The organism is Alteromonas alvinellae (assembly GCF_902705805.1).
Genome location: NZ_CACSIH010000219.1, coordinates 1 through 111,037, shown reverse-complemented (window position 1 = coordinate 111,037; position 111,037 = coordinate 1). Strand labels below are relative to the sequence as shown.

Below are 111,037 nucleotides of genomic sequence, written 5' to 3'. Positions count from 1 at the left end.
CGAAGCCGCCCCGCGTAAATGCGTCCGAGCGACCGAAGGGAGTGGTCTTAAGCGCCTTGTTATAAGCAAAGCCAGTTCCTTTGGTCTTTTTAAAAACTGTTGAAGCCAGCATACGATTGATTGTTAACGCAAACAAGTAGAACGACAGTGGATTGATGGTTTTGATTTGGCAGAAGCTAGCCGCCAGTTGGACTATCGAGTGTAATGGCGCTTGCGAGGTTCAGCTAATATCTTGGCGATAAAGCGCCTATTACACCACCTTTGAAGTGAAAGCGGCGGATTTAAACCTACCACAAGCCAGAGCGATGCTAATTAGAAAAGGTTAGGGCAGTTGTACTGAGATTTAGATTAAGCCAAATGGAGTTTAGGCTGACGCCTTATAACAATTTAATCGTTCCCTAAACGGGGCGATTTAACGAACCAGAACGGGTTTTTTGTCCGTTTGGTTTTAAACATGGTTAAACCATAACCTATCATTAGAATTAGTAAAATACGTTTTTGGTGTATTTTACTCAAAAGCTAAAAACACCAAATCGGGGTGCAAGTGTTTTTGGTGTTTTTAGCGCATGCTTCTGTAAGAAAACAGGTACTAAAGTCAGTTATTTCATTGTGATTTTTTAAATAGACTTCTTTTATTTTGGAGTCGAATATGAAGTCTCAGTTTATTAAATCCCTGTACGAGCACATGATGCTGAAGCGCTATGCAAAACGTACTATACAAACCTACATAAACTGGATTTCAGACTACATTCGTTTTCACAAATTTCAGCACCCGAAAGATCTCGACGTTTTGCATGTTGAAGCATACCTTACGCACTTATCCACCAAGCGCAAAAATGCACGGTCTACACAAGCCACTGCACTCAATGCGCTCGTTTTTCTCTACAACAAGTATTTAGAGCAGCCGCTACCTTCCGACATGAATTTTGTGGGGAGTGGAAGGGAAAGGAAGCTGCCAGTTGTGTTAACCCAGTTAGAAGTAAAAGCATTGCTTGGTAGGGTGCCTACCCATCATTACTTAGCAGTAGCACTTCTGTATGGAAGTGGCCTTAGATTAATGGAGTGCGTGCGTCTTAGAACGGGGGATATAGACTTCGACTACAAGTGTGTGAGGATTTGGTTTGGAAAAGGGGGCAAACATCGTGTGGTGACGTTGTCAGATTCGCTGATCCCACTTTTAAAAAATCACATCAGTGAATGTGAAAAACTTTTGCAACGAGATTTGATGGTGCCAGACTTTGCTGGTTCTTGGATTCCACATGGATTGAGGAAAAAGTATCAACAGCGTAATAAATCGCTGGAATGGCAGTATTTGTTCCCTGCATCAAAACTAAGTATTGACCCAGAAAGTAAGCTATTACGGCGACATCATATAGATGAAAAACAGATACAGCGTGCGGTAAGTCGAGCTTCAAGTGATGCGGGAATAATTAAGCACGTTACGCCTCATACGCTTCGTCATTCATTTGCTACACACTTGCTTCAATCTGGCGCAGATATCAGAACAGTGCAAGACCAACTAGGTCATGCCGATGTTAGAACTACTCAAATCTATACGCACATACTTCAACAAGGGGCTAATGGTGTAGTCAGCCCGCTTTCTAATTTAGCGTTTTAGTTTTCTTGTTTACGGAAACAAAAAAGGGCCCGAAGGCCCTTTTCAAAACTTAGCTTTAAAATCTCTTATTTAAACGCTTATACACGCTCAAATACAGTAGCAATACCTTGGCCTAAACCAATACACATAGTCGCTAAGCCTAGGCTTACATCTTGTGATTCCATTAGGTTAATAAGCGTACCCGAGATACGTGAACCAGAACAACCTAGTGGGTGACCAAGTGCAATCGCACCACCGTTAAGGTTAATTTTAGTATCTAGGTGGTCCATCCAACCTAGTTGCTTAATGCACGAGAGTGCCTGTGCCGCGAACGCTTCGTTAAACTCAGCAAGTTCAATATCGTCCATAGTAAGGCCAGCGCGCTTAAGGGCTTTCTGTGTAGCCGGAACTGGGCCGTAACCCATAATTGCTGCATCACAACCCGCCACAGCCATCGAGCGAATTTTCGCACGCGGCGTTAGGCCAAGCTCTTTCGCACGGTCTGCTGACATAAGTAGCATAGCCGACGCACCGTCAGACAGCGCAGAAGACGTACCCGCAGTAACCGTACCGTTTACTGGGTCGAACACAGGGCGAAGTGCCGCCATGCTCTCAGCAGTGCTCTCTGGGCGAACTACTTCATCGTAGTCAATTAGCTTTAATACGCCGTTTGCATCGTGACCTTCAACAGGCACAATCTCGTTAGCCCAGCGGCCTTCAAGGTGTGCTTTGTGCGCTAGCTGGTGCGAACGCGCACCAAATGCGTCTTGTTGCTCACGAGTAATACCGTTTTGACGGCCAAGTAGCTCGGCTGTCATACCCATCATACCCGACGCTTTCGCCGTGTATTTAGCAAGACCGGGGTGGAAGTCGATGTTGTAATTCATCGGTACGTGACCCATGTGCTCAACACCACCAATCATGTAAATGTCACCACGGCCGCTTATGATGCCGCTTGTTGCATCGTGAAGGGCTTGCATTGATGAACCACATAAACGGTTTACCGTTACCGCGCCAGTCGTGCGTGGAATTTGTGTTAGTAGTTGCGCGTTACGTGCAACGTTGAAGCCTTGTTCTTTAGTTTGCTGAACACAGCCCCAAATGATGTCTTCAATTTCCGCTGGGTTTACGCCAGGGTTACGCTCTAGTAGCGCGGTCATTAGCGCAGCAGATAGGTCTTCTGCACGCACATTTCTGAAAACACCGTTTTTTGAACGACCCATTGGGGTACGTACGCAATCGATTACGACCACTTCTTTCATTAGTTTTTCCTCCGGGTCTTATGCGAAATAGGATTTACCAGAAGCGGCCATTTCACGAACGCCGTCTGAGATCTGATAAATAGGACCAAGTTCAGCGTACTTGTCTGCCATAGCAACAAAGTTCGCCAAGCCAATGGTTTCAATCCAACGGAAAATACCACCGCGGAATGGAGGGAAACCTAAGCCGTAAAGTAGCGCCATATCTGCTTCAGCTGCACTATCTACAATGCCTTCTTCTAGGCAGCGAATTGCTTCGTTTGCCATAGGGATCATAAGGCGTGCAATAATGTCGTCAGCTTCAAAGTCTGTCTTCTCAGCTACGTGTGGTGCCATTAGTGCGTATGCTTCTTCAGCAGGTGTTTTAGATGGCTTACCGCGCTTATCAACACCGTAGTTGTAGAAACCTTTACCGTTCTTCTGGCCTAAACGCTCTTCTTTGTAGAACAGTGTTACTGGGTCATTGTCTAGGCGAGCCATACGCTCTGGAATACCTGCAGCCATTACGTCTGCTGCATGATCGCCGGTGTCGATACCTACAACGTCCATTAGGTAGGCCGGGCCCATAGGCCAGCCGAAGATTTTTTCCATTACTTTATCAACTGCAACGAAGTCTGCGCCGTCGATAAGAAGCTTACTGAAGCCCGCAAAGTATGGGAACAATACGCGGTTTACCAAGAACCCTGGGCAGTCGTTAACCACAATTGGGGTTTTGCCCATTTTAAGGGTAGCGGCTACTACTGCATTGATGGTTTCTTCAGAGGTTTTTTCGCCACGAATAATTTCAACAAGCGGCATGCGGTGCACTGGGTTAAAGAAGTGCATACCACAGAAGCGCTCTGGCTTGTCTAGGCTTTCAGCTAGCTGATTGATAGAGATAGTAGAAGTGTTTGAAGTGATGATAGCGTCGTCCGCTACGTTGTCCTCTACTTCTTTAAGCACAATACCTTTTACTTTCGGGTTTTCTACAACCGCTTCAATAACAAGGTCAGCATCTTTAAGCGTGCTGTACTCAAGGGTAGGGGTGATAGCGTTAAGTGTTTGCGCCATTTTAGTTGCATCAACTTTACCGCGCTGCATGCCTTTACCAAGAATTTTTGCCGCTTCTGAAAGGCCAAGATCTAGTGCACCTTGGTTAATGTCTTTCATGACTACCGGTGTGCCTTTCACAGCGCTTTGGTATGCAATGCCACCACCCATGATGCCAGCACCTAGTACCGCGTTAAGCTTAGACTGCTTAGTGGCAGCTTTCGCTTGCTTCTTGCCTTTGCTCTTAACTAGTTGGTCGGCAAGGAAAATACCAATTTGTGCTTTCGCAGCGTCGGTTTTCGCAAGCGCTACAAAACCTTCGTTTTCAAGCTTAAGTGCGCCGTCACGGTCTAGGCCCGCTGCTTTTTGAACAGTCTCAACCATTTTGTGCGGTGCTGGGTAATGTTTGCCTGCTTGTGCAAATACCATAGCTTGAGCAGTAGAGAAGCTCATCATAGCTTCGTTTTTGTTTAGCTGTAGTGGGGCTTTCTTAACCGCACGACGCGCTTGCCAGTCAAATTTACCGTCAGCGGCGTCTTTCACCATTGAAAGTGCGCCTTCAACAAGTGCTTCTGGTGCTACAACTGCGTCAACCGCGCCTTCAGCAAGGGCTTTCGCGCCTTTTCTGTCACGGCCAGTAGTCATCCACTCAAGCGCATTGTCTGCACCAATAAGGCGAGGTAGGCGAACCGTACCACCAAAACCAGGCATAAGGCCTAGCTTAACTTCTGGTAGACCAATTGAAGCGGTAGTGTCTGCAATACGCATGTCACAAGCCAATGCCATTTCACAGCCGCCGCCAAGTGCGAAGCCGTTAACTGCAGCGATGGTAGGGAAAGGTAGGTCTTCGAAGCGGTCGAATACTTGTGAAGTATTGGCAACCCACTGTAGTACTTCAGCGTCGTCCATGGCGAATAAACCAGTGAACTCGGTGATATCAGCACCTACGATAAATGCAGGTTTCGCACTGCGTACTACTAAGCCTTTAACATCGCCTTTAGCAAGTAGGGCTTGAGTTGCTTCGTCAAGTTCACTCACCGTTTGGCGGTCGAACTTGTTTACTGAACCTTGGGCGTCGAATACCAGTTCAGCAAAGCCGTCTTCTAACAGGCTGACGGAAAGACTTTTGCCTGTGTATATCATTATCATCTCCTTCGGCATTGGCCAGGATGTTAGTGAAATAATCCAACTAATTTGTAGGGTCGTACGCATTCACTAACGCGTTAGGGTGGCTAGATTCTTTACAAAGCCACACAAAATTTCAACAAAAAATCAAACAAGCGTTTCAATTTGTCTAAGGTAGTGGTCCGATGACTTAAATTCAAGTGTAAATATCGAATTCAAGCTTCATTTCGCCATTGGTGGTTGTATAATGAGCGTTATTGACGCAAAGCGCCAATCCAGCAAAAGAATAATCTACAATCATGTCAACTATGTGTGTAAAGCATAGCTAACGACAGCTGGCACAACATCTTCTTTGGCAAGGAGCCAGGCTGAAATTTTCCCTTCGTTTATCAAACGAACGTAGTGGATCAGTCGCAATGCTGCTTTTTCAGCAACATTTTACAATCAGCTCGATTCGGCAAATTTGCCAGCGCTCATAAGCGTTCGAGTGTAGAGCAGGGTAGGAGTTCTATTGTGTCTGGTTTTTATTTTAGTTCGTGGTTAGGTCAGTGCTCGCTGACAAAAAAAAATAAATTGTTCGCCACTGTTGTGTGGGCATTTGTTTGCTCGCTCTCTTCACTATTCTCTATCGGCGCATGGGCTACACAGCCTTTAACACTACCCGAAGATATTTTCGAAAAGGATCGCGCTCGTTATCTGGAAGTTGAAAAAAAGCTGTTAACCTACTCAAAGCGAAGCGTTCAGCGCCTCGATAATGACATTTATGAACTGGCGCATTATCCGCTTTATCCTTATCTGCTAAGGCTTAAATTAGAGCGCACGATGTCAATAAGAACAAAGCGCGAGGTTAAGCAGTTTCTAGAAGATTTCAATGGTCAGCCGGTAAGCTACGGTGTGCGTTATAAATGGCTTAATTACCTTGCTAAGAACGATTATCGCAGCACTTTTTTAGACAATTATCGCCCGGGTATGGGCGCAAGGCTAACCTGTATAGCGCTTAATTACCGTTTAAAAGAAGGTGAAAGCGAACAAGCTATTTTGTCCGAAGTCGACGCTTTATGGCTTCACGGTGAGTCGCAACCGGATGAATGCGATCCGCTTTTTGCTAAGTGGAAAAAAGCGGGCATGATGACACCCGAAATGGTGATCAAGCGCATAGAGATTGCCGCGAAAGAAGATAACCGAAGCATTATCTCTTATCTTAAGCGCCAACTTCCCGGTGATAAGCAATACCTGGCTGACGCATGGTTATCGGTAACCCGCGACACCAGCCGAGTAAATAGAACGGCGCTCTTTCCACTGAAAAATGCATCGCATGAAGCTGAGGTAATTGTATGGGCGGTCGAGAAGCTCGCTTGGCGAAACCCTGACTTAGCGGGCACGGTATTTAACCGGTACAACGACAAAAACGTGTTCTCGCCAGCTCAGCAGCACGTTATGCGAAGAGCGATAGCGCTTAGCTACACCCTAGACCGCCTTCCTCAAGCGCATCATTGGCTTGAACTTGCTGATGTGCAGGGGGCCAGTGAAGATGTAAAGCTTTGGCATATTTCCCATTTGCTTCGCACGAAAAAGTGGCAGGAAGTGGTTAATGTTATTGATAGCGCTCCTGTCAGTTTGCAGCAAGAAGAAAACTATCGCTATTGGAAAGCCCGAGCTTTAGAAGCGCTTGGTCAAACTATGCAGGCTACGGTGCTTTATAAAGAGCTTTCTCAAGAACGCCATTATTATGGCTTTATGGCAAGTGCGCACATAGGCGAAATTCCGTCGCTTGCACACACGCCAGCACCAAGAGACACGGCAGCTATTGCCAGTGTGGCGAAAACCCCTGCCACCATGCGCTCTGTTGAATTTTTCAGGTTAGACAGAACCACAGAAGCGCGCCGTGAGTGGTTTTATTTACTGTCACATTTACCCGAATCGAAAGTGACCGATGCGGGCATTTTGGCGTATGAATGGGGCTTGTACGATCAAGCTATTACCAGTTTTGCGCGAAGTGGCTATTGGGATGATGTCGAGCGCCGATTCCCACTGGCCTTTAACGATGTATTCAGCGAAAAGTCGCAGGCATACAGCATTTCAAAGTCGCTGGCTATGGCTATTGCACGCCGCGAAAGTTCGTTTAGAAGCGATGCTATCTCTTCGGTGGGAGCGGCAGGGCTCATGCAGCTTATGCCGGGAACAGCGCGTTATGTAGCAAAGGAGAAAGTAAGTCGTAACACACTTTTTCAGGTAGACGATAACGTTGAATACGGCGTGCAGTACCTTCGTTATTTGATGGACAAGTTAAACAATAACCCTGTGCTGGTGTCTGCATCTTATAACGCGGGATGGCGCAAAGTGTTGGAATGGTTACCTGCTAATGAAGCGCTGCCCGTGGATATTTGGATTGAGAATATTCCCTACAAAGAAACCCGTGCTTACGTGAAGGCGGTGATGGCGTATCAGCATATTTACGACCAGCAGTTAGGTGGAAACGAGAATATCTTCCCTCAACTTACCCGCGATATGATCCCATCGGCAGATGCAGTAAGTTCACATCCGGTAACAGGTACACTGCAACTAGCACCGCGATAGCTATCAAAGGTTAGGCGTATACGGGTACGCCTTTCATTACGTTATTCTTTTACCAGTATGGGAAACTTAACGTGTACAACAGCACAGCGGTCTGAGCCAGTATGCATGTCATGCTGGCCTCGTGATACACTAGTGGCTAACTAACGATTAAAAAGATAAGAGGGGCTATGTCGCTACATAAAGCAACCTACCAACAGCATATCGAAGAGCTTCAAGCTAGAACTCGCGAAGCACTACAGCGAGAAGGGCTAGACGGACTAGTTATTCACTCAGGGCAGGGCAAACGTCTTTTCTTGGACGATAATCACTACCCATTTAAGGTAAACCCGCAGTTCAAAGCATGGGTGCCTGTTATTGATAACCCTAACTGTTGGCTGGTGGTAAACGGTGTAGACAAGCCTACGCTTATTTTCTATCGCCCTGAAGATTTCTGGCACAAAGTGCCACCAGAGCCAAATGACTTTTGGACTGACAGCTTCGACATTAAACTACTTCAACAGGCCGATGCGGTAGAGAAATTTCTGCCTTACGATAAAAGCCGTTTTGCCTATGTAGGCGAATATATTGAAGTGGCAAAAGCGTTGGGTTTTGACAATGTAAATCCAGACCGCGTGTTGCATTATTTGCATTATCAACGTGCTTATAAAACCGACTATGAACTTGACTGCATGCGTGAAGCTAACAAGCTGGCGGTGGCAGGTCATAAGGCCGCTGAGCAAGCCTTCCGTGAAGGCAAAAGCGAGTTTGATATTAATTTAGCTTATGTCTCTGCGTGTCGACAGGGCGATAACGATGTGCCTTACACCAGTATTGTGGCACTTAACGAACATGCTTCAATTCTGCATTACATGCAGTGCGATACTGTAGCGCCAAAAGAGTCGCGTTCGTTCTTAATTGATGCGGGAGCGAATTATCATGGCTATGCGGCAGATATTACGCGTACCTACGCTCAAGAGGGTGTTCATAATTCCGCAATGTTTCGCGACCTCATTCAAGCGGTTGATAAGGTTACGCTGACCTTAGTCGATTCGTTAAAGCCGGGTGTCGCCTACACAGACATTCACTTGTTGGCCCACGATGGTATCGCGCAAATTCTTCACGATACCGGCATGGTGAACCTAACGCCGCCAGAAATCGTGGAAATGGGTATTACACGCACGTTCTTCCCACATGGCATTGGCCATTTCTTGGGGCTGCAGGTACACGATGTGGGCGGATTGGTTAATGATGACAGAGGCACGCCTAAGCCTGCTCCTGATGATCATCCGTTCTTGCGCTGCACGCGTATGGTTGAAGCACGTCAGGTGTTTACTATTGAACCTGGCTTGTATTTCATCGATAGCCTGCTGCGCGACCTTAAAGTGACGCCTGCGTCAAAGTACATCAACTGGAATACCATTGATGCATACAAGCCCTTCGGCGGCATTCGCATTGAAGATAACATTATCGTGCATCGCGATAAGAACGAGAATATGACCCGAGATTTAGATTTAAATTAATCGAGGTTTTTTGAGTATAGCTAACCGTAAGCTCAAACTATTTTCAGGAATGCAAAGAGCAGCGTAAGGCTGCTCTTTTTTATTGAGCGCGTAGAAAAAGGTTCATTTGCTTGTAAACCAATGGTGCTGTGTGTAGTAATCAATAGGAAGATATACAAGCAATGGTTTGAAAGGAGTCGTTATGTCACAAGGCGATATTGTAAGTTTATTAATAATGGCAACGGTGGCGGGGCTTGCTATGCCCGCAGGCGCTATTTTAGCGACTTATCAAGGCATTCAGCCTAAGTGGCTAGAAAAAGAGTTACGCCATGGTATTTTAGCGTTAGGAGCAGGAGCGCTAATTTCGGCGGTGGGTCTTGTACTTGTACCTGAAGGCATAAAAGACGTATCGGTATTTTCGGCCATAATGTGCTTCGTTGGCGGTGCCTTAGCTTTCATGGCCCTTGATATTTACTTGGCGAAAAAGAAAACCGCAGGCAGCCAGTTAGCAGCCATGCTCAGTGATTTTGTGCCTGAGTCTATCGCCCTTGGTACTACGGCAGCATTAGGCGGTGGCACTATGTTGTTAGGCCTCTTGATTGCGGTTCAAAATCTACCTGAAGGATTTAATGCCTACAGAGAGATGTTGCCCAAAAACAAACAGCGTAGCAATAAACTCATTGTTATCTTTGTTTTGATGGCGCTACTTGGCCCCTTGTTCAGTTTGCTAGGCTTTTATTATTTAGCCCAATTCCCAGTGGTTATGAGTGGGATCATGTTGTTCGCTGCAGGTGGTATTCTTTATTCAGTGTTCCAAGATATCGCCCCGCAAATTCGCATGGAAAATCACTGGCTTCCTCCGCTTGGCGGTATTCTTGGCTTCTTAGTAGGCCTGATCGGCTTTATGCTTGAAGGGTAGCTTTTAAAAAATGCGCCAAGCCTAAACGTTTGTTTTCACATTGAGCCAACGCAGAGAATGTTCTGTACTGAAATGACCTGTAAGAGTGTCAAAAACGTTTTGTGTATTAAAAGGTTAGTAGTCTATGTCATAAGTACTACCCAAGTTCCACCCACAAAAAAGGCGTGTTGATTGCAACACGCCTTTTTACACCATCTATTGGTAATTAGCTCGTACGCTCAATTGAAATATGTGCCAGCGCAATAAGCGCTTCTTTATATTCAGAGTCTTCTATAGCGTTAAGGCTATCAATGGCCATTTGCACTTCTTTTTGTGCACATTCACGTGTGTAGTCCAAAGCGCCAGTTTCTTCCATAATACCTTGAATCCGCGTGAGGTGTGGTAGGCCATTACTTTGTTCAATGGCTTCTTGAATAAGCGCTTTGTCGTCGTCATTTTTTGCATGCCACATAGCGTACAACAATGGCAGCGTAGGCTTACCTTCAGCTAAGTCGTCGCCAGCATTCTTGCCCATTTCTTCACTGTCAGCCATGTAATCCAGAATATCGTCAGCTAGCTGAAAGGCAGTACCCAGGTGCTTGCCGTATTCTTGCATGGCGTGTTCAATGTGCTCATTTTGGTCGGTCAGCACAGCCGCCAACTGTGTAGCAGCTTCAAACAAACGCGCTGTTTTGCCGTAGATAACGTCAAAGTAGCGGGCTTCTGTAGTGCTGGCATCGTTACAATTCATCAACTGCAACACTTCGCCTTCTGCAATTTGGTTTGTGGCTTCCGACAGTATTTCCATAACGCGCATGCGTTTTAGGCTTACCATCATTTGGAAAGAGCGAGTATAGAGAAAGTCGCCTACCAATACGGATGCCTGATTACCAAAAATAGCATTGGCAGTCTCACGCCCTCTGCGCATGGTCGACTCGTCAACCACATCGTCGTGTAGCAGAGTAGCGGTATGAATAAACTCTACAATTGCTGCAAGCGTGTGGTGATCATTATTATTAATACCCATTGCCCGCGCACTTAACACGGTAAGAAGTGGGCGTAAGCGTTTGCCGCCACTGTTTACTATGTAAAAACCAAGCTGATTAATAAGGGCAACATCAGAGTCGACTTGTTGTTGAATCAGCTGGTTTACCGCCTGCATATCATCATTAGACAGGGCGCGGATTGAATCTATATCCATAGGCATGGCAATAAATACTTACTCTTATCGTCTTGGGCAATTATTGGTGGCGATTGTACCTTAATCATCAGTACTATCCACCAAATTGTCTTAAAAAATGACAGCTTAACGTATTTACGTGTAATTCCTTAAATACAGTTAAACCGAAAGTGAAATTAGTCGAAATGTAATCCACAATCGAAATTCCGTTTTTTGCAGTGTATTTGTTCAAGCGTTTTGTTGCCAAATCGGGCGAATCCATCCAATTACCTTTGATTATAGATGCTCTTGTCAATTTTTCATGCCAAAGTGCTATTTTTTGATGTTTAAGCAAGAAAATTGAGCGGTACTGCCAGCTTGATTTTGGTGCAAAAGAAAAATGAAAGTGGGCGAAGGAGATCGAAATTTCACATCAACAATAAAATGCCCAAATGTTGAAGCGATCCATACTTGAGATCTGATCATCGCTTGTATAAACGACCTCGGCACTATACTCAAAGCGAATGTAATTACAATTAAGTCAGAATTTGAACGTTTGATCGTAGTAGTACGTTGTCGATCTGTTAGCGATCTGGCTAACGGATCTCATACGATTGAGATCCCGTTTTCATCAAACTTAACCTGTATTACGGCTACTTTTATCTTCCCACACTGATAGTTTTTTGCTGATTTAACGAAAAAAATTGTGATTTTTTAACGGTTTTTTGGCATTTGAAGCTGCATCAAATAAGCAATTGGGGCATAATCCGCCCCATGTTGGAAAAATAATCTATTTTTCTGCGAATCGGGGTTGTGATTTACGGATGTTTCACGTACAATTCGCGCCCTGTTTTTTGAATTGAAGCGTCAGTGGACGCAGAGCGGAGTTAACTATGTACGCGGTTTTCCAAAGTGGCGGTAAACAACACCGTGTGGCCGAAGGCCAAACCGTTCGTCTTGAAAAAATCGAAGTAGCCCCAGGCGAAACGGTTGAATTTGACAAAGTTTTAATGGTAAGCAACGGTGACGACGTAAAAATCGGCACACCAATCGTTGCTGGTGGTAAGGTGACTGCTGAGGTTGTTACACACGGTCGTGGCGATAAAGTAAAAATCGTTAAGTTTCGTCGTCGTAAGCACTCTCGTAAGCAAGCGGGTCACCGTCAGTGGTTCACAGAAGTGAAAATCACTGGTATCAACGCATAATAGGAGCACGAACACATGGCACACAAAAAAGCTGGTGGTAGTACCAAAAACGGTCGTGATTCAGAAAGTAAACGCCTAGGTGTTAAGCGCTTTGGTGGTGAATCTGTTCTTGCTGGTAACATCATTGTTCGTCAACGTGGTACTCGTTTCCACGCTGGTGACAACATGGGTATCGGTAAAGACCACACGTTGTTTGCACTAAAAGACGGTAAAGTTCAGTTCGACGTTAAAGGACCGAAGAACCGTAAATTTGTAAGCATCGTAGCTGAGTAAGCGCGTAAGCTTCTCGCCGAACAGGCTTAGAAAAACCCCGCGCTTGCGGGGTTTTTTGTTTTGTGAAACCTTTCTTTCTTTTTCTGTTCTTAATTAATGGCGTTTACATTCTGAAAATGAATTAGCGCTGAGCAAGGTTTTACTTCTCAATTTTTTAGAATGCTAAGTAGACTCAAAAGCGCCGACGCGCAATTTGGTGTAAACTTAGTATTCGCATTAAATAAGTTAATAACCCACGGCATTACAGCCCGGAGTGATAAATGAAATTTGTAGATGAAGCTGAAATTCGCGTTGAAGCCGGTGACGGCGGCAACGGTACAATTGGCTTTAGAAGGGAAAAATACGTACCTAAAGGTGGCCCAGACGGTGGCGACGGTGGTGACGGCGGCAGTGTATTTTTACAGGCCGATGAAAACCTAAATACATTGATCGATTATCGCTTTGAGCGCTTTCACCGTGCTGAGCGTGGCCAAAATGGTCAAGGCGGCAACTGTATCGGTAAGAAAGGTAAAGACCTCACCGTAATGGTGCCAGTGGGTACACGTGCTACCGATAGCGATACCGGTGAAGTATTGGGTGACTTAACCCGTCATGGCCAAAAGCTTAAAGTGGCACAAGGCGGTTTTCACGGTTTAGGTAATGCCCGTTTTAAAAGCAGTACGAACCGTGCCCCACGTCAAAAAACCAACGGTACACCAGGTGAAATTCGCAACCTTAAGCTAGAGCTTATGCTTCTCGCCGATGTTGGCTTACTTGGTATGCCTAACGCAGGTAAATCAACCTTTATCCGCTCTGTATCGGCAGCTAAGCCTAAAGTGGCTGATTATCCGTTTACCACCCTTGTGCCTAATTTAGGTGTAGTTCGTCAAGACTCACAGCGCAGCTTCGTTGTTGCTGATATTCCCGGTTTGATTGAAGGTGCTGCAGATGGTGCTGGATTAGGCATACGCTTCTTAAAGCACTTAGAGCGCTGCCGTATCTTGCTTCACGTGGTCGATATTTTCCCTGTTGATGAAACCGATCCTGCCGAACACGCAAAAGCGATCATTGAAGAGCTTGAAAAATACAGCCCTAAGTTGGCAGAAAAGCCTCGTTGGTTGGTATTTAATAAAGTCGATTTGCTACTTGAAGAAGAAGCCGAAGAGCGCTGTCAGCATGTTATTGACGCATTAGAGTGGGAAGGTCCAGTTTATCAAATATCTGCGTTCCAAAAGATGAATCTAGATCCTTTATGCAACGACATTATGGACTTCATCGAAACCCTTCCAGCAGAACTGGAAGAGGAAGAAGAGAAGAAAGAAGTGGAATTCAAGTGGGACACTTATCACAAGAATACACTTGAAGCCCATGATGAATTCGAAGGTGGCTTAGGTGACGATCTCGATGATGACGACTGGGACGAAGACGATTACGACGTGGAAGTTGAGTATCGTCGTTGAGAAACAATCGCTGAGAAACAGTCGTTGAGAAACAATCGCTGAGAGTCAGCGGTTATAAAACAGACTTAAGCAACAACCGATAAGAAAAGACCGAAGGCAATTAGCATAGTGTTTGTATCGGTAATAGTTTGACGTAAATAAACCGTTGTCAAAAATAGAAAGCTCGCATATTTGTTAAAGCAAAGTGCGAGCTTTTTTCATGCAGCGCAAACCATTTTTATACGGTAAAGCGCATTGGTATGGTGTTGTTTGCAACACTATTAGACGCTCTTATTACCGCATGAGCTCTGTCTACTATGGCGTTTCTATGATGAGGGAGTGTTAAGTGGAAATAGATCTCTTCAAGTAAGCTGGTTAAATTCATAATTTTGGTCGTCATCGCGCTATTTTCGCCGCCGTCAACTTCAAGCAAAATAACAGCGATATCAAATGCGCATCCAAGATAAGGGATTGCTTCACTTAACTGACCACTCTGCATCAGCATGGTGCCTTGCATTTCATCCCGTGCCATTACGTGAAGCGCTTGCTCTGGATTGCTATAGACCCAGTCAGCATGTTTAGGGCATAAGTAATTTATTAGCATTGTAGCCACCTCCTGACTCTACACTAGAGTATCCTTTTCATCATTGCAAATGATAATTGTTTTTATTTGCAAGGTTGTGGAGCGGACGATTTTTTCTTTCGAAGTTGATATACTTCATTGCATAAAAAAGAACTCAGCGTGAAGGTTAAAAAATGAAAATAGCGATGATTGCTGCTATGGCAAAAAACAGAATTATTGGTGCAGACAATGATATGCCGTGGCATTTACCCGCTGACTTGAAGCATTTTAAAGCTATCACCTTGGGCAAGGCTGTCATAATGGGTCGCAAAACCTATGAATCAATCGGTAGGGCGCTTCCGGGTAGGCCGAATATTGTGATCACGAGTAATGAAGATTACAGCTTATCTGACGCTACTGTGGTCGACTCACCAGAATCGGCATTTGAGGTCGCAAAAGTATTAAGTAATAAAAGTGGCGAGAATGACGAAGTAATGATCATTGGTGGCGGCACTATTTATCAGTCATTTTTAGATAAAGCGGATACTTTGTATCTTACTCATATCGACCTAACTGTTGAGGGAGATACCCAGTTCCCAGATTACGAGGCAGCTGCAAGCTGGACTGAAATATCGCGGGAAGCGCATAGCGCCGATGAAAAGAATGCGCATGCTTACACCTTCGTTACGCTTGTAAGAAATTGACAAGACTAAAGGCTAGAAACCGCTAACCTTTCAAAGTAAGAATAAAAAATGCCAGTGTTGCAACGCTTGTTTAGAAGCGTTGCAACACTGGCATTTTGCCTTTGCTTTGCAATGTGCGTAGAAGCTACTTCATTTGGTCGAACAAATTCTCTAATGAAAGACCCTGATGACCCAACATATCGCGAAGACGGCGAAGTGCTTCTACTTGAATTTGACGAACACGCTCACGTGTTAAGCCAATTTCGGCACCCACATCTTCAAGTGTAGAAGGCTCATAACCCATTAATCCAAAACGGCGTGCAAGTACTTCGCGCTGTTTAGGGTTAAGTTCCTCTAACCACGTAACAATATTACTCTTGATATCTGAGTCTTGTAAGCTCTCTTCAGGGCTAAACTCTTTCTCGTCTGCAATAATGTCTAGTAATGCTTTATCATTTTCTCCGCCAATGGGTGTATCGACAGAAGTAATGCGCTCGTTTAAACGCAACATCTTAGTGACATCTTCAACAGGCTTATCAAGCGCTAGTGCAATTTCTTCTGCGGTCGGCTCATGATCCAGCTTTTGTGACAGCTCACGAGAAGCACGTAAATACACGTTCAGTTCTTTCACTACATGAATAGGCAAACGAATGGTGCGCGTTTGGTTCATGATAGCGCGTTCGATGGTTTGGCGTATCCACCATGTGGCGTATGTTGAAAAGCGGAATCCACGTTCAGGATCAAACTTCTCTACGGCACGAATTAGTCCTAAATTGCCTTCTTCGATTAAATCTAGAAGTGCCAACCCACGGTTGTTGTAACGGCGAGCAATTTTAACAACAAGGCGAAGGTTGCTTACAATCATACGTTTACGAGAGGCTTCGCAGCCTTTCAGTGAGCGGCGCGCAAAATAAACTTCTTCTTCTGCGGTTAGCAGTGGTGAAAAACCAATCTCGCCTAGATAAAGCTGTGTGGCATCTAGGTTTTTAGGTTGGTCGTCCTGACTGAAAATGGCGTCGTCATTTTCTAGTTCAGCGTCGTTAATTAAGGTCTCGTCAGCTTTCATATCAGCTGGCATATCGATGACATCTAAGTCATCTTGCGGTTTTGATTCTAAGGCTTTATTTGACTTACCCATCGTGAATCTCCTGCTACAAGGTTTACCTTATGACGTTTCTCCTTTGTCTTTTTTTATTGTTATTTATTTTTATTATTTTAATACTGGCAGGTACTTCATAGGGTCTAATGATTTCCCTCTATACCTAACTTCAAAGTGAAGTTTTACCGAATTTGTTCCGCTGTCACCCATGGTTGCTATTTGTTGCCCCGCCGATACCCATTCTCGTTCTTTGACTAAAATGGTGTCGTTGTAGGCATAGGCACTTAGAAAGGTATCTGTGTGTTTTATAATAACCAGATTACCGTAACCTCTTAGTGCACTCCCTGAGTAAACAACTTTTCCATCTGCTGCCGCCACGACTTTACTGCCTCTAGCACCAGCGATATCAATACCTTTGTTACCTGACTCTGACTTACTGAAGGTTCCAACTACTTTACCCTCTGCAGGCCATACCCACTCTTGTACTTTGTCTGGGAAGCTCGTCGGCGTTTGTTTTTTGACACTTTGTGACGGCTTCTTGACAGCTTTAACATTTTGTGGCTTAACAATTTTTTCACTTTCACGATACGCCTGTGGTTGTGGACGGTCAACCAAACTTTTGTCTACATTTAAAGTGGTCGGAGTTGTCGACTGATTAGTCTTAGACTTAGGTATAACAGGGGGTGTAGCCACTTTCGAGGGAGGTGTCACGGCTAAAATTTGACCGGGGAAAATGGTGTAAGGGGCTGATAATTGGTTGTATTTCGCTAAGTCACGATAGTCGTTTCCGGTGTACCATGCGACCGCGTAAAGGGTGTCTCCACGTTGAACTTTGTAGGTTTTTTTAGTGTATTCTTCGCTTCCATCTGATACTTGGCTATTTAACAAAACAACGGGAGCGGGTGCTGTTCGACCTGCACAGCCCCCAAGAAGTGCAAAGATATATAAGGAAAAGCCTAGGTAAAACCAATGCTTACGCATATCATCGCAATAGTAAATAAGCGAAAACTGCGAGGATAACTACACCCCAGCCAAGCACCTCTACATATTGCCTTAGCTTATGCTCCATCGCAGCGCCGCCCCAGCGCATAAGTGCGGCGACTAAAAAGAATCGTGCGCCACGCCCCACGGCAGATGCCAGTACAAAGGGCAAGAAAGCCATTTGCAAGAAGCCAGCACTTACAGTAAATATTTTATAGGGGATAGGAGAGAAGCCTGCGAGAAAAACTACCCACACACCGTAGTCTTTGAACCACTGCATTGCGGTCTCGATTTTGTGGGTATAACCCCAACTTTCAATAAGCGGGGCAAGCCATGCATCAAATGCAAAATAGCCTAGCCAATAGCCTGCAATGCCGCCAAAAATAGATGCAATCGTGGTAATAAAGGCAAAATGCCAGGCTTTATTAGGCTGTGACAATGCCATTGGTGCAAGCATTACATCAGGTGGAATAGGGAAGAATACTGACTCTGAGAAGCTTAACCCACCTAAATATTTGGTTGCGTGGCGATGCCTCGCCCAGCGTAACGCCATGTCATAACATGGCTCAAAAAGCTTCACATTAGCTCTCCTGCTACAAGGGGAACAAATCGGACCGATTCAATGGTCGATGTCGTTAGTTCACCTTCAATCCTATCAATACATAGCAACGACTGTTGTTCGTTGCCTACGGGTATAATGAGTCGCCCGCCTTCTTTTAGCTGATCGCACAAGTCCTGAGGCAGGCTCGCAGCAGCGGCAGTAACGATAATAGCATCATAAGGACCTTTGGACGCCCAGCCCTTCCAACCATCACCGTGTTTCATTGCAATGTTGTGAAGGTCGAGTTGATTCATTCGACGCTTCGCTTGGAACTGCAATGACTTAATACGTTCAACACTGAATACTTTGGCAAATAGTTGCGCCAGAATAGCAGTTTGATAACCAGAGCCCGTGCCTATTTCTAAAACTTTCTCGGGTTTATTGGGGCTATCCAGCAGCAACTCAGTCATTTTCGCAACAATATAAGGCTGCGAAATGGTTTGGCCTTGACCTATCGGTAACGCCGTATTTTGATAGGCTTTGTGTTTCAGCGCATCGGGTAAAAAGCTTTCCCGCGGCGTACCAGCAATGGCGTTTAATACTGCTTGCGAACGTATTCCCTCGTTGTAAAGCAGTTCTGCTAACGCGTCTCCTTTTCTAGAAGCTCTCATGATGTTGCGTACTTTCCTTTATTATTATCCACAGCCACGCGAGGTTTAGTCTATTGCGCGCCACGCTTTCTCAATACTCTTTACACCCTGTTAATTGGGGACAAGGTTTCCACGCACTCTCTAAGGACTGAGGTTGCAAAGCAGCCACTTGGAAGCGCAAACGAGATAGTAAATGTATCACCCTTACTCTGCCATTCAAGCTGTGAAGGCCAAATTTTTATCGCGCGACGCTCTTGTTCGAACCCGCACTGGCTTAAAAAGTCGATAACTTCACTATTTTGCTCTGCAACAGATTGCTCAAGTGCTAGTGTGTCAGCTTGCGTAACAAGTTCACCTTTACCCCACAGCGGTGCTGAAGGGCATACGTCTTTGGCATTAAAACGACGTTGTGCGTCTTGCTGCTGCTCAGAGCCGTCGGAACCTTCGTTGATGAAAAAGCTGTTAGAACCTGAAAGCACCAGCGCGTCGCCGTGAGTGACCTTGTCGAACATATCTTTTTCTAATCGCGCAGAAAGCATTTCATTAAATAGCCAGCTGCGTAGCGCTGAAAGCGCCATTGAGCGTTTGTTGCGATGTCTAATGGTCTCGCCATTGACCATGCGCTCTGCCATTACCAGGTTTCCACCACGCTGCACTTCACCCATGTCATTTAAGCGCATTACACCAAAGCGTTGTTCGCCGTAATAGTTTGGCACGCCGTGCTTTTCAATTTCTTGAAGACGCTCTTCAATGGCTTCTGGGTGCAGAACCTGACGTAAGGTAATAGTAAAGTGGTTGCCTTTAAGTTGCCCTGTACGCAGTTTTTTATTGTGGCGCATTTGCTTAAGCACCTTAACGCCTTCAAGTTCGAAATTACTAAAATCGAAATCGGGTTTACCGGGCGCGTGAATACCAAACCACTGCTGAGTAACCGCATACTTGTCTTTGCGACCAGCATAGGTAATTTGACGTAGTGGTAGGTTAACGAAACGGGCTAACTGCTCAGCAACAAACGCAGTGTTTGTGTTGGTTTTTTCAATAAATACAAACTGGTGCTCGCCTTCGCCACAAGGGGTATAGCCCAAATCCTCGACAACTTGGAAATCGTCGGCTTGGAATTTAAAAATACCGGTGGATACAGGCTTTGCGAAATAGTACTGCCAGTGGTCAGTGTGTAAAGGCTTCATAATTTTTCCAGTAGAACAACGGCGTGAGAGGCAATGCCCTCTTTACGACCGGTATAACCGAGCTTTTCAGTGGTCGTTGCTTTTACGTTGATGTCATCAAGTGCTACGTTGCAGTCTTGGGCAATAATCTCGCGCATAGCCGAAATGTGCGGCGCCATTTTAGGTGCTTGCGCCACAATGGTCATGTCTGCATTACTTAAGCCGTAACCTTTCTCCCTTACCACATTAACGACGTGACGCAACAGCACACGGCTGTCTGCGCCCGCATAGGCGTCGTCTGTGTCAGGAAAGTGCTTGCCTATGTCACCGAGTGCTGCCGCACCTAACATGGCATCGCATAGCGCGTGGAGTAAAACGTCCCCATCGGAGTGGGCTAATAGCCCTTGTTCATAGTCAATTTTTACGCCACCTATTGTGATGGGACCTTCACCGCCAAACTTGTGTACATCAAATCCGTGTCCAATTCGCATTATGATTGTGCCTTTTGATTTTGTGCGCTGTGGCTTTGTGCGCTGTAGCTTTGAGCGTCCTGGCCTTGCGCGCTAAATTTTTGCTTAAGATAAAATTCTGCTAAAGGAAGATCGGCAGGGTGCGTTATTTTTATATTCGCCGGGCTTCCGTTCACCATGGCAACCTTGTAGCCTTCAAGTTCCATGGCTGACGCTTCATCGGTAATGTTGGCGCCTTGTGATAAACCATTTTGAAGCGCGCGTTTTAACAATGTGGCTGGGAAAAGTTGAGGCGTTAACGCGTGCCAAAGACCGTCTCGGTCTTCAGTGTGAGAAATAACATTTGTTGAAGGTCTGACCCGCTTCATGGTGTCACGAACAGGGGTAGCTAGAATACCGCCAGAAACGTCATCAGTGCTCATTAATTCGAGCAGCGCCGAAATATCGCTCTCTTCTATACAAGGCCTCGCGGCATCGTGTACCAGTGCCCAGTCGTTCTCACCGAGATTCACAATACCGTTTAAAACGCTATCTGCTCTTTCTTTGCCGCCGTCAACAACGTGAATGGGCTTGTCACGCAACCCATATCGATCAAAATACCCGTCGCCCGGGCTTATTGCTACGATCACCTCGTCGATTAACGGATGATGTAGCAATGCGTCAATCGTGTGTTCAAGAATAGTTTTACCATTTATGGTGAGGTATTGCTTAGGGCGGTCAGCCTGCATTCGGCTGCCAACTCCGGCTGCGGGGATAACCGCAACAACGCGGGGCGATGTCATGTTCTTCACTTAGAATCTGCGGGCAAAATACGGTAGAAGGTTTCTCCCTTTTTGATCAAACCGAGTTCGTTTCGCGCTCTTTCTTCAATGGCTTCTAAACCAATTTTTAAATCGTTAATATCAGCTTTAAGTAGGGCATTGCGCTGAGCAAGATTTGCATTTTGAAGGGCTTGAGAGTGAACTTCTTGTTTTCGGTTGAAGTAATCGGGAATACTATTTTTTCCAAACCATAGCCTGTATTGCAATAGACCAAGCAGTACTATCAATACAATGGGAAGCCATTTACCTTGCAACACAGATTCACCTGACAATGTGGTTAAGCGGAAAAAAGCAGAGGCTCTGCGCCTCTGCTGTGTCTTATTATGCCGCGAAGCAGCGTCGAGTCAAAGTCGCATTATTCACCTTGGCCCAATTTTCCCTTCAATTTATCAAACAGCTTACTTTTTTGCTGCTCAACAACGTTGTTAAGTTGAGCTTGAAGCAGCTCCTGAAGGGCGGCACTGTCGCCTTGGGCTGCGCTAAGCATACTGTTTACGTCAACAAGCTCGCCTGATAGCAATGATTGCTCGTTACTTATCATGCTGTTGAGTTTGTTGTTTAATTCATCCAGCTTGTCTTTTTGGCTGGCAGTAAGCTGTGAAAGCGCCGCTTTAGCCAACTTATTATCCAGATCAGACTTAATGTTAAAGCCAGGATCTGAAAGCGTACCGTCAAGCAGCATGGTCATGTTCAAGCTGGTTAACGTTTGCAGTGCCTGCGCGATCGCACTGGTAATATCACTGGTGCCAGTGGCTTCCATAACAAGCTGCTGAAGATCAACTTCGCCAGTACCACTTAATATGTTATCAGTGACTTTCATCGAGCCATTGGTTTTCATCAACGCCGATTTAAGTACAGCATTTAGCGTTTCATTGCCGCTAAATGTAATGTCAGACATATTCACACCGGCTAGCTGCCAGACTTGGCTGGCATCAACACCGTCGCCGTCAATCCAGAATTCACCGCTGGAAGTAAACGACTTTAGTAACTCGCCCGCTGCTTCAATAGTAAAGGTGGTGGGGTTACCGAATACTTCGTGAACGTTTGTAATGTTATTCCACTTGCTGGTGATAGATTCATTTTGCCAAAGCACTGATACATTGGCTTCTTTCACCAAAATCGACGGCACTTCAGTCGGCGCTTCACTTTTTTCTTCACCTTGAATGAGCGGCATAACAATTTGCATTGCTGCCATGAGGTACTCAGTGTATTCCGCCGCTTTGTCGCCAAACACAAAGTAAGTGACTTGAGAAAGTGCCGCTTGGTCGCCTGCAATTACCCCTTTCAGCAACGCGTAATCTTCTTGTGGCGCTTTCTTAAGTGCTTCAACACTTTCACTAAGGGCTTGTTTGGCATCACTCGCTTTTTCCGTGAAATTGCTAATAAGCGCGCGGTCTGCCTGCATTTCTTCTTTCAACTTATCAAATGAAGACTTTGCCTGTACCAAGGCTTGAGGGTCTTTGTAGTTCGTTTCTCTTAGCTGGGCTACCTGCGTTTTGTAGTACTCAATGCGCGACTTATCAGGTAAAGATTCATAGTCGTCTTTCAAACCTTTCCCATAGGTTTCGTAGGCAGACTTTGCATTTTCAATGGCAGCAGTGGTTTTTAGCGGATTGCGGGCAAGAAGTTCATCAACCGTAGGTACGGCTTCTTTGGCTTTTGCTTTGATTTCGTCAAAGGATAGAGAGCGTTCTGGAACGCGATACACTTCGCCTTCAGTCTCGCGCAACGTGTCGAACTGTACTTTCAGTAAATTAAGGTTGTTAACAATAACCTGATCGTTCAAAAGCGGCTTTAGCTCAACGTCAGCATAGGCTTCACCCACAAAAACCTGGTTATGCGTAGGTTTTGTAGGGTTAGTTAGGGAAATGCCTTTTAGTGTAACCGTGGTCGGAAAAAGAGAGTGGTCGAACTCGTCGATATTCACTTCAGCGCCGTACGACTCGCCTAATTTGGACTCAAGAATAGATTTGATTATGGTGTTGGCGAACAAAAAATACACCAGAAATAGCACCACAAAAATACCAACCACCCATAATAAAATAGGCTTGCCCTTTGAACCACTACTCATATTCAACTCCTTGATTTGTTGCGCGTTTAACGTTTATTGCGCAAAAGCCACTACTTTTATGTGGTGCAATACCAATTACAAAACGGCAATTGATGAACAGCCACTTATGGTGCTTCTGAGTGTAATGCACTCAGGTCGTTTCTTCCATACGCATAAGGTAGGTGTATTGTTTAAACAGAGAATGCGAAAGCACGTAATGAGGGTAAGAGAAGCAAATTACAGTAAAGTTTAGTTTTTTCTTTATAAAAGGCACAACACAGCCGTATGCGCAGTGCAGTGGACAACACTAATATTAGCCTGCTTTCCGATGCTTTCGATACCTTTACGGCTTTAAAGCAAGGTGCAGCAGGCCAACTATTTGATGAGAGTTTATAGCTTAAAGCGGTTCGCAATATCCATAATAGCCAGACAGCTTGTGCGTAGCGCCTGACTTGCAGCGGCTAATTCATCAGCCGTACGCAAGCTGCTATCAGCAGCACCAGATAGCGCATTTATACGCATATTGGCTTCTGTAGCAGCCTCTGCTTGCTGTTCCGTCGCCCGAGCTATTTCGCTACTCATATCGGCAATTTCGGTCATCAGGCGATCTGCTTCCTGCAAGTTTTGGTTCGCTTGTATGGCGTTATCGACGGTTTTAGTCGACGCCGCTTGGCTCACTTTTACTGCATCAACCGCGTTTTTGGCGTTATTCTGCAGTTTTTCAATCATCGCCTGAATTTCATCGGTACTTTGCCCGGTACGGCTTGCTAGCGTGCGAACTTCATCAGCTACAACGGCGAAACCTCGTCCTTGCTCACCCGCTCGCGCGGCTTCTATAGCAGCGTTAAGCGCAAGTAGGTTCGTTTGTTCGGCAATGCCGCGAATAACATCAAGTACCGCACCAATGCTTTCGGTCTGCGCAGCAAGTTCGGTCACTGCACTACTTACACTTTCAATATCCGAGGTTAAAGAACGGATATCTTTTACTGTGCTGTCTACGACCGAGGCGCCGTGCTGCACGTTACCACGGGCACTGCTTGTACTTTTCTCTGCCGAGTCAGCATTATTGCTAACTTCATTTATCTGCGTGGTCATTTCTTCCATCGCATCGGCAACCTGAAGCATGTTTTCATTTTGGGTCTGAGCTTGGGCGTTACTATTCTTGCTCGACGTTTCTACCAGTTCGGCTTGTTGGGTTAGTGAGTTTATATTCTCACGGATACCCAATAGCGATTGACGCATTTTTTCGGTGTACTCATTGAAGTAGCGAGCCAGACGAGTCACCTCATCCTGACCAGTTTCTGGCAGTGAGCGGGTTAGGTCACCTTCACCTTGTGAAATGTCCTTCATGCGCTCACTAACTTCTTGCACCGGTTTGACAATGCTTCCACCGATTACGTAAATGAGTAGCACAACTAAAATTACGCTTACCACGCAGAACACCACAATCAGGTTGCGCAGGTGAGAAAACTCCTGTTCTAGGTTTGTCAGGTAAATACCAGAACCTACTGTCCAACCCCATGGCTTGAACTCTTTTACATAAGAGATTTTATCCGTGGGTGACTCCTTGCCGGGCAGCGGCCATACATAGTCCACAAAGCCTTCACCTTTAGATTTTACCTTTTGCGCCATCTCGATAAAGAACGCTTTTCCATTTCCGTCTTTAAACGTTCTCAGGTCCTGTCCATCTAGCGCTGGCTTAATAGGGTGCATGACCATGGTTGGCGTTTGGTCTTGGATCCAAAAATAATTGCTGCCGTCATAACGCAGCGCTTTAACTGCGTCTAGCGCTTGTTGCTTGGCAGTTGCTTCATCTATATCAGTGCGCGCAGCAAAGCTACCAAGCATGGTATGAACCACTTCAACAAGGTGCTGGTTTTCATCGTAAGATTTTTGCTTCAGTGCTTCGTAGTGCCTGTTTAATACAACTGCTGTTAGCAATATAAACAGCAGCGTAATTAGCCCAACAATAATGCCCAAACGTTGAATTAAACTAAATTTTCGTAACCACATTGGCAAACACCTATCTATTTTTAATTTTGTTTTTTATAGTGTAGACGTTTTTTTAATTTCTACTTTAAAGCCTAACTCAAAACAAGCAGGCCTTGTGAGAACGAATAAGCGGAGTGCTAGTTAGATTCGTGAATCTTCACCATTACCTTTTGTGGAGATACGCACGGAAGCGTTTGACGCGTAGCGCTGAGATAATCTAAACGTGTTTAACACTCATTCAGTTATCGAGAGGAAGTCGGTTTGATGACTTTAGCTCTTTAAGCGAAATGCTTGATGAAATGTCTGATATGCCAGGTAGTTTTCGTAATACACTATCTACAAAGAGGCCGTAATCATCCAAGTCTTTCGCTACCACTTGTAGCAGAAAGTCAGCTCCACCAGTGGTATTGTGACAGCTTAAAACATTGTCGCACCGTTGAATAATATCAATAAAATCATTCGTCGTTTTTGGGTCATGGGCTGTATAGGTAAGTTGCACAAACGCCAACACGCCATAGCCTAACTTACGTTTGTTCAAGTTTGCTTGGTAACTCTCAATGTACCCCTCGTTTTCTAAACGTTTTACGCGTCTCCAACAAGGTGTTTCACTCATATTTAGCATTTCAGCTAGCTTGGCGTTTGACAGTTTCCCGTCTTGTTGAAGCAACGCTAAAATTTTCTTATCCATACTATCCATGCCTTTATTTTTACCTTATCTGGCAGATTCTTTCTTTAATTAAACATTGATTAAAGGGTTCTTGCAATTTTAACGGCCCAAACCAAGCAAAGAGCAAGACTATTTCTTAACTATTAATGTAATCTTTATAACTGTCTTTGGGTGTTTATTGAACATATTTTTAAGGGGCCGTAATTATGAAAGCAGTAGTATTTGAAACGTTTGGCGGAAAATTAAATATTCAGGACGTGAAGAAGCCCACGCCTAAATCTCACGGGGTGGTTATACGGGTAAAAGCCACAGGTGTGTGCCGCAGCGATTGGCATGGCTGGATGGGGCATGACGATGGAATAAGTTTACCTCATGTTCCAGGTCATGAATTTGCTGGCGTTGTAGAGTCCGTTGGAAGCGATGTAAAGCGATTCAAAGCAGGCGATAAAGTTACGGTTCCTTTTATTAGTGCGTGTGGAAGATGTTCAGAATGCTCTTCGGGTAATCATCAAGTATGTGGTAATCAAACGCAGCCCGGCTTTACCCACTGGGGCTCGTTTGCAGAATACGTTGAAATTGATTTTGGTGATGTTAACTTGGTCCACCTTCCTGAAGAAATAGATTACGTGACTGCGGCTAGCTTAGGTTGTCGTTTTGCTACATCGTTTCGCGCAGTGGTTGACCAAGGAAAGGTGAGCGCTGGGCAATGGGTTGCTGTTCATGGCTGCGGTGGCGTTGGTCTATCTGCTGTGATGATTGCATCGAGTATTGGCGCAAACGTTATTGCTGTTGATATATCAGATGACGCATTAGCATTGGCGGAAAAGTTAGGCGCTGATGTAGTGATTAATGCTAAGAATGAAAAGGATGTGTCTGCGACAATCAAGGGCCTTTCATCAGGCGGTGCGCACGTGTCAATTGATGCATTAGGAAACCCCATTACCTGTGTAAATTCAGTAAACAGCCTGAGAAAGCGCGGCAAGCATGTCCAAGTTGGTCTGCTGTTAGCTGAGCAATCAACGCCGCCTCTTCCTATGGATGCGGTCGTTGCACACGAGCTTGAAGTAATAGGTAGTCACGGTATGCAGGCGTATCGCTACGAGGCCATGTTTGGCATGATCGCAGCGAAAAAACTGAATCCCCAAGCACTCATTGGAAAGATAATTTCACTGGAAGATGCGCCCAAAGCGCTCTCTGAGATGGATAAATATTCACAACCTGGCGTGACTGTTGTTTCTTTTGATGAAAAGTGAAAAGCAGTGACGATTCAGCGACATGTAAAATGTCATCTAACGCACTGAATACGTAGCTTGACAGAGAAACTGAAAAACTTTGAGGGTGAGGGCTTGGCAGGGCAATTTTGTGTGCTACCATCCGCGCAAATTTGGTCCTGTCGTGATCTTCATCCAAAAGTATAAAGTTAAAAGAAGTACGACAGGTCAACGCAGGGTTTCGACTTTGCTTGTTATTTAGCCGCTTCCATGTAACCGTGGGCAGTCTTACACGGCGGGAACGCTTTTTGTTACAGCTATTTCTATGAAAGGGTTGCAATGCTCATTAACGACACACTTCATACAACTTCACCCCTACGCCAGCGTATAAGAGACTACTATCGCATTAGTGAGTCGGTGGCTGTGGATCAAATCCTTCCCATTGCCGAGGTAAACCCGCGTGCGCGAAGTCGTGCATGGGAACGCGCTCGTAAGATGGTGCTTCAGATTCGCCGCGAACAAGAAGGGCACGGTGGTGTTGACGCATTATTAAATGAATACTCGCTATCTACAGCAGAAGGTGTGGTATTGATGTGCTTGGCTGAAGCCTTGCTGCGTGTTCCAGACAAAGCCACTCAAGATGAGCTTATTCGTGACAAACTGTCTCAGGGACAGTGGACACCTCACTTGGGGAATTCAGAGTCGTTATTTGTTAACGCATCGGCGTGGGGCTTGTTGTTTACGGGCAACATGGTGAACTATGCCGACAAGCGCAAGAAAGAACAGTTTGGCTTATTAAAACAAACCCTTGGCCGCTTAGGTGAACCTGTTATTCGCCGCGCTATGAACATTGCGATGCGCGTTATGGGTCGTCAGTTCGTTATGGGCGAAACCATTGAAGATGCGGTAGATCGCGCCAAAGAGAAAGAAACCAAAGGGTACGTATATTCTTACGACATGCTAGGCGAAGGCGCACGCACTATGCGCGACGCTGAGCGTTACTACGATGCATACGTAAAAGCAATAAAAGTAATCGGTAAAGCGGCTAACGGACGCGGTCCTAAGCGTTCACCGGGGATCTCGGTAAAGCTTTCTGCTATTCACCCACGCTTTGAATTTTCTCACCGCGAACGCGCCATGGCAGACATTCCGCCGCGCTTGAAAGCGCTGTGTATGATGGCGAAAGAATACGATATCGGTTTAACCGTAGATGCGGAAGAAGCTGACCGTCTAGAGCTTTCTCTAGATATTATTGAAGCTGTATTTCGCGATGAAGACCTGAACGGTTGGACAGGCTTTGGCTTGGCCGTACAGGCCTACCAAAAACGCGCAATCCACGTTATAGAGCACTTACGTGAACTTACCCTAGAGGTAGGTCGTCCGCTAATGGTGCGTTTGGTTAAAGGCGCTTATTGGGATACTGAGATTAAGCTTACTCAACAAGCGGGCCTTGAAGAGTTCCCTGTATTTACCCGTAAGTCGTCAACAGATGTGTCATACCATGCCTGTGCGAACCGTTTACTTGAGTATCGCGACACCATTTACCCGCAGTTTGCGACTCACAATGCCTACACAGCGTCTGTTATTGTTGAGCTTGCTGGTGACGACAAAGAAGGTTTTGAGTTCCAGTGTCTGCACGGTATGGGCGATACCCTTTACGATCAGGTGGTAACACAGGATAAAATTCAGTGCCGTGTTTATGCACCTGTAGGTGAACACGAAGACTTATTGGCCTACCTTGTACGTCGTCTTCTTGAAAACGGCGCGAACTCGTCGTTTGTAAACGCCATCGTTGACGATGAAAAACCGGTTGAGTCTTTGCTTGAAGATCCGGTAGAGAAAACACAACGCCTGAAAGTACGCTATAACAAGTTAATCAAAACCCCACGTGGGCTATATGCGCCAGAGCGCGATAACTCGCGTGGTCTAGACCTTACCGACACCAATGCGGTAACGGCGCTTAAACACGAACTTGAACGCTGGCAGGATTACTACAAAGTGACCGGTGAAGTGCCAGAAGGTGCGACAGCGGTACTTAGCCCAACTAACCACAACGACGTAGTAGGTTATCACCATTACGCTACGCCTGATGATATGCGCAAAGCATTAGATGAAGCCGAAGCTGGGTTTGAAGCATGGTCTAAACGCGATGTAAGCGAGCGCGCTGAAATACTTAATCGAACAGCAGATGCGCTTGAGCGCCACATGGCTGAGCTTATCGCTATCTGTATGCGTGAAGCCGGTAAAGTAGCGCAAGACAGCATTGATGAAGTGCGTGAAGCCGTTGATTTCTGTCGCTACTACGCGGCGCGTGCAGAAGAGCTTGCTGAAGATCAACGCTTACTTCCTCGTGGTGTTGTGCTTTGTATTAGCCCGTGGAACTTCCCACTAGCCATCTTCTTAGGCCAAGTGGCAGCGGCACTTGTAACAGGTAACACTGTTATTGCTAAGCCTGCTGAACAAACCAGCATTATTGCGCAGCGTGCGGTAGATATTATGCACTCGGTAGGCCTGCCAGAAGACGCATTGAAACTTATTGTGTCGCCTGGTAAAGAAGTGGGCGAAACCCTTCTGCCAGACGAGCGCATTAAAGCGGTAATGTTCACAGGTTCAACGCAAACCGGTACGTTAATTTCCCAAGTGCTTGCAGAACGTGGTGGCGAACAGGTGCCATTGATTGCAGAGACGGGCGGTCAAAACTGTATGATTGTTGATTCAACTGCACTGCCAGAGCAGGTAGTTGATGACGTGATCCACTCTGGTTTCCAAAGTGCCGGTCAGCGCTGTTCAGCGCTTCGCGTATTGTTCGTACAAGATGAAATTGCTGATGACCTTATCGAAATGCTAACAGGCGCCATGAAAGAGCTTACCGTTGGTGATCCAACGCAGCTTGCTACCGATGTAGGCCCTGTTATTGATGAGAAAGCGCTTAAGAGCCTAACCGATCACCAAGAGTATATGGAAGATAAAGCTAAGCTGCTTTATCGCAATGAAATGCCAGCAGGCTTTGAAAACGGTACTTTCTTTGCGCCGACCTTATATGAAATCAAGAACATTGATGTGCTTGAAAAAGAAGTGTTCGGCCCTGTGGTACATATTGTTCGCTTTAAGTCGAAAGACCTTGATAGTGTGCTAGAGCAAATCAATGGCACAGGTTACGGCCTAACTATGGGCATTCACTCGCGTATTGAAGAGCGTGCTAACGAGCTAGCAGCTAAGAGCCGCGCGGGTAACGTGTACATTAACCGCAACATGATTGGCGCTATTGTTGGGGTTCAGCCTTTCGGCGGACGTGGATTGTCTGGCACAGGTCCAAAAGCGGGTGGTCCTAACTATCTGCCTCGCTTAATGATGGAACGTGCCACACCGAAGCCATCGCACATTGACGATGTAGACGGCACTGATGCAGCGCTTGTCGGTGATGAGAAGATTGCCGAGCGTGCGCACGTAATGATGGATAAAGCGAAAGCGGTAGAAGTGCAGTGGCGTCATACGCCGTTGAATGACCGTATTTCTATGGTACGTCAGCTTCTGGCAAAAATTGCGAAAGTAGACATTGTTGACGAGCTTGCTGATGACTTGAACCGCACGCTTGCGACGGCGCGTCAGCAGTTAACCAGTGTTGAACGCAAGCTTGCCAAGCCACAAACCTTGCCGGGGCCAACAGGTGAATCGAACAAGCTTTACCTAGAGCCTCGCGGGATCTTGGTGTGTTTTGCCGATAAAGAAGTAACCTTTGAATACTGGTTACTGTCTATTGTGACCGCGCTATCAACGGGTAACCCGGTAGTATCAGTTGTGTCTGAAATCTTCTATGAAGAAGCCGTTGAAATTCAAAACAAGTTTGAATCAACTGGCGCACCCAAAGGCTTATTCCAGGTAGCGCGTCTTGCGCATCTAGATACCTTGCTAATGGATGAAGATTTATCTGGCGTGGTGGTCGACTCTGGTACTGAGCGTACTGCGCGTATTACTGCAATGCTGTCATCTCGCGAAGGCGCTATTTTGCCGGTTATCACAGCAGAATATAACGATAACCTCATTCAGCGTTTGATGACCGAAAAAACCATCAGTATTGATACTACGGCATCAGGTGGTAACACATCGTTGATGACCCTAGTTGAAGATGATGAGTAAGCAGGAAACCTAGGGTATGTTCACGAATGTTGAGCAGACCCTAATGCTTAAAATCAAAGCGTTAAATACAAAAATGGCCAGCTTTATAGCTGGCCATTTTTTTAATCGTGTTACTAAAACTCGGTGCCTAGCACTACATCCACTCGCTGCTTCTGCGTTTGCGCTTGGGAAGGTAAGTCAGCATTACGCCCAGTAATATACCCACACCGGCTACCATACCACCGCGTGTAAACCAGGTAACCAGCTCATCTTTATTCGCGCTATCTACTTTGGCGGTAAGACGAGTTATCTCAGAGGCTTGTTCTTCGCTAGTTGTTGTAAGCTTCGATACCTGCTGACGTGCATCGTTGAGTTGCTGGCGAAGTCTGGCGTTTTCAGACTGCGCTGTTTGCAGTGCGCTTTGGCTCTCAGCTAGCTTCTCGCTTATGATTGGCAATTGCTCGGCTTGCGACATGGTATTTGACACAAAGCGGCTTTCAACCCAGCCGTCGCGACCTTCGTTGTCGGTAATTTGCGTGAATTCAGCATCGTTATCGCGTGCAAGCACAGTAATAGGTGTGCCTGCTTCAATTGAACCTAGAATACGGTAGTTACGACCAGGTCCAGTATGCATAAAGATAAACAAGTCATCTCTTATGTAATGCGAAGAAGACGCTTCTAAATCAGCGGTATCTTGTAGCGAAAATGCTTGAAAAGAGCATGCAATAAGGGCTGCTGCTAACCACTTTCGAATCATATGAAGTCCAATTTTAGAATTTAAAACGTGAAGATGGTATTGGTTGACCGCGATAAAGGCAAGTTTGTTCCACTTTTGTCTAATTAAAGTATCTTGTTTCATGGCGCCAGCATTGCGAAAAGTAAGCGACAAAGGTAAGGTGTCAGCATCATAAGCTGTGCCTAGCGCAACCATGTCAGAAATAGAATTAAAATTTGTAACGGGTGACAATGCCCACCATGCGTTTACTCAACGTGTACTTCCTCTTTTCGAAAAAAACACTATTCAGGTTAACTCTCATCGTGAAATGCGTCTTGAGAACGACTATTACGATACAGATAAGCTCGATTTTCAAAACAATAAAATGGGCTTTCGTGTTCGAGGTAACAATGGTGAATACGAACAGACGCTAAAGACTAACGGCGTGGTCAGCGGTGGTCTGCACAGACGCATGGAATACAATGTGAGTCTTGATAATTCAAGGCCCGATCTTACGCTATTTGAAGCCAGCGCTTGGCCTCAGGATTGGGATGTGGCGGCAAAAAATACGTGTCTATCTAAACAGTTTAGCACTCATTTTACTCGCAATGCCTATGTGGTTAGTGTGGGTGAAAGTGTGGTTGAGATCGTGCTGGACTGTGGCGAAGCAAGTACAGAAAAAGCCAGTTCCCCAATCAACGAAATAGAGCTTGAGTTGATGTCAGGCGATATCAACAGTTTGTTTACGTTGGCGGTGCTAATAAACGACAACATGCCGGTACGTCTTAGTGATGTATCAAAAGCGGCGCAGGGATATCAATTACTTCACGGTTTTAACGCTAAAGTTCGACACCTGCCAGATTTCCTTGCGCTTGAAGATACAACCACCACGGAAGAAGCGTTTAGCCACGCGGTTCAAACTGCATTGGCGCATTGGCAGCACCACGAGCATGTGTTTTGCGAAAGTGGCTCAATAAAAATGCTCGCAGAAGTCGCCAAGAGTGTACGCTTGTTACTTCAAAGTGTGTCGCTTTACTTGCCGGTTCTGCAGTGCCCTGAGCTACTCGCCCTGCATAAAAAGCTGGTCACTCATGCGCAAAAGTGGGGCTGGCAAGACGACTTACAAAGTTTGCGTTATTTGCTCTCTAAAAAGAGCATGTTTAACAAAACACTCAGCAAATATCCTGCAATAGTAAGCTATCTGCAAGGACGACAAACAGGTTTAATGCAGGCTCATGAGCCTGAAAAGCTGTTTTTCGACAACGATGCCACAGACATTAAGCTGCACGCCATAAGTCTTATTCAGAATAAGCCGTGGCAAAAAGTCGCAACGGGTTTTGACCATCCGGTGCTTGATCACGCAAAAGGCTGGCTGTCGCAAGGTTGGCAAACTGTGCAGCAAAGCATGCCGCTAAGTAAAACCATGGGGCCTGCCAATTACAGTGCTGTAGAAGTGATGCTTAGGCAGACATTATGGAGTGGATTTCTGCTTGGTGACTTGTTTGTAGAAGAGCGGGGTAATTTTCGCGCGCCGTGGTTAGATTTGCTCACTGGTATTGATGAACTGAATGCGCTGCTTATGTTAAAGCAGTCGATAGACGACGCCGAAGTAGACTCCCATGACGAGGTGCGAAAATGGACGTCAGAAAAGCTCAGTACATTAATTCGTATTATGGAACGAACACGCACAGTGGCTATGCAACGTGAAATCTATTGGTAAACCATGTCAGTAGATACGTATTGCGTTAGCAAATTTTTTCCAAGGAAGAAGGGCGGTAATGACTTCAAACTACTATGACTACTTTCTTTATTCGTTATTGGGCGTTTACTTGTTCTGTTTTGCGCGCCTGCTTTTTCAGAAGGTTAGTTTAAGCAGCATGCGCTGGTTAGTGGGGGCATTCGTCTGCTGGCCTCTATTCATGCTAGATGAATGGTTGCGAATAGCACATGCGACGTCATTGGCAGCTTTGTATGGTTTGTCAGATGTGTTTGCTGTTGTTGCTATAACCTGTTGTTATCGAGCCATAAAACCTATGTTACTAGCACACCCCACCGCAAGAAAACGGTTGTGGTGCCCGACAGTGGTGACGGCGTGTTTTCAGTGCACCGTTTTGCTTATTCCAGTGGATGACAAACAACAGTGGCTTTCAGCGTCACCTACTGGCGAGCCTTTGTTGCTATGGCCTGCTTATTTTGCCTCGCTGTTAACCGGTTTCAGTGTATTGCTGATTGGCATTCTTATCACCGAGCATATTCAAATGTATCACAGGCATTTGCCTGAGCAGGCCGTAGACATTAAAAGCTTAAAAATGCCTAGGCTTGCCGGTGTAATGGGAAGTATGGTTGGCGTAGCCTTTATGAGTATTCTACTTGTTACCGCCGCGACCTTTGGCTTTTTTCCCGTCTCCTTTTGGGAAAGCTTGCATCATTTAATGATTGGTTGTGCGCTGTTGGTCGTTCTGTTTTCATTAACCTTTATTCGTCGCACTGCACCATCGCCCCTTGACTACGAACGATTAGACGAAGGTAAGGCGACGCCATACGAAATAAGCAGCATCATTTCTAAAGCTGAGCGCTATACCATCGAATCGAAAGCTTACAAAACCCGTTTCCTAACGCTTGGTGAATTTTGCCAAGGCGCTGATATCGACCCCACATCACTGGCCATAGCTTTGCAGCTTACTGAAAAGAAAAACTTTAGACGGTTTATTTTTCACTACCGATTGGAATACGCAAAAAATGTACTGCTTCGCAGCGACGCTAAGCTTGAAGCCGTGGCAAAACGCATGGGCATAAATTCAGAAAAGTTTTTGAGTGAGTATTTGGTCAAGCACTTAAAGTCTGGCTCTTAAAAATAACAGAGATGTTTTACCGGGTGCTTACGCCTTTAAACTACAAACATGAGCCATCAACCTTCACCCACCAAATGCATTGCGCAGTATTTGATGAGTGAAGGTTTTGCGCAAATAAAAGCCTCTAGGACGAGTTTTAATACGTTGGCCCTCTGGTCCTAATGCATCGGTAAGCACTTTGCCGTTAGCCGCTTTGGGGCGAATATGAAGTGCCTCACCTTGTCGAGAGGTAATCGATTCCACCTGTCCCGTAGCAATTTGTTCTACCAATTCTTCCCAATCGTTTCTGAGAATTGCGTCTTCATCCTCATTTGGACGCCAATAAAACCCCGTCGCCACGCGCCTGTGTGCTAATGGAATGGCTCTGTCGCCTTCTATGGGTAGCCATAGTACTTGCTGTAGCTTGTTCCGAACATTTGAGGTTTCCCACGTGATCCCCGGCGCCATTAAAAGCGGCGCAAAACAAACATATGTGGTTTCTAATGGTGAAAAATGAGCATCGATGGGAATGGTTTTAAGTTCTATGCCTAACTCGGGGAAGTCCTGCTGCGGCTTTGACCCTGCGCTTGCGCAAAGCCATTTCTCAATAAGCATGCCCGGCCACCCTTTGTGGCGCTGTAAATTGGCAGGGATGGCAACATTGGCCATGTCCGCCAGTTCTCCTAGGGTTAAACCTGCAATGGCGTGACATCGCGCCAAAAGGCTATCTGGCGAAGATGGAGGCGATGAAGGAGGTTGCATAAAGGTGGTTAATTTCCTGTTTGAAAGCGAAGGCGAACATTAAGACTATGATTGGAGCATAGTTTGTGGAAGAATGAAAACATATACAAGTATAGTGTGCCCGGGAGTCTATGTGATAGATGCCGATGGATTCCGTGCGAATGTGGGCATAGTGATTTGCAACAAAATGGGTCAAGTATTTTGGGCAAGACGTTATGGTCAACATTCATGGCAGTTCCCTCAAGGCGGAATTGATGAAGGGGAATCTGCTGAACAAGCTATGTACCGCGAGCTTCACGAAGAAGTAGGGCTGACACCGAAAGATGTCACCATTTTAAGTGTTACCCGTAACTGGCTTAGATATAAGCTACCAAAGCGATTAATTCGACAAGGCAGCAACCCTGTTTGTATAGGGCAAAAACAAAAGTGGTTCTTGTTGCAGCTAGATTGCAACGAGCGCGACGTTAATGTGCTTAAAACAGGCCATCCTGAATTTGATGACTGGAGGTGGGTAAGCTACTGGTATCCTATTAGAAATGTTGTATCGTTCAAACGAGATGTATACAGACGAGTTATGAAAGAGTTCTCGCCGGTAGTTATGTCTGTGCAACATCGACCTCAACAGCGCCAAAATGTAGCCCCGCACAAGCGTGGTAAAAAGCGCAGGCGCGGTTAAGCCGCTAATGGGAAATGTGTGTAAGGTGGCAGAGATGTTAAAGGTGTCAAAGGTGGCGATGTGCAACACCAAGCGACGAGCAAACTGTGATTACACAAGGATAAAACGGTGAGCCCTCAGAGCCAGCAAGGCGCTATGTTAACTACATTAAAACGTATCGTGCAGGAAATGAATCAAATTCCTGCACTTGATACCGCTTTGTTTAGGCTGGCTACACGTGTAAAGCAAACCCTCAGCGTTGACTCCTGTTCTATTTACCTTGCCGATTATGACACGCAAGAATTCATTCTTAAAGCGACTGACGGTTTGCATCCCGATGCAGTAGAGCAGGTACGCATTGGTTTTTCAGAGGGGCTTATTGGTCTGGTTGGCCAACGTGAAGAACCACTGAATATTGTTAATGCTCACAACCACCCACGATTTAAACACTACCCTGAAGTAAAAGAAGAAAGTTATAATGCTTTTTTAGGTACGCCCATTATCAATCAAAGGCGTGTTCTTGGTGTTATTACCCTTCAGCAATCACAAATGCGGCGCTTCAGTGAAGACGAAGAAGCATTTTTAGTCACTCTTGCTGCACAGCTTGCGTTAGAGATTACTAATGCTGATATACGCGGCGCATTGACACTCTCTAACTCCACCGACAACATTGCTCGGCAAAAAAATGTGCGTGGTATTGCAGGCTCGCCTGGTTTAGCTATCGGTATCGGCGTATCTCCAGATAAATCGATTAACCTCAAAAACTGGGTAGTAAAACGCACACAGTCGCCGCAAGATCAAATTCAGCTTTACCGCAAAGGTGTTGAGGTAACAAGGGGGCATGTTGACGCCCTGTCTCAGCGATTGGATGACGGAATCCCCGATGACGTTAAATCCATTTTCCAGCTGTACCATCACCTATTAGATGCCAACAGTCTAGGGCGCGAAGTAGAAGAAAAAATTCGCCAAGGTTGGGATGCTGCATCGTCGTTGAAAATGGTTGTAGAAAGCTATGCCGCGCGCTTTCAGGCAATGGAAGACCCTTACATGCAAGAGCGAGCTATCGATATCGTCGATTTATCAGACCGTATCTTAGCTAATATTTTGTATGAAGCAAACGGGCAAAAAATCGCTGAAAAGGCGGTGACCGAAGCCAGTATTCTCGTTGCCGATGAAGTGTCAGCCCCAATGCTTGCTGAGTTTCCACGAGACAAGCTGAAAGGCATTATTTCAATCCGCGGCTCGAACAACTCTCATGCAGCAATCTTAGCAAGGGCCATGGGCGTACCCGCCGTAATGGGCTGTCAAAATGTCACCCCAGCGCTACTTGAAGATAAAGAAATACTGCTTGATGGTTATTCGGGCGAAGTCATTATTTCGCCAGAGCGCAACATTAAGACTGAATTTATTCAGCTTATTGAAGAAGAGTCAGCCATTGCGGAAAAAATCGACGCTGAGGCTGATAAACCTTGCGAGAGCGTAGATGGCTGTAAAATGTCACTATACATCAACGCGGGCCTCTCTGCTGAAGTGGAACTGAATGCTGAACAAATTGGAGCTGGCGTTGGGTTGTATCGCACAGAAATTCCGTTCATGCTGCGCGAGCGTTTTCCATCAGAGCAAGAGCAAGTACTGTTGTACCGTCAAATACTTGAGGCGGCACCTTCGTTACCCATCACCATGCGTACACTCGATGTGGGGGGCGATAAACCACTGCCTTATTTCCCAATTAATGAAGAAAACCCATTTTTGGGGTGGCGTGGCATACGTCTTACACTTGACCATCCAGAAATATTCTTGGTTCAGGTTCGCGCAATGCTTCGGGCAAGCGTAGGGCTAAGCAACCTTCAAATTATGCTGCCCATGATATCTACGGTATCTGAAGTGCAGGAATCTAAGCGCCTTATTAATCAGGCGTTTTATGAGATATCTGACGAAATTGCAGAGTCTGGACAAAGCCTGATTAAGCCAAAACTGGGTATTATGCTTGAAGTGCCGTCAGTACTTTATCAGCTACCTCAGCTGGCCAAGCATGTCGATTTCTTCTCAGTGGGCAGTAATGACTTAACCCAATATCTATTGGCGGTGGATAGAAATAACACGCGAGTGGCGGGGCTTTATAATAGCTATCATCCTGCCGTTTTAGGGGCGCTATACGATGTAGTTCAAAAAGCTAATCAAAGCCAAGTGCCAGTGACTATTTGCGGTGAAATTGCGGGTGAGCCTGCTGGCGCTTTACTGTTGATGGGCATGGGCTATCGCCGATTAAGCATGAACGGCTTTAACTTAAGAAAAATAAACTGGCTTATTAGAAAAGTCACGCTGGATGAATGTAAGAAGCTACTATCATTGGCACTCACCTCTGTAAGCCAAGAAGAAGTTTTTGTGCACTTGAATCAATATCTTGAAACTAAGGGCCTAGGGGGCCTTATCCGAGCAGGTGCTTAAAAAATGGACCCATTTTTAGTAATTATTGTCAGCTGTTTGATGTTGGGCTCTGTGGTTGGAATTCTGGCGGGAATGCTAGGTATTGGGGGCGGTTTAATTATCGTACCTGCGCTATCATACTTACTGATTCATTTTCTGGGCATGACTACCGAAACAGTTATGCCTGTCGCTATCGCCACTTCTTTATCGACCATCATTTTCACTGGCATGTCGTCGGCTTTAGCGCATTATAAACTGGGTAATATTCAAAAGCATATTGTACTATACACAGGCTTAGGCATCGCGTTTGGCGCAATCGTTGGTGCACAGGTGGCAAGTCATATTTCTGGCGAATTACTTAAAGATGTGTTCGCTGTACTGGTTATTTTGATTGCGCTACAGATGATATTTGGTAAGCAAAAAGCCTCAGAAAATGACGCATCAAAAGGTACGCTTGCGACTGTTGGTGGTGGAGCTGGCTTACTAAGTGCACTTATGGGGATTGGTGGCGGTGCATTATTGGTGCCTGCGTTAGTATGGTTTCGTGTTAATGTACGCGCGGCAATTGGCTGTGCCGCTTTTTGCGGGCTGGTTATTGCCGTTTTTGGTACCACAAGTTTCGTTGTAGCTGGGTGGGGTGAGATAGATGTACCAGAATACAGTATGGGTTATGTTTATCTGCCTGCTACAGCTGGTATTGTTGCAACCTCTATGTTTACCGCAAATATAGGGGCGAAGCTTGGGCAGCGAGTAAATGTACGCGTGTTGAAAGCGATGTTGGCATGCTTACTTGTTTTAGTAAGTATCAGAATGATCTTAGGAATTGAATAAAGTAATGGAACAGAGCAGTTATCTGGTATTTCCCAGTATCGATCCCGTTATCTTCAGTGTCGGTCCGTTAAGTGTCCGCTGGTACGGCCTTATGTATTTGGTCGGTTTTATTGCCGCATACTTGCTGGCACAAAAGCGTCTTTCACAGACTAGCTGGAGCCGTGAGCAGCTAAGCGATCTGCTTTTTTGGAGCTTTGTTGGCGTGATTTTGGGCGGCCGCATAGGCTATGTGCTTTTCTACCAGTTTGGCATGTTCTTAGATGACCCTTTGTATTTATTTAAAATTTGGGCAGGTGGAATGTCTTTCCATGGCGGCTTGTTAGGGGTGTTGACGGCGCTTTTCTGGCGCGCCAAATGTATGAATACCACCTTCTTGCGATTAGGTGATTTTGTTGCGCCATTAGTACCCATTGGCTTAGGTGCCGGCAGAATTGGCAACTTTCTTAATGCCGAGCTTTGGGGACGCACAACGGACGTACCTTGGGCCGTCATTTTTCCTAATGCGGGTCATGTTCCTCGGCACCCGTCCCAGTTGTACGAATTTGCTCTTGAGGGCGTACTACTCTTTATTATCCTATGGCTTTATTCTGCCAAAAAGCGTCCAGTAGGGGCAGTAAGTGGCTTGTTCTTACTTGGCTATGGAAGCTTCCGATTTATTGTTGAGTATTTCAGAGAGCCCGACGCACATATTGGCTTATATCAAATGGGACTAAGCCAAGGGCAACTTCTTTGTTTACCTATGATAGCTTTAGGAATAGGATTAATAGTCCGTGCTTACATGCGCGGAAAAGACCATGTTGAACAGCAAAAAATATAAGAATAACGATGAAAGAATATCTCGCTCTAATGCGCCATGTACGTGATACGGGTGTGAAAAAGGAAGATCGAACTGGTACAGGTACGTTAAGTGTATTCGGCTATCAGATGCGTTTTAATCTACAGGAAGGTTTCCCTTTGGTGACAACGAAGAAATGTCACCTTAAATCAATCATTCACGAGCTACTATGGTTTCTAAAGGGCGAAACAAATATCGCTTATTTGAAAGAGCACGGTGTGAGTATTTGGGACGAGTGGGCTACCGAAGAAGGCGAGCTTGGCCCGGTTTATGGTCATCAGTGGCGTAGTTGGGATCGTGGTGACGGTACATCGGTAGACCAAATTGCCGAAGTGGTTGAGCAAATCAAAAGCAATCCAGACTCTCGCCGACTTATTGTTAGCGGCTGGAACCCTGCGGTACTCCCTGATACTAATTACTCTCCTAAAGAAAATGCAGCGATGGGCAAGCAAGCACTGCCCCCCTGCCATACGCTTTTCCAGTTTTATGTGTTAGACGGTAAGCTTAGCTGCCAACTTTACCAACGAAGCGGCGACATTTTCTTGGGCGTTCCTTTCAATATCGCAAGCTATGCTTTATTGACAATGATGATGGCACAAGTGTGTGACCTAGAGCCCGGCGATTTTATTCACACGCTAGGTGATGCGCATTTGTATTCAAACCATCTTGAGCAGGTAGAGCTACAGCTTAGTCGCGAACCGTTTGCGCGTCCAACTATGGAAATTAACCCTGAGGTTAAAGACATTTTTGGGTTCTCTTTCGACGATTTTACGCTTAAAAACTATCAGTCACACCCACACATTAAAGCCCCTGTAGCTATTTAAGGAGTTACCATGAGTACTCCGATATTGATTTGCGATGACTCAGGCTTCGCAAGGCGGCAAATGGCGCGCAGTTTACCTGATGGTTGGGATGTCGATATTTCGTTCGCCGAGAATGGCGAACAAGCCCTTGCTCTTATTCGAGAAGGCAAAGGCGACGTGGTGTTTCTCGACTTAAACATGCCAGTAATGGACGGTTACCAAACCATGGAGGCTATCCGTCAACAGGACCTACCGTGTTTAGTGGTAGTGGTCTCTGGAGATGTTCAATCACAAGCGCGAGAAAAAATGCTTGCTCTTGGGGCTTTGGATTTTATTCGCAAACCTATCGATAACGAAAAGCTTAGTCACATCTTAGCCTCTTACGGTATTTACAGCGGGGAGAAACACGCTTCTGGTACGCGGTTGCAAAAAGTCCAGCATGAGTCGGGTAACGCTCAACCCAATGCTCAAACAAGCATAGAAGATCAATTAGATGCATGCCGCGAAATGGTGAATATTGCCATGGGACGTGCTGGAGAAAATCTTGCTGCGTTGCTCGGTGAGTTTATCGACTTACCCATACCAAACGTAAACCTAATTGAAAGCAACGAACTGTCCATGGCGATTGCTGAGATTAATCGTAGCGACAGTGTTTCAGCGGTTTCGAAAGGGTTTATTAGCGAAGGGATAAGCGGTGAGGCTCTGGTTATCTTTAATGATACTAACTCACAGAATATTGTAGAGCTATTAAAGTATCCCCCGTCTGCGTCTTCAGATAAGCTCGCTCTTGAGGCACTCATGGATGTTTCAAACATTCTTATAGGCGCTTGTTTGAACGGTTTGTCAGAACAACTTAATGTTGCCTTTAGCCATACGCATCCTGTTTTGCTAGGGCAGCATCAAGGGTTATCAACCCTATTGAGCGATAATGTACAGCGCTGGGGAAAGTTGATGGCCATTGAAATTGGCTATGCGATCAAATCAAAGGATATCGCTTTTGACCTATTACTACTGTTTCCTGGCGATGCAATGAATCACATTTACGCCAGGTTGTTCGATGACGGCTTAGTAACACAGGACCAGGAAAGTCTATGAATGCTTCAACTGATATGAGCAATGCTGGTGCGCTTATTGACTCATCGTATGTACCTGCTGGGTTACTTGATTCAATCGAAGTTGGGATTGCGGTATTAGATCGCAATTTCAACGTGCAAGTATGGAACAAATTTCTAGAGAACCATGGTGCCAAGAAAGCTGAATCTATTATTGGAAACAGCTTGTTCTCTCACTTTCCTGAAATTGAAGAAAGGTGGCTTAGAACCAAAGTTGATCCTGTGTTTAACTTAAAAAGTCCAGTGTTTATTATTTGGGAGCAGCGACCCTACTTATTTAAATTCGATTGTAACCGTCCGGTAACTTGCGCTGCTGATTTTATGTATCAAAACGTGACTATGTTCCCAATTGTTGACCAGAATGGCCATGTAGAGCGGTTCTGTATGTTAGTTTACGATGTAACTGAACAGGCGCTTGGTAAGCTTGGTATGGAACATCTGAACGAAGAATTGAAAACCGCAAGCCGAGTGGATGGTTTAACAGGCTTATTTAACCGCCGCTATTGGCAAGAACGCTTTGATGAAATGCACAAATTGTGTGTTCGGCGAGAAAAACCTAGCACTGCACTTATGTTAGACATCGACCACTTTAAGCGCATTAATGATACCTACGGTCACCAGGCAGGCGACAAGGTGATAAAAATGCTTGCCGCTTTGATCAAGCGTTGTGTACGTGAGACTGACCTAGCCGGGCGTTATGGCGGTGAAGAGTTTGCCATTATTCTTAACGACTCGTCCGTTGAAGATGCAAAGGCGGTGGCAGAGCGTATTCGTCAACTCGCACAGCGTTTGATAGTGGAACACGATGGTGAGTCGATAACCTTCACCGTTAGTCTTGGCTTAGCGCAATTCTCGTCCGATTTTAAGGGGGCAATGGCCTGGCTTGAATGTGCCGACCAAGCCCTTTACCAAGCCAAAGAAAATGGCAGAAACCAGTACCGCATTTACGTTTAGACCAGAACGTCCTTTAGGATAGCGCAAGGCGCAAGGTGTTTCTAAGTTCTTGAAAGGTAACCGGCTTTACAAGGTGATAGCGAATGCTCGCTTGCAGTGAAGCCTCTTTATCGTTTCGGTGGGCGTTAGCGGTAAGGGCTATCACAGGGAGGTTAGGGTGCCCTTCTTTCATTATTTTTGCTACTTCCAAGCCGTTAATATCTGGAAGGTTAATGTCGAGCAATACACAGTCAAAGACGGTTTCGTTAGTTCGGCTAATGGCATCGTCGCCAGTGTAGCTCACAGTTACATGGTGCCCCATACTTTTCAGCATGTACTCTACCATTTCTGCGTTAATCGGCTCATCTTCAACAACTAATATGTTTGCCTTGGCTACATCTTTTATGGCTTTTGTATTGTTTAACGTTAGTTGATGAATGGCATCTACAAACCGGTTTCTGTCGATAGGTTTAACAAAACTCTGATATATGGGTAGCTCGCTGTTGGCGATAATATTTGCAATATCCGGCGTTGCCGATAATACGATGACCGGTGGCACTCGCTCTCCGTAGATAGCGCGCAGTGTTTTCACCAGTTCAAGTCCATTCATCCCTGGCATATATAAGTCGGCAATGATGCCGGAGAATTGAAGCAGTTCTTCGTGAAGGTTCAAAAGGTTGGCGCCAGACGAAAATGTTCTTACACTATACCCTTCCTTAGTAATAATGGACTGAAGGTGAAGCCTTGATATTTCTAAATCGTCGACAACCGCGAATTTGGCATTTGAAGGGGTAGATGACACCGATGGTGAATCTTCTAGAGGCTTAATAGGCAGTGATATTTTAAATTCCGAACCGACGCCGACGGTACTATTAACCTGAAGAGTACCGCCAAGTCCATCAATACTACGCTTGGCTACTGATAAGCCAATTCCTGCACCAGGGTAGCGCTGACTTTGTGAATGCTCCCCCCGGTAAAAGCGCTCGAACATATGCTTCTGCGTATTATCATCAATGCCGATGCCGGTGTCATTAACGGTGATTACTAAGAATATTCGTTTATTTTTTACTAAGGTTGTGACGGTTACATCAATAAGCCCTGTAGAAGTAAACTTTACCGCGTTATCGAGTATATTCACTATGACTTTGGAGAGAGCAATAGGATCGGTCTCTGCATGGCTAGGTACGCTATGACTGCAATGCATATTGAATTCAAGCTTTTTGTCTTTGACTCTAACCGAAAACGGTGAAATACACTCGTCTAACAGACTGATTAAATCTACATTCGAAAGCTGAAGGTCATCCTCTACGTGGTTATTAAGTATATCAGTAAGGTTGTTTGTTAAATTTAGTAACCGGTAACTGGACTGCTCAGCTTGCTGAATCAATCGAGTACGCTGTTCTTTCAAATTAGGAATAAGCTCCAAGGCACTAATAATGGCGCTAATGGGGGCTCTAAATTCATGGCTGATAAGTTTCAAAAACTCTTTATTTTGCAAATCCGTCTGATCATCTGCGATTGCCAGTCTCAGCTTTGATTTATGTAGTTTTCGCAATGGCCTTTTGACTGAGCTTTTGTAAAAGAGCCATACAAAAAAGTACCAAAGCACCAAAATAATCACACCCAATAGTGTGGTAAGAAGTTTTTTGTGTTGCAGTGACTGAATCCGGCTTAACAGGGCGTTTTCTTCTGCTTGTAAGGCCTTTAAAAGCGGAAGCAGGCTAAAGCCATCTTTTTTAATGTAGCGAACTTTCTCTGAGTGTGGGAGTTGTAGAAGCGTGTGAAGCAGTACTAGCGTTGTTTTTAAGGTTTCTTTCGCAGAGGTGCTTTCTAGGCTGGTCGTTGCTTCGCTAAAAGCAGTGTCAGAAAGGGGAGAAATTGACTCGTAAACGCCACCTTCTTTTTGTATATGTTGCTGTAACCCTTGAAAAGCAATTTGTAACTCATACTCTAAAGCAGTGCGGATGGGGTTTGCGTCTTCATCACGAGTGTTGAGTTTATGAATTCTATGCTCAGAGGTAAGCAGCATGTTCCGAAGCTCACTTTGCTGATTGAGCACGGTAATAAAAGACTGTTGCTTGCTCATTAATGCCAGCAAGATTGAAATAATAACGATGCCAAACAACAAGGCCGTCGCATTCACTTTAGAAAAAGTAAATGCGACGGCGTTGCACAATGTCTTCCGCTGTAGCTTAGTAGCATCGTTTGGACTCAACTTTCTTCCTTGCAAGTTAGCGATAGTTGTCTTCTATAAAGGTAGGCAACTAACGCTAACTTGCAAGGAAGTGTCGTCAAATTAATTGGAAGAAAAAAAGAATAGAGCCGTTTAACTATGACGTTTCAACGCGTTTAATGTGATGCCTAATAGCGTATAAAAAGCAAAGGCTCGGTATTACCATAACCGCCGTTAAAATAAAAAATAAGCTCCAGTTTCCGCTCAGGCTATCCACAACCAAGCCACTGCTAGAGGCGACTAACGTCCTCCCCGCAACGCTGAGCGAGGCCATAAGGGCATACTGAGTGGCGCTAAAAGCACGATTACATAGAAGCGATATAAAGGCGACCATAGCTACAGTGCTCCATGCTCCTGTAAAACCGTCTACAATGACAGTAATGGCTAACAGTGACGTAGAAGGCCCCGTTTGCGCAATGAGCGCAAACAGAAGGTTTGAAGCCGCCATAGCAACTCCCGCAATCATCAGCCCTCGATAAATACCATAACGGATATTGACTAGCCCACCTAGTAGTGAAAAGACGATCGTCACCCACCAGTTAAGAAGCTTTGAATAAGTGGCAATATCGCTATTTGAAAATCCGACCTCTTTGTAGAACACAATGCTCATGCGGCCTAAAAAAGCTTCACCAATTTTAAAAAGGAAAATGAATAATAAAAATGAAGCTGCCAGCTTGATGCCATTTCGACTAAAGAACTCAGAAAATGGCGTAATAAGCGTTGTTCTCAACCAATTGATCACCGCAGAGTTATTTGCATGGGCATTTGTTATTCGGCCAAGCAGGGCTTCTCTATCTACGCTTGGTTCATTGGCAAAGCAAGTCGCACAGGCCAATAAAGCCATGATAGCACCCAGTAATAGGTATATGTTTGGCCATGACCACGACGTTAGATCTGCTAAAAAAAAGGGAATAGCACCAAGGCCACCGTAACCTGTCCACCAACCGGCGGTCGCCATCGATGAGGCGGCTGACATACCGTCTTTATCACCTTGTTCAATACAGTCAATCCGAAAGCCATCAATAGCAATATCCTGGGTAGCAGAGGCAATGGCAATCAATAAGCCGATTAATGCAACGTAAAATAAATCATGGTCAGCGTTGAGTTGTGACATGGTTAAGCACAGTAGTACGACACAGCTTTGCATCAAAAAAATCCAGCCTCGTCGCAGCCCTAATAGTGGGGGCTTGAGTTTGTCGACAAGAGGAGACCATAAAAAGTTAAATGAGTAAGTAGCGAAGATGATGCCAAACAAACCAATAGCCGAACGCGATAACCCTTCATCCTTTAACCATGCTGATAATACCGAACCAATCATGATCCAAGGAAAGCCACTGGAAATGCCTAAAAGAAAAATGGTTAGGTAACGTTTGTCATTGAACGTTTTTAATGCAGTTAGCAATACTTCGACCTTTGGCGTTAACTCAAAAGTGTATTGAGCCATGAACCACGGTGTTTAGCAATAAAACTGTGAAGGGGGATTGGTATAATTACCGCGGTTAGGTAAGAGAGATTTAAGGGCGGATACCCACGCAGTCTAGAGGACAGTGCCCTAGGCCTTCAAGAAAATTGACGCAATTAGTAAGCTCATCAACAAGAAACTGGTCTTTCGTCAATTTTTCTTCATTCCAGTAATGCACTTGGTGAAGCAAATGCCAAAATACACGTTCCTTCTGCGTGTAAGGCTGTGTTAGCGTGCATTCAATTTGTCCCCATTCTTCCATGCTATCCCAAAAGAATAGTTCGATTTCCTCGATAGGAAGCTCTCCCTGCCAAAATGCCCTCAAATAGAAACACAGCTGTTTCGCTTTGTTATCTACAAAATCCTGAACATTCACGAGTAACTCAACCGTCTTTGTCTGCTTAAATTAGTATAGTCCATTACATCGTTACCAATGACTGCAATAACCCGTTATTTGCCTTATTGTGGGTAGGTCACTGTTTTGGATGTTAATTTAGCGTAATCTCAAGAAGCAAGAATTACCAGCCTAGATGCCGTGTCCAGCCTATGGTGCTATTTGCAACCATTTGAATATTAGGTGTTTTTTCAATTTCTTTTATACTAAAGGTTAAAGAGTTATTTGGAATAATAACTTGCCTGTAGTGTAACTTCAGTTTATTTTTTGCTCTAATTTTCCTTTTCATAGTCGTGCTAGTCTCCCAGTCATTAAAGTTGCTGAGAGATAGGTCGAGCACTGGGAAGCTCGCTTTCGCTATAGTGTCAATTACTAAGTTGTTTGTAGTTTCCTCTGGCCAAAACGGCGAAATAGCCACAAACGTGTCAGGTTGTAAATCAGGCTGTGTTTCTATAGAAGACAGGTAAGCGGTAGCAAGCATGCCCTGCGCGATGACCATGCGATAGCCTGTTCTATTCTGTAGATAATTGTCTAGGGCATTAAGCTGTAACGCTAAGGCTGTGGTCGATGTTTCAAAGTTGAGGTACTGCGTCAGTTGGTTACTTCTAGGGTGAATGACTTTCGCTGTATCAGTTGATGGCGAGGCTCCCTCTGTCAATATTTCGCTGTCCTGTTCACCATTGGGTTTGGCGGTGGTCGAACTTACGGGCATGTTGAAAGGGCTTATAACGACATTCCAGCCTTTCTCTGCAAGCATATTTGCTAAGCTATTTCCTTGTGCGAGGGTAAGGCTCGATGGAAAAGGCTCTGTGAGCACAATGGCAACACCCAAGGGAAGCGGTGTTTTTGCCTCAACTTCAATGATTGGGGCTTCCAATTCGCCTACCATAAGGGCTTTTACTTCACCTGGCAGATAAGCATTTTTTACGTCCGTAAAAAAGTCGCAATGAGCCGTCATAGGCAGCAGCGAAACAATCAATGCAAAGGTTAAAAGGAGAGCGTGCCTCTTCATAAAAAATGGTATGCCTTTAACTATCACCTTGATACGGACAGTTGTGCCAGCATCAAATCAGTTTATAAACGAACTCGTTCTATTAAGATTATCGGCAACGTCCTTTAAAACTAAAATAATGTTGTTTAATTAAGGCCGAGACGCATTAAGGGGCTACTCAATGCGCTCTGAAAGCGGAGGTGGGCAAAACGGACTAAAAGGGATGGCGACATTAAAGTGCAGCCAATGGCCTAGTGTTGGGTGGGAAAAACTCAAGCTTTCAGCATGAAGCTGTAAACGAGGCGCCATGGATAACGCTTCTTCATACGCATAGAGTCTATCTCCCAAAATAGGGTGACCCAAAGCAAGCATATGTACTCGCAGTTGGTGAGAGCGACCGGTAATGGGATAAAGGGCAACGAGAGAATAGGGTCGTTCTTTTTCATCCAGTGTACGCTCAATGACGTCAAAGTGCGTTACGGCTTTTTTTCCGCGCTCAAAGTCTACCATTTGCTTCGGCCTGTTTGGCCAATCGCAAATAAGGGGAAGGTTAACCTCTCCGCTGTCTTGTTCTACATGTCCATGAACCCGGGCGAAGTAGCGCTTTTTAGTTTGACGTAACTCAAACTGTTTCGAGATATGGCGATGGCTATCTTTATTAAGCGCCAGCACCAAAATACCCGAAGTCGCCATGTCTAAGCGATGCACTACTGTGGCGGTGGGGTACACACGGTTCACCCGGCTAATCAGCGAGTCGCGGTGCTCTAAAGCTTTGCCCGGAACGCTCAATAGCCCGCTAGGTTTATGCGCAACCACCATGTCCTCATCTTGATACAAAATATCAAGATAAGGTGTCATCGGTGGGTTATAAACAAAACTTGGGTTCGCCATTATGTACTCGTTACTTCACCGTCGCTTTTGAATGTTTAACCTTTCGAGGTTACGGGTTATTTACCACAATACGAATGGCGTCCAGCTGAACATCTGCATCCTGAATAACTTTATCAAGGGCGTTCATTTGCGTTTCAATAAACTCAATTTCGCTGTCACGTACTGCTGGGTTACGCTTTTGAAGATCGCGCAAGCGCTGTATTTCTTCGTTAAGCGTGCTGTGCATGCTGTTAAGTGCGTCGTGTTGCTTTTGGTTAGCTTGCTGATGGGCAAGCTTACGCGCCTTTTCAATGGCAAGCTCAAGCGGCTGTTGCAAGGCTTTTAGAAGCTGAGCCGAAATCTTACGTCCAATTTTACGCTTAACGTCGAAGCTTAATTCAGACGGATTGCCTTGTGCATCTAAACACACTCTAACCGGTGTTTGAGGTAAGAAGCGGCCTAGTTGAAGTGATTTAGGTGCTTGTGCCTGTAGCACAAATAACGCTTCAATCCAGTACGCGCCTTTTGGCAAAGAAGGCTCGGCAATAAAGCCCATGCTGCTCTTTCCGTGTACGTCGGTGAGTACTACGTCCATGGCGGTATGCACAAGTGGATGATCCCAGCTTAAAAACTGCACGTTTTCTAGCGTGGTGGCAACACGGCGCTTGTAAGTGACTGTCATGCCTTCTGGGTCAAGACCCGGAAGCTGGCTCACCATCGACTCGGTTGGCATAAGAATAAAGCAGTCATTGCCTTTTTCATCCTGCTGAACACCGATAGCATCGAAAACGCGACCCATAAAGCGCGACAAATCTTGTTCGCTATCAAGGGTAATAATGTCTTCAAGCAGTTGTTCTACGCGGCCTTCACCCGAGGCATTAAGCTCAAGAAGACGATCGCGACCGGCTTCAAGCTGCGCCACGAGCTGGCTATTAAGCGTAACACTCATGTTCACTAGCTCGTCACGCGCGTTCATATCGTCAGGGTGTAAGCAGGCACCAATAAGCAACGGCTTAACGTCGTCGAATACGCCAGAGCCCGTAGGGCAGGTCTTTTCGAAAGCATTTAGCCCTTCGTGATACCAATCTAGCAATACGTGCTGCGCGGTTTTCGCTAAATACGGCACGTGAATTTGTACGGTTTGAGTTTGGCCAATTCGGTCAAGGCGACCAATACGTTGTTCAAGCAGATCTGGCGTAATAGGCAAATCGAACAGCACCAAATGGTGAGCGAACTGGAAGTTACGGCCTTCGCTGCCAATTTCACTACACAGTAGAATTTGTGCGCCGTCTTCCTCATCAGCAAAATAATGGGCCGCCTTGTCGCGCTCCACAATGCTCATGCCTTCGTGGAATACACTGTGGCGAATACCGGTTTGTGTGCGAATAACCTCACCTAACTCTTGCGCTGTACGGGCGCTTGCGCAAATAAGCAGAATCTTTTCTGGCTTAACGCTTTGCATGAAATCAAGCAGCCATTCAACGCGCGGGTCTTGCTTGGTCCAGCTGTTAACCACGCTTGCCATACGTTCAGGATACAGTGAATAGGTTAAGTCGCCGCCGCTCACGGCATCTGAATAAACCTCAGGCAAAGCTAACTCGTACGCGCTTAATTTACGCTCCGGAAAGCCTTCAATATTGGCGCGGCGGTTTCTAAACAGCATACGACCTGTGCCGTGACAATCGATAAGTTGGTGCAGCAACGCATGGCGATTTTCTGGCGAGCTTAAATCACCCGCATGTTCCATTACGTCAGGCGCGAATTCAGCGAGCTTGCTGCGCTGTTTGTCGTTAGGCTCGGCGTCTGAAAGTAATGGCGCTACCGCATCGGCCAGTTGGCTGTATTTCGATTCTTCATCTAAGAAAGCGTCGTAGCTATGGAAGCGGGCCGGGTCGAGCAAGCGCAAGCGTGCAAAGTGGCTTTCGTGACCAAGTTGATCAGGTGTTGCGGTAAGCAGTAATACGCCAGGTGTTTGGTTTGCCAGCGCTTCTACACACAGGTATTCGGCTGAGGGAGCCTCACTTGACCACGCAAGGTGATGGGCTTCATCGACAACCATTAAATCCCATCCTGCAGCTTGAATTTGCTGCTGGCGTTTTTCGCTCTTGCTTAGGAAGTCGATACTACAAAGTACCAGCTGGTCGTTTTCAAATGGATTCACAGCGCTCGCGTCAGACGTTTCGTCATCTTGTAAGCCTTCGCTCTTCTCTATAGCCTCGCAACGACTTTCATCGTAAATGGCAAAAGGAAGGTTAACGCGACGAAGCATTTCAACTAACCATTGGTGCATGAGCGAGTCTGGAACCAAAATAAGCACGCGCTCTGCGCGGCCTGTTTTAAGCTGCTGGTGAATAATCAACGCGGCTTCAATGGTTTTACCAAGACCTACTTCATCGGCAAGTAATACGCGAGGTGCGTGTCTGCCGCCTACCTCTGACGCAATGTGGAGTTGGTGCGGAATAAGCGATATGCGCGCACCTGCAAGACCAATGGTGTTTGAACGTAAGTAATCATATTGATGATCTAAAGCACGCTCGCGCAAATCGAACCATTTAGGGTTGTCTAATTGCTGACTGAACAGGCGCTTTTCAGGTTGGTTCAAGCGAATGTGGCTGTCTAGCATGGTTTCAGGTAATCGCGCTTGCGCTTTGGTGTCTTCGCGAAGCCCGTGATAGATGAAAAGATCTTGGCTTTCTTCTTTTTCAGTAATGGTCATTTCCCAGCCGTCTTGGCTTTTGACCGTTTCGCCAATTTCAAAAATTAGTCGCGTAAGCGGCGCATCTTGCTTAGTATACTTTCGCGCTTCGCCTGTTGCTGGATACAACACTTCGACAGAACGGAAGTCGCTACCAATAACGACACCTAACCCCAGCTCTATTTCTGTGTTGCTTAACCAACGCTGACCAACTGAAAATTGACTATCTGAACTCATAAATCACCAACCTATTTTTCGGGGGGCGGTATTGTACGCATTGCGTTGTGATAAGTCATTAATACTAGCTCATTTGATTTGGGGTTGCAGGTGGGGGGATTGAGTACCTATGCTTCTGCGTTAACAATACGATTAGCACTAGTAGGCCTTCATTGCTTCACAACGAGAATGCTGGTAGCAAAAGAATAAGAACGTTGACGTGCGTATCAGGCTTGCTTTGTCACAGGGTTGACGTAAAACTGTCGTATCACTGACCATGGATATTTCTTACTGTTAACCGCGTTACGTTTTTAACGTATGAGAAGCGCAGTTAACAGGAGGAAGCGCGAGATGGATATGAAAGTAGACAGTCAAAAGCTTATACAACTTCGCAATGCTAGGGCATGGAGTCAGCAGCATCTGGCAGATGTGTCTGGATTGAGTTTGCGTACTATTCAGCGAATTGAGAAAACACAATCTGCATCACACGATTCAATAGGCGCACTTGCTTCGGTTTTCGAAACGACGCCCGATGCGCTTTTAATGGGGGAATCCTACGCCACCCCAAGTCATGCTCAAAGGCAGCCAGCCACGCAAATTTCTACTGCGGGTGACAGTGCGGTAGCTCAGCATGGCGTTACTCAGCAGGATGACCGCCCAACGTCGTTGAATCCCCAACATGTTCTTTGGGTCACGCTAGCGCTCGCCATCAGTTTGTTTGTTGCTATTTATTATGCGCAAACGGTCAATGCGAACAATGGTAGCAACCAAGTAATTTAAGCGGGCAAGCCAGTTAATGTCAGTAGCGAAGTCCTTGAAGATGCAAAAAGCTGGTTGGAACTTATCGACAGCGGCGAATATGAACAAAGCTGGAAAGAGAGTGGGACTATTTTTAGAAGCGGTATTTCAATAGCTAAATGGGCAGAGGCAATGCAGCTAGTCAGGGAGCCATTGGGGGCAGCCAAGTCGAGGGAAATCGCGTTAGCACAGGCGCCAACTTCACTGCCGGGATTGCCTAAAGGAAACTACCTGATTTTGTCGTTCACCACTGACTTTGATTCAAAAACAACAATGAAAATAGAGACCCTTTCTATGGTTGAAGTTGATGGCGAATATAAAGCAATAGGCTACTTCATTAAGTAGCCTACTCAGGTAACTGGTACAAAGTTTCAATCCCTTGAATGGCTTTTATAGCATCATCGCTCGTTGCATTGTTGATGGCTTTGATAAGTTCAGGTGCATTGTAGGGCTCTAACAAGGTCAAGAACGTCGCTGTGCCAGGCGGCATGCCACTATTCACTGCTTTTTGAAGTCGCTTCCATACGGTGAACAGCGACTCCTCACCTAACGTTTTTTGTTGCACTACGCTATCAATGGCGCGGTGCATTATCATCCCGCATGAATAATAAAGATTGAAGTGCCCGTTTTTATAAGCACGAGCCTTTGGAGCGCTGTGCTATCTCATATTACGTAAAGGGACTGCTCTTCGCTTATCACTTGCTCTAACGAAAAATAAAAAAGAAAAAACAGTGCTAAATCTCAAAAACTGGATTATGGTGGAATTAAGGGTTCGCTAATTTAACAAACGAACCTTTGAGGCAGAAAGAGTAGTACTGCTTCTCAGTCGACGCGAGTAGGGGAAGAAGTCCTGTTTCGAGCGGCATTCTCCTACAACCGTAACTGTAGCTTGTTAGCGCGTGCGTTCATAAATGAACAATACGTCTAACCTGGCTTTATTTACCGGAGTGAAGGATGCCAAGAAAAAATTCTACCGATACTAAGATTTACGTCCTCGATACCAATATTCTGCTGCACGAACCTCACGCTTTTCTCTCCTTTAAAGAACATGACGTTGTTATTCCAATGACCGTATTGGAAGAGCTCGACTACATCAAAGACAGCAAAAAAGACGTGGCGCGTGATGCACGGGTATCCATTCGGGCAATGGAGGATTTACTCCACGACGCAACGCCAGAAGATATGCTAGCGGGTGTATCGATGGAAGGGTTGGGCGCGGGTCAAACGGCACCTACAGGGAGTCTGTCTATATTTGCCGACCTCAACATGGTTGAGGCTCAGCAAGTCTTTACCAGCAACGAGAATGACAACCGTATTATTAACGTTGCGCTGCATTTGCAAAAGACCTTTGCGCCGCAAAAAGTGGTGTTGGTTACTAAAGACTTAAATATGCGCCTTAAAGCCAAAGGGGCAGGCCTCGCTCATGTTGAAGACTACCGCACCGACCAGCTAATTACTGACATTAAATATCTATCTCGCGGGTTTCACACCTTTGAAGGTAACTTTTGGGACAGCGTAAAGAGCGTGGATAGTCGCAGTGAAGGACGCGATACGATTCACACCATCCCCAAGTCTATGTTGCCAGAAGCGTATGTAAACGAGTTCTTACTAGATGAAACTAAGCAATTTGCTGGCTTGGTAGAAGAGATTACCGACGATCACTTAGAGGTGTTGGATTTAGGTTACGAGCGCTTAATGGGTCGCCACGCGTGGGGCATAACGCCTAAAAATATTGGGCAAGCAATGGCACTTCATGCGCTGCTAGACCCGCATATTGATATGGTGATCCTTACCGGCCCGGCAGGTAGTGGTAAAACACTCCTTGCGCTAGCAGCGGCCCTTGAGATGGTGGTAGAGCGCAATATGTATGACAAAATCATTGTTACGCGAAGTACACCGGAAATCGCAGAGTCTATTGGCTTTCTACCGGGAACGGAGGAAGAAAAAATGCTGCCTTGGTTGGCCGCTATTACCGATTCTTTGGAAGTACTCCACAAGCACGACGAAAATACCAAAGGTTCTATGAATTACATCATGGAAAAAGCCAACATTCAGTACAAGTCGGTAAACTTTATGCGAGGCCGAAGTATTCAAAATGCGATTGTGATTTTGGATGAGTCGCAGAACTTAACCGCGTCACAGCTTAAAACGATCATCACACGTTGTGGTGAAGGAACGAAGCTGATAGTGGGCGGTAACTTGGCGCAGATAGACAGTAACTATCTGAGCGCAGTGACATCGGGGCTTACTTACTTGGTTGAGAAGTTTAAAGACTTCTCGGGCAGTGCCACCATTAACCTAGACGGCGTGGTAAGAAGTCGTCTTGCGAGTTTTGCTGAAGAAAATCTATAACCTAAGATAATGCGTAAATTGGCAGTATTGTTTTTATAACAGAATACTGTCCTCACTGTTATACTCCGCTAGTGGGAACTATCGGAGTAAAACGTGGCTAAATACGAAGTTTTAGCTCACCAACTTAAAGAGCAGATTGAGCGCGGCGTGTGGGTAGAAAACGAAAAGCTCCCATCTCTTCGCAAACAGGCAGCACAAACAGGCTTCAGCCTAATGACAGTGCTGCACGCCTATCAGATGTTAGAAAGCCAAGGTATAGTCAGCTCCCAAGAACGTTCGGGCTTTCTGGTAACCGCTAAAGCGAGCAATTCCTCAAAAGAACGTGTACAGGCCACAGAAGCCGTCAGCATTAACGACTTTGTATATGAAGTGCTGCAGGCCTCTCGCGACCCCCACATGTTCAGTTTAGGATTTGCTTACCCCGACCCAAGCCTTTATCCAAGGCAACATTTAAATAAGTCTATTGCAGCTGCTGCCCAGCAAATTTCCTTGACCAGCGCTATGGATAATTTGCCTCCAGGCAACCTGGACCTTAGAAAAATCATCGCTAAGCGCTATGCCGCCAAAGGCGTGAATATATCGCCTGATGAAATCATTATTACCGCTGGTGCGCTAGAGGCGCTGAACTTGAGTTTGCAGGCATGCACCACACCAGGAGACTGGGTGGTCGTCGAGTCGCCGGTGTTTTATGGAACGCTGCAGGCGCTTCAACGTTTAGGTCTAAAAGCGATTACTGTAACGGTATCACCCAACACTGGCCTGGATGTAGCTGCACTTGAGCGCGCATTTAAAAATCATAATGTGAAAGCCTGCTGGCTTATGAGCAACTTTCAAAATCCTGTTGGATACTCATTGAGTGACGTTCAAAAACAGCAGGTGGCCGCGTTACTGGATAAGTATAATGTTGCCCTTATTGAAGATGATGTGTATGCCGAGCTTTATGCTGACAAGCGTCCACCTCTGCCAATTAAGCATTTTATGAAAGAGGGAGATAGCATGTTGTGTTCATCGTTCTCCAAGTCTTTAGTGGCGGGGTACAGAATAGGGTGGGTCGCCGCAGGTAAGCGTGCCCTTGAAATACAAAAACAGCAGCTTATGAGTACATTGGCAACCAGTGCGCCGATACAGCTTGCGCTTGTAGACTATTTATCCACAAAAAATTACGAGTCTCATTTAAAGCAGCTGCGAAAAAAACTCATCGCTCGTAAGAAGACGATAACGGCGCTGCTTACCGACCTTCTATCAGACGTTGCGACTATTCATACACATAGCGGCGGCTATTTTTTGTGGGTGGAATGCCGGGGGCATGTTGATGCAATGGCTATTTATAAAGAAGCGTTGCGTTTACACATCACCATTGCGCCTGGAAAACTGTTTAGCTTAACCAATGAGTTTAACCATTGTTTTCGTTTAAATGCATCGTTTGCTCTGAATGAAGCGAAGCGCAATCAACTGCTTAAGCTTTCGTTATTTATAAAAAGTCTTTCATAAATAACGTGTTATCAATCTGCGTAACGCAAACCGTAGTTTTTGCACATTATGTATAGGGTGCAGGTTTGAAATAAGAAAAACATTCACCTTAAAAATCTGCGACTTCAAAGCCTACGCCTTAAATATCTGCGCCTTAAAATCTATTGCAACTGATCTATAAAGAAACCCCTAATCTGTTTCTATTTTAACGGCCTTAAATCCCTACCATTAGCGCAAAATTTTCGGAGAAAGCTAATGACGGCAGTTAAAATTCGGCAAGAAGACATCATTGCTTGTACACCCGTAGAAAGCAAAAAAATCTATATCCGTGAGGAAACCGGGCACTTTCAAAAAATACGTCGATACTTGAATATAGTATTAGTGACGCTGTTTGTTGCGCTCCCCTTTATTCAATACCAAGGACAGCAGGCGATTTTGTTTGACGTGGGGCGTCAAACCCTCACGCTTTTTACATGGGTGTTGTATCCACAAGACCTCATGATTTTTGCCTTTCTGTTTATTCTTGCGGCTTTTGTTTTGTTTTTAGTCACCCGTCATTACGGGCGAGTATGGTGTGGCTTTACTTGCCCTCAAACCGTATGGACTCTGGCTTTCAATTGGGTAGAGCGCCGTATTGAAGGTACGCACAATCAAAGCAAGGCTTTAGATAAGCAGCCTAGCTCACTAACAAAAGTAGTCGTAAAGGGGGCAAAACACAGTGCATGGTTGGCATTAAGCCTTATTACTGCGCTGGTTTTTATGTCTTATTTCTATCCGGCATCTCGTCTTTATACGGAGTTTTTCACTTTCTCTGCGCCTGCGTTAATTTCAGGCTGGACAATGTTCTTTGCCGTTTGCACTTATGCCAATGCCGGTTGGCTTCGAGAGAAAATGTGCACGCACATGTGCCCCTATTCTCGCTTTCAAGCTGCGATGTTTGATAACAGTACGTCATTGGTTACTTACAACGAAACGAGAGGAGAAAGTCGCGGGCCAAGGAAGCGTTTTTCACAGCACAAAGACTTGGGCGATTGTGTGGATTGTAATTTGTGCGTTCAAGTCTGCCCAGCAGGCATAGATATTCGTGAAGGAATTCAGTACGAGTGCATTAACTGTGGCCTGTGTATTGACGCATGCGACAAGGTCATGGCCAAATTTGGCTATCCGCTCAAACTTATCATTTTTTCGGGAGCCGGCAGGAATTCTGGGCGTAAATTCACTAACTATCTTTACGGCGCCGCAATCATTGCCATACTGCTCGCAATGGGCGAGTGGGCTATCGACAGGCAGGACTTCGAAGCTTCAATTAGCCGTGACCGCAACGCGCTTTACAGAGAGAACAACGCGGGACACATTGAAAACACTTATACGTTAACCGTTTTAAATAAATCCCGCGTGGCCAAAACCTATGAAATTGCTATAGAAACGCCATCAGATATGCAGCTTATTAACGTACCGACTATAAACGTAGCACCAGGCGAAAAGCGAAATGTGCCGTTTTCAGTTGAAGCATTGTCGCCAATGGCTAATACCATGCAATCTGTTAGCTTTGTTATTATCGATAAATCTACCAACAGTGTGATTGGCAATGAAGTGATGTTCTATTCAGGGAATAACAAGCAAATGTAGATGAAACTTACTCTACTACTTCTACCTGGTAGCGCCCGGTCACAATGTAGCGCTCTGTATCTTCTGATACTTGTCCGAAGGGAATGAGTGCCGGACCCGTAGGATCATAGAGCACGTAAACGTCGCCATCGTGCTCTATGGTTCGGTCATCTGCCATGGGGGTTAATGCAATTCCAAGCAAAGCGTGGTTGGGCAGGTAAAGCACAATCATCTTTGTAGTAGGTAAAAAAGCTCTTACCATTGAAGACGCTAACACTGCTTTACTGTCACAGTCCCCTAGGTTCTGCATAAGCACACTAATGGGCGGCGCATACCCAGAGCCATTACTCACTACTCTATCTTCTAACGTGTCGTAAGGGATGCTTTGCAGCCAACTGAGAATTAAAGAAAAATAGGCTCTTGAATCTGACTCAGACGCGACTTTCTCGTAAAACGCTTGAGAAACGGACACCAAAGGTTTTACTGACTCAGAGATGTAACGCAGGTGGTCTGGCTTTATGGCACTTTGGTTAAATAAAGTCGTAAAGCGCGTGAAGTAATGTTCATGCAAGTAGCTATCGTAAGCGTTTTGCTGTACGTTACGTAAATGCGCTTGAACGTCTTCTATTTTCTCTTCGTCAGTCCCCGACACTTTAATATTAATGGCTTCTCTCAAGGGCTTGATTGTTACTTTTGCGTCCTTGGGGTCGATAGCCTTTGCTGCTTTGGTCAACGCAACAGTCACGTGTCGCTGTGCTATTTTGGGCTTGTAATTAGTTTGCCTTAGCGGCAAGTCTTCAATTGACTCAAAGGGAATTTCAAACTTGAGGTTATGTCGCTGCTTCGCACCGTCAATCCATTCGTAATAGAACTGCATGCCGGTATCAGTCTTCTTTCTTTTGAACTCGAGTTGTTCAGAGAGCGCATGCTGAACATGGAAAACCACAAGGGTCGTTGCGAGGCCAAGGTATCTCGTTACCTTACTAATAAAGCGCCAAATGTTCTTTTTTTTCGAGTTAGTGTGAAGCTTCATTGTTATCGTTGGGTTAACTCAATAATTGATCACTCATTTTGTGAGTATGCGCGTGAAAATGAAAAAAACAAGGCAAAGGCTATTTTGAAGCCTTTGCCTTGGGTCGTGCCAGCCCATTACCCTAGCAAAGGGCAGTGGGCGTTAATAATGCATTGAGAGACCTTGGGATTGTGCTACTTGATTCAAAAACTGTCGATTAGTGGGTAAACCACTGAGTTGTTGCTGAATACTTTGTACATGTTTTGCGTAGGCCTGCCGCTGTTCAGGGGTGTGTAAATTAGCTTGATAGACATCATTGTACTGCGACCTGAATCCCATGCCGTATAGAACAAACAAATAGCTGGCCGCGGGGAACAATTCCTCACGAAGTTCAAAATCAGATGAAATAGGACTGCGGCTTTTCCACAGGGTTAACCAATCTTGTAACTGGGTGGAGCAGCTCTCTTGGTTCCGCATATCACGCCAGTACGCAGAAGCTTCACGTTCACTCAACACATAATGAAGCTTTAGGAAGTCGACTATTCTTTCCCACTTTTTTTCGAAAGCCTGATTAAACTGTCGACCAGCCGCTTGGCATTCTTTATATGTTCTAGGCAGTTGTTTTGCTATGTGGGTGGCAGATAATTCAATCATGACAAGCGCCGACGCTTCCAAAGGTTCTAGGAAGCCAGCAGATGTGCCGATGGCGACACAATTCTCTACCCAAAGCGTTTTACGGTAGCCCGGTGAGAATGTGATCTTTCTCGCTTTGCTAACATCCACATCAGCGGTTTTCTTGTCGTGCTTTAAGTAGGTCTCCAGTGTTGCTCTTGCTTCATCTTCACTGCAATGCGCCGAGCTATACACGTATCCCACACCTTTTCTCGAAGGCAAACCAATGTCCCAAATCCAGCCACTGTCTTGAGCTGTTGAGTGTGTGGTAGAGGCAATATCAACTGAGCTGTCAACGTAGGGAGCTTGGATTGCGATAGCACTGTCGTTGGCCAGTACGTTGGAGCAAGATGTTAAGGGGACACCATAGTGCTGACCAATTAACCTTGCCGCAAAGCCTGTACAATCTATGAATAGATCACCAGTAATATTACCGTGTTCACGACCCACTATTGCAGCAATAGGTTCTGAAGATGAGCCAACCACATCATCCACATGATCCACAATATGTTGAACACCTAAAACCGTTGTCGCGTGCTTTTGAAGTAGGGCTGCAAACTTGTTTGCGTCAAGGTGATAACCATAGTTTGCAATGCCAGCATACGCAGGCGTTTGACGCTGCTTGGGTGCGAGGTGATGGTCGCATAACGCGGCCTGGGAACATACAGCATGTGCAAAATCTTGCTCTGCTGCGTAGCTTTGCCACCATGCTGCTACGTCGCTTTCAAAGTACCTAAATGGCAGGCTGAAAGGGTGGTAGTACTGATGTTCAATGGTGTCTGAGCGCCAATTGTGAAAACTGGTACCCTGCTTAAAAGACGCATTGCACTGAGCTAAAAAGGTTTCTTCACTGATACCAATTTTAAGAAGCGTACTGCGCATAGTAGGCCACGTCCCTTCGCCTACACCCAATATACTGACATCTGGTGACTCAACTAAGGTGACACTAATATTGTCATCGTGCTTGTGCGTTACAGCGATGATTGAAGCGGTTAACCAGCCAGCGGCACCACCACCTACAACAACAATACGACGAAGGGGGCTATTCGCTTGATGCATATTTTTCCCAAAGCCTACTTTATGAAAACAAAATGTTAACGATTTGGTTTTTCTTAAATGTATATTAAATGGGGCTTAAATGTAAGTGGAAACGTTTACATAATTAGTCGGTAGTCAGGAAATAACGCAATTAACTACGAGTACAGGCAGCATTGTTTACTGCCAATAATACAGAGGGAAATTATTGGGGCAGATGTTGGTAGTCGGTTGGGAAATTGCGGCAGAGCAATGTTGAAGAGGAGGTAAGTAGAAGCCGACGTTCATAAACGGAAAAGCTGGTACAGAGCCCCTTTATTTACACAAAGGGGCAGGAAGGGATTATTGGTACCAGTTTAGTTCGTCACGTAAACTAACAACTGAACCGACGATAATAAGTGTAGGAGGCTGTAATTGCGCCTCTTCTTGCTTAGCCACAATATTGCTCAGCGTGCCTGTTAGTACCGCCTGCTTTTCGGTAGTCGCCGATTGAACTAAAGCGATAGGCGTATTGGCATCAAGACCGTGTTCAATGAGCTTTTCGCAGATAATCGGCAAGCCTGTCAAACCCATATAAAACACAGCGGTTTGATTTTTCTGTGCAAGGGCAGGCCAGTTGAGGTCGATAGTGCCATTTTTTAGGTGACCGGTGGCAAATACCACAGACTGTGCGTGATCGCGATGAGTAAGTGGAATGCCAGCATAGCTAGACGCCCCGCTTGCGGCGGTTATGCCGGGAACTACCTGAAAGTCGATGCCGTGCTGAATAAGTGTTTGAATTTCTTCTCCACCACGTCCAAATATGAATGGGTCGCCGCCTTTTAAACGCACCACACGATTGCCTTTTTTAGCCTCATCAACCATTAATTGGTTAATGTCGTCTTGGGGAAGCGTGTGATTGCTTTTAGCTTTCCCAACATAGATTTTCTCAGCGTCACGGCGTACAAGCTCAAGAATTTGCGGCGATACCAAGCGGTCATAGACTACCACGTCGGCCTTTTGCATTAAGCGCAATGCGCGAAAGGTGAGAAGGTCGGGGTCGCCAGGGCCTGCTCCTACTAAATACACTTGCCCTTCTACTTTTTTGTCTTGAGCGGCGGCTTGCAGTGCTAATTCAAATGCATCATCGGCTTTTTTGTCTTGGCCCTTTTCTACCATTTCAGCAATGTCACCATCGAGCACGTCTTCCCAAAAGTATCGACGAGCGGTAACGCCATTAAGCGTTTGCTTTACTTTGTCGCGAAATTTTTCAGAAAACGCGCCCAATCGACTTAAGTTAGCAGGCAGTACAGTCTCTAACTTTTGACGTAAATAACGAAGCAAAACAGGCGCTACACCACCACTACTCATAGCAATAACGATAGGAGAGCGGTCAACAATAGAGGGGGTGATGAATTGGCAAAGCGGCGTATTGTCCACCACGTTCACCAACACTTTGTTAGCGCGCGCTAAGTCGTGAATATGTTGATTAACATCGCCTTTATCTGTGGCAATGAAGACCATATCTTTATGGGTGAGATCACTATTTTCAAACTCTCGTTCAATAAGTGTTACTTTCTCATTTTGCGCCAATTGCTTCACCGTATCGCAAACCCAAGGCGCCACTACAGTGATGGTCGCAGGTGTCTTCATAATAAGCTCTAGCTTACGGGCTGCTACTTCACCAGCCCCAACAATTAGAACATTGAGTTTTCTGGCGTCTAGGAATAACGGAAAGTAATCCATAAAGGTTTTCTTAGCTTCAAATACAAAAAAAGAACTGACACTATTTTGCGCCAATTCTTTTTAATTAGAAAACAACGAAAACAGCCTTTATATTGCTATTAGTTATATAAAGGCTGAATGTGTTGCTATTTAGTTCTTACGCTTACGGTTTTCGCGATCTCCGCGATTAGGACGGTCTTCACGATTGCCGCGAGGCGCTCTGTCACCACGGTTACCACGATCGCCACGACCTTTAGCCGGCGGTGTATCTGACCATTCGCGAATGTTTAAACGCTGACCGGCAACACGGGTGCCCTGTAGCGTATCGCGCGTTTCCTTCGGCATGCCTTCAGGAAGGTCTACCGTGCTGAAGTTGTCATAAATTTCGATAGCGCCAATGTGCTTCGAATTAATATTCGCTTCGTTCGCAATAGCGCCCACGATATTACCAGGCTTAGCGCCGTGAACATGACCCACTTCAATACGGAAGCGCTGCATGCCTTCTTCAGGTTTGCGGTTTCCACGAGGTACTCGCGGCTTTCTCTCACGACCGTCACGAGAGTTTCTGTCGCGGCTATCACGCGGAGGCTTGCTGTTGATATCAGGGCGATCTGATTCTTTAAGAATTAACGGCTCATCACCTTGCGCAATTTTAAGTAGCGCAGCCATTAAAACTTCAGGAGAAGCTTCGTTTTCTTCTTTAATCATCTCAACGATTGGCATTAATGACTCAATGCTATCGTCTTGCGCTGCTTCGGCAACTGACTGCTTAAAGCGGCTCAAACGGGTTTCATTTATCTCGCTAATTGAAGGAATTGGCATCGCTTCAATAGGTTGCTTAGTGGTTTTCTCAATCGAGAACAACAAGCGCTTTTCACGGTGAGAAATAAACAAGATTGCATCACCTTGACGTCCAGCGCGACCAGTACGACCAATACGGTGTACATATGACTCACTATCGTACGGGATGTCGTAGTTGATAACGTGGCTTACGCGCTCAACGTCAAGACCACGGGCTACTACGTCGGTAGCAACAAGGATATCAATTTTACCCTGCTTAAGCTTTTCAACAGTACGCTCACGGGCTGCCTGAGGAATATCACCGTTTAGCGGCTCTACATCGTAACCACGAGCAGATAGTTTATCTGCTAGTTCAACCGTAGCGGTTTTCGTACGTACGAATATGATCATACCGTCGAACACTTCCACTTCCATGATACGGGTTAGCGCTTCAAGTTTGTGGTGCGGTGCGATTTGGCAGTAACGCTGGCGAATTGTACTCGCGGTGCTTACCTTAGACGCAATTTTAACGTGCTTAGGATCTTTTAAGTAACGTTGAGTAATTTTCTTAATCGGGCCAGGCATAGTTGCCGAGAACAGCGCAGTTTGGCGCTCTTCTGGTGCGTGGCTAAGAATAAGTTCAACATCATCAATAAAGCCCATGCGAAGCATTTCGTCAGCTTCGTCTAACACTAAGAACTTAAGTTCGCTTAAGTCTAGTGTTTTGCGCTTTATGTGGTCAATGATACGGCCTGGTGTACCCACAACCACTTGAACGCCGCGCTTAAGCTGGCGAATTTGGTTGTCGTACGACTGACCGCCGTATACTGGAAGTACTTTAATTTTTTGACTAAAGCTCGCATAAACCTGAAACGCCTCTGCAACCTGAATAGCTAGTTCACGGGTTGGGGCCAATACCAGTAATTGCGGCTTACGTTGCTCAGGATCGATATTTGCCAACATAGGCAGGGCAAACGCAGCGGTTTTTCCTGTCCCTGTCTGTGCCTGACCGAGTAAATCGTGCCCTTCAAGAATAAGAGGAATACTCTCAGCCTGAATAGGAGACGGTTTCTCGTAGCCAACTTTTTCAAGGGCTTGTAAGATTGGTTCTGGTAAATTGAGGTCTTTAAATGTCATGTCGACAGTTGTTGTCATTAAGGGTCCTGGTGCATTAAGTAAGGAGGGTGCGGCATACGACTAAACCGTACTTTTTCGGTTTATTATCGCAAGACGCTATACAGCGTTGAACTGGCCTGTCCGGCGAGTTAATGAAGCGTATTCTTAGCGTATTTCGCGATATGCTTGCCAGCAGTGTTGCAAAAAACAGTATTATATTCGAATAATGGACAGGTTGCCACGAAATTGCACAAATTAGATGAAATAATGAGCAGTTTAGTCAGTGCTTTTGACAAAGAGCAGGAATGTGACGACAAAAATCTGAGGAAGGGCAAGGAATTACAATGACAAAGCAGAGAACTAATAAATTAATTAAACGCACCACGTTAGCAGTTATGTTAACCAGTGCAATTTTGTCAGGGTGTAGCGAGAAGTCGATGGAAAGCCATTTGGCTGATGCACGAAACTATGCCTCTCAACAGCAGCTTGATGCGGCCATCGTTGAATACAAAAACGCTATTCAAAAAGGTCCTACTGCGGCAGAACCTCGCTTTGAGCTAGGAAAACTGTACCTACAACAAAACAATTATGTGGCGGCAGAAAAAGAACTTAACAAGGCAATGGATTTAGGTCATCCCGTTAGCCAAGTTATTCCATTGTTATCTTTGGCTTATCAACAGTCAGGAGCAGAAAATGCCCTCGCTGAAGTAGACTATCGCGCAGAAGGAATGACCGCGGTTGAATCAGCAGAAGTAGGCTTTTATAAGCTTCAAGCACTGATGCAGCTTGGTAAAAAAGAAGAGGCGCAAGCGCTTCTTGCCGATCTTTCTACCCTAGATACAAGTTCTGTTTACAAGGGCCTTATTGATAGTTATGCCTTCGTACTAGAAAACGATATGGAAGGTGCATTAGCCGCAACAGAAGCGTTGCGTGAGCAAGCGCCGACCAACAAAGACGTATTGCAACAGCTTGCCAAAATTTACCTGCAAAATGGCGAACCAGAAAAAGCTGCAGAAGTATATGGCGTTTATGTTAGCCAGTTTCCTGATGACGTTACCAGCAAATTTGCGTATGCCGCGCTTCTTATTGAGATAAGAGATCTTGATAACGCTCAGCCTATTGTCGATGACTTGTTGGTGCTGAACGAAAACCATCCGCTGCTAAATACTTTTAAAGGCATTATTGAGTCAGCCAACGAAAATTACGCGAAAGCCCTTGAACACTTGGAAATTGCCGTTCAAAACGGTAGGAGCGATCAGGTTGTGCGTTTGGTTGCGGGTTTTAGTGCGTATCAAATTCAAGACTTCGAGGCGGCCCAGCGCCACTTAACTATGGTGGCGTCTAGCTTGCCTGATAATCACCCTGGCCTTCGAATGCTAGCCGACAGCATGCTTCAACTAGGTGAAAACGATGAGGCGCTTGAAGTGTTAGCAAGAGTCGAAGGTGAGCAGGGTGTTGATGCGGCCCTGTTTTCGAAAGCCAGCTATCAGTTGCTAAGAGAAGGCAACGTCATTGGTGCTCAGCAAATGGTAGAAAAATCAGAAGGGGTGAGCACTACAGCCGAAGACTTATCGCGTTTAGGGGTTTTACAGCTTTCATTAAATGACATCGATGGTTTAGTAAACCTCGAACAAGCGGTTGAACAAGCACCTGAGTCCGTCACCTCACAGGCAACCTTACTGCGTGCCTACATAGCGACGAATCAGCTGGAAAAAGCAAAAAGTGCTGCAAAAGAGTGGCATGAGGCTTCACCACAGACTGCGGCGCCCCTGATTTATTTGGGGAACATTGCAACGGCAGAAGGGGCATACCAAGAAGCGGCACAATATTTCGACAAAGCGAGTGCGCTTGATGATGCGGGTAATGAGATCACGTATTCTAGAACTAAGCTACTTGTTGCTGAAGGCAAAAAAGACAATGCGGAAGCGTTCATTCGCACCTTCATAGATAAGAATCCCTCGGACGTTCAAGCGCTGGCGTTATGGTTTGCGCTAGCGATGGACAAGGGAAATGCAGATGCTGTAATTAATCATGCACAGACACAATTTAATGAGAACAAGAGCGACGTAAACCTACGCCTTTTACTAGCAAGAATGTACTCGCTTAATAACCAGCTAGATAAAACGGTTTCATTATTGAATGCTGTTGAAGGTGACGAGTCATCACCTCAGGCTTTTTGGAACTTAAAAGGTCAGGCACTTATTGCGAGCAATAATGTTAACGACGCAACGGCTTTCTTTGATCGCTGGTTATCATTTTATCCACAAGATAAAAATGCGGTGTTGGGTAAGCTGCTTATTGTCGACTCACAAAAGCAATTCAAGCAAGGTTTAGAGTTAACAAACAAGGTGTTGTCTAAGCGCCCAGACGCTCAGCTAACGCTTTTGAAAGCGTATTTTTATAGCCGTCTTGGTCAATCAAAACCGGCATGGGAGATTATCAATAATGTGTCTGAGGAGGTTAAGTCGCTGCCGTTCGTAAGGGGCGTTATTGCGCGTCTACACCTTATAGATAAGGCGCCTGAGCAGGCGGTTGAACACGCTAAAGCAGCTTATGATGCTACTTCAAACTCAGACAATGCTTTGCTGCTTGTTGCTGCCCTTGAAATGTCAGGTAAAAAAGAGCAAGCGTTTAGCTTTCTACAAAAGCACGTAAATACGCACAATAACGACGTTCAAAGTGCAATGTTGTTAGCTGAGCGTCAAATAGGAAAAGATAGAGCCGCAGCCATTGATACCTACGAGCTTATACTTACCAAAACTCCCGATAATTTCGTGGTACTTAACAACCTGGCTTATTTAGCATTTGAAGATAAAAAACTGAAGCGAGCTGAAGAGCTGGCGAAGAAGGCTGTATCGCTGCAGCGAGAAAATGCTGATGCCGTGGATACCCTTGCTCAAATTTATATTGCCAAGGGCCAAAAAACTGAAGCTTTGAAGCTCTATGAACAAATTTCAACAGCCCCCATTGCTAATGATGAGGTGTATTTAAATCACGTGGCCTTGTTGCTTGAACTTGATAAAAAAGCGTTAGCACAGCGACGCTTAGCAAGCAGAGAGTTCACCTCTGAAGCGGCAAAACAAAGAGCCGAAAGCCTTAAGCAGCAATACGGGGTGTAATGCTAATTCAACGAGCAGCGAGCTAGTGGACTTGCTTTATTGCGTTACAAAAGCTAAACACGAACGAAGGCCACTTATTGTGGCCTTCGGTTTGTCTACGCATTCAACTTTTTCCGTGTGAATGCCCAGAGCGCGAGAAATGCGGATTGGTATTAAAACACGGCATCCACTATAAAGGCTTTGGCAAAAAAGTTTCTGCCAAGCTTGTTAGTCAGCTTTGTTCACGTATTCTTTGTTGCCTTGAGCTGCAACTTGAGCCCTAAGTTCGCGCAGCTCTTTTAAAATATCATGCAACGTAGGCTCTACGTGACCCTGTGCAATTTGCTCTTCAAGTAAAGCGGCTTCTTTTTCTGCCCTTGCTTTTTCGTTTTCTCTTTCCATCACGTTTACCACAATGCCAATAACCATATTAAGGAAGGCGAATGCGGTAAAGAAGATAAAGGTTAAGTAGAAAATCCAGCTTAGTGAGTACACCTCTTGGGTTTCGTACATCACATCGGTCCAATCTTCAAAGGTCATGATCCTAAAGAGTGTCAGCATAGAGATAGTAATATCGCCCCACAGTACAGGATTAATAGTTTCAAATAGTGTACTGCCCACCGCGGCATAGATATAAAAGATAATAAACATTAGCAGCATGACGTAGCCTAGCTGGGGTAAAGCTTTAACTAACGACACAAGTAATATTCTTAGCTCCGGAATGATTGAAATCATACGAAGTACACGGAATACCCTAACCAAACGGGCTATGAGAGCAAGCTCGGTATCGTCTGCCGGAATTAGGCTGATTATTACAATGAGTGTGTCGAACCAGTTCCAGAAGCTCTTGAAAAAATAACGCTTTTTCTTTTCCGCTAAAAATCGAATGGTAATCTCAGTTAAGAAAAACGCGCTGATGAACCAGTCTAGAAACAAAGTAACAGACGACATTCCAGCAGGAAGCTCATAGGTCTTAGCACCGACAAGGAGCGCTGAAATAACGATAACGCTGATAACAAAGGCTTCAAACCATTTATTTGCTCTTATGCGCTCAAATTTATTTTGTAGTTCAGAGGCTTGCATTTTTATTTATCACTCAAGAAAAAAACAATAGGCCAAGAGGCTTGTCGTAGACCAACTTGGCGTTATACTAAAGTCGTTGTTTGCACATATTATGTGCCACAATGTAGGGGCGAAAAGGTGGTTTTAAAGCCTTTTGTCCTGCATATATAGCATCATCAAAGATAGAAAAATTTAAAGGGCATAATCATGGATGATGAGTTACGGCTGTTGCAAGAAAAATTACGTGCTGTTTCAGCGCGTTTATCTAGTTTTGTAATGACTAAACAAAATGCAGAAGCCTTATGTGATGAATACCGGCAATTGCTGAGCGTTTTGCAAAAATTCTCTTGCGCCAAATAGTCATTCACTTCAATGCTAACAAAGATTTATCATACCATTTCTGGCATTTACACGCTTCACTAGGAAACTTGCCAGGGCCTTCTGAGTGGGCAATTATCTGCGCGAATTGGTATTAGGTACAAAAAAGGGCAGCCAGTGGCCACCCTTCCTATGTGGTGTTTAAGCGCTGGTCTTGCGCTATATCACATCCTATTCGTTGCTACTCTTTTCTACAGGTTTAAGACCGCGGTTAATCATGGCTACGTCTTCCCCGGTAAGGGTTCCAGCCGCTTGCTTAAGCGTAATGACTGACTGAATAAAGTCATAGCGTGCGCCCGCAAGGTTACGACGTGCATCGAACAGGTTACGTGTGCTGTCTAGCACGTCAACAATGGTACGTGTACCTACATCAAAACCTGCTTCTGTTGCTTTAAGGGCGCTGTCTGCTGAGACCACTGACTGCTCTAAAGCACGAATCGTTGAGATTGACGCTTTTACATTGTTAAACGAGCTGCGAATAGACTGCACAGTTTGACGATAAGTCTGTTCAGCTGCTTGGCTTGCTGCAACATAGTTAAACTTAGCTTGGTCGGTTTGCGATGAAACGCGAGAGCCTTGATAGATAGGCACATTCAATTGAACCGCAACTGACTGACTATCAAGATAAGGTGTTTCAAACTGTAAGAACGGGTTTGAAATATCGTCTTTGCTTCGCGATGCGTTAGCTGTTAAACCAAGGGTAGGTAAGTGACCCGAGCGCGCAATTGAAATATCTTCTTTCGCGATATCCATAGCAAGTCTGTCAACCAGAAGTGCTAAGTTTTTATCCTGCGCAGTTTCTAGCCACTCATCGACAGCCGCTGGCACAGGCATAGTTGCGGCAAAATTCTCTGTGTTTAGCCCAAACAAACGATCGTGATATTTACCTGTAATTACGCGAAGCGCTTCAAGAGCAAATTCAAGCTGGTTCTTTGCTTGGATTTCCTGCGCCACCGTGCTGTCGTAATTGGCCTGAGCTTCGTGTACGTCAGTAATAGCCGTTAAACCCACTTCAAAACGCTGGCGAGTTTGTTCTAACTGGCGCTCAATGGCACGTTTTTCAGCGCCCACAAATTCAACATTGTCACGTGCACGTAGTACGTCAAAATAAGCAGTAACCGTACGCACAATAACGTCTTGCATGCTAGCGGCAAGCTGGGCGTCGCTTTGCTCGGCCACTTTTTCAGCGCGATCCAGCCCTAGCCAGTTTGCGTGGTCGTAAAGTGACATTTGTACCTGCAAACCATAATCGATAGTGTCTACGTCTGTTTCAAATACCACAATTTGAAGGTCATCAGCATTAGCACCTAACGTTTGTGCACGTTCAGCTGTAGAAGTTGTATAGCCTACCGAGCCAGATATCTGTGGTAGAAGGTTTGCGCGGCTAATACTAATCCCTTCAAACGCTGCATCACGTTGCGCTTTCGCTTGGTTTACCAATGGGTCGTTCGCCAGTGCTTGTTGATATACCTGCATAAGGTCATCGGCCAGCGCACCCGTTGTCATCGAAACTCCGATAACCAGCGACAGAAGTGTTCGTTTCATGCTTACGTCTTCCTGTTGTGTTCAAGTTGCGTCGTCATTCGCTCTAAGGGACGACTTAATAAAACCAAGTGTATGAAAATTCAACCACAAACCGAAAGTCCAAACTCGTAACAGTATTTGATTAACTGTAACAGAATATGTGATCTACCCACGCAATTATTATAGTAATAGACGACTTGTAATATGATTTTCTGTTATTCGCTCACACCCCGTTATGCATTTTTAACGCATATACATGGTTGGTGTGTAAATGTACTATGTATGATAAATCTATTTGAACCATAAGTGTCAGCAAATGAGCAAGGAATTCCTTTCATTTACCTCAAATGACGTCGAAATCACTGACATTAAGCCAGTGTATCGTGGTTTCTTTACCATGAATCAGTATCAATTTAAGCACAAGTGTTTTAATGGAGAGTGGAGTGATACCGTCACGCGAGAAATATTTGAACGCGGTCATGCAGTAGGCGTTTTGCCTTACGATCCAGTTCTTCAAGAGTTTGTGCTAATCGAGCAAGTAAGAATTGGGGCATTAGCCACATCTTCAAGCCCTTGGTTGATAGAAATTATTGCTGGCATGATTGATGAAGGTGAAACACCTGAAGCGGTATGCCATAGAGAGTCTATGGAAGAGGCGGGTATCACGTTAGATAAATTAACGAAAGCATTGAGCTATTTGTCTAGTCCGGGCGGGACCACAGAAAGATTACATATTTTTATTGCAAAGACCGACGCTAGCCAAGCGCATGGTGTGCACGGCCTGGAAAGTGAGTCTGAAGATATTAAAGTGCATCGCATTAAAGAGAACACAGCCCTTGAATGGTTGGAGAATGGCCATATTGACAACGCCGCAGCGGTAATTGCGCTACAATGGTTCTTTATGCACAAAACACAACTTCTGGAGCAGTGGCAGACATCGTGACTCAACGCAACCAACGAAAATATGTACCTCATCTTCCTTCCATGCAGGCGCTTTGCGAACTGAACTACTCCCATGTTCTAAGAATTTTGCCTGATTGCGATACGGAAGATTTGAGCTATGAATTTTCGGTAGGAGTGGGCCTGTCTTATGAAATACGCATTGTGGAGTCTGCTCGCTACACCAGTACATTAAGTATTAAGCAAACCACTAAAGACATGCCGTCTTACTTAACGCCTAGTATGACGGTGCGCCTATATCACGACGCTCGCATGGCGGAGGTTATCAATAGCCAAAATACGGGAGCGCTCGAACCCTCTTACGAGTATCCGAACTTAAAGATGCGCCAGCGCAACGAAAAGCATATGGTGAACATCTTTTTAGCTGAGTGGCTAAACTTCTGTTTGCAACACTCCTCAAATGTTACCTCTGAAGCGTGATTACACTTATACAACTCAGTGATTGCCACTTACTGAAAGATAAAAATAAAACGGGATATGCGGGTATAGCGCCCTATAAATCGCTAGCACGCGTGCTCAGTAGCGTTCGAGAATATGTTGTTGATAGCGCTTATATTAAAAATCACGTTGCTCAAAGAGCTGCCAGCGAGCCAGAACAGAGAGCAAAGCACCAAGTACTTGTGCTAGTGACTGGGGATATTAGTGGCGATAATTCACCTGAGAGCTACGAGCATTTTATCGCATTGATGGAGCAATATATTGAGCCAGCAAATATAGAATGGTTTGTGCTGGCGGGTAACCACGATAATAATCCGTACTTTGAAAAATATCTTAGCAGCCGTCATTTAAAGAGCAATGACCCGATAAGCTTTCCCAATTGGCAAATACACGGCCTGGATACCCGCGCTATAACCAATAAGCAAACGGCAGCCGGGGAAGTAAAAGAAAGCGATATACAGGCGCTAGAACAAGCGCTAATTAGGTCACCACAGGCCAATCATCTCGTTGCACTTCATCACCACATATTGCCTTCAAACAGTTGGATGGATAAGCACTCGTTAGCTAACGGGCAACAGATAGCCGCGTTAATAGACGAACATCCACAAGTGAAAGCTGTCATTCACGGCCATGTGCATTCGCCATTGCGCCAGCAAATAGGAGTGAACAAAACGCTTTCTTACGCAAGCCCATCTACCTGTTGGCAATGGGAAATGCGTCCCGAATTCGGTGTTAGCAATGAAGCGCCAGGGTATCAGGTGATGAGCTTAATGGATGGTGGCTCGGTGGGCGTTAAGGTTGTTCGGGTTTAGCTTTCGCGCTCTTTGCTTAAGCGTGGCTGTTTTGGAAGTATTTGGCGTTAAGAACAGTTTTGAACTCTCATCGAGTCCATATTAAATATAGAAACAGAGAACACAGAATAGAGAAAAACATGCAGCACATTTTATATCTTCACGGCTTTTTAAGTTCGCCGAAATCCATTAAGGCGCAAGCCACAAAAGCGTATTTTGAGCAGCATCACGCAAACGTTACCCTACATATTCCAGAGCTGTCTAATTTCCCCAGTAAAGTAGAAGGCCAGCTAATTTCACTTATTGAGAACACTCCAGCTCTGCTTGAAAACGGGCTGAAGCTTATAGGTAGTTCAATGGGGGGCTATCTCTCTACGTTTTTGCTTGAAAAATTTGGAGGCAAAGCGGTGTTAATTAACCCTGCAGTTCGCCCCTACGAGCTGTTGCAAGGCTTTATCGGCACTCATGAAAATCCTTACAGCAAGGAAAAGTTTGAAATAGTTGAAAGCGATATAGGGGTAATTCAAGCGTTAGAGGCAGCGTCAATCAAAGAACCAAACAGTTACAAAGTGTTGCTTCAGACAGAAGATGAAACGTTGGATTACCGTTTGGCTGAAGAAAAGTACGCGCAAAGTCACCTGGTTATTGAAGAGGGTGGCGATCACAGCTTTGTAGGCTACGAAAATCACTTGCCTGCTATTGCCGAGTTTTTGCTGAAATAAGCGCATTGCCAGTCTTTACTAGCCCTGCTAACATCAAACATATTGCTGTGCGGCGCTATACTATATAGCTAACCTTAGTGCTGCGTATCTCTTTCTTTGTCGCTGGCTTAAATAACAACCATAACTATGTCAAATCAATACAATTCAGATGCTATCGAGGTTTTAAACGGCCTCGACCCCGTAAAACGCCGCCCTGGTATGTATACCGACACTACCCGCCCGAATCATTTGGGTCAGGAAGTCATCGATAACAGTGTGGATGAAGCGCTTGCTGGGCATGCCTCTAATATCAAAGTAATTTTGCATGAAGACCAATCGTTAGAAGTTATCGACGATGGTCGTGGTATGCCGGTAGATATTCACCCTGAAGAGGGAATATCAGGCGTAGAGCTTATTCTATGTAAACTTCACGCAGGTGGTAAGTTTTCAAACAAAAACTATGCCTTTTCTGGTGGTCTTCACGGGGTAGGGATCTCGGTAGTTAACGCGCTTTCAACCCGCGTAGAAGTGACTATTCGACGAGACAGTAACGTATACCAAATTGCCTTTGAAAACGGCGACAAAGTCGAAGACTTACAAGTAATCGATACCTGCGGTAAACGCAATACAGGCACCCGTGTTCACTTCTGGCCTGACCCGCAATATTTCGACTCGGCAAAATTCTCAGCCAGCCGACTTGTGCACAACTTGCGCGCTAAAGCGGTGTTAAGCCCGGGTCTGCGCATTCGTTTCGACAACAAGATTACCAAAGAAAGCCAAGAGTGGTATTACGAAGATGGCCTTAAAGACTACCTCTACCAAGCGGTAGAAGAGTTTGAAACCTTACCGTCTGACACGCCGTTTGTGGGTACATTCAGCGGCAATACAGAAGCCGCCGATTGGGCTGTAATGTGGTTGCCTGAAGGTGGAGATTTGGTAACGGAAAGCTACGTTAACCTTATTCCTACAGCGCAAGGCGGTACACACGTCAATGGGTTGCGCCAAGGCTTACTGGAGTCAATGCGCGAATTCTGCGAATTTAGAAACTTAATGCCCCGTGGCGTTAAGTTATCGCCTGATGATATTTGGGACCGCTGTGCTTATATCCTGTCGACTAAGATGCAGGACCCACAGTTTGCCGGGCAGACTAAAGAGCGCCTGTCTTCACGTCAGGCCAGTGCGTTTGTATCAGGTGTAGTGAAAGACGCATTCAGCCTTTGGTTAAACCAACACACTGAAATTGCTGAAGCGCTTGCTGAAATGTGTATCAACAATGCACAGCGCCGTCTGCGTCAAACCAAAAAAGTTGCGCGTAAAAAGGTCACTCAAGGGCCTGCACTTCCAGGCAAACTGACCGACTGCTCATCGCAAGATATTTCTTACTCTGAACTGTTTTTAGTAGAGGGTGACTCGGCGGGGGGCTCGGCCAAGCAAGCGCGAGACCGAGAGTTTCAGGCAATTATGCCGCTGCGCGGTAAAATCCTGAATAGCTGGGAAGTCGACTCTTCTCAAGTGCTGGCATCACAGGAAATTCACGATATTTCAGTTGCGCTGGGTATCGACCCAGATTCAACCGACCTGTCTGGTTTACGCTACGGTAAAATTTGTATTCTTGCCGATGCTGACTCTGATGGGCTACACATTGCTACCTTATTATGTGCGCTCTTTGTTCGTCACTTCAGAACCTTGGTAGAGCAAGGCCATGTGTATGTTGCTATGCCGCCGCTATTTAGAATAGATGTAGGCAAAGAAGTGTACTACGCGCTAGATGAAGGCGAGAAGCAGGGCATCCTTGACCGAATTGAAGCGGAGAAAAAACGCGGTAAAGTCAACGTACAGCGCTTTAAAGGCTTGGGTGAAATGAACCCGCTACAGCTTCGCGAAACAACCATGGATCCGAATACCCGTCGACTTGTTCAGCTGACCATTGAAGACGCTGAAGAAATGATGGAGCTGATGGACATGCTGCTTGCTAAGAAGCGTTCTGGCGACCGTAAAATATGGCTCGAAAGTAAAGGTAATATGGCTGAAGTGGTACTGTAACACGCCACTTTAATGTTTGTGCACAGAAGCGTGTGCAGAACACTCTGCTTAATAGTTTAATGTTGAAACGCCGAGAAACTACCCTGACACGGGAAGTTCTCGGCGTTTTAGTTTGTGCATCTGCAACAAAATACTTCCGCGCATAATTACGCTCGTACCATTTAAGATAAGCAGCGGCCAGCTTTGGCTTAATGGCATTGTTAGCCCAAACAGTAAAGTGCTAACGTCTTTTATCAAGATATTGCGAAACAACGAAAATGACAGAGAGCCTACTTTTTGTCTGCGCTGCAGTACAAGCCATTGATGCAGAGACCCTTGAAATAAGATGACGGTTACGACCAGCATTAAGGTGTTTGCGCCAAGCTGAGCAAGAATTGGGAAGGGGCGAAATGCAATGGAAAGTGTGCCGCCAATGAGAGCTAGCAGGGCAACAGCGGCAACGTAACCTGAAATTGTAGTGCGCCTGTGTTGCCATATTTTCCAAATGATAATGAGAGTAAGTATGAGCGCGCCAAATCGTGTCCACACCAAGTAATGGTTGAAAGGCTCTACCGAAATGCCAAATAGGAAAATTGAGAAAAAGGCAAAATAGCTAGAGCCAAACTGGTTAAGTGACAGACTGTGGTTAGCATCGTCACTTTCGCTAGAAACGGGCACGTGAAAGCGCGTCATGGCCTTAATTTGTGACCATAATCCTAACCATGTCAGTAAAAACAGCGCGGCACTGGCAAAGCCTAGTATGTGGTAAAGCACCCAATTTGCTCCACGTTGAAAATGTTCTAGCTCGTGAATGCCCTAGTGTATCACAGGACTGGCACTGTTCTGGCATGTTCTGACATATGGCATGCAAACAATCACTATTAACAAAGCACTGCAGCAGGAGCTAAAGGTGTTATCGTTTTTTCGGTATCGATGACACCCAATATGTTTTCAAAACCGGTATTGAACTAGCAAGGAGGTTTATTTTGGCATTGCACTCAGTTTCTTCATCAACCCGCCAGTTAGCGGTAAGCGATAAAACCACAACGCTGTTATTTGATCACGACGGTACCCTTATTGACTCAGAATCCGTACATTTTGACCTGTGGAAAGACATTTTGCTGAAGTACGATGTTGAACTGAGCGAGGATTTTTATTGTGAAGTGATGGCGGGTATTCCTGTAAAGCAAAATGCTGTCGATCTCGTCGAACATTTTAATATTAGTATAGCGCCGCAGCAGCTAGCACAGCAAAAACACAAAAGCATTAGCGACTACTTAGATAAGCAAGCTTTTCCCTTAATGCCGTTTGCTAAAGAAACCATTGAACATTGTGCAAACAAAGGTTACACCATTGGGATTGTGACAGGGGGAAGTAAAAAGTCGGTGGAGAAAACCTTATCTCAGTATGGTTTAAGTGCTTATATTTCTTGCGTGGTTGCCGTGGAAGATGTCGAAAACAGCAAACCAGCACCTGATTGTTACGCGCTTGCAATGGACAAGCTAGGAAAAATACCAGGTGAATGTGTGGCAATTGAAGACACGCAAACCGGCATGACAGCAGCACTTGCTGCAAACCTAGCCTGCGTTGTGATACCCACGGATTTGTCGAAACATCATGACTTGTCTGGTGCCACAGTGGGGTATAAAAGCTTGAAAGACTGGGTGGACTGCGAACTCGTTTTTTAGCGAATGCGGTGGAGGTTAATTGCCGACTTGTCGTGCCACTTGTCACTGGTGGCGCGAAAATAGATAACGTAGTATAACCAGCACGTTAGGGCGTAACTTTCTTTGTTTTACAGCAAAGAACGCCAGAGGCGCTAACTTATTTCTTATTCATTGTAATGACAGGTACAGCTGATTTCTCATGATTTTGCGTAGCGTAAAATGGCTTTTGATTACTCTTGCCATCATTGTTGTTCTGCTTGTAGTAAGCGTTGCTACGATTACGGTTATGGCTGTGCAAAAAGCGCCATTAGTCGCATCGACAGCGCCCACGCAGCTAGATGGTGCTGATAGCGTTAATGAACTCCTCGGTCAGCTGCAACAGGCGTTTTCCCGCCGAGAAGAGGGGCATCAAGTTACGCTCACCGAAACCCAAGTCGAAAGCTTAGTGGGTGTGTTACAGCGTGCTTTACCTGATTTTAAGGGCGTAGTGAATATTACGCCGGTGGCGGGAACCATTAATGTCACTTACGCTATCAACAATACGGGGTATTACGTAAATGCGTCAGCGCTAGTGCTGCCTGGAGATAGCTTGCGTATAGAGCAAGTCCAAGTTGGTGACTTAACCATTCCGGGTCGTTTTTTACTTGGGTTTTTAGAGCGTACGGTGAACTCTTATACGCAATCAAAAATAGCCACCATTGCGTTATCGAGGGTGGAACGTGTAACCATGCGAAGCGGTGAGCTTACTTTAGATGTCGGGCGATTAGATGAGCTGCTAAGCGAGTTAAACGTGGTGGCGTCGAATATGTCGGTAAGCGAACAGACCGAGCTTCAGCAGTTATCTGCGTACTATTTACGTTATTTGTCTGGCAGAGAAATAGCCTTATCAAGTAAACCTGTATCCCTTATTGAATACTTGCGCGAAGGGATGGCACGAGCGAGAGAGCAAAGCCAATCCCCTGATGATGCAGTACTGCATAATAATGCGGTAATCCTCGCTTTAGCGGTTTACGTTGGGCATCATCGTGTTGGGGCTCTGGTGGGCGACATACAGCCAGATTCCGAAAAGGCGTTAAAGCCTCGCAGAGGTGCTGTGCTGCACAAACGCAACGATTTGGCTCGTCACTTCATTATTTCTGCTGCATTAGAGTTAATGGCTGAACAAGGTATGTCCTTAGCAATTGGCGAGTTTAAAGAACTAATGGACCGGGGCAACGGTGGTTCGGGCTATAGTTTTGTAGACTTAGCGGCAGATATGTCGGGTACTGAATTTGCAAAGGTTGCTACCCATCCAAGCACCGCGATGGATGTACAAAACGCTATGGCGCGCATTCAAAGTGAACTTGAAATTATCCCACCTATAGAGGGGCTGCCTGAAGGTTTAAGTAAGCAAGTATTTACCGAGCAGTATCAGCGGGTAGACAGTGAAGCCTATTTGAAAGAAGTACAGGAAATTAAGCGTAGAATTGGTTTGTTGCCGCTTTATCAAAAATAATCAGTAAGGCGTGGAAGAGTGCGCTGTAAGAAAGCAGGAAATACAATAAAGCCCGCGAAAAAAGCGGGCTTTCCTTTTCATATCTATATTCGTGCGTACTAGCTTTTAGACAACGACTGCTGAAATTGCCCAATGGTCACAAGCGCCAACTCTATTTTTTTTACTAATGGCGCTAGAGCTTGTTTGGCCGCATCTTCATCCAGTTCCTTTAGCGATTGCCAGTCGTTCGCAATTTCTTGTACATACGGGCCAAAACGCTTGGCTGATGTGTTAAAGCCGCTGTCATCTGCGAATACGGCTGCAAACTTACCTTTTTGATCGCGCTGTAAACTATCTAGTATTTGGTCGGCATCAACGGCTTTGCGGTGCAGCGTTTGAAGTGTTTCTTGAAGTTGTTGATGGACAGCTTGCATCTCTTGGCTCTGTTGCATGGTCATGCCTTTTGTTTCTAATGTAATCCGGTGTACGTGCTAGCCGCACACTCAATGTTCATATACTGCGCAGCTATTGTTTACGCTGCGGCAAATGTATAACGGTAAATAATGGTTAAAGTTTCGCCTTTCAAGGCCGATAACCTGTAGTCAGTTGTAAATTACATGGTCTGCGGGTAATTAAACCGCTCGCTGTTTATGTAAAGGACAACACGCCGTAAGGGTGGGCAATTCTGCCCATTTTTTTACTTTGCTACAAGCAACAAAGGAAAATGGTATGGATCTACAAGGTACTAGTGCCTCTGGAACGTCCGGTGCGTCACTTGAGTTGGCCTCTCTTAAGTTGGCTAAAAGCCAACAAGAGCAAGAGGGACAAGCGTCGCTTCAGTTGCTGGAATCAGCTTCTGACGTACCAAAATCGTCATCTTCAAACCCCGCGTTAGGCGCCAACGTCGATACCTTCGCGTAAGTTAGGGATGCAACTTTAAGTCGATAGGCGTTTTGCCGGGTTGACCGCCAATTTCTCTCACCAGTTTTGGCACCAAGAAGCCCGGCAGACGCTTTATCGCTTCTTCCATAATCTGGCGACCTTCATCATCACTCACATAAAAATGACTTGCACCCTGCACTTTATCTAACACGTGTAAGTAATAGGGCAGAACACCAGCCTCAAACAAGGTTTCACTTAAATCACTAATTGCATCACCTGAATCGTTCACACCTTTTAGCAATACCGACTGATTGAGCAGGGTCACACCTCTTTCTCGTAATGTGTTTAATCGGGATTTTAGCGTTTCTGACATCTCATTTGCGTGGTTTGCATGCAGCACCAATACTTTTTGAAGCGGCAATGCGGTAAACCATTCAACAAAGTCATGGCTAATTCGTTCTGGCAGTACCACGGGGAGGCGGCTATGAATACGCAGGCGCTTTATATGGGGAATGGCGGCAATTTCGTTGGCTAACCACGACAAATAATCATCTTTCGCCATCAGTGGGTCGCCACCTGAAAAAATCACCTCATTAATTTTGTTATTACTGCGAAGGTATTCAAGCACATCAAGCCATTGGTGCTTACTTACCGCATTGTCGGCGTAAGGAAAATGGCGGCGAAAACAGTACCGGCAGTTTACTGCACAGCCGGTGCGAACCATTAACAACACGCGAGAATCGTATTTGTGCAGTATGCCTTTGCCTGCGGTGTCGTGCTCGTCTAACGGGTCTTCGCTATAACCGGGTGATGTTAGGAATTCATCGCTGAGCGGCATGACTTGTAAAAAAAGCGGGTCGTGTGGATTGCCTTTCTCCATCAGATCCACAAAATGTCGTGGAACACGCATAGGAAAAAGTCGACGCGCTTTAATGTGTTGGGCGTATTTTTCTTGGTCTAAACCTAAGTGTTGCAACAGCTTTGCAGGATCGGTAAAGCTACTTGCTAATTCTTTTTGCCAGTTATGCTCTACAGAAATCGGTTTTTTAGGTATTATTTGTTCCACGAAACTTTTTGTACCTTATGTTTAGACAGAGGAATTATGGCTAATTACAGCACTAACGAGTTCAAAGGCGGCCTGAAAATCATGCTGGACGGCGAACCTTGCAACATTCTAGAAAACGAATACGTAAAGCCGGGTAAGGGCCAAGCGTTTAACCGCGTAAAAATCCGCAAGCTTATTTCAGGTAAAGTTTTAGAGAAAACTTTCCGCTCAGGTGAATCAGTAGAAGGCGCTGACGTAATGGATACGGAGCTTGCCTACTTGTACACCGACGGCGAATTCTACCACTTTATGAACAACGATACATTCGAACAAATCGCTGCAGACGAAAAAGCAGTGGGTGAGAATAAAAAGTGGTTGGTAGAAAACGACGTTTGTACCATTACATTGTGGAACGGTTCACCTATCACGGTTACGCCACCAAACTTTGTTGAGCTAGAGATCACTGAAACTGATCCTGGTCTTAAAGGTGATACAGCGGGTACAGGCGGTAAGCCAGCAACGCTTAGCACTGGTGCAGTTGTTCGCGTTCCTCTATTCGTTCAAACAGGCGAAGTTATCCGTGTAGATACGCGCTCTGGCGAATACGTGTCTCGCGCACAAAAATAATATCTGAGACATTCTGTTTACGTGTAAAGCCGGTGCCTTTGTGTGCCGGTTTTTTGTTTTAGCTATTCTTCTTAGGTTTGAATACATGCAATCTTGGCAGCCTACTACCACTCATGAAGCCCGTGTTGCGCGAGCAGAATTACTCAGAACAATCCGTGAGTTTTTTTACGCAAGAAACGTGTTAGAGGTCGATACGCCTTTACTTTCAAACGGTACGGTTACCGATGAGCATTTAGATGCGTTTGATACACAATTCAATTTTGCCTCATCCGGTAAGCCAACTACGCTGTATCTTCAAACTTCCCCTGAATATGCTATGAAGCGGTTACTGTGCGCTGACAGCGGTAGTATTTATCAAGTGTGTAAAGCGTTTCGCCATGAAGGGGAAGGCCGCTGGCACAACCCTGAGTTTACCATGCTAGAGTGGTACCGCTTAGGTTTTGATCATTTTGCGCTAATGGACGAGGTTGACGCCTTGCTGCAAGAAACCTTAAACACGGCCTCGGCCGATAAGATGACCTATCAGCAAGCTTTTCAAACCTATTTAAAAATTGACCCATTAAGTGCTGATAACGACGTTTTGCTAAAGGCAATGAAAGAGCAGAACATAGATATTCATGCGCCGCAAAATCTAAGCTATGACAGCAAGTTACAATTGTTATTCAGCTATGTAATCGAACCTAAAATCGGTAACGAAAAACCGTGCTTCATCTACGATTTCCCTGCTTCTCAAGCGGCGCTTGCCAAGCTAAGCTCCGCTGATGAACGGGTTGCCGAACGCTTTGAGGTGTATTACCAAGGCGCTGAACTCGCCAATGGGTTTAATGAGCTCAGTGCAGCACAAGAGCAGCGACTGCGTTTTGAAACGGATAACAGAAAGCGCGAAGAACATGGCCTTCCCACTAAGCCTATTGATGAGAACTTCTTAAGTGCACTTGATGCAGGTTTGCCTGCCTGTGCCGGTGTGGCGCTGGGCATCGACAGGCTGTTAATGCTTAAAATCAATGCGAAGCATATTCAAGAAGTGATCAATTTCACAGTGAGTAGGGCTTAGTACCTTCGTGCCCAATAAGCTATGAATTTCTTAAACCCTGGGTTTCAGTAGGGCGTCCGATTAAATTGCAAAAACATAAGATTAAGTGAGTAAAGTAGCGGTTGACAAGCAATGGGTAATGGATAAAATGTTATAACATCACTAGATAATGTTATAACATCCTCAGAGGAATACCCATGAAAATGCGTTCGCTGCTAAGTTTGTCCATAGCGGGGCTGTTAAGTGCGCCTGTGTATGCCACCACAGTAACGGGAAAAGTCACCGACACGGCAGGCCAACCTGTTGCAGGGGCTGAAGTAAAAATCGAAGGCAGTCGCCGTGTAGCATACACCGATGCAAATGGTATTTATCGATTTGATGATGTAAAGCAGCCACATATTCATTTACATGTTTATTCTTCAAACTACATTCATGGTGATAACGACTTAGGCGACGTAAATACGGATCAAAATGTAGACTTCGTTTTAAAGCCTGCATCCGTCGAAAATATCGTAGTTACCGCCAATGCGCTTCAATCATCAGTACTGGAATCTGTTACGCCAGTTACCGTAATTGGTGCGGAAAAATTACGTAAGATAGAAGCGCCAACTTTAGGCGAAACCCTCAAAAACGCGCCTGGTGTGCACAGCACTTATTTTGGCCCAGTTTCAAGCAGCCCAGTTATTCGCGGTAACGATGGCCCGCGCGTAAAGATTGTTCAAAACGGTTTGGATGTATCTGATGTATCTCGAGTAAGTCCAGATCACAATGTCGCCACCACACTTTCAAGTGCAACGCAGGTGGAAGTACTTCGCGGTCCTGCAACGCTTCAATACGGTAGTGGCGCTATTGGTGGTGTGGTGAACGTGGTTGACAAACGTATTCCTCAGTATCAGATAGACGGCGTAGAAGGCGAAGCTGAAACTAGCTATAGCACAGTGAATAACGGCTCGTATACCCGTGCAGATGTAACGGGTGGCAGTGGCAATATTGCATGGCATGTCGACGGATTTTATCGCGATACAGATAACGCGGATATTCCGGGCTTTGCGTCTATCGATCCCGATGAGGATGAACCAAACGGTGTGCTAGAAAGCAGCGCAATGGAGACGCGTAACGTCGTTGCAGGTTTATCTTACGTGGCCGAAGAAGGCTACTTCGGTTTCGCTGTGGAACAACTCGACAACAAATATGGCGTACCTGGCTATAGCCATGCTCATGGTGAGGAAGAGCATGAGGGCGAAGACCACGATCTTGAAGAACATGATCATGAAGAACACGCTGAAGAAGGCGTGTTACTTGATGTAGATATGACCCGTTATCAAGCAGCCGGTGAGTGGCATTCACCCTTTGAAGGAATAACTAACCTTAAATTTGCCGCAGCTTACACCGATTACGAACATGCTGAGATTGAAGACGGTGAGCCAGGCACGGTATTCACAAATGAATCGAGCGACATTCGCCTGTCTGCTTATCACGAAGAAGTGAACGGCTGGCACGGCGTATTCGGGCTACAGTTTAATCATAGCGATTACAATGCCGTGGGCGAAGAAGCCTTTACCCCAGCTAATACTACATCGAGCTACGCACTTTATCTTATAGAACAAAAGAAAGTAGGTAATGTAACCTTTGAGCTTGGTGGCCGACTAGAGCGAACGACATTAGATGCTGATGCCAGCGAAGTGGAACTTGACGTATTGCATGATGAGCATGAAGGCGAGGAGCATGCTGTTGCTTTCAACTTCCCTGACTACGACTTTACCAGCCTATCGCTTTCAGCGGGCGCTAACTGGGAATACCAGGAAGGTCACTCGGTTGCCGTTACGTTGTCACGCAGTGAGCGTGCGCCTAGTCAGCAAGAACTTTTCTCTGCTGGCCAGCATTTAGCAACCCAAAGCTACGAAGTGGGTTTAGTATTTGATATGGATGAAGAAGGCCATATCGAAGAAACACTTAAAGGCGTAAAAGAAGAAGTTAGTACCAACCTAGATATTACTTTCCGTAAGTTTACCGGTAGCTGGGGCTATAGTGCGTCTTTCTTCTACAATCAGGCAGATGACTATATCTTCCAAACAAGCACAGGCTTAATTGCGCTCAGCGAGCACGAAGAACACGATGAGCACGAAGAGGAAGGATTAGAAAGCGAGCACGAAGAACATGGACATGATGAACACGGCGATGAAGAAGGCTTGCCTATCTATTACTTCCAACAAGCTGACGCTGACATTTGGGGCTTCGAAGCAGAAACTTACGTTGATTTATCAGACACGCTACGTTTAACCGTATTTGGTGACTATATCCGCGCAGAAATAGAAGACGACAACCTTCCGCGCACGCCGCCTATGCGCTTTGGTAGTGAATTAAGCTACGTGAACGATGGTTTAAGTGCTGACGTGGGCTTTACGTGGTACGACGACCAAAACGACGTTGCGTCATTTGAGACTGCAACCGACGGTTACATCTTGGTTAACGCAAGCGTGCAATATGAATTTGGCACACAGGGCATTGACTGGGTAGTGTTTGCGCGCGGTGAAAACCTAACTGACGAGGAAGCCCGTGTTCATACATCTTTCTTAAAAGACCAAGCACCGCTTCCAGGTAGAAACTTTACTATGGGTGTGAGAGCGTTGTTTTAATTAAACAACTCCACTGCGGTATACAAGGCGATGTATTGGGGCTCTCAGTACATCGCCTTTTTTTATACTAGGGGAAAGTGGTCAGTACGATTTTTTCCAGTTGAATAAACTGCAAAGATAAACATGCTTAAGATGGTAAACGTCGAGCGGTTGTGAAGTAGAGGTGAAAATGAATGAAATAGCGAATTGGTTAAGTACGCAAACCGAAAAACACATGGTGTTAGGTTACGGAAGCTTACTAAGCAAAAACAGCCGAGAGCGCTACTCCAACATTTTTACACAAGGGCTCCCTGTGACGGTTTTTGGCTTCGAAAGGGCATGGGTGACGCGTAGTCTTCATGAAAAACAGACCTACGTTGGCGCCGTGGTCAATGCGCATAGCAAATTAAACGCCCAACTTATCCCAACACAAATTAACCCTGCCTTACAGGAGAGAGAAAAAGACTATCGGTTTGTCGAAGTAAGCGCTAAAGCACTCAATTTTCATCAACACAAGGGGTCTGAGTCTCTAGACGATGTGCTTGCACAATTTACCTTTTGGATTTGCGAAACACTCGATTGTGCACAGGCAAATGACGCCTATCCTGTACATCAAACGTACGTAGATACATGCTTGAGTGGATGCTTAGAGCACGGTGGTGCAGAGGAAGCCGAGCGGTTTATCGTCCATACATCGTTGTGGGAGCACCCAAGAGTAAATGACAGAGCGGACCCAAAATACCCTCGCGCGGCAGCGGTGAACCCAGATCACCTTGAGCACATAGACAGGCTTCTATCAAAGGAATATTGTTTGCCTTAAGTCTTACTTCTAGCTATATATTAGCCTGCAGAGGTACAAAACTAGCACTACATGCGCGTCATAAAAACTTTGCCAAAAGGACTAGTGTGAACACAAACACCGCTATTTTTACAAACGATAAAATAACGCTACGGCCACTGACTTATAATGATAAACATTGGGTGCTCGCTCTGCAGCAGGACCCGCTATGGCTAAAATTCATTGGAAGTAAGAACGTTAATACAGTGGACGATGCGTGTGATTACATTGGCAAAACGAATGCGCAGCGCGAAGAGTGGGGGTATGGCCTGCTTGCTGTTGAATTAACCAAAACCAAACAACCGTTAGGGGTTTGTGGTCTCTTCAATCGCTTTGCATTTGAATGTCCAGATTTAGGCTTTGCCATGCTGCCTGAAGCAAGAGGTAAGGGTATATGTTACGAGGCATGTCAGTGTGTTATTGCGTGGTCTGCGTCTAAGGGCTATCGTTTTTTAACAGCCATGACGCACCCAGAAAATATGGCGTCGCAGAAGCTTTTACAGCGCTTAGGATTTAACAAGCAGGGCTTTTACTTCGACAAAACCTTCCCAAAACAGCATTTGTTCAGGTTGGAATTACAGCCATAGAGCATTGCTCTTTATGGCTGCTTGTATCTGTTAATCGCTATAAGGGCGGTAACACGGTCATCTTTTTAATAATGATCGGCTCAATGGGTACGTTATTCGCGTTAAGGCGAATCGAATATTCAGTTTCTACTTCCGACATGGCATCAACAATATCTTCGCCTTCAACAATTACGCCAAAAACCGCGTAGCCCCAGTCTCTTCCGGGGTTTAAGCTGCTGTTGTCATTCACGTTGAAGAAAAATTGTCGGTTTGCGGTATGCGGGTCACCTTGTCTTGCCATTGCAATAGTGTGCAGATCGTTAGTCAAACCGTTACCAGACTCATTGAAGATATCTGGAAAGTTCGACTTGCCGTTGAAGTCAGCCGTATAACCACCACCTTGCACAACAAAACCAGGCACGATGCGGTGAAAAATGGTGTCTTCGTAGGCGCGCTTATCAACATAACGAAGAAAGTTATTTACGGTAATTGGCGCACGTCTTCTGTCCAGTTCAACCACAATATCGCCCATGGTGGTTTCTATTTTCACCCGAGGGTAATAGTTATCAGGCTGAACCTGAGACCCATCGTCTTTCTTGGCCATAACGGGTGAACTGCTGCCAATTAGCATGATGGCGGTTAGCAGTGATAAAAGTATTTTCTTCATAAAAATGCCTTTGATTGTATTCCTTAATTCGCGCACGTTTTTTAATCGCTTAGCGTTTTGCAGTGCCTAAGATAACGAACTTTTTATCACTCGCAAGTACCTTAGCGCCACCAAACAACTTTTTAAGTTTAATGTGATAGTCGAGGTGTCGATTACCAACTACCACTAAGTGACCGCTTTTAATAAGTACGTCCCGGGAATCAGTGAACATTTGCCATGCAATATGGTCAGTGATTGCGTTTTGTTGATGAAACGGTGGGTTACACAAAATTTTGGTAACAGCAGGTTTATTCTCTCTATTGATTAATGTTTCAAGGCAATTACTTGCAACAAACTCACATTGATCAATTTTATCCGGGAAGTTATTGAGCACATTGAGTCTGGCACTTTCTAATGCCATATACGACTCATCCACAAATATTACTCTGGCATCAGGGGCAAGAGAAAGGGCATTAACCCCCAGTACTCCGTTGCCGCAGCCTAAATCTACCACCACATCATTAGCGCTCACCGTCATATGTTCAAGCATAATGCGAGCGCCTATATCTAATGACTGTCGGGAAAACGTATTCGCCAGATTGTCTATAGTTAACGCCGTTCCCATCGTACTTTTACACTGCCAGCGCGTCGGATAGGGCGAGTCAGATAGTTTTATTGACTCACGAGGCGAAGCGAACACAAGCCGCGATTTCTTCTTGGCAAGGGACGTGGTGGTGGGGCCAATATATCGTTCAAATAGGTTGAGTACGGATTTTGTGATGGTCTTCACTTTACCGGTTGCGATAACACGCGTGTCAGGTGTTATATATTTTTGTAAATCAATAAGCTGCTGTTCAAGAAGTGCAAGGGCGCGGGGGACCTTCAGCACAACAAGACTCGGCGCCTTTTCTGGCTTAAACGTTAAGCTTTGCACGCTAGTCAAGGTTTTCAGCGGCGCGGTTAGCAGGCCGTTTTTATTGCTCGTTTCTGCGTTACCCAGTAAATGATTGGCTTTTAAATTCTCAGAGAGTGATCGCAAAGATATGTAGGAGTCAGATACCCAGTAAGGTGCTAAGTGCGAAAACCAACAACCTAACGCGCCGAAATCGTCGTTAAAAATCATCATTGAGCCATCATTGTCACCACTGCCAATTGAAAGCGACGCTTCACTTAATAAGTTCTCAATGTGCTCAATAACGAGTTCATCAGCGCTATCCCATGCTTGAAGGCTTATGTGCTGGTGCTTTTCAGGGTAGCGAATAAGCGAAAATTGTCGGTCGGCAAAAATAAATTCTGTATTCATTGGAGTCTGTTTTCAGAGATGGCTCAAAGCACTCACATACTTTTGGGAATGCCTATTTGGTTTATGTACGCGCTGCCTATCTTATCATATCAGCCACGCGGCTCTAACCAATAACGTGTCATTCTTATGCCGTGCAATGTTGATGGTGACAATGTAATGGTGAAAGAATCACTTTTATAGCTCGCAGAAAAATCCACATTAGCAATGCATGCGTAATTAAGGTGTAATTAGGGGAACTTCAAAGGTGTGTTTAAGCACTTTTGAGATCAAGTGCCCATAGCCAAAATTAAAAATCACCGGAAATATCATAGTTACGCATGCAGTTTTCTCTTTTCGAGACCCCAGAAAATAATAGCTCATCTCATAAGCTCCCGCTGTCAGAGGGCGATGTCACTTATTTTCCTCACGCGCTATCAAAAAATGATGCAGATACTTTTTTTGAGTTACTGAAGGCCGAGTTACCCTGGCGTCAGGACTCGATCAGATTGTTTGGCAAGCCGGTAAAAATTCCCCGCCTTCAGAGCTGGCACGGCGATGACGATTGCACCTATACCTATTCGAATTTAACCATGTCGCCAAATCCGTGGACGAACAGCCTTTTAAGCATTAAGGATTGTTGTGAAGCGTTATGTGCTGCAACCCAAAATACAAAGTTCAACAGTGTGTTAGCGAATTGGTATCGTGACGGACAAGATAGCATGAGCTTTCATTCAGATGATGAGCCTGAGTTGGGTATAAACCCGGTTATTGCATCCGTCACCTTAGGTGAAGCAAGGCCCTTTGTTTTTAAGCACAAAGAAACAAAGGAAAAGTATACACAGGTGCTTGAGCACGGCAGTGTATTAATTATGGCAGGAACAACACAAAGTCATTATGTGCACGGTATTGCGAAGACGGCTAAGCCTATCGGTGGTAGAATTAATCTTACATTCCGACATCTTATTCACAGAACAAGGTAAGCCAAATGCAAGTAAAAGCGTTTCTGGAAACTACGATTGAAGCTGCACTTAACCCGAGTTTTCTCGAGGTTGTAGATGAGAGTTTTATGCACAATGTTCCAGAGGGGGCTCAGAGTCATTTCAAAGTAACGGTAGTGAGTGATGCTTTTGAGGGTAAGCGCTTAATAGCGAGACACAGAGAAATTAACGGTCTTGCGGCTGAAGCGCTGCAGGGGCCTGTTCATGCGTTGGCACTTCACACGTATACGCCGACAGAGTGGGAAGCTCGAGGTGGGCAATCTATGGTATCGCCAAACTGCCTAGGTGGTAGCAAGCACGACCAATAACGCTCTTTTTGTACTAAATGGAAGTAGATTTATGACAAGCAGTGAAACGAAAAACAGCGGCGCGCTAGCCTCTTACTTAGACATCATTAAAACACCCTCTATTCAGGTGTTACTACTTGGCACCGGTTTTTTGCTTATGATGTTGTTTGTCTACATGGGCGTGCTGACTACGTTTGACAATGCGTTATTCAATGTAATTAGCGAAGCAGGCAATGTATCGGCTTGGAAAGAAGACGCGCTACGCGATATCACCGCGTTAGGCAGTAATACGGCACTTGTCTTTGTCACGATTTCAGTTGCCGGAGCCTTGGCGATGGCCGGTGAAAAGAAAAAGGCACTGACTTTTCTAATTGCTGTCGCTGCGGGGATCGCAACGACCTTCTTACTCAAAGCTGGCATCGACAGGCCTCGTCCTCCGCTGCCCATGCAGGATGTGAGTGTGTATACACAAAGCTTCCCCTCTGCACATGCTACCTTATCTACGCTTGTTTATTTCTATATCGCCTATTTGTTAACGTACTTCACGCAAAACGCTTCAGTAAAAGTGTGGATCTACATGGCAGCCACCTTTCTTGTCTTTTGTATTGGCTTAAGCCGCATTTTATTGGGCGTGCATTGGCCTAGCGACATAATTGCAGGGTGGTTTGCTGGTGGCAGCATGGCTGCCTTTTGCTTCTATATCATCAAGTGGAAACGCAAACTGCGTATAAAAGACGAAGGTTAAACGTGGACAAGCGCAGACGGCTTGAAGGCGTTATCAAGCGGGACCCTTTCAGAATGCGTTGCCTTCGCGCTCTGAGAGCGCTCGATTTACCGCAAGGGTACATTGGTGCTGGTTTTGTTCGAAATGCCTTATGGGATGAGTTACACGAAAGAACTATACCGACTCCGCTCAATGATATTGATGTGATTTACTTTAGTGGTGGCGTTAATCCACCGCAACGTGTTGCGGGTGCCGATAATGCATTGAAATTAGCACCTCAACCGCAAGCTTACTCACCAAGTTCTGTAGCTGCCAAACTAGGACTAAAAGCACAAGAACAAGCCATTGAACGCGAGCTAGCGCGTATGGTACCCCAAGCTAGTTGGCAAGTTAAAAATCAAGCGCGGATGCACCTAGCCCACGAGCACGCTCCCTATCAAAATTGCCACGACGCTATTTCTTATTGGATAGAACGAGAAACCTGTGTAGCAGTTCGCCTTTTAGCCAATGATGATTTAGACATACTCGCGCCATTTGGCTTGGAAGCAAACTTCGCAGGCACCATAAGTATTAACCCAAAATATCCAAGACCCGAAGTTTTCAAACAGCGACTTGCTTCTAAGAATTGGCTTACTGTTTGGCCTTTGTTGAAAGTTCATAAATAACTGGAAAGCAATACATATTTGTACGAATTGGCACGCAATGTTTCAGACTATGCTTTGATTAATCAAATCCATAAAAAACTTGCAAACATGTAACCTTTGGGTATCATTGATACCTAAGGGTTACATATGATCCGTTTAGGTATCATATGTGACATTAGAACGCAGTGAGCTTTAATCGGCATCAATGCGCCGTTAATAATAGGGAATTTAAAAATGGCAACATCAATTTTAGTACCACCTGAGACGGAACAAGAGTATTTGACAATAACGGGTAAAGTCAGTCTCGCCTTAGCATTCTTTGTTTTAGTTAAAGCCGCATTAGCTACGATTAACAATACAGACTCAGTTATTTACTGGTTACTAGGGTTGGCGTCATTAGCTAGCGCTGTTTACTGCGTAGTATTAGGAATTAAATCAATGAAGTTCGCCCAAAATATATCTCGTTTGGGTTTTTGGACGCTGACATTTGACGATGAATACGTGGACTATGTGAGCTCATTTAGCTTGCGTATTACTTGTCATATCCTAATTTTCGGCACAATGATTCTTGCTTTTTGGGGCGATAGCAAATGGTTTGCTGATCTCATGGCTCCCTTTGGCGTTACCCATGCGCTTCAAGTCTTGCTTGGTGTAGCCGCGGCTGCCCATGGAACATCCATTTTATGGAAATTGCGCGAGGAAGAGTTAGATGAATGAAGATTTGGATAACCATATTCATAAGCTCCGCTTGCAACATAAAATCTCTCAGCAAGAATTAGCTGATGCGATTGGTGTTTCCAGAAAAACTATAAGTACCGTGGAAACCGGGCGCTTCACACCTTCGGTGGTTATTGCTCTTAAAATAGCAGCTTATTTTGCTATTCCAGTAGAGCAGGTGTTTGAACTTAAATAAAGCGATAGCGATACAATGGAAATATACTGTAGTGGAAACTTACTAAATGGCGCTACACGAAAAGTCTGAATTTGTGTTGAGCTTGCATTTACCTTCCTGCTGAGTTTTTAGTTGCAATATTAACAACCTTAGCGGCAATAGATGCTATGGTCGTATTTTCGCTCATCGCTTGTTTTTGCAGTCGGCGATACGCGGTATTTTCGCTTAATCCAAATTGTTCCATGACAACCAGCTTTGCCCGGCTTATCAGCTTCTGGTCTTGAATTGCCCGCTTAGCTTCCTCAAGTTCACGCCCCATATCTTCTATGTGCTGGGCTTGTGAACGCAATAAATCGTAAAAAGAGCGATGGGCAGATAAGGTTTTAGTTTGCTGATTGAGTGATAGCGTTTTAATCTCGTCTTCTTTAGTGTCTTCCGCAAGGCCTGGCATACTGGGGTCGAACAATAAGGTGAGGGGGGAACCGTCATTGGCGTGCTCATCATTAAAGCGCGTTAGTAGTTGTTGATGGTTGGCCATTTCATTTTTTGCATCAGCAACTTTACTGTTAGCTTGCTGTGTTAAGGCTTCAGTTAGCGCTACTTCAATGGCCAGCATTGCATCTATGCGTCGTGTTGCGACATCAAACCATACCTCTGAGATCTCGCTTGAAATCGCACTGCCGTCACCAAGCTGTGCAATCATATTTCTAAGCTGCGTTATGTCGATTGCGGCAGGGCTTTTGTTTAACGCTTCTAGTGCTTCTTTATGCGGTTTACAGCTAAACTCACAGAATATACTGAAGTGATGTTCTTGTGCGTGCTGAAGTGCGGCTAGCTTTTCACAAAGGCGAACATCGAAATGAGTTTCTGCGAAACCAATAGCGCCCCACGCCCGCTCTTGCCCCGCGTATTCTTTTGCCTGCATAAAATTGAACAGAGCAACCAGTAAGCGGGTTATTGTTGGGTCGCTTGCAATATCTGCTGCTTCAAAGATAACAGTAAGTAAACTGGCCACTAAGCGACTATATGCTCGGGTGGATTCCAGTGGTGTCAGCAGCTGCTTGCTTACTTGTTCTCTCAGTCTGGGCAGGTAGTCCGTCGCCTGCATAGCAAGTGTAATGCTGCTCAACAACCGCGGGTTACCCGTAGTGATTTCATCTGTCAGGTATAGGGACTTTAAATGGCTTTTTAACAAAGACTCCGCTTGTTCGCTAGCACCGATATACTGCATTCGCTCAACACTATAACGTTCGCCCTTTGAAGCAAGAAAGATGTTGCTGGCCCCACGTTCTTTTTGCAGTTCATGAATAAGCTCACGAACCGCAATTACAATTCGACAATTACTAGATAATTGCTCAAGCACAGTTATTTCGGCGTGCTTTGCCGCTAGCAAAAAGCGCTTAGTAGCGTCGCTACACAGCGCAATGGTCTGTTCTGGTTCATGAAGCATGTTAAGGCCTGCTAATCTTTGGTGCACACGTTTCGAATTTTTTCTTGATGAGTGCATCTATTGGCGAAACGTTTTTTGAAACTCTTTGCTCTTAGCCCCCTGCACTCAGCAGAGCAATACGTCTACCAAGCAACACTTATGCCCTGTTTATTAGAATTGATGAAGATAAGCGTTAGCGTGAACAAAAACGCTCGGAGTGCTGACATTTCGCGGCATGTGGTGTGACTGGAATTTTTACTTAAGGTGACTTTATAAGGGGGGACGGGAAGGTTAGCGGCGTTAAGAGGGAAGTTGAGAGGCAAGAGGCTGCGCCAAAATGGTGCAGCCTCGCAAACTATGTGGTTTTGCTTTCCAAATTAGTTTCTGACTACGCGAAGAAACCAGCCTACAAACAGCGATATTAAGAAACCGAAGAAGGCAATCATTGTGGTGATGGTTAGCATTTGTCCTGAAAAATCAGCATTCTCGCCTGTGTGCTCGCTAACCAGCATTCCTGATGCTTTAAAGATGAACAATGCCGCTACAGAAAATAGTAAAATAACGGCGGTCGACATAATAGTGGCTTTCCAATAAGCCTTCGGCGACATCCAATGTATAGCGCCTGCCACTAGCACGCACAAAATGGTCAGAATATAAGGTACCACTTTAACTCCTCGTTGAATAAGACTTGTGCCTTATTGCGACGTCTTATCGTAGCCCCGTATTAGAAATCGAAGCGCATTGAACGACGCGGTGAATAAAAACCTTTATACGATGCCATGTACGATGCAATTTGTCAGCATTCGCTATTAAATTAAGCCCTGAGGCCTTACATGAAAAATTGACAAGCTCACAGTATTAGAAATGGTGCAAAGAGCCTTGTGCTTATCACGTAAGCGCCAAGTAGTTTGGACGGGGGCTTGTTGATCTTTGCTGTACATCAACGTTCAACAGGCCGTAGTAACAATCTATTAAAAGATTTTAAGCAACAATGGTGATAGAATCGCCGAAAAATTCTCCTACCCACTTGGTGTTCTGCTGTAACGCAGTGTACGCCACGGTAGGTTGTTGTGTTTAACATCCTAGCTTCTGAGAGAACATGTTCGATTTAATTACCAGTAAAGACAGCAACGTTAAAAATGACGTGCTATCAGGTATTACCGTGGCGCTTGCCTTGGTTCCTGAAGCCGTTGCATTCGCATTTGTAGCCGGCGTAGAACCAATGATTGGTCTTTATGCGGCTTTCATGATGGGCTTAATCACTTCCGCTATTGGTGGCCGACCAGGAATGATTTCTGGTGCTACCGGCGCCATGGCCGTTGTAATGGTGGCACTGGTTGCCCAACACGGCGTGCAGTATTTATTTGCCGCGGTTATTTTGGCTGGATTACTGCAAATATTGTGCGGTATTTTCAAGCTCGGGAAGTTTATTCGACTGGTGCCATATCCGGTAATGCTAGGCTTCGTAAATGGTTTGGCAATTGTTATTTTCCTGGCGCAGTTAGGCCAGTTCAAAGTCACTAACGCAGCCGGTGAATTACAGTGGATGGAAGGTACGCTGCTATATTGGATGTTAGGGCTTGTGGCGTTAACTATGGCTATTATCTATTTACTACCAAAGCTAACTAAAGCTGTACCTGCGTCGCTGGTAGCGATTGTTACGGTAACCTTGTTAGTACACGGTCTTGACCTTGAAGCGCGCACTGTAATCGACTTTGTTCGCGATTTGCTACCAGCTGACCAGCGCGATACCGCAACGCTAGCGGGTGAACTTCCTAGCTTTGCTATTCCTATGGTGCCGTTCACCTGGGAAACCTTCATGATCATTCTGCCTACCTCAGTCATTCTTTGCTTGGTTGGTCTTATTGAATCGCTTCTTACCCTTTCATTAATTGATGAAATGACGGACACCCGCGGACGTGGTAACAAAGAATGCGTTGGCCAAGGTGTTGCAAATACCGTAAACGGTTTCTTTGGCGGTATGGGCGGTTGCGCTATGATTGGCCAAAGTATGATTAATATTAACTCTGGTGGCCGTGGCCGCTTGTCTGGTATCACCGCGGCGGTTGTATTATTGGGCTTTATTCTATTTGCTGCTCCGCTAATTGAAATGATTCCTCTCGCTGCCCTTGTTGGCGTTATGTTCGTGGTGGTTATCGCTACATTTGAGTGGGCGTCATTCAGAATTATTCGCGGCGTAAACAAAGAAGATGCGTTCGTACTTTTCCTAGTAACCGGCGTTACCGTTATCGCTGACCTGGCTATTGCGGTTGTGGTGGGTGTTATCGTTTCAGCACTGGTGTTTGCATGGAAACACGCTCGTCATATTGAAGCGAGATCCCATATCGATAACGACGGTTGGAAAGTCTATGAGCTAGACGGCCCGCTGTTCTTTGGCTCGGTATCGCATTTCAAAGACCTGTTTGATATCGCAAACGACCCTAATGATGTAGTTATTGACTTTAAAGACTCTCGCATTTGGGATTCATCAGGTATCGATGCGCTAGATACCCTTGCTGACAAATACGAAGAGCAAGGTAAAAAGCTACACATTCGCCATATCAGTGATGAGTGTCGCTCACTGCTTCGCAAGGCCGATAAGTTTGTTGAAATTAATGTGGTTGAAGATCCTCGCTATCGCGTAGCGACGGATAAGCTGGCCTAAGTTATTTGAAAGCCTTAATGCACCAAGTAAACACAGTTTTGCGTTTGTTTGGTGCAGTTGTGAAGTCTGAATAATGCTTATTTTGTAGTAAATCAAATAAAAACAATTGTTTACGGTTTTGGCACTGAACTTGGATAGCTATAAACGTAAAGTGTGTTTTGGTGATTTGTGTCAATCGCTGAAAATTGTGTGATTTATAACACTCCGTAAAATGTGTTAGCCGACCTAAACCGTTGGCAAAATAGGCAACGAAGCCCGCATCAACGAAAGTTGAAGCGGGCTTTTTTTTGTCCCGAAAAAAGGGGAATACCATGACTTCATTGGACTCAAAAACGCAAATTGTCGTCGTAGGCAACGGCATGGTGGGGCATCATTTTGTTGAGCAGCTTCACCAAAGCGATGCCAATGTAGAAATAACCGTTTTATGCGGCGAGTCACGCCTTGCGTACGACCGCGTTTATCTGTCGTCTTTTTTTAGCGGCGCGAGTGCTGATGACTTAGCGCTCACTACACCCGCTCAGTACGCCGAGTGGGGCGTAAACGTAGTTACCAATGCCTTGGTTACCGATATAGACCGTGACAATAATAAAGTGACGACTTCTGAAGGGCAGGTGTTTAGCTACGATAAGCTTGTGTTAGCTACGGGCTCATACCCATTTGTGCCACCCATCCCTGGCAACGATCAAGAGCATTGCTTGGTGTACCGTACTATAGACGATCTACTCGCTATTGAAGCATCAGCAACGGTGAGCAAAGTAGGGGTTGTTGTTGGTGGTGGGCTGTTGGGTTTAGAAGCCGCTAACGCATTAAAACAAGCCGGTCTCGACACCCACGTGGTTGAGTTTGCCCCGCAGCTTATGGCGGTACAGCTAGACCAAGCAGGTGGTAACGTTCTTAAGGACAAAATTGAAGCATTGGGTGTTACGGTTCACACCCAAAAGGCCACCCAAACTATCGAGGCCGGTGATACCTGCCGCTATAAAATGGTGTTTGCTGACGGCACTGCACTAGAAACTGACATGATTTTATTTTCTGCTGGTATTCGACCTTCCGACCAGCTCGGCAGAAAGTCAGCGCTAACACTGGGTGAGCGCGGCGGTATTGTTATTGATAACCACTGCGTGACGTCTGACCCGAACATTTACGCTGTGGGTGAATGTGCGCTGTGGGATAACAAAATCTTTGGTCTTGTTGCACCTGGCTACACCATGGCACGCACGGCCGTAAGTCATATTACAGGTGGCGATGCCGAGTTCGCTGGCGCAGATATGAGCACTAAACTCAAGCTAATGGGCGTAGAAGTGGGCTCAATTGGCGATGCCCATGAACGCACAGACGGAGCGCTTAGCTACACGTACTTAAATCAGCCCGAGGGCGTGTATAAAAAGCTGGTGGTAGATAGCGAGCAAAAGTACGTGCTTGGTGCTGTACTCGTTGGCGATACCAGCGACTACGACACGCTCCTACAGTATGCACTTAATAATATTGAATTACCTGAACACCCAGAAAGCCTAATTCTGCCCTCATCCGATGCTGCACCGGCGCTAGGTGCCGATGCACTGCCAGACACCGCGTCTATTTGTTCATGCCTAAATGTGACAAAGGGCGATATTGTTTCAGCCATTGAAGGCGGCTGTTGTAGCGTTGGCGATGTAAAAGGTGAAACTAAGGCCAGTACAGGTTGTGGAGGCTGTGCCGCTCTACTTAAAAATGTGGTAGACAGCGAGCTTGAAAAGCGCGGTGTGGAAGTATCGAAAGCCATTTGTGAGCACTTCAATTACACCCGACAAGAACTCTTTCACATCGTTAAGGTAAACGGCATTCGCACCTTCGACGAGCTACTAGAGCAGCATGGTGAAGGTCTAGGGTGTGAAATTTGTAAGCCCGCTGTCGGCTCAATTTTAGCCTCGGTGTATAACGACTACATTCTTAAGGCTTCACATCTTCCTCTGCAAGACACCAACGATATCTACCTTGGCAACATGCAAAAAGATGGCACGTATTCCGTTGTACCGCGTGTACCTGGTGGCGAAATAACGCCTGAGAAGTTGATTCTGCTAGGTGAAGTGGCAAAAGAATACAACCTGTACACCAAGATCACAGGTGGTCAGCGCATTGATTTATTTGGAGCGCGCGTAGAGCACTTACCTGATATCTGGGAAAAACTGGTCGCTGGTGGTTTTGAAACCGGCCACGCCTACGCGAAGGCACTGCGTACTGTGAAATCGTGTGTGGGCAGCACCTGGTGCCGTTACGGTGTTCAGGATTCTGTTGGCACTGCCATTGATTTAGAGAATCGTTACAAAGGCTTACGTGCACCGCACAAAATTAAATTTGCCGTTTCGGGGTGTACCCGTGAGTGCGCAGAAGCCCAAAGCAAAGACATTGGCGTTATTGCTACCGAGCAAGGCTGGAACCTGTATGTTTGCGGGAATGGCGGCATGAAGCCTCGACATGCAGACCTGTTTGCCACCGACCTAGATACCGAAACCCTTATTAAGTACATCGACCGCGTGCTGATGTTTTACGTGAAAACTGCTGATCGCTTACAGCGTACATCGGTGTGGATGGACAACTTAGAAGGTGGGTTAGCTTACCTGCAAGACGTTGTGATAAACGATGCTCTTGGCATTAATGGTGAGCTTGAAGCACAGATGGATGCTGTGGTTGATGCTTATCAGTGCGAATGGAAAACCACCATCGAAAACCCAGAGTCGCGCAAGCGTTTCCGTCAATTCGTAAACAGCAATGCTAGCGACACCAATATTCAGTTTGTTTCAGAGCGAGGCCAGGTTCGCCCAGCTACTGAAGCTGAAAAAGTAGCAGGTAAAGATCAGTTCATTCCTGTCTCTATGGTATAGCCACTGGCTTATCAACCCTGTTAGGAGAATCAAATTATGTCAGCAGCGCAAAATGTAATGGCGTCAGAACCACAGCAAGTGCAATGGCACTACGTTTGTGAGACGAACGACTTAGTGACAAACAGTGGGGTTTGCGCCCTTGTCGACTCACAGCAAGTGGCAATTTTCAGTTTGAAGATAAACGGCGAAACTCAGGTTTTCGCCATTAGTAACTACGACCCTATTGGTAAAGCAAACGTACTCTATCGCGGGCTTCTAGGGTCGATAGGCGGTGCACCTGTTGTTGCTTCGCCTTTATACAAAGAGCATTACTTTTTAGAAACCGGGCTGTGTAAAGAACACGACGATGTTTCCGTCACGGCTTACGCTGTGAAGGTAGAGGGCGAAAAGGTTTTTGTGGGCGTTTAAGCAAACTGTCTTTTTTATACGCCCACATGAATAAAGCCTGTTAGCAAAATGCATTCAAAAGCTGTGAAACCGAAAAAGGTAATGAAATGAATATGCCTACACGACAACCCGACATGATGTCTGAACAATTAAGACAAACAACATGCCCATACTGCGGCGTAGGGTGTGGTGTAGATATCAGTTGCAACGTAAGCCCGCGTGCCATAACCCTGGACACTGTTAAAGGCACGCCAGAGCATCCCGCCAATTATGGAAGATTGTGTGTTAAAGGAACAAACCTGCTTGAAACAAACGACGTAAACGGACGTTTGCTTCACCCAACCATGGCAGGTCAATCGGTGGATTGGGACACGGCCACCGATGTGATTGCGGATAAGATCACCTCTACCATTGCGCAGTATGGCGCGGATGCCGTTGCTTTTTATGTATCAGGTCAGCTTCTCACCGAAGACTATTACATTGCCAATAAGCTTATGAAAGGTTTCATCGGCAGTGCCAATATCGATACGAATTCACGCCTATGTATGTCATCAGCCGTTGCCGCGTACAAGCGAGCCTTCGGTGAAGATGTGGTGCCTTGCGATTACACCGATTTGGAATGTACAGATTTACTGGTGATCACCGGAAGTAATGCGGCCTGGGCGCACCCAGTGCTTTTTCAACGCATTCAGCGAGCAAAGCTGAAAAATCCGAATATGAAGGTCATCGTTGTTGACCCACGCAAAACCGAAACCTGTACCATTGCCGATTTACACCTTCCATTAAAGCCAGGTAGCGACGTAGCGCTATTTAACGGTTTACTCAGCTATGCAAACGCACAAGGTCGTATAAACAAATCCGTTGTTGAGAGCTATGCCGAGGGGCTTGATGAAACGCTTAAAAGTGCAAATGCCTTAACGTTAGATGACGTTGCTAAAGTATGCGACCTAGACATTAACAGTATTAAGGCCTTTTTTGATGCCTTCTGCAAAGCCTCTAGCGCAATTACTTTTTATTCTATGGGCGTAAACCAGTCTTCTGCTGGTGTGGATAAAGCCCAAGCCATTATCAACTGTCATTTAGTAATGGATTTAATTGCTAAAGACGGTTGTGGTCCGTTTTCTATTACTGGCCAACCCAATGCAATGGGGGGCCGCGAAGTGGGCGGTTTAGCTAATATGCTGGCTGCTCATATGGACCTTGAAAACCCTGAGCATATCAGCACTGTTAAAACCTATTGGAACGCCCCTGTTATGCCTAAAGGGCAGGGGCTTAAAGCTGTTGATTTGTTTAATGCAATTGAGAGTGGAAAGGTAAAATTCGTTTGGATAATGGGGACTAACCCCGTTGTCAGTATGCCAAATCGCGGTCAAGTTGAACGCGCACTTTCTAAATGTGACATGGTGGTGGTGTCTGATATTGTTGAGTCTAACGATACGCTTAACTACGCGCACATTGCCCTTCCTGCCACGGGGTGGTCGGAAAAAGACGGCACGGTAACAAACTCAGAGCGCCGTATATCACGTCAGCGCGGTATATTGCCTCCACCAGGTAGTGCAAAACACGACTGGCAAATACTGTGTGAAGTGGCGGGTAAAATGGGCTTTGGCGAGGCATTTAATTTTACCCATCCGTCACAAATATTCTGCGAATACGCTGGGCTAACCGGCTATCAAAATAACGGTAAGCGACAATTAGACCTGTCACCTTTACAAGCGTTAAGTGAAGCTCAGTACAATGGGCTATCGCCTTTGCAGTGGCCCTTTCAAGCAGTTACAAAAGCTGAGAATACGGCCAGTTCTAATTCTCAACCTAGCCTTACCAGTAAACGCCCTTTTAAAGACAAGCAGTTTTCAACACCCAACGCCAAGGCTAGGCTTATTCCCGTAACTTACAGAGCGCCATTGCAGGTGACATCAGACGCTTATCCTTTTGTTGTGAACAGCGGCCGGGCGCGAGATCAGTGGCATACCATGACGCGCACAGGTAAAGCGGCAAAGTTACTGGCTCATATGCCAAGTGCTTGCGTGCATATCAACCCTAAAGACGCTGCTGAATTGGGCGTTGAAGACGGAAGCCTCGTTTCTCTTTCAAGTGCAGTGTGTAAAGACGCCTCCGTTATCTATCCGGTTAAAGCGGATACGGATATGCGCAAAGGGGAAGTATTTATTCCCATTCACTGGTCGGCGCAATGGGGTTCGCACAGTAAACTAGGCGCACTTTATGCCAGCGCGGTAGACCCTATTTCAGGGCAACCAGAGTTAAAACACGCGGCGGTTGCTATCGCGCCTGCTCATTTCGTTACCTACGGCAAGCTCTTTGTTTCATCAGTAAACCAATCAACACTTAATTCAGAATTTAGCCCCAGTTATGAAGACGCACTAAAGCATGCGTGTGATTACTGGAATACGGCACCGCTTGAAAGCACAGAGGCGTCTTCACCTTTAAATAACTCGGATGCAGCATTATCAGTATTGAATGTTGCTTCGAACAAAGGTCGTCGAGATTTTACCCAAGCGTTGATACCCCTGCTGCCGCAAAACGCGGTGCTATTGCAATTTCATCATCATACATACTCAGTATGCCTTGCGCTTGTCGATGATACTCTTTGTTTCGCGGCGTTTTTAGGCGATGAGCCAGAAAAGGGTGAAAGGGCACCAGCAGCTGCACATACAACAGCGCAGGCAGCGCCACATTTAAAAAATACATGGTCAGTACCTAACGAATGGCTCGCCAGCCTTCTCAACACATCTATTTCTACAGACATACAGCGCAATTTAATACGTGGCCAAGTAGACGACGCATTTTTAAACGGTGATGTAGTTTGTAGCTGTTTTGAAGTGCGCGAAAAAACCATTACACATGCCATCAAGGAAGGCTGTAGTTCGGTGGCAGAGCTTGGTGAAGCATTAAAATGTGGTACGAATTGTGGCTCGTGCAAACCCGCCTTGTCTCAACTGATAGACAAGCATTTAGTCATTGAAATTCAATCTGTTTAGGAGCGTTAAATCATGTCAATTGCATCTAGTTGGTCGTTACCGTTTTTGCGCACCTTATTTAAACCGCAGAAACCTTTGTTAAACCTCTTTTATCGCGATGCTATTTCTACCTCGGCCACGACCGTGACGACGCGCCAGCGCTCCGATAATCCAAAAGCTCCAGCTAAGCATTCATACTTTGGCAAGTGGTTGAAGTTAGCAAACAGACAAACTGAAGGTCTTAAACAAGGGCAGGTGTTCATCGTCGGCGCTGGCCCTGGTGATGCCGAGTTACTTACGTTAAAAGCGTTTCGTCTTCTGCAACAAGCCGATGTCGTACTGTTCGATGCTTTAGTCAGCGAAGATATTCTCGCGCTAATTCCCTCTAAAGTGGTGAAAGAATATGTAGGAAAACGCTGCAAAAAGCATAGCTTTACCCAAGACGCTATATGCAAGCGAGTGGTTGAATTGGCAAGCAACGGTCACACTGTCGTACGGTTAAAAGGCGGTGACCCAGCCCTATTTGCAAGAACCTGCGAAGAAACCGATGCACTCACAAAAGCCAACATTCCTTTTGCTATTGTTCCTGGTATTACGGCAGCATCGGGTGTGTCAGCCTATACGGGGATCCCTTTAACCGACAGGCGTTGTGCTCAGTCGGTGAGTTTTATGACCGCACATTTTAAGGACGTGGATCAATGGCCAGAGATGGCACCCATGGCGCAAAATGTATTGAAGCAAACCATGGTGGTTTATATGGGGCTAAGCCGACTTGAAGGGCTATGCAAAGGCTTGATTCATCACAACGTGCCAACCACATGGCCAGTAGCGGCAATTGAAAATGCCACTTCTCCCGAACAGCGCGTGATTACTGGCGTGCTTGCCGATATTCATAGCAAGGTAGAAGCAGCAAATTTAACGGGGCCTACGTTACTTATATTTGGAAAGGTGGTAGAGTCTCGTCAACAGGTAAATACTCTTCTATTACATTCATCCAAGCATGCAGCAACCATTTAGTGAATACATAAAAATTATTGGCAAGGGTCAAAAAGGGGGGCGTAGCCTTACCCGTGATGAGGCTTATCATGCCATGAAAATGGTATTGGCCAATGAAGTGACAGGCGATCAACGCGGTGCATTTCTTATGTTGCTGCGTACCCGTGAAGAAACACCAGAAGAAGTTATTGGCTTTGTCGATGCATGCAGAGAGCTGATAGAGCCAGAAGTTAAAACCCTCACCCCCACGTTAGATATTGGCTGCTACGCGGGAAAGCGTCGCCAGTTACCGTGGTACTTATTGGCCGTAGCGGTTCTAGCCAACAATGGTTACTCGGTTATGCTCCACGGTGCGCATGAACCGGGTTCGGGACGCCTTTATGCAAGTATAGCGTTACCCCAATTGGGCCTGTCTGAAGTTAGCAGTATTGAAGATGCCAAACAGCAGTTAACGGATAAAGGGGTGACTTACCTTGATTTGTCTTACTTGCTGCCTGCGCTCGACACAATTATTAAGCTTCGTGAGGTATTTGGCCTGCGTTCATGCGCTAACACCCTCGCAAGGTTGTTGAACCCCACCGCTGCACAATTTTGCGTACAGGGCGTTTACCATATGCATCTTGACCACAAACACTGCCGCGTTAATGAAAATTATCCATCTATAGATGCGCTTTGCTTTCGTGGTGATGGCGGAGATCCTGAAGTTAATGGTGAACGGGAAACTGAGCTATTTATTACCCGAAATGGTGAGACCGAAGAAGTAATAATGCCGGTGGTTGCTGACAAATGGGCGCTTAAAGATAAAGAGATGAACGTTAATGACATGCTTGATGTGTGGGCGGGTAACGCGAGTAGTCTTTACGGTGAACAAGCCGTTTTGAGTACACTTGCCAGCTATTTAGTGCTGCTACAAAAGTGTGATGTCGCAGATGCCCTGTCCCAGGCAAGGCAGCTTTGGGCACAGCGCAATAAAAGCGCAACGCCATTTTAAGGTCACCTGCGTTTTCTGAGCGGGCAATTATCTATATTGCTTGATATAAAGCCCTTCTTTTTAAGGAAAAATAGCCAATCGTCGCATTGACTTAATCGTTGCTATACTTGTTAATAGTATTAACAAGTTTTCCTTAAGTGGTGTTATGCGAATCACGCAATGGCTCGTATTTTTAGCTAGCCTGTCGCTCTTATTTCGAGCAGGTTATGCTGTATCTGAAAATCGAGAACAGGTCACAACCTCTAGCGTAACTTTCATACTAACCGCAGATATGCCTAATATTAGCGACGCACGCACAGGGCGTTACGCTAATCTTCAAACCCTCGTAAAACAACAGCGGCAAATTAGTGAAACCGTCTTCTTCATTTTCGGCGGCGGCTCGATTGGGCCGAGCGCGCTATCCTCGTTTGACCGTGGCTCCCACATTATTGATATTCTCAATTCCCTTGAGCCAGATGTGATGGGGGTCACAAAGAGAGAATTTAGTTTCTATGAGGATGAATTATCTCTTCGTTCTTATGAAGCAGCCTTTCCATTGGTAGCCAGCAACGTAATAGACAACCGGGTGGGGCGTTCCCCAGATGGCCTGCACACTTCTGTGATTGTAGAAAAAGAAGAATTAACTCTTGGTGTTATATCAGTTTTACATGAGAGAGTGATAGAAGAGTACCAATTATCTGATATTGCTATAACGCCTCCTCAAAAAGCCATCATGGAGGAGTCTAAAAGATTGCGACAGCAAGGCGCAGATATTATTTTGCTGCACTATTCCTACCCGTTCCCTTTTATTAATACCATGCTGAACAAACGTATTATTCTGCGTTTAATTGCTTTAACCAACTTGGTTGAAAAAAATAGTGAAGAAGTAGCAAGCTTTGAAGGCAGTGACGAGATATCTCGCCTGGCTAAAACCTTCGCACTGTATTTTGAGAGAGTAAAGAGCCAAGAAACCGAATTGATTCGTTTGTCACTTAGCGATCCCCTTACTAATATTCCAAATCGACGGGCGTTCAAAATGGAAATGGAAAAAGCGATAGCCATGTCAAAACGGTATGACTGGCCGTTGACGGTAGTTATCTTGGATGTCGATAGTTTCAAACTTTACAATGACAACTATGGTCACCCTAAAGGGGATGAATGCCTGAAAAACGTCGCTATTGGGCTTAATGAAGTCATTACCCGTAACACTGATTTTTGTGCTCGATACGGTGGTGAGGAGTTCGTAGCGATTTTGCCCAATACCGATGAGAAAGGCGCGAAGGTGAAAGCTGAAGAGATTCGAGATGCGATAGAATCATTAGGGATAGAGCACAGCAAGAGCACAGTTTCACCCGTAATTACCGCAAGTTTGGGCGTTGCAACGGTCAATTTCGTTAATCACCACAACTGGACGTTAACTTCGATCCTGAATACCGCTGATAAAGCTTTGTACGGCGCCAAAACGGGCGGCCGGAATCGCTGCGTGTTTTCATCGCTGCCTTGAGTATTTTTGTATAGCAAAAAGAAGCGCGTTTATGCCAATCCCCAAACTGGGCTATCTTTAATCTTTATTGAACAAAAAAACTTCAGTTTTATTTGTGTGAAACATCAATAAACTTCATTTCCTCTGCTATCTTTAATCAAAACCAATAAAAACTAGCTTATCGTTTCAGACAACTAACCGTATTTCAGTGTGATACGCCAGTGCCTATTTTGTCAGGGGGGCTTCGTTATGAGCTAAGTCGGCTGATAAATAATGCGTGAAACGAAGTTAATTAGGAGCGCAGGATGTTTTTCAAAAATAAAGAGTTGATAGCCGAAAACCAACGTTTGGAAAAGGAACTGGCGGCATATCAAACGGTTAAGGAAGAGCTTCGTGAAGAAATGTTGTACATTGAGTTGAATGCAGACGGACGTATACATGCAATTAATGATCTATGTACTCAAGCAACAGGATTTAAGATTTCAGAGCTAGAAGGGAAGTCCCTTGAAAGCCTAATGGACCCGAAATCGCTTAAGAAATCGGACGTTCAAGATATGCTAGGCGCTGTTAAAAATCATCGTCATTGGCATGGCGCAGTTAGCTTCAATAATGCAAAAGGCCATGAGATTTGGGTAAGAGGCATCGTACAGCCCATCGACGACGCTTATGGAAACGTAAAATGCATTGCTTTCTATATGGCTGAGCAAACCCGCAATATTTCCTATAGCAACGAACTTAGAGACATGCTTGCCGGACTTAATCGCTCTTCCGCAGTCATAGAGTTCAATCTAGATGGGAGCATAATTAAAGCCAATGAAAACTTTTTGAAAGCAATGGGCTACAAGTTGGAGCAAATAGTTGGAAAGCATCATAGGATCTTTTGCACAGAGCAAGAGGCGAACTCGGAAGAATACAAACAGTTTTGGCGTGGGCTAGCGCAAGGACAGTTAGAATCTGGACGCTTCAAACGCATTGATAGCCGAGGGAATGAAGTGTGGCTAGAAGCGTCATATAACCCCATCAGAAACGAAGATGGTCAGCTTTATAAAGTAGTAAAATTCGCAACGGTAATTACAGAGCAAATGAAGCGGGAGTTCGCCATTTCCGAAGCCGCCAACGTTGCATTCAACATTTCGCAAGAAACTGGAGAGCAAGCTCGTAAGGGAAATCAAGTGCTCGATTCTACGGTTAAGGCGATGAACGAATTAACGAAACAGATGGGCAATGCGAGTGAAGGTATTAAGGACCTAGATGAGCAATCCCAAAAAGTTGCGGACTTGGTTAAAAGTATTAGCGGAATTGCCGATCAAACTAATTTATTGGCGCTTAACGCTGCTATTGAAGCTGCACGTGCAGGCGATCAAGGGCGTGGTTTCGCGGTGGTTGCCGATGAAGTCAGGCAGCTAGCGTCGCGAACCAGTAGCGCAACTGAAGAAATCGTAAACGTCGTCGTAGAAAACAGAAAGTTAACAGAAAATGCAGTTCAGTTAATTGAAGCGGGTCAGGAAAAAGCGCGCGAAGCCTTAGAGTATTCAACGCAGTCAGGCAAAGCAATGAGCGAAATCCAAAGCGGTGCCAATGAAGTGGTAAACGCTATCGGGCAATTTACTAAACGCCTCTAGAAAATTAGCGACACAATCAGACGGCTTTAGTCATTGGCCATATTTGTTCAACCTTGGTATCTGCTTTCGCGCACCAAGGTTGAACACCCCCCCTGTTTTGGTGCACCAAAACGAATTCATTCTCACTTTTCTCTTACCTCAATAGTGTAAATATTCATAAGTTTCAATGGCTTATATTTCTGGCACGATGGGTGCTAATTAATCCGTGCAACAGCAACGTTGCTGTACAAAGCAACGGGTGCAAACACAAATGCGATGGCAGAGTGGAGTGCACAACACTTACCATAGGGTAAAAAAATAGGATTCAGCGGAGAACGGTAAGGAAGCATCATCATCTCCGGCATTTATGGCAAGTGCATAATAATAAAAAATAAAGATGGTTTTATAAGCTAAAGCTTTTAATAAACCTCCCTTAAAGATGAGGTGTGTGAGCGGGAATTCCTGACTTACCATTAACAACTTGATGCGTTTGTAAGAACTCCGATATTACAAACACGGCAACGAAGCCCACCATGCTCGACGGTTAAACGTCGTACGCTGGTGGGTTTTTTTTTGGCTACGAGGAACACGTATGACTGGGTTAAAGACAACATCACTGCTAAAACGCTTTCGAACGGCGAGTGCTGGAGTATGTGCAGCACTTGCCGTCTCTGTAGCAAGTTTTTCTGCGAGTGTGGCAGCACAAGCGCCAGCGGTAGGCTGGCCTGAGAAGGAAGAACTTAAGTTTGGTTTTATCAAGCTCACTGATATGGCACCGCTTGCTGTGGCGTACGAAAAAGGCTTTTTTGAAGATGAGGGCCTCTACGTTACATTGGAAGCGCAAGCTAACTGGAAAGTGCTGCTTGATCGCGTAATCGACGGCCAATTAGATGGCGCTCATATGCTGGCTGGCCAGCCCCTTGGTGCAACCATTGGCTTCGGCACGGAATCGCATGTGGTAACAGCGTTCAGTATGGATCTCAATGGTAATGGAATTACCGTTTCTAATGAAATTTGGGACAAAATGAAGGCCCATATTCCACAGGAAAATGGCAAGCCAGTTCATCCTATTAAAGCTGATTATTTAAAGCCAGTGGTTGATGAATACCGCAATGCTGGAAAGCCGTTCAACATGGGAATGGTATTTCCAGTTTCTACACACAACTACGAGTTACGCTATTGGCTTGCAGCAGGTGGAATTCACCCTGGATATTATGCGCCGCATAAAGGTGATACTGCGGGCCAAATAGACGCTCAGGCACTGCTGTCAGTCACCCCCCCACCGCAAATGCCAGCGACGATGGAAGCCGGCACCATCTATGGCTACTGCGTAGGCGAGCCATGGAATCAACAGGCTGTGTTTAAAGGTATTGGTGTACCTGTGATCACCGACTACGAAATTTGGAAAAATAACCCTGAAAAAGTGTTCGGCGTAAGCCAAGGCTGGGCTGACAAATACCCAAATACGCACATTCGCGTGGTTAAAGCCCTAATTCGAGCGGCAATGTGGCTGGATGAAAACGACAATGCTAACCGTCCTGAAGCGGTAAAGATTCTTGCTAAAAGTAACTACGTAGGTGCAGATGAAGACGTACTGGCTAACAGCATGACGGGCACTTTCGAATACGAGAAAGGTGACAAGCGCGACGTGCCTGATTTTAATGTGTTCTTCCGCTACAACGCCACTTACCCATACTACAGTGATGCTATTTGGTACCTCACACAAATGCGCCGCTGGGGTCAAATTTCAGAGGCTAAGTCTGACGATTGGTATAAAGAGACAGCCAAAAAAGTTTATAAACCAGAAGTTTATGCTCAGGCTGCTAAAGCACTGATTGCCGAAGGTAAAGCTAAGGCGTCTGACTTTCCAGAGTTTGGGACGGAAACGGGCTACAAGCCGCCTCAGAGCGAATTCATTGATGGCGTGACGTTTGACGGAAGCAAGCCTAACGCTTACTTAGAGCAATTTAAGATTGGTCTGAAGGGCGACACTGTACTGTAAGTGTCTGATTTAATGGCCCTGCCTTCAGTTCTAACTAGGGCGGGGCATAAACAGCGCAAAAGCGCACATCAAGTGTCAGGAGCAAGCAATGAGCAAGATGACAACCATTCTTCGCCTTCCATCGTCGCCGTCAAACGCCAACTCTTTGTTGAGCCGTTTATATCAATCCACGCCTGCGTTGCTGCTGCCTGTTATTGGCTTGCTGATGTTTTTGGCCATTTGGAATGGTGTAGCAAAAAGTATTGACACGTCGCTGGGGCAGTTCCCAGGGCCTGCACAAGTTTTTGAGCAAGCCGGTGCGTTAATTGACGAGCATATTGCACAGCGCGAAAAAGCAGACGCTTTCTATCAACGTCAAGAAGCAAGAAATGCAGCGCGTGTAGCGCAGGACCCTACTTATCAGCCAAAAATTAGAGAATTCACCGGTGCGCCAACCTTCTTTGATCAGATATGGACAAGCCTTTACACCGTCATGGTTGGATTCTTAATTGCATCAGTCGTGGCGGTTCCCGTGGGTATACTATGTGGTCTAAGTAAATCTGCTTACACCGCAATAAATCCACTTATCCAGTTATTTAAGCCAGTGTCTCCATTGGCATGGCTGCCGCTGGTGACTATGGTGGTAAGTGCCCTTTATGTCAGCGATGATCCGGCCTTTTCTAAATCATTCGTGACCTCTGCCTTTACGGTTTCGCTTTGTTGTTTATGGCCAACCCTTATTAACACCGCAGTAGGTGTATCAAATATTGATAAGGACCTAATCAACGTAAGCAAGGTATTGCGCCTTACGCCGTTTTCTCATCTCACCAAAATAGTACTTCCATCTTCTATCCCCATGATTTTTACAGGACTTAGATTGTCGCTTGGTATTGGCTGGATGGTACTGATTGCGGCAGAAATGCTTGCCCAAAACCCAGGTCTAGGAAAGTTTGTGTGGGATGAATTCCAAAACGGAAGTTCGGAGTCGCTAGCGAGAATCATGGTAGCAGTGCTCACCATTGGCGCTATTGGCTTTGTACTAGACCGCCTAATGTTATCGATTCAGCGCGCTGTAAGCTGGGACAAGTCGAGCGTACTACGCTAATTTTGAGGAGAATTTTATGCACACTAAACACTTAGAGTTAGAGCAGGTGGGTATCGACTTCCCCACACCGAAGGGGCCATTTACTGCGCTTCAAGATGTAAATCTTAAAATCAGCAAAGGTGAATTTGTTTCATTAATTGGCCATTCGGGCTGCGGTAAATCAACGGTGCTGAATATCGTCGCAGGTTTGCACCAAGCTACTACCGGCGGCGTAATTTTAGATGGCGCAGAAGTGAAGCAGCCTGGACCTGAACGCGCAGTAGTCTTTCAAAACCATTCTTTATTACCTTGGCTTACGGTATACAAGAATGTTGAGCTGGCCGTAAAATCGACCATGCGAGGCAAGAGTAAAAACGAGATGCGTGACTGGATCATGCACAACCTAGAGCTTGTGCACATGACCCACGCCCTTGATAAATTACCCAGTGAAATATCAGGTGGTATGAAACAGCGAGTGGGCATTGCACGAGCGTTGGCAATGGAGCCAAAAGTGCTGCTAATGGATGAACCGTTCGGTGCGCTAGACGCCCTAACTCGCGCTCATCTTCAAGACTCGCTAATGGAAATTCATGCTGATTTGGGTAACACGGTTATCATGATTACTCATGATGTGGATGAAGCGGTATTGCTATCAGACCGTATTGTTATGATGAATAACGGCCCTGCAGCCACCATTGGCGAAATTCTAGATATTGAGTTGCCGCGTCCGCGAGATAGATTAGCACTTGCAGATAACAAGCAGTACAACCACTACAGACATGAAGTCTTAACTTTCCTTTACGACAAACAAAAGAAGGTTGAAACCGTTTCGTCACGCGCCAACCAAGCGCCTACAACTAACAAACATTCACAACAGCTAGCAAAACCCAGCGGGGTGTCATCTGGAAAAAAAGACGCTAAGAAGTCAGATGCCGCCTAGCTTTATCGGCACCTGACTAGGGCGGAAGCCTTTTCCGCCAACTAACCAAAACCAGTACTTTTCAACCGGCATTCTAATGCTGGCTGGGTAAGTGTTGACTTCTGGGCCTGTTGGCCTTTGTTGTACAAGTTTTGGTCTAAATGGAAGCCT

Annotated in this window: 93 protein-coding genes; 56 read left to right on the top strand and 37 right to left on the bottom strand. The window is 45.5% G+C overall.

Annotation, left to right across the window (positions count from 1 at the left end):
• Positions 1-649: 649 nt before the first annotated feature.
• Positions 650-1,618 (top strand): integron integrase, encoded by a 969-nt coding sequence (locus ACX5KA_RS16940; protein ID WP_039219448.1) that lies wholly within the window; start codon positions 650-652, stop codon positions 1,616-1,618.
• A 77-nt stretch (positions 1,619-1,695) separates the two neighbouring features.
• Here ACX5KA_RS16940 and fadA read toward each other — a convergent pair whose 3' ends face one another.
• Both fadA and fadB read right to left on the bottom strand, forming a co-directional pair.
• Positions 1,696-2,859, bottom strand: a complete 1,164-nt coding sequence (fadA, locus tag ACX5KA_RS16935; protein ID WP_458731716.1) for an acetyl-CoA C-acyltransferase FadA — start codon at positions 2,857-2,859, stop codon at positions 1,696-1,698.
• 18 nt (positions 2,860-2,877) lie between these two features.
• On the bottom strand, positions 2,878-5,028 hold the full coding sequence (fadB, locus tag ACX5KA_RS16930; protein WP_458731715.1) for a fatty acid oxidation complex subunit alpha FadB: 2,151 nt from the start codon (positions 5,026-5,028) through the stop codon (positions 2,878-2,880).
• Positions 5,029-5,523: 495 nt separating this feature from the next.
• Between fadB and ACX5KA_RS16925 the strand changes: the two genes are divergently transcribed.
• The 3 genes from ACX5KA_RS16925 (at position 5,524) to ACX5KA_RS16915 (ending at position 9,984) form a co-directional block, all read left to right on the top strand.
• On the top strand, positions 5,524-7,587 hold the full coding sequence (locus tag ACX5KA_RS16925) for a transglycosylase SLT domain-containing protein (protein ID WP_458731714.1): 2,064 nt from the start codon (positions 5,524-5,526) through the stop codon (positions 7,585-7,587).
• Positions 7,588-7,754: 167 nt separating this feature from the next.
• Positions 7,755-9,086: a Xaa-Pro dipeptidase gene (gene pepQ, locus ACX5KA_RS16920; RefSeq protein WP_458731713.1), complete on the top strand. Its 1,332-nt coding sequence runs from the start codon at positions 7,755-7,757 to the stop codon at positions 9,084-9,086.
• 181 nt (positions 9,087-9,267) lie between these two features.
• Positions 9,268-9,984, top strand: a complete 717-nt coding sequence (locus tag ACX5KA_RS16915; protein WP_458731712.1) for a ZIP family metal transporter — start codon at positions 9,268-9,270, stop codon at positions 9,982-9,984.
• A 205-nt stretch (positions 9,985-10,189) separates the two neighbouring features.
• Here the strand turns inward: ACX5KA_RS16915 and ispB are convergent, their stop codons facing one another.
• On the bottom strand, positions 10,190-11,164 hold the full coding sequence (ispB, locus tag ACX5KA_RS16910) for an octaprenyl diphosphate synthase (RefSeq protein WP_039222260.1): 975 nt from the start codon (positions 11,162-11,164) through the stop codon (positions 10,190-10,192).
• Between the two features lie 851 nt (positions 11,165-12,015).
• Here ispB and rplU point away from each other — a divergent pair.
• The 3 genes from rplU (at position 12,016) to cgtA (ending at position 14,039) form a co-directional block, all read left to right on the top strand.
• Positions 12,016-12,327 (top strand): 50S ribosomal protein L21, encoded by a 312-nt coding sequence (gene rplU / locus ACX5KA_RS16905; RefSeq protein WP_012517169.1) that lies wholly within the window; start codon positions 12,016-12,018, stop codon positions 12,325-12,327.
• A gap of 15 nt (positions 12,328-12,342) precedes the next feature.
• The gene (rpmA, locus tag ACX5KA_RS16900; protein ID WP_012517170.1) at positions 12,343-12,600 is read left to right on the top strand and encodes a 50S ribosomal protein L27; all 258 of its coding nucleotides are present in this window, start codon (positions 12,343-12,345) and stop codon (positions 12,598-12,600) included.
• A 260-nt stretch (positions 12,601-12,860) separates the two neighbouring features.
• Positions 12,861-14,039, top strand: a complete 1,179-nt coding sequence (gene cgtA / locus ACX5KA_RS16895) for an Obg family GTPase CgtA (RefSeq protein ID WP_039222240.1) — start codon at positions 12,861-12,863, stop codon at positions 14,037-14,039.
• A 217-nt stretch (positions 14,040-14,256) separates the two neighbouring features.
• Here cgtA and ACX5KA_RS16890 read toward each other — a convergent pair whose 3' ends face one another.
• Positions 14,257-14,622 (bottom strand): hypothetical protein, encoded by a 366-nt coding sequence (locus ACX5KA_RS16890; protein ID WP_039222238.1) that lies wholly within the window; start codon positions 14,620-14,622, stop codon positions 14,257-14,259.
• Between the two features lie 164 nt (positions 14,623-14,786).
• Here ACX5KA_RS16890 and folA point away from each other — a divergent pair, with 164 nt between their 5' ends.
• A complete protein-coding gene (folA, locus tag ACX5KA_RS16885) occupies positions 14,787-15,284 on the top strand; it encodes a type 3 dihydrofolate reductase (protein WP_458731718.1) in 498 nt (165 codons plus the stop codon).
• A gap of 124 nt (positions 15,285-15,408) precedes the next feature.
• On the opposite strand, the gene rpoS is transcribed toward folA, so the two are convergent.
• The 11 genes from rpoS to ACX5KA_RS16830 form a co-directional block, all read right to left on the bottom strand.
• Positions 15,409-16,401, bottom strand: coding sequence for an RNA polymerase sigma factor RpoS (gene rpoS / locus ACX5KA_RS16880; protein WP_014997224.1), 993 nt, complete (start codon positions 16,399-16,401; stop codon positions 15,409-15,411).
• A 72-nt stretch (positions 16,402-16,473) separates the two neighbouring features.
• Positions 16,474-17,343, bottom strand: coding sequence for a peptidoglycan DD-metalloendopeptidase family protein (locus ACX5KA_RS16875; RefSeq protein ID WP_076012730.1), 870 nt, complete (start codon positions 17,341-17,343; stop codon positions 16,474-16,476).
• A 1-nt stretch (position 17,344) separates the two neighbouring features.
• Entirely contained in the window at positions 17,345-17,923 is a 579-nt protein-coding gene (locus tag ACX5KA_RS16870; protein ID WP_458731711.1) for a YqaA family protein, read from the bottom strand.
• Positions 17,920-18,555 (bottom strand): protein-L-isoaspartate(D-aspartate) O-methyltransferase, encoded by a 636-nt coding sequence (locus ACX5KA_RS16865; RefSeq protein ID WP_014997227.1) that lies wholly within the window; start codon positions 18,553-18,555, stop codon positions 17,920-17,922. Before ACX5KA_RS16865 ends, ACX5KA_RS16870 begins: the two co-directional genes overlap by 4 nt.
• Positions 18,556-18,635: 80 nt before the next feature.
• The gene (gene truD / locus ACX5KA_RS16860; RefSeq protein WP_014975597.1) at positions 18,636-19,721 is read right to left on the bottom strand and encodes a tRNA pseudouridine(13) synthase TruD; all 1,086 of its coding nucleotides are present in this window, start codon (positions 19,719-19,721) and stop codon (positions 18,636-18,638) included.
• Entirely contained in the window at positions 19,718-20,191 is a 474-nt protein-coding gene (gene ispF, locus ACX5KA_RS16855; protein WP_014997229.1) for a 2-C-methyl-D-erythritol 2,4-cyclodiphosphate synthase, read from the bottom strand. Before ispF ends, truD begins: the two co-directional genes overlap by 4 nt.
• Positions 20,191-20,952 (bottom strand): 2-C-methyl-D-erythritol 4-phosphate cytidylyltransferase, encoded by a 762-nt coding sequence (gene ispD / locus ACX5KA_RS16850; RefSeq protein WP_458731710.1) that lies wholly within the window; start codon positions 20,950-20,952, stop codon positions 20,191-20,193. Before ispD ends, ispF begins: the two co-directional genes overlap by 1 nt.
• Before the next feature lie 5 nt (positions 20,953-20,957).
• Positions 20,958-21,248: a cell division protein FtsB gene (gene ftsB / locus ACX5KA_RS16845; RefSeq protein WP_014997231.1), complete on the bottom strand. Its 291-nt coding sequence runs from the start codon at positions 21,246-21,248 to the stop codon at positions 20,958-20,960.
• Positions 21,249-21,346: 98 nt separating this feature from the next.
• On the bottom strand, positions 21,347-23,062 hold the full coding sequence (locus ACX5KA_RS16840) for a TIGR03545 family protein (RefSeq protein WP_458731709.1): 1,716 nt from the start codon (positions 23,060-23,062) through the stop codon (positions 21,347-21,349).
• Positions 23,063-23,431: 369 nt separating this feature from the next.
• On the bottom strand, positions 23,432-25,054 hold the full coding sequence (locus ACX5KA_RS16835; RefSeq protein WP_458731708.1) for a methyl-accepting chemotaxis protein: 1,623 nt from the start codon (positions 25,052-25,054) through the stop codon (positions 23,432-23,434).
• A 217-nt stretch (positions 25,055-25,271) separates the two neighbouring features.
• The gene (locus tag ACX5KA_RS16830; RefSeq protein ID WP_240485726.1) at positions 25,272-25,721 is read right to left on the bottom strand and encodes an Lrp/AsnC family transcriptional regulator; all 450 of its coding nucleotides are present in this window, start codon (positions 25,719-25,721) and stop codon (positions 25,272-25,274) included.
• 185 nt (positions 25,722-25,906) lie between these two features.
• Here ACX5KA_RS16830 and ACX5KA_RS16825 point away from each other — a divergent pair, with 185 nt between their 5' ends.
• Together ACX5KA_RS16825 and putA are read left to right on the top strand one after the other, a co-directional pair.
• Positions 25,907-26,953: a zinc-dependent alcohol dehydrogenase family protein gene (locus ACX5KA_RS16825; protein WP_458731707.1), complete on the top strand. Its 1,047-nt coding sequence runs from the start codon at positions 25,907-25,909 to the stop codon at positions 26,951-26,953.
• Positions 26,954-27,250: 297 nt separating this feature from the next.
• On the top strand, positions 27,251-31,048 hold the full coding sequence (putA, locus tag ACX5KA_RS16820) for a bifunctional proline dehydrogenase/L-glutamate gamma-semialdehyde dehydrogenase PutA (RefSeq protein ID WP_039217490.1): 3,798 nt from the start codon (positions 27,251-27,253) through the stop codon (positions 31,046-31,048).
• Positions 31,049-31,181: 133 nt separating this feature from the next.
• On the opposite strand, the gene ACX5KA_RS16815 is transcribed toward putA, so the two are convergent.
• Positions 31,182-31,784 (bottom strand): TIGR04211 family SH3 domain-containing protein, encoded by a 603-nt coding sequence (locus ACX5KA_RS16815; protein WP_039217515.1) that lies wholly within the window; start codon positions 31,782-31,784, stop codon positions 31,182-31,184.
• A 172-nt stretch (positions 31,785-31,956) separates the two neighbouring features.
• Here ACX5KA_RS16815 and ACX5KA_RS16810 point away from each other — a divergent pair, with 172 nt between their 5' ends.
• Positions 31,957-33,462, top strand: coding sequence for a CYTH domain-containing protein (locus tag ACX5KA_RS16810; RefSeq protein WP_039217486.1), 1,506 nt, complete (start codon positions 31,957-31,959; stop codon positions 33,460-33,462).
• Positions 33,463-33,520: 58 nt separating this feature from the next.
• A complete protein-coding gene (locus tag ACX5KA_RS16805; RefSeq protein ID WP_039217483.1) occupies positions 33,521-34,594 on the top strand; it encodes a helix-turn-helix domain-containing protein in 1,074 nt (357 codons plus the stop codon).
• Positions 34,595-34,657: 63 nt separating this feature from the next.
• On the opposite strand, the gene mutH is transcribed toward ACX5KA_RS16805, so the two are convergent.
• Positions 34,658-35,335 carry a DNA mismatch repair endonuclease MutH gene (mutH, locus tag ACX5KA_RS16800; protein WP_458731706.1) on the bottom strand — a complete coding sequence of 226 codons (678 nt, stop codon included), beginning with the start codon at positions 35,333-35,335 and terminating at the stop codon, positions 34,658-34,660.
• A 112-nt stretch (positions 35,336-35,447) separates the two neighbouring features.
• Here mutH and rppH point away from each other — a divergent pair, with 112 nt between their 5' ends.
• The 7 genes from rppH to ACX5KA_RS16765 all read left to right on the top strand — a co-directional run bounded on the left by rppH (position 35,448) and on the right by ACX5KA_RS16765 (position 42,931).
• Positions 35,448-35,990 (top strand): RNA pyrophosphohydrolase, encoded by a 543-nt coding sequence (rppH, locus tag ACX5KA_RS16795; RefSeq protein ID WP_039217478.1) that lies wholly within the window; start codon positions 35,448-35,450, stop codon positions 35,988-35,990.
• Positions 35,991-36,125: 135 nt separating this feature from the next.
• Positions 36,126-38,417, top strand: coding sequence for a phosphoenolpyruvate--protein phosphotransferase (gene ptsP / locus ACX5KA_RS16790; RefSeq protein WP_039217514.1), 2,292 nt, complete (start codon positions 36,126-36,128; stop codon positions 38,415-38,417).
• Between the two features lie 3 nt (positions 38,418-38,420).
• Entirely contained in the window at positions 38,421-39,227 is an 807-nt protein-coding gene (locus tag ACX5KA_RS16785; RefSeq protein ID WP_039217475.1) for a sulfite exporter TauE/SafE family protein, read from the top strand.
• Between the two features lie 4 nt (positions 39,228-39,231).
• The gene (gene lgt, locus ACX5KA_RS16780) at positions 39,232-40,044 is read left to right on the top strand and encodes a prolipoprotein diacylglyceryl transferase (RefSeq protein WP_039217472.1); all 813 of its coding nucleotides are present in this window, start codon (positions 39,232-39,234) and stop codon (positions 40,042-40,044) included.
• An 8-nt stretch (positions 40,045-40,052) separates the two neighbouring features.
• A complete protein-coding gene (locus tag ACX5KA_RS16775) occupies positions 40,053-40,886 on the top strand; it encodes a thymidylate synthase (protein WP_039217470.1) in 834 nt (277 codons plus the stop codon).
• Positions 40,887-40,895: 9 nt separating this feature from the next.
• Positions 40,896-41,960, top strand: a complete 1,065-nt coding sequence (locus tag ACX5KA_RS16770) for a response regulator (RefSeq protein ID WP_039217466.1) — start codon at positions 40,896-40,898, stop codon at positions 41,958-41,960.
• Complete coding sequence (locus tag ACX5KA_RS16765) at positions 41,957-42,931, top strand: sensor domain-containing diguanylate cyclase (protein WP_084081756.1); 975 nt, start codon at positions 41,957-41,959, stop codon at positions 42,929-42,931. Before ACX5KA_RS16770 ends, ACX5KA_RS16765 begins: the two co-directional genes overlap by 4 nt.
• 13 nt (positions 42,932-42,944) lie before the next feature.
• On the opposite strand, the gene ACX5KA_RS16760 is transcribed toward ACX5KA_RS16765, so the two are convergent.
• The 6 genes from ACX5KA_RS16760 to rapA form a co-directional block, all read right to left on the bottom strand.
• Complete coding sequence (locus ACX5KA_RS16760) at positions 42,945-45,125, bottom strand: response regulator (protein WP_458731705.1); 2,181 nt, start codon at positions 45,123-45,125, stop codon at positions 42,945-42,947.
• A 115-nt stretch (positions 45,126-45,240) separates the two neighbouring features.
• Positions 45,241-46,587: an AmpG family muropeptide MFS transporter gene (locus ACX5KA_RS16755; protein WP_458731704.1), complete on the bottom strand. Its 1,347-nt coding sequence runs from the start codon at positions 46,585-46,587 to the stop codon at positions 45,241-45,243.
• Between the two features lie 70 nt (positions 46,588-46,657).
• Entirely contained in the window at positions 46,658-46,981 is a 324-nt protein-coding gene (locus tag ACX5KA_RS16750; protein ID WP_039217459.1) for a hypothetical protein, read from the bottom strand.
• Positions 46,982-47,123: 142 nt separating this feature from the next.
• Positions 47,124-48,011, bottom strand: coding sequence for a DUF3530 family protein (locus ACX5KA_RS16745; RefSeq protein ID WP_039217457.1), 888 nt, complete (start codon positions 48,009-48,011; stop codon positions 47,124-47,126).
• Between the two features lie 153 nt (positions 48,012-48,164).
• The gene (gene rluA, locus ACX5KA_RS16740; RefSeq protein WP_458731703.1) at positions 48,165-48,881 is read right to left on the bottom strand and encodes a bifunctional tRNA pseudouridine(32) synthase/23S rRNA pseudouridine(746) synthase RluA; all 717 of its coding nucleotides are present in this window, start codon (positions 48,879-48,881) and stop codon (positions 48,165-48,167) included.
• A 49-nt stretch (positions 48,882-48,930) separates the two neighbouring features.
• Positions 48,931-51,792 (bottom strand): RNA polymerase-associated protein RapA, encoded by a 2,862-nt coding sequence (rapA, locus tag ACX5KA_RS16735; RefSeq protein WP_458731702.1) that lies wholly within the window; start codon positions 51,790-51,792, stop codon positions 48,931-48,933.
• Positions 51,793-52,122: 330 nt separating this feature from the next.
• On the opposite strand from rapA, the gene ACX5KA_RS16730 reads away from it, so the two are divergent.
• Together ACX5KA_RS16730 and ACX5KA_RS16725 are read left to right on the top strand one after the other, a co-directional pair.
• Complete coding sequence (locus tag ACX5KA_RS16730) at positions 52,123-52,551, top strand: helix-turn-helix transcriptional regulator (RefSeq protein ID WP_458731701.1); 429 nt, start codon at positions 52,123-52,125, stop codon at positions 52,549-52,551.
• 54 nt (positions 52,552-52,605) lie between these two features.
• Entirely contained in the window at positions 52,606-52,914 is a 309-nt protein-coding gene (locus ACX5KA_RS16725) for a DUF4019 domain-containing protein (protein WP_458731700.1), read from the top strand.
• Between the two features lies 1 nt (position 52,915).
• Here ACX5KA_RS16725 and ACX5KA_RS16720 read toward each other — a convergent pair whose 3' ends face one another.
• The gene (locus tag ACX5KA_RS16720; protein WP_458731699.1) at positions 52,916-53,158 is read right to left on the bottom strand and encodes a hypothetical protein; all 243 of its coding nucleotides are present in this window, start codon (positions 53,156-53,158) and stop codon (positions 52,916-52,918) included.
• 365 nt (positions 53,159-53,523) lie between these two features.
• Here ACX5KA_RS16720 and ACX5KA_RS16715 point away from each other — a divergent pair, with 365 nt between their 5' ends.
• From ACX5KA_RS16715 to ccoG, 3 genes are all read left to right on the top strand, one after another.
• Entirely contained in the window at positions 53,524-54,921 is a 1,398-nt protein-coding gene (locus ACX5KA_RS16715; RefSeq protein ID WP_014978266.1) for a PhoH family protein, read from the top strand.
• Positions 54,922-55,014: 93 nt separating this feature from the next.
• The gene (locus ACX5KA_RS16710) at positions 55,015-56,412 is read left to right on the top strand and encodes an aminotransferase-like domain-containing protein (RefSeq protein ID WP_458731698.1); all 1,398 of its coding nucleotides are present in this window, start codon (positions 55,015-55,017) and stop codon (positions 56,410-56,412) included.
• 234 nt (positions 56,413-56,646) lie between these two features.
• Positions 56,647-58,020 carry a cytochrome c oxidase accessory protein CcoG gene (gene ccoG, locus ACX5KA_RS16705; protein WP_458731697.1) on the top strand — a complete coding sequence of 458 codons (1,374 nt, stop codon included), beginning with the start codon at positions 56,647-56,649 and terminating at the stop codon, positions 58,018-58,020.
• Between the two features lie 7 nt (positions 58,021-58,027).
• On the opposite strand, the gene ACX5KA_RS16700 is transcribed toward ccoG, so the two are convergent.
• From ACX5KA_RS16700 to ACX5KA_RS16685, 4 genes are all read right to left on the bottom strand, one after another.
• Complete coding sequence (locus tag ACX5KA_RS16700; RefSeq protein ID WP_458731696.1) at positions 58,028-59,032, bottom strand: hypothetical protein; 1,005 nt, start codon at positions 59,030-59,032, stop codon at positions 58,028-58,030.
• A gap of 141 nt (positions 59,033-59,173) precedes the next feature.
• On the bottom strand, positions 59,174-60,742 hold the full coding sequence (locus ACX5KA_RS16695) for a tryptophan halogenase family protein (protein WP_039219992.1): 1,569 nt from the start codon (positions 60,740-60,742) through the stop codon (positions 59,174-59,176).
• A 318-nt stretch (positions 60,743-61,060) separates the two neighbouring features.
• Complete coding sequence (cysG, locus tag ACX5KA_RS16690; protein ID WP_069943717.1) at positions 61,061-62,443, bottom strand: siroheme synthase CysG; 1,383 nt, start codon at positions 62,441-62,443, stop codon at positions 61,061-61,063.
• Positions 62,444-62,572: 129 nt separating this feature from the next.
• Positions 62,573-64,357 carry a DEAD/DEAH box helicase gene (locus ACX5KA_RS16685; RefSeq protein ID WP_039219987.1) on the bottom strand — a complete coding sequence of 595 codons (1,785 nt, stop codon included), beginning with the start codon at positions 64,355-64,357 and terminating at the stop codon, positions 62,573-62,575.
• 305 nt (positions 64,358-64,662) lie between these two features.
• Between ACX5KA_RS16685 and prsT the strand changes: the two genes are divergently transcribed.
• Positions 64,663-67,437 carry an XrtA/PEP-CTERM system TPR-repeat protein PrsT gene (gene prsT / locus ACX5KA_RS16680; protein WP_458731695.1) on the top strand — a complete coding sequence of 925 codons (2,775 nt, stop codon included), beginning with the start codon at positions 64,663-64,665 and terminating at the stop codon, positions 67,435-67,437.
• Between the two features lie 207 nt (positions 67,438-67,644).
• On the opposite strand, the gene ACX5KA_RS16675 is transcribed toward prsT, so the two are convergent.
• Positions 67,645-68,499, bottom strand: coding sequence for an ion transporter (locus ACX5KA_RS16675; protein ID WP_334059146.1), 855 nt, complete (start codon positions 68,497-68,499; stop codon positions 67,645-67,647).
• Positions 68,500-68,685: 186 nt separating this feature from the next.
• On the opposite strand from ACX5KA_RS16675, the gene ACX5KA_RS16670 reads away from it, so the two are divergent.
• On the top strand, positions 68,686-68,838 hold the full coding sequence (locus ACX5KA_RS16670; protein ID WP_167334069.1) for a hypothetical protein: 153 nt from the start codon (positions 68,686-68,688) through the stop codon (positions 68,836-68,838).
• Positions 68,839-69,027: 189 nt separating this feature from the next.
• On the opposite strand, the gene tolC is transcribed toward ACX5KA_RS16670, so the two are convergent.
• A complete protein-coding gene (gene tolC, locus ACX5KA_RS16665) occupies positions 69,028-70,401 on the bottom strand; it encodes an outer membrane channel protein TolC (RefSeq protein WP_458731694.1) in 1,374 nt (457 codons plus the stop codon).
• A 295-nt stretch (positions 70,402-70,696) separates the two neighbouring features.
• Between tolC and nudF the strand changes: the two genes are divergently transcribed.
• The 5 genes from nudF to parE all read left to right on the top strand — a co-directional run bounded on the left by nudF (position 70,697) and on the right by parE (position 75,313).
• A complete protein-coding gene (nudF, locus tag ACX5KA_RS16660; RefSeq protein WP_049587314.1) occupies positions 70,697-71,323 on the top strand; it encodes an ADP-ribose diphosphatase in 627 nt (208 codons plus the stop codon).
• Entirely contained in the window at positions 71,320-71,760 is a 441-nt protein-coding gene (locus ACX5KA_RS16655; RefSeq protein ID WP_014975631.1) for a DUF1249 domain-containing protein, read from the top strand. Before nudF ends, ACX5KA_RS16655 begins: the two co-directional genes overlap by 4 nt.
• A complete protein-coding gene (locus ACX5KA_RS16650; RefSeq protein WP_334059143.1) occupies positions 71,757-72,590 on the top strand; it encodes a metallophosphoesterase in 834 nt (277 codons plus the stop codon). Before ACX5KA_RS16655 ends, ACX5KA_RS16650 begins: the two co-directional genes overlap by 4 nt.
• A 119-nt stretch (positions 72,591-72,709) precedes the next feature.
• Positions 72,710-73,291: a YqiA/YcfP family alpha/beta fold hydrolase gene (locus ACX5KA_RS16645; RefSeq protein WP_168477079.1), complete on the top strand. Its 582-nt coding sequence runs from the start codon at positions 72,710-72,712 to the stop codon at positions 73,289-73,291.
• A gap of 126 nt (positions 73,292-73,417) precedes the next feature.
• Positions 73,418-75,313: a DNA topoisomerase IV subunit B gene (parE, locus tag ACX5KA_RS16640; RefSeq protein WP_014997265.1), complete on the top strand. Its 1,896-nt coding sequence runs from the start codon at positions 73,418-73,420 to the stop codon at positions 75,311-75,313.
• Positions 75,314-75,391: 78 nt separating this feature from the next.
• Here parE and ACX5KA_RS16635 read toward each other — a convergent pair whose 3' ends face one another.
• Positions 75,392-76,066 carry a hypothetical protein gene (locus tag ACX5KA_RS16635; protein WP_458731693.1) on the bottom strand — a complete coding sequence of 225 codons (675 nt, stop codon included), beginning with the start codon at positions 76,064-76,066 and terminating at the stop codon, positions 75,392-75,394.
• 212 nt (positions 76,067-76,278) lie between these two features.
• Between ACX5KA_RS16635 and ACX5KA_RS16630 the strand changes: the two genes are divergently transcribed.
• A complete protein-coding gene (locus tag ACX5KA_RS16630; protein WP_348670847.1) occupies positions 76,279-76,980 on the top strand; it encodes an HAD family phosphatase in 702 nt (233 codons plus the stop codon).
• 178 nt (positions 76,981-77,158) lie between these two features.
• Entirely contained in the window at positions 77,159-78,454 is a 1,296-nt protein-coding gene (locus ACX5KA_RS16625) for a hypothetical protein (protein WP_458731692.1), read from the top strand.
• A 98-nt stretch (positions 78,455-78,552) separates the two neighbouring features.
• Here the strand turns inward: ACX5KA_RS16625 and ACX5KA_RS16620 are convergent, their stop codons facing one another.
• A complete protein-coding gene (locus ACX5KA_RS16620; protein ID WP_136780429.1) occupies positions 78,553-78,885 on the bottom strand; it encodes a hypothetical protein in 333 nt (110 codons plus the stop codon).
• Positions 78,886-79,162: 277 nt separating this feature from the next.
• On the opposite strand from ACX5KA_RS16620, the gene ACX5KA_RS16615 reads away from it, so the two are divergent.
• Positions 79,163-79,354, top strand: a complete 192-nt coding sequence (locus ACX5KA_RS16615; RefSeq protein WP_044556911.1) for a hypothetical protein — start codon at positions 79,163-79,165, stop codon at positions 79,352-79,354.
• Position 79,355: 1 nt separating this feature from the next.
• Here the strand turns inward: ACX5KA_RS16615 and epmB are convergent, their stop codons facing one another.
• A complete protein-coding gene (epmB, locus tag ACX5KA_RS16610) occupies positions 79,356-80,381 on the bottom strand; it encodes an EF-P beta-lysylation protein EpmB (RefSeq protein ID WP_458731691.1) in 1,026 nt (341 codons plus the stop codon).
• A 36-nt stretch (positions 80,382-80,417) separates the two neighbouring features.
• Here epmB and efp point away from each other — a divergent pair, with 36 nt between their 5' ends.
• The 5 genes from efp to ACX5KA_RS16585 all read left to right on the top strand — a co-directional run bounded on the left by efp (position 80,418) and on the right by ACX5KA_RS16585 (position 86,060).
• Positions 80,418-80,987: an elongation factor P gene (gene efp / locus ACX5KA_RS16605; RefSeq protein ID WP_014975647.1), complete on the top strand. Its 570-nt coding sequence runs from the start codon at positions 80,418-80,420 to the stop codon at positions 80,985-80,987.
• Positions 80,988-81,051: 64 nt separating this feature from the next.
• Entirely contained in the window at positions 81,052-82,041 is a 990-nt protein-coding gene (gene epmA, locus ACX5KA_RS16600) for an elongation factor P--(R)-beta-lysine ligase (RefSeq protein ID WP_458731717.1), read from the top strand.
• A 176-nt stretch (positions 82,042-82,217) separates the two neighbouring features.
• On the top strand, positions 82,218-84,656 hold the full coding sequence (locus ACX5KA_RS16595) for a TonB-dependent receptor (protein WP_334059141.1): 2,439 nt from the start codon (positions 82,218-82,220) through the stop codon (positions 84,654-84,656).
• Positions 84,657-84,825: 169 nt separating this feature from the next.
• Positions 84,826-85,455, top strand: coding sequence for a gamma-glutamylcyclotransferase (locus ACX5KA_RS16590; RefSeq protein ID WP_202941205.1), 630 nt, complete (start codon positions 84,826-84,828; stop codon positions 85,453-85,455).
• Between the two features lie 86 nt (positions 85,456-85,541).
• Positions 85,542-86,060, top strand: a complete 519-nt coding sequence (locus ACX5KA_RS16585) for a GNAT family N-acetyltransferase (protein ID WP_202941204.1) — start codon at positions 85,542-85,544, stop codon at positions 86,058-86,060.
• 37 nt (positions 86,061-86,097) lie between these two features.
• Here ACX5KA_RS16585 and ACX5KA_RS16580 read toward each other — a convergent pair whose 3' ends face one another.
• Together ACX5KA_RS16580 and ACX5KA_RS16575 are read right to left on the bottom strand one after the other, a co-directional pair.
• Positions 86,098-86,706 (bottom strand): peptidylprolyl isomerase, encoded by a 609-nt coding sequence (locus ACX5KA_RS16580; RefSeq protein ID WP_014975652.1) that lies wholly within the window; start codon positions 86,704-86,706, stop codon positions 86,098-86,100.
• Between the two features lie 49 nt (positions 86,707-86,755).
• Entirely contained in the window at positions 86,756-87,988 is a 1,233-nt protein-coding gene (locus ACX5KA_RS16575; protein WP_458731690.1) for a methyltransferase, read from the bottom strand.
• Positions 87,989-88,305: 317 nt separating this feature from the next.
• Here ACX5KA_RS16575 and ACX5KA_RS16570 point away from each other — a divergent pair, with 317 nt between their 5' ends.
• From ACX5KA_RS16570 to ACX5KA_RS16545, 6 genes are all read left to right on the top strand, one after another.
• Complete coding sequence (locus ACX5KA_RS16570) at positions 88,306-88,947, top strand: alpha-ketoglutarate-dependent dioxygenase AlkB family protein (RefSeq protein ID WP_039224473.1); 642 nt, start codon at positions 88,306-88,308, stop codon at positions 88,945-88,947.
• Between the two features lie 5 nt (positions 88,948-88,952).
• Positions 88,953-89,273: a BolA family protein gene (locus tag ACX5KA_RS16565; RefSeq protein ID WP_014948226.1), complete on the top strand. Its 321-nt coding sequence runs from the start codon at positions 88,953-88,955 to the stop codon at positions 89,271-89,273.
• Between the two features lie 31 nt (positions 89,274-89,304).
• On the top strand, positions 89,305-89,997 hold the full coding sequence (locus tag ACX5KA_RS16560) for a phosphatase PAP2 family protein (RefSeq protein ID WP_039219949.1): 693 nt from the start codon (positions 89,305-89,307) through the stop codon (positions 89,995-89,997).
• A 53-nt stretch (positions 89,998-90,050) separates the two neighbouring features.
• On the top strand, positions 90,051-90,641 hold the full coding sequence (locus tag ACX5KA_RS16555) for a nucleotidyltransferase family protein (RefSeq protein ID WP_052235446.1): 591 nt from the start codon (positions 90,051-90,053) through the stop codon (positions 90,639-90,641).
• 213 nt (positions 90,642-90,854) lie between these two features.
• Positions 90,855-91,337 (top strand): hypothetical protein, encoded by a 483-nt coding sequence (locus ACX5KA_RS16550; RefSeq protein ID WP_039219943.1) that lies wholly within the window; start codon positions 90,855-90,857, stop codon positions 91,335-91,337.
• Positions 91,330-91,533, top strand: a complete 204-nt coding sequence (locus ACX5KA_RS16545; protein ID WP_039219941.1) for a helix-turn-helix transcriptional regulator — start codon at positions 91,330-91,332, stop codon at positions 91,531-91,533. The genes ACX5KA_RS16550 and ACX5KA_RS16545 overlap by 8 nt, the downstream gene beginning before the upstream one ends.
• 88 nt (positions 91,534-91,621) lie before the next feature.
• Here ACX5KA_RS16545 and ACX5KA_RS16540 read toward each other — a convergent pair whose 3' ends face one another.
• Together ACX5KA_RS16540 and ACX5KA_RS16535 are read right to left on the bottom strand one after the other, a co-directional pair.
• The gene (locus tag ACX5KA_RS16540) at positions 91,622-92,962 is read right to left on the bottom strand and encodes a nitrate regulatory protein (RefSeq protein WP_039220008.1); all 1,341 of its coding nucleotides are present in this window, start codon (positions 92,960-92,962) and stop codon (positions 91,622-91,624) included.
• 356 nt (positions 92,963-93,318) lie between these two features.
• The gene (locus tag ACX5KA_RS16535) at positions 93,319-93,606 is read right to left on the bottom strand and encodes a hypothetical protein (protein ID WP_014948232.1); all 288 of its coding nucleotides are present in this window, start codon (positions 93,604-93,606) and stop codon (positions 93,319-93,321) included.
• Positions 93,607-94,040: 434 nt separating this feature from the next.
• Here ACX5KA_RS16535 and ACX5KA_RS16530 point away from each other — a divergent pair, with 434 nt between their 5' ends.
• The 11 genes from ACX5KA_RS16530 (at position 94,041) to ACX5KA_RS16480 (ending at position 110,887) form a co-directional block, all read left to right on the top strand.
• Positions 94,041-95,606 (top strand): SulP family inorganic anion transporter, encoded by a 1,566-nt coding sequence (locus ACX5KA_RS16530; RefSeq protein WP_458731689.1) that lies wholly within the window; start codon positions 94,041-94,043, stop codon positions 95,604-95,606.
• Positions 95,607-95,917: 311 nt separating this feature from the next.
• Positions 95,918-98,467 (top strand): nitrite reductase large subunit NirB, encoded by a 2,550-nt coding sequence (nirB, locus tag ACX5KA_RS16525; protein WP_039219937.1) that lies wholly within the window; start codon positions 95,918-95,920, stop codon positions 98,465-98,467.
• A gap of 36 nt (positions 98,468-98,503) precedes the next feature.
• The gene (gene nirD, locus ACX5KA_RS16520; RefSeq protein WP_014975661.1) at positions 98,504-98,875 is read left to right on the top strand and encodes a nitrite reductase small subunit NirD; all 372 of its coding nucleotides are present in this window, start codon (positions 98,504-98,506) and stop codon (positions 98,873-98,875) included.
• Positions 98,876-98,961: 86 nt separating this feature from the next.
• Positions 98,962-101,853, top strand: coding sequence for a nitrate reductase (locus tag ACX5KA_RS16515; RefSeq protein ID WP_458731688.1), 2,892 nt, complete (start codon positions 98,962-98,964; stop codon positions 101,851-101,853).
• 12 nt (positions 101,854-101,865) lie between these two features.
• Positions 101,866-102,849: a uroporphyrinogen-III C-methyltransferase gene (gene cobA / locus ACX5KA_RS16510; protein WP_039219935.1), complete on the top strand. Its 984-nt coding sequence runs from the start codon at positions 101,866-101,868 to the stop codon at positions 102,847-102,849.
• Positions 102,833-103,819 (top strand): glycosyl transferase family protein, encoded by a 987-nt coding sequence (locus tag ACX5KA_RS16505; RefSeq protein WP_458731687.1) that lies wholly within the window; start codon positions 102,833-102,835, stop codon positions 103,817-103,819. The genes cobA and ACX5KA_RS16505 overlap by 17 nt, the downstream gene beginning before the upstream one ends.
• Positions 103,820-103,964: 145 nt before the next feature.
• Positions 103,965-105,302: a diguanylate cyclase gene (locus tag ACX5KA_RS16500; protein ID WP_458731686.1), complete on the top strand. Its 1,338-nt coding sequence runs from the start codon at positions 103,965-103,967 to the stop codon at positions 105,300-105,302.
• A gap of 284 nt (positions 105,303-105,586) precedes the next feature.
• Positions 105,587-106,903: a methyl-accepting chemotaxis protein gene (locus ACX5KA_RS16495; protein WP_458731685.1), complete on the top strand. Its 1,317-nt coding sequence runs from the start codon at positions 105,587-105,589 to the stop codon at positions 106,901-106,903.
• 571 nt (positions 106,904-107,474) lie between these two features.
• Complete coding sequence (locus ACX5KA_RS16490) at positions 107,475-108,884, top strand: CmpA/NrtA family ABC transporter substrate-binding protein (RefSeq protein ID WP_014948243.1); 1,410 nt, start codon at positions 107,475-107,477, stop codon at positions 108,882-108,884.
• Positions 108,885-108,972: 88 nt separating this feature from the next.
• Entirely contained in the window at positions 108,973-109,968 is a 996-nt protein-coding gene (locus ACX5KA_RS16485; RefSeq protein WP_039219910.1) for an ABC transporter permease, read from the top strand.
• Between the two features lie 16 nt (positions 109,969-109,984).
• Complete coding sequence (locus tag ACX5KA_RS16480) at positions 109,985-110,887, top strand: ABC transporter ATP-binding protein (RefSeq protein ID WP_039219906.1); 903 nt, start codon at positions 109,985-109,987, stop codon at positions 110,885-110,887.
• Positions 110,888-111,037: the final 150 nt, after the last annotated feature.

Coding starts and splice junctions, on each gene's coding strand:
- ACX5KA_RS16940 (WP_039219448.1), top strand. CDS start 650: ATGAAGTCTCAGTTTATTAAATCCCTGTACGAGCACATGATGCTGAAG.
- fadA (WP_458731716.1), bottom strand. CDS start 2,859: ATGAAAGAAGTGGTCGTAATCGATTGCGTACGTACCCCAATGGGTCGT.
- fadB (WP_458731715.1), bottom strand. CDS start 5,028: ATGATATACACAGGCAAAAGTCTTTCCGTCAGCCTGTTAGAAGACGGC.
- pepQ (WP_458731713.1), top strand. CDS start 7,755: ATGTCGCTACATAAAGCAACCTACCAACAGCATATCGAAGAGCTTCAA.
- ACX5KA_RS16915 (WP_458731712.1), top strand. CDS start 9,268: ATGTCACAAGGCGATATTGTAAGTTTATTAATAATGGCAACGGTGGCG.
- ispB (WP_039222260.1), bottom strand. CDS start 11,164: ATGGATATAGATTCAATCCGCGCCCTGTCTAATGATGATATGCAGGCG.
- rplU (WP_012517169.1), top strand. CDS start 12,016: ATGTACGCGGTTTTCCAAAGTGGCGGTAAACAACACCGTGTGGCCGAA.
- rpmA (WP_012517170.1), top strand. CDS start 12,343: ATGGCACACAAAAAAGCTGGTGGTAGTACCAAAAACGGTCGTGATTCA.
- cgtA (WP_039222240.1), top strand. CDS start 12,861: ATGAAATTTGTAGATGAAGCTGAAATTCGCGTTGAAGCCGGTGACGGC.
- ACX5KA_RS16890 (WP_039222238.1), bottom strand. CDS start 14,622: ATGCTAATAAATTACTTATGCCCTAAACATGCTGACTGGGTCTATAGC.
- folA (WP_458731718.1), top strand. CDS start 14,787: ATGATTGCTGCTATGGCAAAAAACAGAATTATTGGTGCAGACAATGAT.
- rpoS (WP_014997224.1), bottom strand. CDS start 16,401: ATGGGTAAGTCAAATAAAGCCTTAGAATCAAAACCGCAAGATGACTTA.
- ACX5KA_RS16875 (WP_076012730.1), bottom strand. CDS start 17,343: ATGCGTAAGCATTGGTTTTACCTAGGCTTTTCCTTATATATCTTTGCA.
- ACX5KA_RS16865 (WP_014997227.1), bottom strand. CDS start 18,555: ATGAGAGCTTCTAGAAAAGGAGACGCGTTAGCAGAACTGCTTTACAAC.
- truD (WP_014975597.1), bottom strand. CDS start 19,721: ATGAAGCCTTTACACACTGACCACTGGCAGTACTATTTCGCAAAGCCT.
- ispF (WP_014997229.1), bottom strand. CDS start 20,191: ATGCGAATTGGACACGGATTTGATGTACACAAGTTTGGCGGTGAAGGT.
- ispD (WP_458731710.1), bottom strand. CDS start 20,952: ATGACATCGCCCCGCGTTGTTGCGGTTATCCCCGCAGCCGGAGTTGGC.
- ACX5KA_RS16840 (WP_458731709.1), bottom strand. CDS start 23,062: ATGAGTAGTGGTTCAAAGGGCAAGCCTATTTTATTATGGGTGGTTGGT.
- ACX5KA_RS16835 (WP_458731708.1), bottom strand. CDS start 25,054: ATGTGGTTACGAAAATTTAGTTTAATTCAACGTTTGGGCATTATTGTT.
- ACX5KA_RS16830 (WP_240485726.1), bottom strand. CDS start 25,721: ATGGATAAGAAAATTTTAGCGTTGCTTCAACAAGACGGGAAACTGTCA.
- ACX5KA_RS16825 (WP_458731707.1), top strand. CDS start 25,907: ATGAAAGCAGTAGTATTTGAAACGTTTGGCGGAAAATTAAATATTCAG.
- putA (WP_039217490.1), top strand. CDS start 27,251: ATGCTCATTAACGACACACTTCATACAACTTCACCCCTACGCCAGCGT.
- ACX5KA_RS16815 (WP_039217515.1), bottom strand. CDS start 31,784: ATGATTCGAAAGTGGTTAGCAGCAGCCCTTATTGCATGCTCTTTTCAA.
- ACX5KA_RS16810 (WP_039217486.1), top strand. CDS start 31,957: ATGTCAGAAATAGAATTAAAATTTGTAACGGGTGACAATGCCCACCAT.
- ACX5KA_RS16805 (WP_039217483.1), top strand. CDS start 33,521: ATGACTTCAAACTACTATGACTACTTTCTTTATTCGTTATTGGGCGTT.
- mutH (WP_458731706.1), bottom strand. CDS start 35,335: ATGCAACCTCCTTCATCGCCTCCATCTTCGCCAGATAGCCTTTTGGCG.
- ptsP (WP_039217514.1), top strand. CDS start 36,126: ATGTTAACTACATTAAAACGTATCGTGCAGGAAATGAATCAAATTCCT.
- ACX5KA_RS16785 (WP_039217475.1), top strand. CDS start 38,421: ATGGACCCATTTTTAGTAATTATTGTCAGCTGTTTGATGTTGGGCTCT.
- lgt (WP_039217472.1), top strand. CDS start 39,232: ATGGAACAGAGCAGTTATCTGGTATTTCCCAGTATCGATCCCGTTATC.
- ACX5KA_RS16775 (WP_039217470.1), top strand. CDS start 40,053: ATGAAAGAATATCTCGCTCTAATGCGCCATGTACGTGATACGGGTGTG.
- ACX5KA_RS16770 (WP_039217466.1), top strand. CDS start 40,896: ATGAGTACTCCGATATTGATTTGCGATGACTCAGGCTTCGCAAGGCGG.
- ACX5KA_RS16765 (WP_084081756.1), top strand. CDS start 41,957: ATGAATGCTTCAACTGATATGAGCAATGCTGGTGCGCTTATTGACTCA.
- ACX5KA_RS16755 (WP_458731704.1), bottom strand. CDS start 46,587: ATGGCTCAATACACTTTTGAGTTAACGCCAAAGGTCGAAGTATTGCTA.
- ACX5KA_RS16745 (WP_039217457.1), bottom strand. CDS start 48,011: ATGAAGAGGCACGCTCTCCTTTTAACCTTTGCATTGATTGTTTCGCTG.
- rluA (WP_458731703.1), bottom strand. CDS start 48,881: ATGGCGAACCCAAGTTTTGTTTATAACCCACCGATGACACCTTATCTT.
- rapA (WP_458731702.1), bottom strand. CDS start 51,792: ATGAGTTCAGATAGTCAATTTTCAGTTGGTCAGCGTTGGTTAAGCAAC.
- ACX5KA_RS16730 (WP_458731701.1), top strand. CDS start 52,123: ATGGATATGAAAGTAGACAGTCAAAAGCTTATACAACTTCGCAATGCT.
- ACX5KA_RS16720 (WP_458731699.1), bottom strand. CDS start 53,158: ATGCACCGCGCCATTGATAGCGTAGTGCAACAAAAAACGTTAGGTGAG.
- ACX5KA_RS16715 (WP_014978266.1), top strand. CDS start 53,524: ATGCCAAGAAAAAATTCTACCGATACTAAGATTTACGTCCTCGATACC.
- ccoG (WP_458731697.1), top strand. CDS start 56,647: ATGACGGCAGTTAAAATTCGGCAAGAAGACATCATTGCTTGTACACCC.
- ACX5KA_RS16700 (WP_458731696.1), bottom strand. CDS start 59,032: ATGAAGCTTCACACTAACTCGAAAAAAAAGAACATTTGGCGCTTTATT.
- ACX5KA_RS16695 (WP_039219992.1), bottom strand. CDS start 60,742: ATGCATCAAGCGAATAGCCCCCTTCGTCGTATTGTTGTTGTAGGTGGT.
- cysG (WP_069943717.1), bottom strand. CDS start 62,443: ATGGATTACTTTCCGTTATTCCTAGACGCCAGAAAACTCAATGTTCTA.
- ACX5KA_RS16685 (WP_039219987.1), bottom strand. CDS start 64,357: ATGACAACAACTGTCGACATGACATTTAAAGACCTCAATTTACCAGAA.
- prsT (WP_458731695.1), top strand. CDS start 64,663: ATGACAAAGCAGAGAACTAATAAATTAATTAAACGCACCACGTTAGCA.
- ACX5KA_RS16675 (WP_334059146.1), bottom strand. CDS start 68,499: ATGCAAGCCTCTGAACTACAAAATAAATTTGAGCGCATAAGAGCAAAT.
- ACX5KA_RS16670 (WP_167334069.1), top strand. CDS start 68,686: ATGGATGATGAGTTACGGCTGTTGCAAGAAAAATTACGTGCTGTTTCA.
- tolC (WP_458731694.1), bottom strand. CDS start 70,401: ATGAAACGAACACTTCTGTCGCTGGTTATCGGAGTTTCGATGACAACG.
- nudF (WP_049587314.1), top strand. CDS start 70,697: ATGAGCAAGGAATTCCTTTCATTTACCTCAAATGACGTCGAAATCACT.
- ACX5KA_RS16645 (WP_168477079.1), top strand. CDS start 72,710: ATGCAGCACATTTTATATCTTCACGGCTTTTTAAGTTCGCCGAAATCC.
- parE (WP_014997265.1), top strand. CDS start 73,418: ATGTCAAATCAATACAATTCAGATGCTATCGAGGTTTTAAACGGCCTC.
- ACX5KA_RS16625 (WP_458731692.1), top strand. CDS start 77,159: ATGATTTTGCGTAGCGTAAAATGGCTTTTGATTACTCTTGCCATCATT.
- ACX5KA_RS16620 (WP_136780429.1), bottom strand. CDS start 78,885: ATGCAACAGAGCCAAGAGATGCAAGCTGTCCATCAACAACTTCAAGAA.
- ACX5KA_RS16615 (WP_044556911.1), top strand. CDS start 79,163: ATGGATCTACAAGGTACTAGTGCCTCTGGAACGTCCGGTGCGTCACTT.
- efp (WP_014975647.1), top strand. CDS start 80,418: ATGGCTAATTACAGCACTAACGAGTTCAAAGGCGGCCTGAAAATCATG.
- ACX5KA_RS16595 (WP_334059141.1), top strand. CDS start 82,218: ATGAAAATGCGTTCGCTGCTAAGTTTGTCCATAGCGGGGCTGTTAAGT.
- ACX5KA_RS16590 (WP_202941205.1), top strand. CDS start 84,826: ATGAATGAAATAGCGAATTGGTTAAGTACGCAAACCGAAAAACACATG.
- ACX5KA_RS16580 (WP_014975652.1), bottom strand. CDS start 86,706: ATGAAGAAAATACTTTTATCACTGCTAACCGCCATCATGCTAATTGGC.
- ACX5KA_RS16575 (WP_458731690.1), bottom strand. CDS start 87,988: ATGAATACAGAATTTATTTTTGCCGACCGACAATTTTCGCTTATTCGC.
- ACX5KA_RS16570 (WP_039224473.1), top strand. CDS start 88,306: ATGCAGTTTTCTCTTTTCGAGACCCCAGAAAATAATAGCTCATCTCAT.
- ACX5KA_RS16565 (WP_014948226.1), top strand. CDS start 88,953: ATGCAAGTAAAAGCGTTTCTGGAAACTACGATTGAAGCTGCACTTAAC.
- ACX5KA_RS16560 (WP_039219949.1), top strand. CDS start 89,305: ATGACAAGCAGTGAAACGAAAAACAGCGGCGCGCTAGCCTCTTACTTA.
- ACX5KA_RS16555 (WP_052235446.1), top strand. CDS start 90,051: ATGCGTTGCCTTCGCGCTCTGAGAGCGCTCGATTTACCGCAAGGGTAC.
- ACX5KA_RS16550 (WP_039219943.1), top strand. CDS start 90,855: ATGGCAACATCAATTTTAGTACCACCTGAGACGGAACAAGAGTATTTG.
- ACX5KA_RS16545 (WP_039219941.1), top strand. CDS start 91,330: ATGAATGAAGATTTGGATAACCATATTCATAAGCTCCGCTTGCAACAT.
- ACX5KA_RS16540 (WP_039220008.1), bottom strand. CDS start 92,962: ATGCTTCATGAACCAGAACAGACCATTGCGCTGTGTAGCGACGCTACT.
- ACX5KA_RS16530 (WP_458731689.1), top strand. CDS start 94,041: ATGTTCGATTTAATTACCAGTAAAGACAGCAACGTTAAAAATGACGTG.
- nirB (WP_039219937.1), top strand. CDS start 95,918: ATGACTTCATTGGACTCAAAAACGCAAATTGTCGTCGTAGGCAACGGC.
- nirD (WP_014975661.1), top strand. CDS start 98,504: ATGTCAGCAGCGCAAAATGTAATGGCGTCAGAACCACAGCAAGTGCAA.
- ACX5KA_RS16515 (WP_458731688.1), top strand. CDS start 98,962: ATGAATATGCCTACACGACAACCCGACATGATGTCTGAACAATTAAGA.
- cobA (WP_039219935.1), top strand. CDS start 101,866: ATGTCAATTGCATCTAGTTGGTCGTTACCGTTTTTGCGCACCTTATTT.
- ACX5KA_RS16505 (WP_458731687.1), top strand. CDS start 102,833: ATGCAGCAACCATTTAGTGAATACATAAAAATTATTGGCAAGGGTCAA.
- ACX5KA_RS16500 (WP_458731686.1), top strand. CDS start 103,965: ATGCGAATCACGCAATGGCTCGTATTTTTAGCTAGCCTGTCGCTCTTA.
- ACX5KA_RS16495 (WP_458731685.1), top strand. CDS start 105,587: ATGTTTTTCAAAAATAAAGAGTTGATAGCCGAAAACCAACGTTTGGAA.
- ACX5KA_RS16490 (WP_014948243.1), top strand. CDS start 107,475: ATGACTGGGTTAAAGACAACATCACTGCTAAAACGCTTTCGAACGGCG.
- ACX5KA_RS16485 (WP_039219910.1), top strand. CDS start 108,973: ATGAGCAAGATGACAACCATTCTTCGCCTTCCATCGTCGCCGTCAAAC.
- ACX5KA_RS16480 (WP_039219906.1), top strand. CDS start 109,985: ATGCACACTAAACACTTAGAGTTAGAGCAGGTGGGTATCGACTTCCCC.